Source organism: Lysinibacillus odysseyi 34hs-1 = NBRC 100172, from assembly GCF_001591965.1.
In the GTDB taxonomy this organism is placed as follows: Bacteria; Bacillota; Bacilli; order Bacillales_A; family Planococcaceae; genus Lysinibacillus_B; species Lysinibacillus_B odysseyi.
Genome location: NZ_BCVX01000009.1, coordinates 57,672 through 173,014, shown reverse-complemented (window position 1 = coordinate 173,014; position 115,343 = coordinate 57,672). Strand labels below are relative to the sequence as shown.

At 41.6% G+C, this 115,343-nt stretch carries 110 protein-coding genes, 1 pseudogene, 2 riboswitches and 1 other annotated feature (1 of these 114 only partly in view); of the genes and pseudogenes, 23 read left to right on the top strand and 88 right to left on the bottom strand.

Going from position 1 to position 115,343, the window contains the following annotated elements:
• Nucleotides 1-30: 30 nt before the first annotated feature.
• Both BOD01S_RS15615 and BOD01S_RS15610 read right to left on the bottom strand, forming a co-directional pair.
• The gene (locus BOD01S_RS15615; RefSeq protein ID WP_036156442.1) at nucleotides 31-792 is read right to left on the bottom strand and encodes a hypothetical protein; all 762 of its coding nucleotides are present in this window, start codon (nucleotides 790-792) and stop codon (nucleotides 31-33) included.
• Between the two features lie 346 nt (nucleotides 793-1,138).
• On the bottom strand, nucleotides 1,139-2,323 hold the full coding sequence (locus tag BOD01S_RS15610) for an MFS transporter (protein WP_036156440.1): 1,185 nt from the start codon (nucleotides 2,321-2,323) through the stop codon (nucleotides 1,139-1,141).
• A 109-nt stretch (nucleotides 2,324-2,432) separates the two neighbouring features.
• Between BOD01S_RS15610 and BOD01S_RS15605 the strand changes: the two genes are divergently transcribed.
• Nucleotides 2,433-2,816 (top strand): winged helix-turn-helix transcriptional regulator, encoded by a 384-nt coding sequence (locus BOD01S_RS15605; RefSeq protein ID WP_036156438.1) that lies wholly within the window; start codon nucleotides 2,433-2,435, stop codon nucleotides 2,814-2,816.
• A gap of 57 nt (nucleotides 2,817-2,873) precedes the next feature.
• Here the strand turns inward: BOD01S_RS15605 and BOD01S_RS15600 are convergent, their stop codons facing one another.
• Nucleotides 2,874-3,716, bottom strand: a complete 843-nt coding sequence (locus tag BOD01S_RS15600; protein WP_036156436.1) for an aldo/keto reductase — start codon at nucleotides 3,714-3,716, stop codon at nucleotides 2,874-2,876.
• Nucleotides 3,717-4,076: 360 nt separating this feature from the next.
• Between BOD01S_RS15600 and BOD01S_RS15595 the strand changes: the two genes are divergently transcribed.
• Together BOD01S_RS15595 and BOD01S_RS15590 are read left to right on the top strand one after the other, a co-directional pair.
• Nucleotides 4,077-4,763, top strand: coding sequence for a YjjG family noncanonical pyrimidine nucleotidase (locus tag BOD01S_RS15595; protein ID WP_036156434.1), 687 nt, complete (start codon nucleotides 4,077-4,079; stop codon nucleotides 4,761-4,763).
• Between the two features lie 411 nt (nucleotides 4,764-5,174).
• Nucleotides 5,175-5,396: a DUF3923 family protein gene (locus tag BOD01S_RS15590; RefSeq protein WP_036156432.1), complete on the top strand. Its 222-nt coding sequence runs from the start codon at nucleotides 5,175-5,177 to the stop codon at nucleotides 5,394-5,396.
• Nucleotides 5,397-5,630: 234 nt separating this feature from the next.
• Here the strand turns inward: BOD01S_RS15590 and BOD01S_RS15585 are convergent, their stop codons facing one another.
• The 3 genes from BOD01S_RS15585 to BOD01S_RS15575 form a co-directional block, all read right to left on the bottom strand.
• On the bottom strand, nucleotides 5,631-5,840 hold the full coding sequence (locus BOD01S_RS15585) for a hypothetical protein (RefSeq protein ID WP_036156430.1): 210 nt from the start codon (nucleotides 5,838-5,840) through the stop codon (nucleotides 5,631-5,633).
• A 37-nt stretch (nucleotides 5,841-5,877) separates the two neighbouring features.
• Entirely contained in the window at nucleotides 5,878-6,357 is a 480-nt protein-coding gene (locus tag BOD01S_RS15580; protein WP_244887322.1) for a hypothetical protein, read from the bottom strand.
• 400 nt (nucleotides 6,358-6,757) lie between these two features.
• Nucleotides 6,758-7,543 carry a nucleotidyltransferase domain-containing protein gene (locus BOD01S_RS15575; protein WP_036156426.1) on the bottom strand — a complete coding sequence of 262 codons (786 nt, stop codon included), beginning with the start codon at nucleotides 7,541-7,543 and terminating at the stop codon, nucleotides 6,758-6,760.
• A gap of 571 nt (nucleotides 7,544-8,114) precedes the next feature.
• Between BOD01S_RS15575 and BOD01S_RS15570 the strand changes: the two genes are divergently transcribed.
• The 3 genes from BOD01S_RS15570 to BOD01S_RS15560 all read left to right on the top strand — a co-directional run bounded on the left by BOD01S_RS15570 (nucleotide 8,115) and on the right by BOD01S_RS15560 (nucleotide 10,602).
• On the top strand, nucleotides 8,115-8,594 hold the full coding sequence (locus BOD01S_RS15570) for a DUF4279 domain-containing protein (RefSeq protein ID WP_036156425.1): 480 nt from the start codon (nucleotides 8,115-8,117) through the stop codon (nucleotides 8,592-8,594).
• A 218-nt stretch (nucleotides 8,595-8,812) separates the two neighbouring features.
• On the top strand, nucleotides 8,813-9,130 hold the full coding sequence (locus BOD01S_RS15565) for a hypothetical protein (RefSeq protein WP_036156422.1): 318 nt from the start codon (nucleotides 8,813-8,815) through the stop codon (nucleotides 9,128-9,130).
• 377 nt (nucleotides 9,131-9,507) lie between these two features.
• Entirely contained in the window at nucleotides 9,508-10,602 is a 1,095-nt protein-coding gene (locus BOD01S_RS15560) for an NADH-dependent flavin oxidoreductase (protein WP_036156420.1), read from the top strand.
• 356 nt (nucleotides 10,603-10,958) lie between these two features.
• Here the strand turns inward: BOD01S_RS15560 and BOD01S_RS15555 are convergent, their stop codons facing one another.
• Together BOD01S_RS15555 and BOD01S_RS15550 are read right to left on the bottom strand one after the other, a co-directional pair.
• On the bottom strand, nucleotides 10,959-11,576 hold the full coding sequence (locus BOD01S_RS15555; protein ID WP_036156418.1) for a hypothetical protein: 618 nt from the start codon (nucleotides 11,574-11,576) through the stop codon (nucleotides 10,959-10,961).
• 113 nt (nucleotides 11,577-11,689) lie between these two features.
• The gene (locus tag BOD01S_RS15550) at nucleotides 11,690-12,208 is read right to left on the bottom strand and encodes a VOC family protein (protein WP_052124918.1); all 519 of its coding nucleotides are present in this window, start codon (nucleotides 12,206-12,208) and stop codon (nucleotides 11,690-11,692) included.
• A 153-nt stretch (nucleotides 12,209-12,361) separates the two neighbouring features.
• Between BOD01S_RS15550 and BOD01S_RS15545 the strand changes: the two genes are divergently transcribed.
• Nucleotides 12,362-12,814, top strand: a complete 453-nt coding sequence (locus BOD01S_RS15545) for an Lrp/AsnC family transcriptional regulator (protein ID WP_036156416.1) — start codon at nucleotides 12,362-12,364, stop codon at nucleotides 12,812-12,814.
• Nucleotides 12,815-12,950: 136 nt separating this feature from the next.
• Here BOD01S_RS15545 and BOD01S_RS15540 read toward each other — a convergent pair whose 3' ends face one another.
• Complete coding sequence (locus BOD01S_RS15540; protein ID WP_036156414.1) at nucleotides 12,951-13,280, bottom strand: hypothetical protein; 330 nt, start codon at nucleotides 13,278-13,280, stop codon at nucleotides 12,951-12,953.
• Between the two features lie 482 nt (nucleotides 13,281-13,762).
• On the opposite strand from BOD01S_RS15540, the gene BOD01S_RS15535 reads away from it, so the two are divergent.
• On the top strand, nucleotides 13,763-14,269 hold the full coding sequence (locus BOD01S_RS15535) for a hypothetical protein (protein WP_036156412.1): 507 nt from the start codon (nucleotides 13,763-13,765) through the stop codon (nucleotides 14,267-14,269).
• 586 nt (nucleotides 14,270-14,855) lie between these two features.
• Here BOD01S_RS15535 and BOD01S_RS23935 read toward each other — a convergent pair.
• From BOD01S_RS23935 to BOD01S_RS15485, 11 genes and pseudogenes are all read right to left on the bottom strand, one after another.
• Nucleotides 14,856-15,048, bottom strand: a pseudogene (locus tag BOD01S_RS23935) (hypothetical protein).
• Nucleotides 15,049-15,904: 856 nt separating this feature from the next.
• A complete protein-coding gene (locus tag BOD01S_RS15530; protein ID WP_036156410.1) occupies nucleotides 15,905-16,405 on the bottom strand; it encodes a metallophosphoesterase in 501 nt (166 codons plus the stop codon).
• Nucleotides 16,406-16,422: 17 nt separating this feature from the next.
• On the bottom strand, nucleotides 16,423-17,016 hold the full coding sequence (locus BOD01S_RS15525; protein ID WP_036156408.1) for an XTP/dITP diphosphatase: 594 nt from the start codon (nucleotides 17,014-17,016) through the stop codon (nucleotides 16,423-16,425).
• A gap of 1 nt (nucleotide 17,017) precedes the next feature.
• Entirely contained in the window at nucleotides 17,018-17,773 is a 756-nt protein-coding gene (gene rph, locus BOD01S_RS15520) for a ribonuclease PH (protein ID WP_036156406.1), read from the bottom strand.
• A gap of 165 nt (nucleotides 17,774-17,938) precedes the next feature.
• On the bottom strand, nucleotides 17,939-18,733 hold the full coding sequence (racE, locus tag BOD01S_RS15515) for a glutamate racemase (RefSeq protein WP_036156404.1): 795 nt from the start codon (nucleotides 18,731-18,733) through the stop codon (nucleotides 17,939-17,941).
• Between the two features lie 16 nt (nucleotides 18,734-18,749).
• Nucleotides 18,750-19,193 (bottom strand): MarR family winged helix-turn-helix transcriptional regulator, encoded by a 444-nt coding sequence (locus BOD01S_RS15510; protein WP_036156402.1) that lies wholly within the window; start codon nucleotides 19,191-19,193, stop codon nucleotides 18,750-18,752.
• Between the two features lie 72 nt (nucleotides 19,194-19,265).
• Nucleotides 19,266-19,487, bottom strand: a complete 222-nt coding sequence (locus BOD01S_RS15505; RefSeq protein ID WP_036156400.1) for a helix-turn-helix domain-containing protein — start codon at nucleotides 19,485-19,487, stop codon at nucleotides 19,266-19,268.
• A 69-nt stretch (nucleotides 19,488-19,556) separates the two neighbouring features.
• A complete protein-coding gene (locus tag BOD01S_RS15500) occupies nucleotides 19,557-19,988 on the bottom strand; it encodes an acyl-CoA thioesterase (RefSeq protein ID WP_036156398.1) in 432 nt (143 codons plus the stop codon).
• Between the two features lie 229 nt (nucleotides 19,989-20,217).
• Nucleotides 20,218-20,997 carry a succinate dehydrogenase iron-sulfur subunit gene (gene sdhB / locus BOD01S_RS15495; protein WP_036156396.1) on the bottom strand — a complete coding sequence of 260 codons (780 nt, stop codon included), beginning with the start codon at nucleotides 20,995-20,997 and terminating at the stop codon, nucleotides 20,218-20,220.
• A 17-nt stretch (nucleotides 20,998-21,014) separates the two neighbouring features.
• A complete protein-coding gene (sdhA, locus tag BOD01S_RS15490) occupies nucleotides 21,015-22,760 on the bottom strand; it encodes a succinate dehydrogenase flavoprotein subunit (protein WP_036156394.1) in 1,746 nt (581 codons plus the stop codon).
• 80 nt (nucleotides 22,761-22,840) lie between these two features.
• Nucleotides 22,841-23,455 (bottom strand): succinate dehydrogenase cytochrome b558 subunit, encoded by a 615-nt coding sequence (locus tag BOD01S_RS15485; RefSeq protein ID WP_036156392.1) that lies wholly within the window; start codon nucleotides 23,453-23,455, stop codon nucleotides 22,841-22,843.
• 270 nt (nucleotides 23,456-23,725) lie between these two features.
• Between BOD01S_RS15485 and BOD01S_RS15480 the strand changes: the two genes are divergently transcribed.
• Complete coding sequence (locus BOD01S_RS15480) at nucleotides 23,726-24,142, top strand: YslB family protein (protein ID WP_036156390.1); 417 nt, start codon at nucleotides 23,726-23,728, stop codon at nucleotides 24,140-24,142.
• A gap of 148 nt (nucleotides 24,143-24,290) precedes the next feature.
• Here BOD01S_RS15480 and BOD01S_RS15475 read toward each other — a convergent pair whose 3' ends face one another.
• The 9 genes from BOD01S_RS15475 to BOD01S_RS15435 all read right to left on the bottom strand — a co-directional run bounded on the left by BOD01S_RS15475 (nucleotide 24,291) and on the right by BOD01S_RS15435 (nucleotide 34,971).
• The gene (locus BOD01S_RS15475; protein WP_052124917.1) at nucleotides 24,291-24,767 is read right to left on the bottom strand and encodes an ACT domain-containing protein; all 477 of its coding nucleotides are present in this window, start codon (nucleotides 24,765-24,767) and stop codon (nucleotides 24,291-24,293) included.
• 245 nt (nucleotides 24,768-25,012) lie between these two features.
• A riboswitch (Lysine riboswitch) is annotated at nucleotides 25,013-25,202 on the bottom strand.
• A gap of 34 nt (nucleotides 25,203-25,236) precedes the next feature.
• The gene (gene uvrC / locus BOD01S_RS15470) at nucleotides 25,237-27,027 is read right to left on the bottom strand and encodes an excinuclease ABC subunit UvrC (RefSeq protein WP_036156389.1); all 1,791 of its coding nucleotides are present in this window, start codon (nucleotides 27,025-27,027) and stop codon (nucleotides 25,237-25,239) included.
• 133 nt (nucleotides 27,028-27,160) lie between these two features.
• The gene (trxA, locus tag BOD01S_RS15465) at nucleotides 27,161-27,475 is read right to left on the bottom strand and encodes a thioredoxin (protein ID WP_036156387.1); all 315 of its coding nucleotides are present in this window, start codon (nucleotides 27,473-27,475) and stop codon (nucleotides 27,161-27,163) included.
• 352 nt (nucleotides 27,476-27,827) lie between these two features.
• A complete protein-coding gene (locus BOD01S_RS15460) occupies nucleotides 27,828-28,037 on the bottom strand; it encodes a hypothetical protein (RefSeq protein ID WP_036156385.1) in 210 nt (69 codons plus the stop codon).
• Nucleotides 28,038-28,052: 15 nt separating this feature from the next.
• Nucleotides 28,053-29,549: an NCS1 family transporter gene (locus BOD01S_RS15455; protein WP_036156383.1), complete on the bottom strand. Its 1,497-nt coding sequence runs from the start codon at nucleotides 29,547-29,549 to the stop codon at nucleotides 28,053-28,055.
• Between the two features lie 37 nt (nucleotides 29,550-29,586).
• Nucleotides 29,587-30,861 (bottom strand): NAD-dependent dihydropyrimidine dehydrogenase subunit PreA, encoded by a 1,275-nt coding sequence (gene preA, locus BOD01S_RS15450; protein WP_036156381.1) that lies wholly within the window; start codon nucleotides 30,859-30,861, stop codon nucleotides 29,587-29,589.
• A 29-nt stretch (nucleotides 30,862-30,890) separates the two neighbouring features.
• On the bottom strand, nucleotides 30,891-32,258 hold the full coding sequence (locus BOD01S_RS15445; RefSeq protein WP_052124916.1) for an NAD(P)-dependent oxidoreductase: 1,368 nt from the start codon (nucleotides 32,256-32,258) through the stop codon (nucleotides 30,891-30,893).
• 48 nt (nucleotides 32,259-32,306) lie between these two features.
• Complete coding sequence (gene hydA, locus BOD01S_RS15440) at nucleotides 32,307-33,710, bottom strand: dihydropyrimidinase (RefSeq protein WP_036156785.1); 1,404 nt, start codon at nucleotides 33,708-33,710, stop codon at nucleotides 32,307-32,309.
• Between the two features lie 16 nt (nucleotides 33,711-33,726).
• A complete protein-coding gene (locus BOD01S_RS15435) occupies nucleotides 33,727-34,971 on the bottom strand; it encodes a Zn-dependent hydrolase (RefSeq protein ID WP_036156379.1) in 1,245 nt (414 codons plus the stop codon).
• Between the two features lie 161 nt (nucleotides 34,972-35,132).
• Between BOD01S_RS15435 and BOD01S_RS15430 the strand changes: the two genes are divergently transcribed.
• Nucleotides 35,133-36,305, top strand: a complete 1,173-nt coding sequence (locus BOD01S_RS15430; protein WP_036156377.1) for a PucR family transcriptional regulator — start codon at nucleotides 35,133-35,135, stop codon at nucleotides 36,303-36,305.
• Between the two features lie 392 nt (nucleotides 36,306-36,697).
• Here BOD01S_RS15430 and BOD01S_RS15425 read toward each other — a convergent pair whose 3' ends face one another.
• The 14 genes from BOD01S_RS15425 to BOD01S_RS15360 form a co-directional block, all read right to left on the bottom strand.
• A complete protein-coding gene (locus BOD01S_RS15425; RefSeq protein ID WP_036156375.1) occupies nucleotides 36,698-37,675 on the bottom strand; it encodes an electron transfer flavoprotein subunit alpha/FixB family protein in 978 nt (325 codons plus the stop codon).
• 26 nt (nucleotides 37,676-37,701) lie between these two features.
• Nucleotides 37,702-38,475, bottom strand: a complete 774-nt coding sequence (locus tag BOD01S_RS15420; RefSeq protein ID WP_036156373.1) for an electron transfer flavoprotein subunit beta/FixA family protein — start codon at nucleotides 38,473-38,475, stop codon at nucleotides 37,702-37,704.
• A 24-nt stretch (nucleotides 38,476-38,499) separates the two neighbouring features.
• Nucleotides 38,500-39,273, bottom strand: a complete 774-nt coding sequence (locus tag BOD01S_RS15415) for an enoyl-CoA hydratase (RefSeq protein ID WP_036156371.1) — start codon at nucleotides 39,271-39,273, stop codon at nucleotides 38,500-38,502.
• A gap of 15 nt (nucleotides 39,274-39,288) precedes the next feature.
• Complete coding sequence (locus tag BOD01S_RS15410) at nucleotides 39,289-39,870, bottom strand: TetR/AcrR family transcriptional regulator (RefSeq protein WP_036156369.1); 582 nt, start codon at nucleotides 39,868-39,870, stop codon at nucleotides 39,289-39,291.
• A 95-nt stretch (nucleotides 39,871-39,965) separates the two neighbouring features.
• Complete coding sequence (locus BOD01S_RS15405) at nucleotides 39,966-41,660, bottom strand: AMP-binding protein (RefSeq protein WP_036156367.1); 1,695 nt, start codon at nucleotides 41,658-41,660, stop codon at nucleotides 39,966-39,968.
• Between the two features lie 349 nt (nucleotides 41,661-42,009).
• Complete coding sequence (locus BOD01S_RS15400) at nucleotides 42,010-42,423, bottom strand: DUF350 domain-containing protein (RefSeq protein WP_036156365.1); 414 nt, start codon at nucleotides 42,421-42,423, stop codon at nucleotides 42,010-42,012.
• Nucleotides 42,424-42,437: 14 nt separating this feature from the next.
• Nucleotides 42,438-44,807, bottom strand: coding sequence for an endonuclease MutS2 (locus tag BOD01S_RS15395; protein ID WP_036156363.1), 2,370 nt, complete (start codon nucleotides 44,805-44,807; stop codon nucleotides 42,438-42,440).
• 23 nt (nucleotides 44,808-44,830) lie between these two features.
• Nucleotides 44,831-46,540, bottom strand: a complete 1,710-nt coding sequence (polX, locus tag BOD01S_RS15390; protein ID WP_036156361.1) for a DNA polymerase/3'-5' exonuclease PolX — start codon at nucleotides 46,538-46,540, stop codon at nucleotides 44,831-44,833.
• Nucleotides 46,541-46,609: 69 nt separating this feature from the next.
• Complete coding sequence (locus BOD01S_RS15385) at nucleotides 46,610-47,149, bottom strand: CvpA family protein (protein WP_036156359.1); 540 nt, start codon at nucleotides 47,147-47,149, stop codon at nucleotides 46,610-46,612.
• Nucleotides 47,150-47,154: 5 nt separating this feature from the next.
• Nucleotides 47,155-47,415, bottom strand: a complete 261-nt coding sequence (gene zapA, locus BOD01S_RS15380) for a cell division protein ZapA (RefSeq protein ID WP_036156357.1) — start codon at nucleotides 47,413-47,415, stop codon at nucleotides 47,155-47,157.
• A gap of 300 nt (nucleotides 47,416-47,715) precedes the next feature.
• Nucleotides 47,716-49,224 (bottom strand): bifunctional ADP-dependent NAD(P)H-hydrate dehydratase/NAD(P)H-hydrate epimerase, encoded by a 1,509-nt coding sequence (locus BOD01S_RS15370; RefSeq protein WP_036156353.1) that lies wholly within the window; start codon nucleotides 49,222-49,224, stop codon nucleotides 47,716-47,718.
• A gap of 267 nt (nucleotides 49,225-49,491) precedes the next feature.
• Complete coding sequence (locus BOD01S_RS15365) at nucleotides 49,492-49,986, bottom strand: hypothetical protein (protein WP_036156352.1); 495 nt, start codon at nucleotides 49,984-49,986, stop codon at nucleotides 49,492-49,494.
• Nucleotides 49,979-50,128, bottom strand: a complete 150-nt coding sequence (locus tag BOD01S_RS23040; RefSeq protein ID WP_156117045.1) for a hypothetical protein — start codon at nucleotides 50,126-50,128, stop codon at nucleotides 49,979-49,981. The genes BOD01S_RS15365 and BOD01S_RS23040 overlap by 8 nt, the downstream gene beginning before the upstream one ends.
• Nucleotides 50,129-50,298: 170 nt before the next feature.
• On the bottom strand, nucleotides 50,299-51,573 hold the full coding sequence (locus BOD01S_RS15360) for a helix-turn-helix domain-containing protein (protein ID WP_036156350.1): 1,275 nt from the start codon (nucleotides 51,571-51,573) through the stop codon (nucleotides 50,299-50,301).
• Between the two features lie 306 nt (nucleotides 51,574-51,879).
• Between BOD01S_RS15360 and rnhC the strand changes: the two genes are divergently transcribed.
• The 3 genes from rnhC (at nucleotide 51,880) to BOD01S_RS15345 (ending at nucleotide 55,458) form a co-directional block, all read left to right on the top strand.
• Nucleotides 51,880-52,815 (top strand): ribonuclease HIII, encoded by a 936-nt coding sequence (gene rnhC / locus BOD01S_RS15355; RefSeq protein WP_036156348.1) that lies wholly within the window; start codon nucleotides 51,880-51,882, stop codon nucleotides 52,813-52,815.
• 361 nt (nucleotides 52,816-53,176) lie between these two features.
• Nucleotides 53,177-54,253 carry a methyl-accepting chemotaxis protein gene (locus BOD01S_RS15350; RefSeq protein ID WP_052124915.1) on the top strand — a complete coding sequence of 359 codons (1,077 nt, stop codon included), beginning with the start codon at nucleotides 53,177-53,179 and terminating at the stop codon, nucleotides 54,251-54,253.
• Between the two features lie 23 nt (nucleotides 54,254-54,276).
• Nucleotides 54,277-55,458: a phenylacetate--CoA ligase family protein gene (locus BOD01S_RS15345; RefSeq protein WP_036156346.1), complete on the top strand. Its 1,182-nt coding sequence runs from the start codon at nucleotides 54,277-54,279 to the stop codon at nucleotides 55,456-55,458.
• A gap of 105 nt (nucleotides 55,459-55,563) precedes the next feature.
• On the opposite strand, the gene BOD01S_RS15340 is transcribed toward BOD01S_RS15345, so the two are convergent.
• Complete coding sequence (locus tag BOD01S_RS15340) at nucleotides 55,564-57,006, bottom strand: DEAD/DEAH box helicase (RefSeq protein WP_036156344.1); 1,443 nt, start codon at nucleotides 57,004-57,006, stop codon at nucleotides 55,564-55,566.
• Nucleotides 57,007-57,140: 134 nt separating this feature from the next.
• On the opposite strand from BOD01S_RS15340, the gene psiE reads away from it, so the two are divergent.
• Nucleotides 57,141-57,590: a phosphate-starvation-inducible protein PsiE gene (psiE, locus tag BOD01S_RS15335; RefSeq protein ID WP_036156342.1), complete on the top strand. Its 450-nt coding sequence runs from the start codon at nucleotides 57,141-57,143 to the stop codon at nucleotides 57,588-57,590.
• A 224-nt stretch (nucleotides 57,591-57,814) separates the two neighbouring features.
• Nucleotides 57,815-59,416 carry a multicopper oxidase family protein gene (locus BOD01S_RS15330; protein WP_036156340.1) on the top strand — a complete coding sequence of 534 codons (1,602 nt, stop codon included), beginning with the start codon at nucleotides 57,815-57,817 and terminating at the stop codon, nucleotides 59,414-59,416.
• Between the two features lie 67 nt (nucleotides 59,417-59,483).
• On the opposite strand, the gene BOD01S_RS15325 is transcribed toward BOD01S_RS15330, so the two are convergent.
• Nucleotides 59,484-60,020: a hydrolase gene (locus tag BOD01S_RS15325; RefSeq protein ID WP_036156339.1), complete on the bottom strand. Its 537-nt coding sequence runs from the start codon at nucleotides 60,018-60,020 to the stop codon at nucleotides 59,484-59,486.
• A 168-nt stretch (nucleotides 60,021-60,188) separates the two neighbouring features.
• Nucleotides 60,189-61,202 (bottom strand): VanW family protein, encoded by a 1,014-nt coding sequence (locus BOD01S_RS15320; protein WP_036156337.1) that lies wholly within the window; start codon nucleotides 61,200-61,202, stop codon nucleotides 60,189-60,191.
• A gap of 226 nt (nucleotides 61,203-61,428) precedes the next feature.
• On the opposite strand from BOD01S_RS15320, the gene BOD01S_RS15315 reads away from it, so the two are divergent.
• Nucleotides 61,429-61,935 carry a hypothetical protein gene (locus BOD01S_RS15315; RefSeq protein WP_052124914.1) on the top strand — a complete coding sequence of 169 codons (507 nt, stop codon included), beginning with the start codon at nucleotides 61,429-61,431 and terminating at the stop codon, nucleotides 61,933-61,935.
• 13 nt (nucleotides 61,936-61,948) lie between these two features.
• Here the strand turns inward: BOD01S_RS15315 and BOD01S_RS15310 are convergent, their stop codons facing one another.
• The 11 genes from BOD01S_RS15310 to BOD01S_RS15260 all read right to left on the bottom strand — a co-directional run bounded on the left by BOD01S_RS15310 (nucleotide 61,949) and on the right by BOD01S_RS15260 (nucleotide 74,681).
• Nucleotides 61,949-63,415, bottom strand: coding sequence for an MFS transporter (locus BOD01S_RS15310; protein ID WP_036156335.1), 1,467 nt, complete (start codon nucleotides 63,413-63,415; stop codon nucleotides 61,949-61,951).
• 114 nt (nucleotides 63,416-63,529) lie between these two features.
• The gene (gene thiE / locus BOD01S_RS15305; protein ID WP_052124929.1) at nucleotides 63,530-64,120 is read right to left on the bottom strand and encodes a thiamine phosphate synthase; all 591 of its coding nucleotides are present in this window, start codon (nucleotides 64,118-64,120) and stop codon (nucleotides 63,530-63,532) included.
• 22 nt (nucleotides 64,121-64,142) lie between these two features.
• The gene (gene thiD / locus BOD01S_RS15300; protein WP_036156331.1) at nucleotides 64,143-64,964 is read right to left on the bottom strand and encodes a bifunctional hydroxymethylpyrimidine kinase/phosphomethylpyrimidine kinase; all 822 of its coding nucleotides are present in this window, start codon (nucleotides 64,962-64,964) and stop codon (nucleotides 64,143-64,145) included.
• Nucleotides 64,949-65,713: a hydroxyethylthiazole kinase gene (gene thiM, locus BOD01S_RS15295; RefSeq protein WP_036156329.1), complete on the bottom strand. Its 765-nt coding sequence runs from the start codon at nucleotides 65,711-65,713 to the stop codon at nucleotides 64,949-64,951. Before thiM ends, thiD begins: the two co-directional genes overlap by 16 nt.
• Entirely contained in the window at nucleotides 65,691-66,383 is a 693-nt protein-coding gene (gene tenA / locus BOD01S_RS15290) for a thiaminase II (RefSeq protein WP_036156328.1), read from the bottom strand. Before tenA ends, thiM begins: the two co-directional genes overlap by 23 nt.
• A gap of 13 nt (nucleotides 66,384-66,396) precedes the next feature.
• The gene (gene thiT, locus BOD01S_RS15285; RefSeq protein ID WP_169804326.1) at nucleotides 66,397-66,939 is read right to left on the bottom strand and encodes an energy-coupled thiamine transporter ThiT; all 543 of its coding nucleotides are present in this window, start codon (nucleotides 66,937-66,939) and stop codon (nucleotides 66,397-66,399) included.
• 109 nt (nucleotides 66,940-67,048) lie between these two features.
• Nucleotides 67,049-67,158, bottom strand: a riboswitch (TPP riboswitch).
• A 71-nt stretch (nucleotides 67,159-67,229) separates the two neighbouring features.
• Nucleotides 67,230-68,153, bottom strand: coding sequence for a hypothetical protein (locus BOD01S_RS15280; RefSeq protein WP_036156324.1), 924 nt, complete (start codon nucleotides 68,151-68,153; stop codon nucleotides 67,230-67,232).
• Between the two features lie 225 nt (nucleotides 68,154-68,378).
• Nucleotides 68,379-69,821, bottom strand: coding sequence for a magnesium transporter CorA family protein (locus BOD01S_RS15275; protein ID WP_052124913.1), 1,443 nt, complete (start codon nucleotides 69,819-69,821; stop codon nucleotides 68,379-68,381).
• Nucleotides 69,822-70,035: 214 nt separating this feature from the next.
• Nucleotides 70,036-72,444: a phenylalanine--tRNA ligase subunit beta gene (pheT, locus tag BOD01S_RS15270; RefSeq protein WP_036156322.1), complete on the bottom strand. Its 2,409-nt coding sequence runs from the start codon at nucleotides 72,442-72,444 to the stop codon at nucleotides 70,036-70,038.
• 12 nt (nucleotides 72,445-72,456) lie between these two features.
• A complete protein-coding gene (pheS, locus tag BOD01S_RS15265; protein ID WP_036156320.1) occupies nucleotides 72,457-73,494 on the bottom strand; it encodes a phenylalanine--tRNA ligase subunit alpha in 1,038 nt (345 codons plus the stop codon).
• Nucleotides 73,495-73,664: 170 nt separating this feature from the next.
• Nucleotides 73,665-73,872: a binding site (T-box leader), on the bottom strand.
• A 47-nt stretch (nucleotides 73,873-73,919) separates the two neighbouring features.
• On the bottom strand, nucleotides 73,920-74,681 hold the full coding sequence (locus BOD01S_RS15260; RefSeq protein ID WP_036156318.1) for a TrmH family RNA methyltransferase: 762 nt from the start codon (nucleotides 74,679-74,681) through the stop codon (nucleotides 73,920-73,922).
• A gap of 175 nt (nucleotides 74,682-74,856) precedes the next feature.
• Here BOD01S_RS15260 and sspI point away from each other — a divergent pair, with 175 nt between their 5' ends.
• Nucleotides 74,857-75,066 (top strand): small acid-soluble spore protein SspI, encoded by a 210-nt coding sequence (gene sspI, locus BOD01S_RS15255; RefSeq protein WP_036156316.1) that lies wholly within the window; start codon nucleotides 74,857-74,859, stop codon nucleotides 75,064-75,066.
• Between the two features lies 1 nt (nucleotide 75,067).
• Here the strand turns inward: sspI and BOD01S_RS15250 are convergent, their stop codons facing one another.
• Nucleotides 75,068-76,165 carry a cysteine desulfurase family protein gene (locus tag BOD01S_RS15250; RefSeq protein WP_036156313.1) on the bottom strand — a complete coding sequence of 366 codons (1,098 nt, stop codon included), beginning with the start codon at nucleotides 76,163-76,165 and terminating at the stop codon, nucleotides 75,068-75,070.
• 95 nt (nucleotides 76,166-76,260) lie between these two features.
• Here BOD01S_RS15250 and nadB point away from each other — a divergent pair, with 95 nt between their 5' ends.
• The 3 genes from nadB to nadA are packed head-to-tail and all read left to right on the top strand — an operon-like array spanning nucleotide 76,261 to nucleotide 79,739.
• On the top strand, nucleotides 76,261-77,835 hold the full coding sequence (gene nadB / locus BOD01S_RS15245; RefSeq protein WP_036156311.1) for an L-aspartate oxidase: 1,575 nt from the start codon (nucleotides 76,261-76,263) through the stop codon (nucleotides 77,833-77,835).
• Entirely contained in the window at nucleotides 77,792-78,652 is an 861-nt protein-coding gene (nadC, locus tag BOD01S_RS15240; RefSeq protein WP_036156309.1) for a carboxylating nicotinate-nucleotide diphosphorylase, read from the top strand. The genes nadB and nadC overlap by 44 nt, the downstream gene beginning before the upstream one ends.
• A 4-nt stretch (nucleotides 78,653-78,656) precedes the next feature.
• Nucleotides 78,657-79,739, top strand: a complete 1,083-nt coding sequence (gene nadA / locus BOD01S_RS15235; RefSeq protein WP_036156778.1) for a quinolinate synthase NadA — start codon at nucleotides 78,657-78,659, stop codon at nucleotides 79,737-79,739.
• 82 nt (nucleotides 79,740-79,821) lie between these two features.
• Here nadA and BOD01S_RS15230 read toward each other — a convergent pair whose 3' ends face one another.
• Both BOD01S_RS15230 and argF read right to left on the bottom strand, forming a co-directional pair.
• On the bottom strand, nucleotides 79,822-80,913 hold the full coding sequence (locus tag BOD01S_RS15230) for an NAD(P)-dependent alcohol dehydrogenase (RefSeq protein WP_036156307.1): 1,092 nt from the start codon (nucleotides 80,911-80,913) through the stop codon (nucleotides 79,822-79,824).
• Between the two features lie 378 nt (nucleotides 80,914-81,291).
• Nucleotides 81,292-82,257, bottom strand: coding sequence for an ornithine carbamoyltransferase (gene argF / locus BOD01S_RS15225; protein WP_036156306.1), 966 nt, complete (start codon nucleotides 82,255-82,257; stop codon nucleotides 81,292-81,294).
• Nucleotides 82,258-82,735: 478 nt separating this feature from the next.
• On the opposite strand from argF, the gene BOD01S_RS15220 reads away from it, so the two are divergent.
• The gene (locus BOD01S_RS15220) at nucleotides 82,736-83,182 is read left to right on the top strand and encodes a CoxG family protein (protein ID WP_036156304.1); all 447 of its coding nucleotides are present in this window, start codon (nucleotides 82,736-82,738) and stop codon (nucleotides 83,180-83,182) included.
• Nucleotides 83,183-83,353: 171 nt separating this feature from the next.
• Here BOD01S_RS15220 and BOD01S_RS15215 read toward each other — a convergent pair whose 3' ends face one another.
• The gene (locus tag BOD01S_RS15215; protein ID WP_036156302.1) at nucleotides 83,354-84,442 is read right to left on the bottom strand and encodes a M42 family metallopeptidase; all 1,089 of its coding nucleotides are present in this window, start codon (nucleotides 84,440-84,442) and stop codon (nucleotides 83,354-83,356) included.
• Nucleotides 84,443-84,506: 64 nt separating this feature from the next.
• A complete protein-coding gene (locus tag BOD01S_RS15210; RefSeq protein ID WP_036156300.1) occupies nucleotides 84,507-84,989 on the bottom strand; it encodes a dUTP diphosphatase in 483 nt (160 codons plus the stop codon).
• Nucleotides 84,990-85,077: 88 nt separating this feature from the next.
• Here BOD01S_RS15210 and BOD01S_RS15205 point away from each other — a divergent pair, with 88 nt between their 5' ends.
• A complete protein-coding gene (locus tag BOD01S_RS15205) occupies nucleotides 85,078-85,461 on the top strand; it encodes a hypothetical protein (protein ID WP_036156298.1) in 384 nt (127 codons plus the stop codon).
• Between the two features lie 66 nt (nucleotides 85,462-85,527).
• Here BOD01S_RS15205 and BOD01S_RS15200 read toward each other — a convergent pair whose 3' ends face one another.
• The 24 genes from BOD01S_RS15200 to citZ form a co-directional block, all read right to left on the bottom strand.
• Nucleotides 85,528-85,794, bottom strand: a complete 267-nt coding sequence (locus BOD01S_RS15200) for a DUF1294 domain-containing protein (RefSeq protein ID WP_036156297.1) — start codon at nucleotides 85,792-85,794, stop codon at nucleotides 85,528-85,530.
• A gap of 149 nt (nucleotides 85,795-85,943) precedes the next feature.
• The gene (gene rplT / locus BOD01S_RS15195; protein ID WP_036156295.1) at nucleotides 85,944-86,303 is read right to left on the bottom strand and encodes a 50S ribosomal protein L20; all 360 of its coding nucleotides are present in this window, start codon (nucleotides 86,301-86,303) and stop codon (nucleotides 85,944-85,946) included.
• Nucleotides 86,304-86,368: 65 nt separating this feature from the next.
• Nucleotides 86,369-86,569 carry a 50S ribosomal protein L35 gene (gene rpmI / locus BOD01S_RS15190; protein ID WP_036156293.1) on the bottom strand — a complete coding sequence of 67 codons (201 nt, stop codon included), beginning with the start codon at nucleotides 86,567-86,569 and terminating at the stop codon, nucleotides 86,369-86,371.
• Nucleotides 86,570-86,602: 33 nt separating this feature from the next.
• A complete protein-coding gene (gene infC, locus BOD01S_RS15185; RefSeq protein ID WP_036156291.1) occupies nucleotides 86,603-87,106 on the bottom strand; it encodes a translation initiation factor IF-3 in 504 nt (167 codons plus the stop codon).
• Nucleotides 87,107-87,504: 398 nt separating this feature from the next.
• The gene (locus tag BOD01S_RS15180) at nucleotides 87,505-88,326 is read right to left on the bottom strand and encodes a manganese catalase family protein (RefSeq protein WP_036156289.1); all 822 of its coding nucleotides are present in this window, start codon (nucleotides 88,324-88,326) and stop codon (nucleotides 87,505-87,507) included.
• A gap of 78 nt (nucleotides 88,327-88,404) precedes the next feature.
• Nucleotides 88,405-90,336, bottom strand: a complete 1,932-nt coding sequence (gene thrS, locus BOD01S_RS15175) for a threonine--tRNA ligase (protein ID WP_036156287.1) — start codon at nucleotides 90,334-90,336, stop codon at nucleotides 88,405-88,407.
• Between the two features lie 433 nt (nucleotides 90,337-90,769).
• Entirely contained in the window at nucleotides 90,770-91,699 is a 930-nt protein-coding gene (gene dnaI, locus BOD01S_RS15170) for a primosomal protein DnaI (RefSeq protein WP_269845637.1), read from the bottom strand.
• A gap of 10 nt (nucleotides 91,700-91,709) precedes the next feature.
• The gene (locus BOD01S_RS15165) at nucleotides 91,710-93,065 is read right to left on the bottom strand and encodes a replication initiation and membrane attachment family protein (RefSeq protein ID WP_036156776.1); all 1,356 of its coding nucleotides are present in this window, start codon (nucleotides 93,063-93,065) and stop codon (nucleotides 91,710-91,712) included.
• A 29-nt stretch (nucleotides 93,066-93,094) separates the two neighbouring features.
• The gene (nrdR, locus tag BOD01S_RS15160; RefSeq protein ID WP_036156284.1) at nucleotides 93,095-93,562 is read right to left on the bottom strand and encodes a transcriptional regulator NrdR; all 468 of its coding nucleotides are present in this window, start codon (nucleotides 93,560-93,562) and stop codon (nucleotides 93,095-93,097) included.
• A gap of 297 nt (nucleotides 93,563-93,859) precedes the next feature.
• On the bottom strand, nucleotides 93,860-94,879 hold the full coding sequence (locus BOD01S_RS15155; protein WP_036156282.1) for a glyceraldehyde-3-phosphate dehydrogenase: 1,020 nt from the start codon (nucleotides 94,877-94,879) through the stop codon (nucleotides 93,860-93,862).
• Nucleotides 94,880-95,147: 268 nt separating this feature from the next.
• Nucleotides 95,148-95,741 (bottom strand): dephospho-CoA kinase, encoded by a 594-nt coding sequence (gene coaE / locus BOD01S_RS15150; RefSeq protein WP_036156280.1) that lies wholly within the window; start codon nucleotides 95,739-95,741, stop codon nucleotides 95,148-95,150.
• Between the two features lie 13 nt (nucleotides 95,742-95,754).
• On the bottom strand, nucleotides 95,755-96,627 hold the full coding sequence (gene mutM / locus BOD01S_RS15145) for a bifunctional DNA-formamidopyrimidine glycosylase/DNA-(apurinic or apyrimidinic site) lyase (RefSeq protein ID WP_036156278.1): 873 nt from the start codon (nucleotides 96,625-96,627) through the stop codon (nucleotides 95,755-95,757).
• A 9-nt stretch (nucleotides 96,628-96,636) separates the two neighbouring features.
• A complete protein-coding gene (polA, locus tag BOD01S_RS15140) occupies nucleotides 96,637-99,267 on the bottom strand; it encodes a DNA polymerase I (protein ID WP_036156276.1) in 2,631 nt (876 codons plus the stop codon).
• A 93-nt stretch (nucleotides 99,268-99,360) separates the two neighbouring features.
• Nucleotides 99,361-99,798, bottom strand: a complete 438-nt coding sequence (locus tag BOD01S_RS15135; RefSeq protein WP_233153085.1) for a DNA polymerase I — start codon at nucleotides 99,796-99,798, stop codon at nucleotides 99,361-99,363.
• 293 nt (nucleotides 99,799-100,091) lie between these two features.
• Nucleotides 100,092-101,771 (bottom strand): methyl-accepting chemotaxis protein, encoded by a 1,680-nt coding sequence (locus BOD01S_RS15130; RefSeq protein WP_036156274.1) that lies wholly within the window; start codon nucleotides 101,769-101,771, stop codon nucleotides 100,092-100,094.
• Nucleotides 101,772-101,783: 12 nt separating this feature from the next.
• Nucleotides 101,784-102,899 (bottom strand): ATP-grasp domain-containing protein, encoded by a 1,116-nt coding sequence (locus tag BOD01S_RS15125; RefSeq protein ID WP_052124910.1) that lies wholly within the window; start codon nucleotides 102,897-102,899, stop codon nucleotides 101,784-101,786.
• Nucleotides 102,900-103,079: 180 nt separating this feature from the next.
• Nucleotides 103,080-104,111: a protease modulator HflC gene (gene hflC, locus BOD01S_RS15120; RefSeq protein ID WP_036156272.1), complete on the bottom strand. Its 1,032-nt coding sequence runs from the start codon at nucleotides 104,109-104,111 to the stop codon at nucleotides 103,080-103,082.
• Nucleotides 104,098-105,057, bottom strand: coding sequence for an FtsH protease activity modulator HflK (gene hflK, locus BOD01S_RS15115; RefSeq protein WP_036156270.1), 960 nt, complete (start codon nucleotides 105,055-105,057; stop codon nucleotides 104,098-104,100). The genes hflC and hflK overlap by 14 nt, the downstream gene beginning before the upstream one ends.
• Before the next feature lie 361 nt (nucleotides 105,058-105,418).
• The gene (gene pnpS, locus BOD01S_RS15110) at nucleotides 105,419-106,963 is read right to left on the bottom strand and encodes a two-component system histidine kinase PnpS (protein WP_036156267.1); all 1,545 of its coding nucleotides are present in this window, start codon (nucleotides 106,961-106,963) and stop codon (nucleotides 105,419-105,421) included.
• Entirely contained in the window at nucleotides 106,960-107,670 is a 711-nt protein-coding gene (locus BOD01S_RS15105; protein WP_036156265.1) for a response regulator transcription factor, read from the bottom strand. Before BOD01S_RS15105 ends, pnpS begins: the two co-directional genes overlap by 4 nt.
• A gap of 45 nt (nucleotides 107,671-107,715) precedes the next feature.
• Nucleotides 107,716-108,150 carry a MaoC/PaaZ C-terminal domain-containing protein gene (locus tag BOD01S_RS15100; RefSeq protein ID WP_036156263.1) on the bottom strand — a complete coding sequence of 145 codons (435 nt, stop codon included), beginning with the start codon at nucleotides 108,148-108,150 and terminating at the stop codon, nucleotides 107,716-107,718.
• 191 nt (nucleotides 108,151-108,341) lie between these two features.
• The gene (gene mdh, locus BOD01S_RS15095; protein ID WP_036156261.1) at nucleotides 108,342-109,280 is read right to left on the bottom strand and encodes a malate dehydrogenase; all 939 of its coding nucleotides are present in this window, start codon (nucleotides 109,278-109,280) and stop codon (nucleotides 108,342-108,344) included.
• 561 nt (nucleotides 109,281-109,841) lie between these two features.
• Entirely contained in the window at nucleotides 109,842-111,104 is a 1,263-nt protein-coding gene (gene icd / locus BOD01S_RS15085) for an NADP-dependent isocitrate dehydrogenase (RefSeq protein ID WP_036156257.1), read from the bottom strand.
• A gap of 79 nt (nucleotides 111,105-111,183) precedes the next feature.
• Nucleotides 111,184-112,299 (bottom strand): citrate synthase, encoded by a 1,116-nt coding sequence (citZ, locus tag BOD01S_RS15080; RefSeq protein ID WP_036156255.1) that lies wholly within the window; start codon nucleotides 112,297-112,299, stop codon nucleotides 111,184-111,186.
• Nucleotides 112,300-112,557: 258 nt separating this feature from the next.
• Here citZ and BOD01S_RS15075 point away from each other — a divergent pair, with 258 nt between their 5' ends.
• The gene (locus BOD01S_RS15075) at nucleotides 112,558-113,511 is read left to right on the top strand and encodes an AI-2E family transporter (RefSeq protein ID WP_036156253.1); all 954 of its coding nucleotides are present in this window, start codon (nucleotides 112,558-112,560) and stop codon (nucleotides 113,509-113,511) included.
• Here the strand turns inward: BOD01S_RS15075 and BOD01S_RS15070 are convergent.
• Nucleotides 113,495-113,884, bottom strand: a complete 390-nt coding sequence (locus tag BOD01S_RS15070) for an FxsA family protein (protein WP_036156251.1) — start codon at nucleotides 113,882-113,884, stop codon at nucleotides 113,495-113,497. The genes BOD01S_RS15075 and BOD01S_RS15070 overlap by 17 nt on opposite strands.
• A gap of 201 nt (nucleotides 113,885-114,085) precedes the next feature.
• A protein-coding gene (gene pyk, locus BOD01S_RS15065) for a pyruvate kinase (protein ID WP_036156248.1) crosses the window boundary here: on the bottom strand, nucleotides 114,086-115,343 show its 3' portion. Its footprint extends 503 nt past the window's final position; the window shows 1,258 of its 1,761 coding nt (coding positions 504-1,761); its start codon lies beyond the right edge, outside the window; its stop codon occupies nucleotides 114,086-114,088.

The following is a 115,343-nucleotide window of genomic DNA, read 5'->3' as shown; positions in this document are numbered from 1 at the left end:
CTTGTGCATGACGCTAAAATTTCTAATCTATCAATTATCTTCAATCGGCTTTAATAAATTTACCGGAACCCAAGTAAATGGAACATTGTTTATTTCTGAGCTTACATATAGATAACCATTAATTTCGGTACCTAACGATGACAAAACAGTTCCCTTTTTATGCATTGTTTCAGATTTAGCACCATCTAATGGAATGATTTTCCCACCTGTATCTTTTGTTAACTCATAAAGTACATCTTTTTCTCTCGATATTGTCTCAGCGATTTTAAGATCTGTACCCGAAAATGGAATACAAAATTCGTACGACCCATCGGTAGTGGCATCGCAAGCACTCAGCAGCTGGCCGTTGTTTGTATCCTTGAAAAAAATACTCCAAAATCCAGCTTTAAAGTACCACCCATAACCATATTGTCCCTTACCGTAAATACCGTCCCGATTAATATTTATATAAGTTGGATCTTGATAGAAGGATGAACGAATTTTTATTGGTACTTCTTTGAAAACTACCAAATCCGTTGCTTGTACCCGGTATTGCCCCATCTGATAAAATGTTTTGCCATCATATTTTTCAATATCATACGTTCTGAAGAAATTATTCCGTTTGACCACTAGCGAATCAAACGTACCGTTTGGATTTTTCTTGTAGACCTTAATATCTTTTTTAAAGGTCATTTTTCCGGTCTGTCCTTTTACAACTTCTGCTCCATCATACATCACTTTTGCTTCCGATTTTTCCGGACCTACTATCGCTAATACAAATACAGCGAGTAACAGCGCAAATATTTTTTTCATCATTTTTCCTCCTGTCCATTTTATTTTAAACACAGTTCTCCATAATTATATATTAACAGAGTTAATGGAACTTTAAATCCAACTTTGGGAATAGTAGTAATAGTTATCTCACTTAAAGAAAATTAACTTTCCGTTAAAATCTATAGAGGAAAATGCAAATACTCCATTTTGAAAAATGATTAATCAAAATGGAGTATTTATCTTATCTAAATATGTGACTCTTATAAACTAGTCTGGTTTTTTTCTAAAAGTGCTACTCTATAATCGTGTTCGTTTGTAGAATAAGAAAAAATTATTCATTATGGTACAGGTTCTACCTATTTTTTAAAGAGGTAAAGAACACTCGCTATTTTTTCTTTTGATCGAAAAGCAGCCATAGTAGCGTAACAACTGCTGCAAGTATAACCATTAAGAATCCGTAAAAAGGTGTATGTGCTAATGATTGATGGCGAATAATAAAACCGCCAATATAGGATCCTAAAAATATACCAATGTTGAAAGCAGAAATATTTAATGCAGAAGCCATAGAAATAGCTGATGGTACATATTTTTCAGATAGAATAACCGCATACAGCTGCAATCCCGGGACATTCATAAACATAAACAGCCCCATGATCAGTACCATGACTAACCCGATAATTGGCGATTCTAGAGTAAAGTTAATGCCAAGCAATGCCAGGGCAAGTCCGACAAAAATAATAAAGATCGAACGAAGCGGTTTTTGATTAGCAAAATGGCCGCCCAGTGTATTACCAATAGCAACACAAATACCATAGACAACTAGAATAATGACAACAGCATGAGGTGAATACCCCATATATTGCTCTAAAATGGGTGAGACATACGTGTACACAACGAAGGCACCACCATACCCGATCGCGGTAATGAATAGGATTAATAACATGCGGATATTGCTTAGTACTTTGCCGATATCACGTATAGAGATTGGATTGCCTTTCGATAATTGGCCGGGTACTAACATCGCATTACTGATTAATCCGATAACCCCAATGATAACAATAAAGATGAAAGACATACGCCAGTCCATTACTTGTCCAATAAATGTACCAAGCGGGACACCTGTGACAGTTGCCAATGTTAACCCTGTAAACATAAAGGCAATAGCACTTGCACGTTTATTCGGTTCCACTACATCGGCCGCAATGACAGAAGCGATGGACATAAACACACCGTGGGCCAATGCAGAAATAATACGGCCTATTAATAAAATGGGGAAGTTAGGTGCTATAGCTGCTGTTAAATTTCCAATTATAAAAATAGTCATGACGAGCAATAAAACGGTTTTCCGGCTGAGGCGGGATGTTAAAGCTGTTAATAATGGAGCCCCTACTGTGACGCCGAGGGCATATATAGAAACGGTTAAGCCAGCAGTGCTTACTGATATACCAAAGTCATCTGTAATTAATGGTAAAAGTCCGACACTGATAAACTCTGTAGACCCTATCCCAAATGCACTGATCGCAAGCGCCAGTAACGTCAATTTAGCACTTGGCTTTTTTGATTGTGACATACTATTAATATCTCCTTTGATTTTTATTATAATGTGTAGTAATATTTATACATACCTTTAAGATACGTAGAGTACTTTTAGTTACTATTGAATACTACGGGGGATTACAATGCAAAAAATTTATAATATTGGTGTAGAAGCTACACTTGAAGTCATTGGTGGTAAGTGGAAACCGGTCATTCTTTGTCATTTAAACCATCATGGTAAAATACGGACAAATGAGTTTCGACGATTAATTCCGGGAATTTCACAAAAGATGCTTACAAGTCAATTAAGAGAGTTAGAGCAAGCTGGATTAATCAATCGAAAGGTCTTCAATCAAGTACCGCCGAAAGTTGAATATTCCTTAACCCCGTACGGACAAGAAATGGAACCTATTTTGAACATGCTTTGCACGTGGGGCGAAAAGCACGTTGAAGTATTACAGGATAAAGGCGAAGATGTCATTTTAAAACAACGTGATGATGATATTGCTATGCAGCAAACATCGTAATGAGGAGAGAAAGAGACTGTCGAACAGAAGACAGTCTCTTTTCCTCTTTAATACCTATTAAACAAAATCGTATTCGTCCGGATTTGGTCCAACACGTTGTTCAAGATTCATCGCATTGATCATAGCCATTTCTTCGTCTGTTAAATTAAAGTCAAAGACATCAGCGTTTTGCATCATGCGTTCTCTACGCACAGATTTAGGAATAGTGATCACTCCATTTTGTACATCCCAGCGTAAAATAACTTGAGCATTTGACTTTCCGTACTTTGCTGCGATTTTTGAAATAGTTTCATCTTCTAAAAGTCCGCCTTGCATTAAAGGTGCCCATGCTTCAAGCTGAATTTGGTGCTTGTCACAGAATGAACGAAGCTCCACTTGCTGTAAACGAGGGTGGAATTCTACTTGGTTCACAACCGGTTTAATACGAGCAAATGATAATAAGTTTTCCAAGTGTGCTACAGTGAAGTTACATACTCCGATTGCTTTGATCTTGCCTTGTTCATATAGATCTTCAAGAGCTTTCCAAGACTCGGCATACTTATCTTTGCCTGGCCAGTGAATAAGGTAAAGATCCAAATACTCAAGACCTAATTTTTGAAGGCTTTCTTCATAGGCAGCGATTGTTTCATCATAGCTTAATCCGTCATTCCATACTTTAGATGTAATAAACAGATCTTCACGACGTAAACCAGTAGATGCTAACGCTTGTTTAATACCTTCCCCTACGCCGGCTTCATTGCCGTAAATAGCAGCAGTATCAATGCTGCGATAGCCTACCTCGATGGCGTTTTTAACCATCTCTGCAGTGGCATCGTTCTCAACCTGGAAAACACCTAAACCCATACCAGGCATTTTCAGACCGTTATTTAATGTGATTGTATCTTGTAAATGATTAATCATTTTTATTCCTCCAATTGTTTGTTTTCCTGATTCCTTCTTCATTATGATGTCCCGAAAGAATAAAAAAAAGTACGTACATTTTTGTTTCATAGTAACGTGAAGGTAACTTTTGTGAGCTGGCAATGAATGGGGAGAGAAAGTTTTTTTAATATATTCTTTGTTTTTTATAATGGTCGTCATTTCTTCAACCATCTTTTTCATGAACTTTAATGGCTTCTGTATTAAAACTTTTGTTTTTTATTATGGGGCTTCTACATATTTGCGCCCTATTCTTGAATAAACAATATATGTGTGGGAAGATTTATAGGAAACTGTTAATGTTTAAGCATAAGTAACAGAATAAAAAAGCAGGAGAAGATAATGAAGAATTACGATATTATCCTTTTTGATGTAGATGACACACTTTTTGATTTTGCTAAATCGGAGCAGCAAGCTTTTCATAAAATATTTGGCAAATATAATTTATCTAATAGCTTAAAGCTATATGAAAAGAGTTACCGAGAAATCAGTAACGTATTATGGAGAGATTTAGAGGGCGGAAAAATTGACCTTGCTGAACTGGGTTCTGAACGGTTTAGAAGATTATTTTTAGAGTACGGACTTGATATTGACGGAGCTGTATTCAATCAAGAGTACTTAAGTTTTCTTGGAGAACAAGTACACCTAGTTGAAGGAGTAGAACAAGTCATTTCACATCTCTCGCATAAAAGATTGGCAATTATTACGAACGGCTATACTGCTGTACAAACATCCAGAATTAATAACTCCCCGTTAAATGGCCTATTTGAACATATGATCATCTCCGAATCCACTGGTTTTCAAAAACCACAAACGGGAATTTTTGATGTTGCTTTTCGTAAACTGCAGCTTACGGATAAATCAAACGTACTAATGGTAGGTGACTCATTGACTTCTGATATTCAAGGTGGAATGAACTACGGTATTGATACATGCTGGTTCAACCCTAAATACCGGGAAAATAATACATCTATAAAACCTACTTATGAAATTAATACATTTGAAAGCCTTTTGGAAATTGTAAAATAAGTGCATTACCTCTTAAATGTGAGCCTTCAGAAACAACTCTCCCCTCATATGTCCAAAGATTTGTATCTAGGTGCTGTCGGAAAGAATTCTCTTCTTATTTTCCCCTCCCAGCAATTAAACATCTGAGCATTAAATATGAACCGAGCCATAATAAAAAGCAAACAGTGATTACTTCTACCCCCTCAATCATTTTGAGGATGGATAGAAGGCTGATTGGAAGTTGCTGAGAAAATGATGAAACAGTTGGAGTTATCCAAAGCTAAAAGCACACGGCAAATAAAAGCTGTCCACTTTTCTACTAATTAATCAGTCTTAAGACTGAGGAGTATCACCACCCCGAGCCGGGTTACCTATAAAAGGTAAAAATGATACAATAACTCCATAAATGCAAAATGGAAAGAGGTTATTTATTTGGGTATAAAATTATGGTGGGCTATTAATATTGCATGGGTATTTATTTTTGGTGCTCTAGCGGTATTTATCGGTGTAAGAACTATTGATGGGGCTGGCGCGGTTCAAACGCCGGAAATTAAAATGATAACACTTGGTATTTTAGGAATCGCATTTATATTTGTAGCACTAGTTCAATTGATTTTTCTTTACTTTGTCAAAAAAGCTCAAAAAACAATGTAGCGGAAAGATTATCTTCATTTACAATGGAATCTTTGTTATTTCTGTAAGTCACTTAAATAAGTGGCTTTTTTATATGTATTTTAAGGTTCAATACTTTACAAAACTCCCGGATTCTAAAAATCCTTTTTAGATAAAAAATTGTAGAAGCTTTTCATTCGTTTTCTAACGGACTTCCAAAAAAAGCATTCCCCCCTACTATTAAAGGATTGGCAGCACTTTTCAGTTGGTTCAAACTTATTCTATTTGTTCCTTGCTATGTATCAGGAGGGGTTCATCCTCAACATCCTCGGGATATAACGCCCTATAACGTTCTTTTTCCAGCACTTCTTTAGGCGGTCTATTATCAAAGTTTTTGTGAAATAAAACGTCTAATAGCTTTATACGTTCTTCATTTTCCATTTCATCCATAGCTTTTAATAGTTCATCAGCAGTCATAATTGTCATCAGCACCTGCACCTTACAAAATTTTTTAAAAGTAGAATTACTTTATATACTCAAGGAGTTCAATTGGTATTGTTTCAAACACTAATATTTCAGGATTCTTATACGGTTTTTGTTTCACATATTCTTTTGCTGTAATCATACTTTCCCAATATTGTTTCATTAACTCTTCTTTAGAAAGAAGTCCTTTAGTAAAATAGCCTTCTTCACCAATCTCGCCCTTCATATATTCCTCTTCTATATAAGCAAATAAATCATTTGTTATTTCTCGATTAAAAACCAAAATTTTTTCAGAAACAATCGGGAATTTTATATACTGTTCGGAGATAGGATTAAAGTCTGCACCAAATGCAACGCTAAAGTCAATCCATTGTTCTGCATTTAAAGGTCTGGTGAGGTCTGTTATCTCAGGAAACAAACGACCACCATTGGTGTAAAATCTTACTGCTGTACTTTTACTTAACCCTTTATTTAAAGTGATGTGTGGATTTACATATCTATCATCATCTTGTTCAAACACTATGTGGTATAAATACAAAGCGAATCCCCCCTATAATAAAACTTTGTGCAAATTACCGCTAAACTAGTTATAAGTCTATCAACAAGACAATCCACCAATATCTTTTTAAGATATTTCGTATATTTTTCACAAGATAGCCCCCCGATGATGGGGGTATACCTTGACTATCGATGCGGTTGACCTTATAACCTAACCAGTGATCTACTCCTATCATTCATCTGTTTCGGTGTTTTCGTTCTTGCTGATTACCATCTTTCAATGGATTTTCAACAATTCCATTTGGCTCATTTTGATTTAATTAAAATGAAATTAAAAGCTTATATAACAAACCAAGCAGATTGCTTTATGATAACTTTTTTGTTACTCAGTTACTAAATTGCATGAAAGAAAGTATAAAACATTAGTTCCAAACTTCCTTCAATGTATCTCTAAATAATTCATCTAATAATTTTGTCGGATCCTTCGTTTCAATTTTAAGAGATTTGATATAATCCTCGATTCGCTTTATTTCATTTTCTATATAATCGTTAATTACTTTAAGACGAGGCTCAATATCTAACTCATCACCTTGCAGCTTTCGTTTCAAAAGATGGTTAACTTCATTTTTTAATTCACTGTCGGGAATGATATCTTCTAATAACTCATGAAAGCTAATTGGTGGTGTCTCATTATATTTTTCAATCCAATTACAAGCTAATATCGGTCGAAGTACATAAAAATACTTTTTAATTCTTACTTGTTCCCCCTGCAAATATTCACGGTAATTGTTTTTTGCCATATTTAGATAATGATGCAACATAGAATTGGGATAGAACACTTGTGATTCCAAAGATTTTATATTATCAACAAATGAATATTTTTGATAATAAAGGATGTCAGATCTTAACCATTCTAAAAGAGGCGGGTTATTTTTTCTAAAAAGCCTTAGCGCTTTAGTAATTTCCCAACCACTTATATCTAATAAATCATTAATCGGTTCGTCAATTACATCTCTTTTCCCCCCTATCCCTTGTGGATCAATCGAAAGATACCATTCTGGTCGATGAATATAAATAAATCGAACATCATAATCGCTATCTTTTGAGGGGAAACCCCAAGCTCTACTTCCGGATTCAATCGCATATAAAATTTTCACTTGAAATTTCTCTTCTATTTCTACCAATTTCTTTTGAATGATTTCATTCATTTGCATATCCCCTTATAAGCTCCGAGGAGCAATTTCCATTTTTTATTAATTCCAACTTAACGTTTTCGTATAGGGTTCGTCAATTAAATTAAAATAATTGTATAGATATGTTTGTATATTAACAATTCATCTAAGTACCCTATAATCCTCATCAATACTGCGTGCTTATTATCAATCGTCTCTTTACTTAAGAACATTAACTTTATGAGCAGGCTCCCATTCTATATGTTCGATATGCTCCTTGACTTTGGCGCTATAGCGATCGGCTGTAAGTTTCACTTTTGAAAAGTAACCTAAGATTTAACGATGCAATTCTTTTCCAAAAAGAAATATTATTCTTGGGTGAATTGCTGCTACTCTAGCTATTTATCGTTGATGCAATATAAGTGTCTAGTTAGAAGTCAGACATAAAGTAACCTGTATTCACCCCTAAATTTTTATTAGTTTTCCCCACTAAATATACCGGCTCACTGCCTTGTTTAATTCCACCCTTTCTTATATTTAAAATTTACTGCAAGTTAGATAAGATGTAATTAAAATACAATTCTAAAGATTAAAAAAGGAGAATTCTATGAATAAAGATTCTGCAACATTTTTCTTCAATAAAGATCAGGCTTATATCAGATTTCTTATTGGAGTAGACGATGAAGTATGGCCAATTGATAAGTTTACAAAAGAAATAGGCGTTACACCTACCGAAGCCTATAAAACAGGGGATGTTTATAAACGCGGAGCTAGAAGTCTTACTAGATACGCAACTGTCTGGAGTATAGATACTGGTGATGTTTTTTTACGTTACGAAGAGGAAGAAAGTAAAAAAATAATTGAATCTTTGATTGCTCCTCTAAAATCAAAGGTTGATCTAATCAACGAATATAGAGAGAAATATAACCTGGTTTGTATATTCTTCATTCATTACAAATTTTTTGATGCACAAACACCTGGAATGCGATTACATCCCAGTGTTATTTCGTTTGCAAATAATGTTGAAGCAATAATAGATGTTTATATAGATAATGAAAAATCATTAGATACTCAAAGTAATTTTTAAAATAGCTATTTACATAGCTGCGAAAGCCCGCTACCAATTAAGGGAACTAGGTTTGTACTTATTGATTAGCTATAGGTTTATCATGAAGCATTGTCGTTATTTTTTGATGTTTGAAACCGTACTCCTATATAAAGAAAATAAAAAATCATTATTTATCCAATAACGCTTTTCCACTAAAATACAATTTGTATGTAACTTTGTAAAGGGAGTAATGTAATATGGAATCACTAATCATAAACGACAGAGCTTATAAAATTAATTTCATTCCTTTTGAAGATAAATGTGGATTAAATGAAGATGGAACGTACGATAATATTTACAGAGGTAACCATATTGAACTTTATGGCGATAACGAAATATTACGGGCTAGGATATATGAAGATACAAAAAATCAAATTTCTTTTTTCTTTTGTCCTTATACCATTTTCGCAAATGATCTAGAAAATATGAAGAAATATTTTCAAGAGAAGCATGGGATAAGAGAATTTGAATATTTTGATCCCAAAAATGAGGAAGCTTCGTATGTGAGATTTTAGATATACTTGAGTAAATTTCATAAATATCTTTTTTCGAAAAAAGCCCGCTATCATAAAGTAACGGGCTTCATTTTTTATTCCATGCTGTTTAATGAGAATGTACAGATAAGCAAACGGTCATATACCAATACCGTAAATAATTTTCCCCGCTTCTTTTGTACACAAATTTAGTTTATCATCTGCTAGAAAAGGACCAACATCAACAAGTTTTAGAGATGTAAGTTTCCCCCCTCCTGTCTGCATCATCTGGAAATATAAAAACCATCGGATTGCCTGCAGTAGGAATTAAAGCAGTTATCTCAGGCCTCTGCAGTAAAGCAGGATCTTTGACTTTTAAATCCGATAAATTTACTCTTATTTTAGAAGGAGTGAATAACATGACAACTTATTTAAAACCATTTACATTTAATAACGGCGTCTCAATTCGTAATCGTGTTGTGATGGCGCCAATGACAACTTATTCAGCAAATGCTGATGATACAGTATCGGATGCGGAGATTACATATTACCGTGAGCGCTCATATGGCGTGGGTGCGGTGATTACAGCATGTGCTTACGTGATTCCTAATGGGAAAGGCTTCCCTGGTCAAATCTCGGCGCATAGCGATGAATATATTTCAAGCTTAAAACGTATTGCTGATGCGATTCACGACGGTGGCGCAAAAGCAATTTTACAAATTTATCATGGTGGACGCCAAGCAGTACGTGACCTTGTGCCAAATGGCGATGTCGTAAGCGCAAGTGAAACCGTTGCAGCAGATGGCGGTGTGGCTCGTGCATTAACGGTTGAAGAAATTGAAGAAATCGTCGTAGCCTTTGGTGAAACAACACGTCGTGCAATTGAAGCAGGATTCGACGGTGTGGAAATTCACGGTGCCAATACGTATTTATTACAACAATTCTTCTCAGGCTTTACAAATAAACGTACAGACCGTTACGGCGGCTCTGTTGAAAAACGTATGACATTCTTATTAGAAATTATCGATCATGTAAACCGTGCAAAAGCGCAATATGCTGATGACCAATTTATCGTTGGTTATCGTTTTAGCCCGGAAGAGCCTGAAGAAGATGGTATCACTCTAGATGAAACGGTTCAACTTGTAGATCGTTTAGCAGATGAAAAGCTTGATTATTTACACATGTCGTTAGGTGATTTCCGTTCAGAAGCGCGTCGTTATAGCGGTGAAAAAGAAAACCGAATTACAATTTTAAAACGTGTGATTGACGGTCGTGTACCGTTTATCGGTGTTGGTTCAATTTATTCACCAGAAGATGCGAAAGAAGCAATGGAAGCAGGTGCCGATTTAATTGCACTTGGCCGTGAACTATTAATTGAACCGCATTGGGTAGAAAAAGTAGCGGCTGGTGAACCGGTTATTACTGAAATGGATATGGATCGTGATAATAACATTCCAGAGTCGCTAATGAACATGATGAAACGCAATGTTGGTTGGGTGCCAGGCGTAAAATAATTGTAAAAAAGCACCGCTATGACGAACCGACCGAAAGGAATGTAAGAAAAGCTTCATCAATGAAACAGGTGGAACAGGTATCATTTATTGATCCCGTTCTATCTGTTTTTTGTAGCTTTAGAATAAAGTTTGATTAAAAACAACCCACAGACCCATATTTAAAGTTAAATTAAAAGAACCTGTTTTGAAAAAAGTTTTTTCAAAACGGGTTAATTCTTTGTGAAACACTGTGTAATTTTTATAAAATAGTTTGATCATTCCCTACTGTTGGTTTTCAACAATCGCGTCCGATTTTGGAAGATCATTTTTAAAGTAAAGCACCCGCTCGTTAAATAAGGGCAAATAATAAACCAAATTCAATTCTTTTGCGGAATATATTCTCCTGTTGTTACATTAAAGCCAACTGCTTTCATTTCTGTCTGAACCCTATTCCAACCTATTATTAACATTACGGGGGTATTTGTCCTCGTGTCTTTTCTCAGCATAAAATTATAACCTTTTGCCCAATCTTTACCTGGATAAATACTGCCCATTTCTAATCCTTTTTTTAGTAATTCAGGTGAATCGTATTTAATATCATCCAATACTACAAACTCCTTTTTTGGATAGGGAGAAGCACCTTCTGTTGTCAAATCATTTAAACCATCAATTTCCCCATCATGGATGGTTACTAAAAAATGCTTATTAGTGTTTGGCACTCCAAATGAAATATTCCAATTTTTCCTTTTACCGTTTGCGCCAATTCCCTTCTTAGGCTTATCTAAATCTATATTGATTGCATCTAATAATTGAGCATTTTTATTCCATTTCAATGCCGATGGATATGCTAATTCGATAGCTTGTTTTATTGATAATTCATGATGTTCACTGACTTCTAATGTTTTTTCAGTTGATTGTAATGAACGAGCGGTTACTTTCTCGATAGTACCTATTGAAATTAATAATATTAAGACAATAAAAACTACTTTTTTCATTTTCTTAACCCTCTTTTTAGAGGTATTCTTTCCAAACCTTGTTCAATTATCCTGTTTCTTTAGTTTAAGTACAACCCATCACTATCTCGATTGCATTATGGATAAATATTCGATTACTTTACTCCACAATACGGCTCTGTAGCTGAAAAAGGTACAAACCTACTTAAGAATTGCGTTGAACTATGGGACTCTATATCAAAATCCACATCCTGAATAAATTCGATAACCTCCCCATTTGTACTGTGGACAAGAGCATTTCTGATAAGAAGAGGAGGTTCTCCGAGAGTGAGATTGTCTGCTTCCACGTAAGGTTTTGCCCCATGGGTAAGTGCTGTTTGAAACGCTTTGTCGACCTCTTCTACATAAAATGCTAGGTGAAGCAAAGCTCCGTAAGTAACTTCCACTTCCGACTGCGCTTTCTTCCCTTGTGCTGGGATGACAGCATCGTCATCAAAAACCTCGAGACATGTTCGGCCGTCGGGAGAGATCAGCATCGAAGCTTCCTTGATTTGAAACGCAGGAAGGCTCCAATGATGTCCTCGTTTAAACCCTAACGCTTCAATGTAAAACCGGATTGTGGCCGGATAATCTTTTGCCTGAATTGCAATATGAGCAAGACCTTTTATATTCATATATTATTTCCCCTTTCTAATGAATTTAGTATAGAATAGTATTGCGAGGAAATACATATAACAAATAAGGAAGTTACCACGTTAAACTTTCAAAAAATAATGAGATTTTATTAATTTCATTTATTTTTGAAAACACATCAGGAGGAATTATATATGGAACATTGGATGGATGAAACTGATTACCACATTATGCGTCTTCTTCAGCAGAATGCACGTATCTCCATTTCACAAATAAGTAAAGAAGTATCCATGTCTCAGCCCTCGGTAAGGGAACGAATAAAAAAGCTTGAGGAGAAAGACATCATCTCGGGTTATACGACAAATTATCGTCATCAAGCGCTTGGCCGAGGGACCACGGCATTCTTTTTTATTAAAACAGAGCAATGTCAAGCACTGGTGGATTTTTGCGAACAAACTCCCGTTGTAACCGATATGTTTCGAATTAGTGGCGAATACAATTACATGATTAAGATTCAGACTGCTTCCATAGAGGATATTGGCCAATTTCAAGATTCTATCATACAATTCGGACCATCCAAGTCCCTGATCAGCTTGAAAAACCTGATTGAGAATCGAATCCTACTGCAAGCACCATTTTTAAAATAAGGCGAATATTACATAATTACATTGAGCCATATGGGTGCGATGAGTTAGTACAATAATATCCCTTAGCAAATCTGCCTTATTAGTTGAAAAAAGCATCCAAAGCGGTGTTTGGGTGCTTTTTTGAAACACTTCTCCACTAGTTTGAAGTTTGATTCCTTATTAACTCATCAAAATACTTATCTGGATCAGAAACATTGTTATCAACAAAAAGCTTAGCCTGATGCTTGAACATATCAATATAATCATCTTTGCTCATCGCTAATCCGCCTAATTCATCAACGTTACCTTGAATGCTTACAGTATCATTTTTCACATCAACAATTACCGTCATATATGTGTTCTCTTGATAAACAACAACACACGTTACTTGTTTTTTAACTAAATCGATAAGAGGATATTTATGACGTACTCCCGTTGTTTTAAAAATCGTATGCCCAACATTAGACTTAGTTATATCATTACTCATTTTCACACCTCATTCAAAATTTCTTAAAAATATATTTAGCTTTTTTGCTTTAATAACCTGCTGCGTTAATTAAAGTATAACTTTCCTAAAACTTCATTTAGTAATATTTCATAAAAGTTTGATATTCAACAATCTGGCCCGTTTGCGGAACAAGAAAATATCTTATCTATCTACACTGGAATTTGATCAAACTTTTTTATAGACAATCAGACTTTATTATAAATTATCGAACTTTATTTCAAAGCCATTTTTTTATTTTTCATTACATTCTTATAGATAGGATAAATATTATAAGTCCCGCTGCTTTCTATCTTATTTCAGAAAACTATACTCCCTCGAAAATAGTTGATTAGCCCAAATTCGGGTAAGAAATATAAAAGAGTTATGGCACAGGGGGAGCAATGGCCGAAATCATTTTTACCATACTCGCAAGGAACTTTCCCCTTTGTTGTCAAATCCAATCGGTAGAAGGAGTGTTTTAGTTGAGTAAAAAGAGAGAAATCAAAAAATTAAAAGATTATGCATGTGCAGATCTTTGTTTAATTGAAAAGGAATTTCAACAAATTGTTAAAAATACTTCGAATAAATCAGGTACCTTCAAATGGATGGCGCTATTAAGCGATTATGAATTGGAAGAATTCTATGGACGGCACAAAGATAGGAAATATGCAGCACTCACGGTTGAGTTGTATGCATTAATTGAACAGCTGTTAAAAGACATCTATAAAGTGATTTGTAAGAGTAAATATAGAAATACATCCGATGTTAATGTAATTCTTGATTTAGAGAAAAAAATGGGTGATTATTTAACTTTTAAGAACAATACTAAAGTATTGGCGGATCTCAGAAGTTTTATTGTTCATGAAGAATTTTCTTTAAAGGCTGCTAGAAAAAGCGAAAGAATAAATATTAAAAAGAAAAATAGAATATTATTCAAACAATTGATGAAAGATGTTGAGCTGTATATAGAAAATATAGCGCTGAAATAATGTCGAGCACACTCTGATTTGAAGCTGTTTTTTGCCTCGGATTCTAATTAATATACCCGGCTGCTATCATGAGTTGCTGGGTACTTTTTATTTAATACCTCTTTTTAAACTTATAAGTATTTGAGTGCAACCGAGTTCAGCATCGGTAATAGGCAACTTATTCGATAGTATTATGTAATCATTTCAACAATGCCCTACTGTATCCCAACCGAAAATTTGATGAACCTCTACTTAAGCACATCTCTTAAAAGAACTACATGAGCGTGATTCTACGAAAACTGCTTCAATTTTTCAGGATCTACTAAACTTATAACGGGTAAATCCTTGTGTAAAGTTTGTGTATAAAAGCACCTTTTTCTTTCTTTTTCTCCGTAAATAAAAAAACACTCCAATTCCTTAATAATAAAGGATTTGAAGTGCTTTTCAGTTGGTTCAAACTTATTCTATCTGAACCTTGATACGTCCCAGGAGGGATTCGAACCCCCGACCGACGGCTTAGCTTACCACTATAGTTTTCACTACCTGCATTTGCAGTTTGCTGGTCTGGACTATAACTTCACCATTTCAGGTGCGACACGTTTAGTCTCTACGGAACCTCACGATAATCACTAGCATATTTAATATTAGCTATTTGATTATTCTTTGGTGTCTCTACCCTCAAGCTTAATGATTTATTAGACATTTTAGGGTCGAAATAATATCATATAACCCTTTGTGTATAAATCGACTTGAGCCTTCAAGACTCCTAAATCTCCCTTAGTTTTTGTGTGATGATCCATAAGATTCACTACTTTCGGAAAATCGTAAGTTTCCTCGGTATTACCATCAGCATAATCTGTTAAGGCTTCACCGATACGGTGTCGTCCACTTTATAGGTTCTCTTTCCCTATAAAGGCTCCTATTAACTTAAAGGCCGTTGCTCTATCCAGCTGAGCTACTGAGACAGGATGTTTTTCCATCAATATGATAGGAAAGACAATTATTATTATATGCGGAAAGTAAGCGAAAGTCAACATGCTTTTAAATAAAAATGCAGACAACTTAATAATTCATCTACTTTTTACTTTTTTACACTGCTATAACTCCATCTTACTCATCCTGCTTAGCACGCCAAAAATGCCTCCTCCCGCCGTACAGTACACCATTTTATTCAGTCGCATTTAGGACAAAAATCAATTGATCGCAGAAAAAAAAACTTTTGCGGGTAAGTATTTATTGCGCGAAAAAAACACAATCACTTTAAAAATATCCAAATCTCTATTCACCGATTTCAACATACAACTTAAATAAAAATAAGCGACATTACGAATAAAAGATTTCTATTTGTCACTTATCCCAGGTTAAGTCGTATATGAATTTCTCCATTTGGTGTTACAAGGGGGCAAAATCGAAAGGAAGGCAAAAGGACCCCTGCCTGTTTTCTACGGAGACAGCTGCAAAAACTAACGGCAATACATCGTTGTTTTTAGCCTAGCGGGCGATGTGAAACGTAGATATTTTCTTTTTAGAAATATGTTATTTCCCTAAAAAATAATTAAAGCTACCGAACACGATATAACGTAAGTTTTAGCGCGTTATATATTATGCATAAAGCAATCAGCCTTATTCCATATCCGCAGGAATAAGGCTGATTTATTAGCGTTCAAAACGCATTGTTTTCAGTAGCTCATGATCATCGGTATAGCAGTTTACCACATAGCTGGCTTCTTCGATTTCGACAACAACAAATGTCTTTTCTTCGCGGCCGCGGGGTTTCAGCAGGCTTCCGGGATTGATAAAGAGCGTGTTATTGATCTTTTCGGCTCCAAGTATATGAGAGTGGCCGAAGCAGCAAATATCGGCTCCAAGCTCTTTTGCCCGGTATGTGAGGGATAGGATCGACGATTTTACGTTAAATAGGTGGCCATGTGTGACAAATATCGTTGTTCTGTCTATCTGGAATACTTTTTCCTCCGGGAAGTCTGTTCCGTGGTCACAGTTGCCCCGTACGCGCTCGATTCCTTCCAGCGCCTCATGGTCATACGGCAACTCGCTATCCCCGCAATGGATGACTGCCTCTGCTTCAGGATAATAGCTGCATACCCTGCTAATCACTTCTGCATCTCCGTGCGTATCACTCATGATCAATAGTTTCATTACCGTATGCCCCCTTATTAATGTAGTAGCGTTGGCAGCAGGTCTGCCAGCTTGCGGATTGCATTACCGCGGTGGGAAATAGCCCCTTTTTCCTCCGGTGACAGCTCTGCCATCGCACGGTTCAACTCTGGTACAAAGAAAATTGGATCATAGCCAAAGCCGTTTGTACCGCGCTTTTCTTCTAAAATAACACCTTCACATGAACCGAATACAGTTGTCGTTTCGAGCTCTGGTCCAGCAATGGCAAGAGCACACATAAAGCGCGCTGTACGCTCTTCCTCCGGCACGCCTTTTAAGTTTTCAAGCACCTTGACGATGTTAGCTTCATCATCATGGTCGCCTGCATATCGCGCAGAATAAACCCCTGGCGCACCGTCTAACGCGTCTACCGCCAACCCTGAATCATCTGCAATAACAATCGTGCCAAGCGCCTTAGAAAGCGTCTCAGCCTTCAATACAGCGTTTTCTTCGAAGGTTGTACCTGTTTCCTCGATTTCCATATCAGGTGCCACATCAAACATCGTCACGACCTCATAGCCCAGTGGCGTGAACAGTGCTTCGAAGTCCTTTGCTTTTCCTCTGTTCTTCGTTGCGATCACTACTTGTTTCATGTTATGCTTCCTCCCTTGATCCGACTAGGGCTGCTAGCTCACCTAATGCTTCTTTCTGAATATCGATCAATTGAGCGATGCCGGCTTCTCCAAGTCCCAAAAGCTCATTTAGTTCCTCGCGGGAAAATGTTGCTTCTTCGCCCGTTCCCTGCAGCTCGACAAAGCGACCTTCGCCTGTCATAACAATATTCATATCGACCGCTGCATCGACATCCTCTACATAGTTTAGATCCAGCACAGGTCCCGTTCCTTCTACAATCCCTACACTTGTCGCAGCCAGGTAATCAACAACTGGGAATTTAGCAAATGGCTTTTCAGTGCCAAGCTTAGCAATAGCTTGTGTCATGGCAACAAATGCTCCTGTAATAGAAGCAGTACGTGTACCGCCGTCCGCTTGAATAACGTCACAGTCAATCCATACTGTTTTTTCACCTAATGCTTCTAGGTCAACAACTGCGCGTAAAGCCCGGCCGATCAGACGCTGGATTTCCATCGTGCGCCCGTTTACTTTGCCGCGTGAAGATTCACGTTGTGTACGCTGTGCAGTCGCTCTCGGGAGCATTGCATATTCTGCCGTAATCCAACCTTTGCCTTGTCCACGCAGGAAGCTCGGTACTCTCTCTTCGACAGTTGCTGTACAGATAACTTTTGTGTTTCCTACAGTGATCAGTACAGAACCTTCCGGATGCATTAAATAATTATTTTCAATATGAACTGGGCGTAACTCGCCTGCAGCTCGGTTATCATGTCTTGTCATGGTAGACCTCCTCGTAATTCTGCCCCTTATCTTAACATAATTTTCAGGGTCGAAAAAGGTGAAACAACCAGATTATCATCGAAATAACATAACTTCCGTAAAAACATCTCGCCCTTTGCAGTACGATTATAAAAAGCCCGACTGCGTCTGCAGCCGGGCTTATCATTAAAATTTTATACGATGGATATCCAGATGCTCCTGTTCCAGCCAGCGCTCGGCAATAGAACGGAAAATCGGTACCGACCCCGAAGCAAAAAACTTATGCTCGGGTGGTGACGTATCTTTCCGCAGCTGATTGTTAAACGCCAGGATGGCTTCCGCATCGCGGGCTGTTTCCTCTGCTGATGACAGAACATGTACCCCTTTCCCTACAGCGGCTTCAATCTGCTTCTGCAGGATCGGGTAATGCGTACAGCCCAAAATAACCGTATCGAAACGCTCCTCCTCTAATGGCTTAAGTCCATTGGCCACTAAGTCATAAGAGAATTGCCCTTCATACTCACCGCTTTCTACAAGCGGCACGAATGTAGGGCATGCAAGCGGTATTACTTTTGCTTTTGTGCTCAATGAATAGATTGCCTGTTCATAGGCGGCACTTTTGACCGTGCCTTCTGTTGCAAGAACAACAATTTCATTGCGCTTTGTTTTTTTAATTGCCGCCCGTGCTCCTGCATTAATCACACCGAGCACCGGGAACGGCATATGTTTCTGCAGGCTCTCCAGTGCTACAGCTGTCGCTGTGTTGCACGCAATAACCAGCATTTTGACATTCATTTTCTCCAGCGCCTTTGCCATCTGCCACGTAAAAGTACGTACTTCCTGCTTTGTGCGGGGACCGTATGGGCAACGCGCTGTATCACCAATATAATAAATTGTTTCATTCGGCAAAAGCTCCATAATCGCTTTTGCTACTGTTAAGCCACCAACACCTGAATCGATAACACCAATCGGGGCATTCACATTTACCGCCTCAATCCTATTTCATTAATAAATGTAATTTTTGTAGTAGTTGTAGTAGGTTATGCGCTTCATCTGTGTCAAAACTTCCGAGTAGATCCCGAAGGTAATCTTGACGTTTTTCAATTACTTCTTGAATGATACGCTCACCTTCTTTTAGTAAGTGAATGCGAACGACACGACGATCCTGCTCATCACGAACACGCTGCACCAGCTCATTCTTTTCCATACGATCAACGAGATCCGTTGTCGTACTGAATGCGAGGTACATCTTGTTCGATAAATCCCCGATTGTCATATCTCCAGACTCATGTAACCACTGCAAAGCCACAAATTGCGGAGGTGTAATCGTATAATTACTTAAAATTTCACGACCTTTTTGTTTAATTAAGTGTGAAATGTAACGTAGCTCTTTTTCTAATGATGCTACAGATTCAACGCTGTGTTTACTGTTGTCCTTCATCTAACCCATTCACTCCCCAAAATATTCATATGTCTATTTTGAAGTGTTTTTGGGCAAATAGCAAGCCTACATTCAGTTTAGAGACAATTCTTGCAGTCGTAATAATTCTACAAGTGCTTGCGTTCGACTCGAGACACCCAGCTTTTGGATTGTATTGGAAATATGATTCCGCACTGTCTTCTCGCTAATTTGTAGCTTTTCAGAAATTTCCTTTGTTGAATAATCTTCAATCAGCAGTTGGAATATTTCGCGCTCTCGCTTAGTTAGAAGAAAGCCTGACTGCTGGCTACTCATTTAGCAACAACCTCCCATCCTCTTCCTTGTACAGTATGTCAAAGTTGGCGTGAGGTGAGGGCATTTTCACTATTTCCCATGCAATAATTCTTTCTCTTCATCCGTAAAAGGGACGGGTCTGCCATTTTTCCCATTTATTTGAACAATTGTTCCCCTCGCGGTAAAAACAATTTCATCTTTTTCGTTTTTTCCCATGTAATGAATATCTACAGAACTACTGCCTACTTGAGCGATTTTCACATACACTTTTATTTTTTCATCGAAAAACATTTGACGTACATAGTCACATTGCAGATCGGCTACTACTGGAATGTTTCCTTCCTTGCTCATTAGCCCGATTGATTTCAAATATTCAATACGTGCATGCTCTAAATATGTAAACACAACCGTGTTATTGACGTGTCCAAACATATCCGTCTCCGAAAATCGGACCTGCACCTCAACGGAAAATGAAAATTCGCTTGCCCATATTTGCGGCTCTTCAATGTATTTTGCCTTCATTATAAATCCTCCCTTGTTAACTACATTTCATTCCATCCCTAAGAATGAATACTCATTCATTATAGCATGGAATTATTATAGAAGGATACTTTATATTCCAGCAAGAAGTACACTACCCTGCAAGATGCTACTATTATATACGAAGCAGACAATTCCGGCGGGGCTCTCCCCCATTAGGAAATCAAAAAAGCCTAGAGGAAATACATCCTCTAGGCTTTTCATTTTTTTATTAGTCAACCATATGGTCAGAACCGAAGAAGTTCTTGAACATTTGAACTGTTGTAGCACGGTTTAACGCTGCGATTGATGTTGTCAAAGGAATACCTTTTGGACAAGCAGCAACACAGTTTTGTGAGTTACCACAGTTTGCAACACCGCCGTCGCCCATAATTGCAGCTAGACGCTCGTCTTTGTTCATTGCACCAGTTGGGTGTGTATTGAACAGACGTACTTGTGATAATGGAGCTGGTCCAATGAATGAAGCACCTTCAGAAACGTTTGGACATGCTTCCATACATACACCACAAGTCATACATTTAGACAATTCATAAGCCCATTGACGTTTGCGCTCAGGCATACGTGGACCTTCACCTAAATCGTACGTACCATCGATTGGTACCCAAGCTTTTACTTTCTTAAGTGCGTTAAACATACGGCTGCGGTCAACCTGTAAGTCACGTACTACCGGGAAAGTAGCCATAGGTTCTAAACGGATTGGCTGAGTTAATTTATCTACTAATGCAGAACAAGATTGTTGCGGGCGTCCGTTGATTACCATCGAACATGCACCACAAACCTCTTCAAGACAGTTCATGTCCCAAGTTACAGGGTTTGTCTTTTTACCGTCTGCAGTAACGGGATTTCTTTGGATCTCCATTAAAATTGAGATTACGTTCATACCGTGACGGTAAGGCACTCGGAATTTCTCCCAACGGCTTTGACCGTTTTCAGTATCTTGACGAAGGATCTCAACATCTACCATTCTACCAGTGTTAGCTGTTGCTTCCATGTTTAAGTCTCCTCCTCTTATGCTGAGTAGTCACGTTTACGTGGTGGAATCAACGAAACGTCTACCTCTTGATAAGAAATAATTGGCTCACCTGTAGCAGGATCAAATTTCGCCATAGTTGTTTTTAAGAAGTTCTCGTCATCACGATCTGGGAACTCAGGTTTGTAGTGTGCACCACGAGATTCGTTACGCAGCAAAGCACCTTTTGTCATAACTTTTGCAAGGTATAACATATTCTTTAACTGACGTGTAAAGTGAGCACCTTGGTTAGACCAACGCTGTGTATCATTAATATTGATTTTTTCCCAGCGTTGTTGTAATTCTGTAAGCTTTTCGTAAGTTTTTTCAAGACGGTCGTTATGACGTACTACTGTCATGTTGTCAGTCATCCACTCACCAAGCTCTTTGTGTAATAAGTATGCGTTTTCAGTGCCGTCCATTTTCAGGATTGCTTCCCACTTCTCAGTTTCTTCTTTTACGCGAGCTTCAAAGATTGTTTCTGGAAGATCTTCCGCATGCTTTTTAAGTCCTTTGATATATTTAACAGCGTTTGGTCCTGCAACCATACCACCGTAAATTGCTGAAAGTAGAGAGTTAGCGCCAAGGCGGTTTGCACCGTGTTGTGAGAAATCACATTCACCAGCAGCAAATAAGCCTGGGATTTCTGTCATTTGATCATAGTCAACCCATAATCCACCCATTGAATAGTGAACTGCCGGGAAGATTTTCATTGGTAATTTACGTGGGTCATCCCCTACGAATTTTTCGTAGATTTCAATGATACCACCAAGTTTGATATCTAGTTCATGTGGATCTTTGTGAGAAAGATCTAGATAAACCATGTTCTCACCATTGATACCTAATTTTTGGTTAACACATACGTCGAAGATTTCACGAGTTGCGATATCACGAGGTACTAGGTTACCGTAAGCAGGGTATTTTTCTTCTAGGAAGTACCAAGGCTTACCGTCTTTATATGTCCAGATACGACCACCTTCACCACGAGCAGATTCTGACATTAGACGGTTTTTATCGTCCCCAGGAATCGCTGTTGGGTGAATTTGGATCATTTCACCGTTCGCATATGATGCACCTTGTTGATATACAATTGATGCTGCTGAACCAGTGTTGATTACTGAGTTCGTTGTTTTACCGAAGATGATACCAGGTCCACCTGTTGCCATAATAACCGCATCAGCACGGAATGCACGGATTTCTTCAGTTTTTAAATCTTGTGCTACGATACCGCGGCAAACGCCTTCGTCATCAAGCACAGCACCAAGGAATTCCCAGTGTTCAAATTTTGTTACTAGACCAGCTACTTCGTGTGAACGAACTTGCTCATCTAGTGCGTATAAAAGCTGTTGACCAGTCGTTGCACCAGAGAATGCTGTACGGTGCATTAATGTACCACCGAAACGACGGAAGTCAAGTAAACCTTCTGGTGTACGGTTGAACATTACACCCATACGGTCCATTAAGTGAATGATACCAGGTGCTGCGTCACACATACCTTTTACTGGTGGTTGGTTCGCTAAGAAGTCCCCACCATATACTGTATCGTCAAAGTGAATCCACGGAGAATCCCCTTCACCTTTTGTATTTACTGCACCATTAATTCCGCCCTGCGCACATACAGAGTGTGAGCGCTTTACGGGAACCAATGAGAATAATTCAACTTCAGTGCCAACTTCGGCTGCTTTAATCGTTGCCATTAAGCCTGCAAGGCCGCCACCGACAACAATCACTTTGCTCTTTGCCATGATTGATTCTCACTCCTCTTACATTGCTTTAAAAGTCATGTGCTGTGTAGCATATCTATATTGTAAGCTACTAGATTAAATTATACGAATGAAACGATTGCTACTACCCCAATGATAGATAGGATAATGAAGAATGCCATTGTGATAAATGTCGCCACACGTTGTGATGATGGAGACTGAGTGATCCCCCAGCTCACTAGGAACGACCATAAACCGTTCGCCAAGTGGAATGTAGCAGATAAAATACCAACAATGTAGAAAACTAGCATCCATGGATTATCTACGATTTCAGCTATCATGTTGAAGTCAACATCAGTTCCAAATGCTTTTTGGACACGAGTTTGGAAAATATGCCAAGCAACGAAGATTACTAGGAAGATACCAGTAAAGCGTTGTAGAGCAAACATCCAGTTACGGAATGTGCTGAAGCGTTTAACATTATGTCTTGCTGTGAATGCGATATAAATTCCGTAAAACGCATGGAACATTAATGGAATATAAATGATAACCCATTCCATTAGTAACAATAGTGCATGAGGAATTAAATCCATGTTTCCTGTAGCATTATTGTAAGTTTCTTCACCACCTACAGCAGTGAAGTTCAGTGATAAGTGGAACACCAAGAACAGACCTACCGGAATCACACCAAGTAGAGAATGTAAGCGGCGCCATAAAAACTCACGATCTTTCGACAAGATTGTTACCCCCCTTAGTACTTGAAATATACTAGTCAATTGTCATTACTTTGTAATTTTCACGCATTGACTGGATACTTCATCATGGTACAATATTATAACATGTCCATTGTACTCTCAGTTAGTACAAGCGTCAAGGCACTCAGGAGTATTTCGTCCACACTAAAAAAGATGAATTTTGCTGTTTAAAACCCGTTTTATCTCTGATAGTTTGGTTTACTTAATAATGAGTCTAAAAAATACAAAAAAAATGAGGGGAGTTTTTTATAGATGACTGATCAAAATGTGAAAACGATTCCAATATTCGGTTACGAATTAGTGCGTGACCATATACTGCGTTCTGTCCTCGGCAAGCATGAAGAAGAGGTACTTTACTGGGCAGGAAAAGAACTAGCAAGAAAATTCCCCTTATTCACGCTTGATGAAGCACCATTATTTTTTGAGCAAGCCGGATGGGGTGCTTTATCCATCGAAAAGGAAGAAAAAGATGAAATCGTATACATACTAAGCGGTGAGGCTGATACGTTGAAGGTCGAGGAGCGCTGCTTCCGGCTCGAAGCTGGTTTTCTTGCAGAACAGATCCAGAAGATTAATGGCTTCCTAACAGAGTGCTACGAAGAAAAAAGCAGTAAGCAAGGTATCGTAAAATTTAATGTGAAATGGGACTTAAAGGAGCCGATCCGTTAATTATATAAAAAGATATAGAGCGTCTTGAAACAGCTATTCTACTAAAGAACGCTCTATTTTCTATATTATTGTAGATACTACAAAAATAACGGTTTTTATAGTATTCCCGCTCCACCGCACATTTCCTCTGCCAACTACCGATTTACGATTACGTAGTTTGAAATTCACTATGCAGTGCATTAGCTGCCCGCATCATCTCATCTTGTGCGACAACTACCGACATTTTAAGCTCTGAGGTGCTTACCATTTTAATCTGAATCCCTTCCTTTGATAACCGGGTAAACAGCCGGGCCGTTACTTCCGGCGTAATATCCATATCCGCTCCTTCGATCGAAACTTTTGCCAGCCCCACTTCAAAATCAGCAAAACTAAAGCCAAGCGACATTTTTCCTGTCTCCAGTACATGAAGGGCCTTCGCAAACTCTTCCTTTGCGATTGAAAAGGAGATTGTCGGTTTTAAATCATTCAATAAAACATGTACAACCATATCGAGATTAATTCCGTTTTCGGCCAATACGGTAATCATCTCAGCTACTGCTGATTCTTCATATGCTTCGTAGCCAATCGTCAGGCGAATAATATCCGCCTCATAGGCTACGCTTCGTACAATCATGCTTTTTTCCAATTTTACTTCCTCCTTAAAATGCCACCCTCTGTGCTTTTATTTCAGCGAACAATGGCTGGTACTTTTTAGTTTGCTGTATATTCTATTTCCAGAAGCAGAATATGGGCCCTTACTGTTACTTGGCTATCGTCCTTTACATACACGGAAGTCTGCCATCTACGGGCTTACGATACTTATCACATGCTTACATATAAAAAGCGGCCCTCCACATAAGTAGAGAGCCGCCTCAATAAACGTCAGTTGTTCGTTGAGATAGCTCTCCAGAAATAGGCCATACTAAGGCGTTTCTGACAGTCCAGCATTTCTTAAATGCAAAACCAGCAAATAATTGGAACAACAATTATCCACTTCGGCAGTTTTCCCTTTCACACCTGTTCCTTGGAGTTGCTCCTCCTCACAAGTGGTACTATTGAAGCCTGCACCTCTATCTTTGTTCGCTATGAAATTATGATGTAAGCGTAGCATACGCTTATTCGTTTTTCAATTCATTTTTTCGGAAATGTTGATGGATGTTATATGCCTGTTTTTGCGGGATTCCTGCTTCCAGGAGCTGATCGATACTTGCCTCCCGCACCTTTTTTACAGATCCGAAATGCTTTAACAGCTGCTGCTTCCGTTTTGGTCCTACACCTTCAATTTGGTCAAGCACTGACTGGATCGCATTCGTTTGGTGCTGCTGGCGTAGAAATGTAATCGCAAACCGGTGCACCTCATCCTGAATTCGCTGCAGCAGGTAAAACCCATCACTCGTCCGTTTCATTTCCACCGGGATCGGCGGTTCACCGAACAGCAGCTGAGAAGTATTGTGCTTTTCATCCTTTGCCAATCCGGCAATCGGGATGACGAGCCCCAGCTCATTTTGCAGTACACTTCTTGCTACTTCCATCTGTCCTTTCCCGCCATCAATAATGATTAAGTCAGGAAGCGGAAGATTATCCTTTAATACCCTTGTATAACGTCTGCGGATGACTTCCTCCATTGCCCCGTAATCATCATGCTTGGCTGCTTCACGTGTTTTATATTTCCGGTATTCTTTTTTTGCCGGCTTTCCATCAATGAACACGACCATTGCCGAAACTGGGTCAGCTCCGTGCATATGGCTGTTATCAAACGCTTCAATTCTAAATGGCGTGGAAATATTCAACGCATCACCGAGCGCCTCGCATGCCCCGATTGTCCGCTCTTCCTGCCGCTCAATAAGCTGGAATTTTTCGTGGATCGCAATCTGGGCATTTTTTGTTGCCATTTCTACCAGTTCCCGTTTTTGGCCCCGCTTTGGAATAATCACTTTTACGTCAAGCAGCTTTTCAAGCAATGCTTCATCAATATTATTCGGGATAAAAATTTCCTTCGGCTTCAAATGCTGCGGAGATGAGTAAAAGCGGCCAACATACGTTAGGAACTCCTCCTCAGGGTCCCGGTAAATCGGAAAGATGGAAACGTCACGTTCAATTAGCTTCCCTTGGCGCACAAAAAATACTTGGACACACATCCAGCCTTTCTCCACCGCATAGCCAAATACATCACGGTTTGATAAATCTCCAGTGACGATTTTTTGCTTTTGCATGACCGTTTCGATATGCGCTATCTGGTCACGAAGCTCTTTCGCACGCTCAAATTCCAGCTTTTCAGCAGCTTCCAGCATTTTTGCCTCAAGCTCCTTCTTCATGTCTTCATAGCCGCCGCTTAGAAACTTGGCAATTTCTTCAATCATATCGTCATAGACCTGCTTATCGATATCCTTTACACATGGTGCCAGGCACTGACCCATATGGTAATACAGGCACACCTGATTTGGCAGATGCGTACATTTCCGAAGCGGATAAATGCGATCCAGCATCTTTCTCGTTTCATTTGCTGCAAATGCATTTGGATAAGGGCCGAAATAACGCGCCTTGTCCTTTTTGATTTTTCTTGTCGTAATAATGCGGGGATACTTTTCATTTGTTATTTTAATGTACGGGTATGTTTTATCGTCCGTCAGCAGGACGTTGTATTTCGGGTCATGGAGCTTAATGAGGTTCAGCTCCAGAATAAGCGCTTCTAAATCACTGGATGTAATAATATATTCAAAATCCTCGATTTCACTGACAAGCCTTGCTGTTTTTCCGTTATGACTTCCCGTAAAATAGGAGCGCACACGGTTTTTCAGGATTTTTGCCTTACCAACATAAATGATGGTGCCTTGGCGGTCCTTCATCAAATAACAGCCCGGCTCATCCGGCAGGATTGCTAATTTATTTTTGATCGTCTCATTCATCTTATCACCTGAACTTTTTGTTATAGGTGTATTATAAAACAATTAAAATAACCGAGCACGTGTTTGCACTCGGCTTTGCGGCTATTATAAAAAAGGTGTAAACAAATACTGCTGTTTACACCTTACAAAACAATTATTTATTGTCGTTAATGAAGTCGATTAAAGCTTCTTTTGGCATGAAGCCGGCAGTTTTCGCTTTTAACTCGCCATCTACGAATAAAAGTAATGATGGAATCGACATAATGCCGTATTGACCAGCAGTACCTTGGTTGTTATCAACGTCTACTTTCACGATTTTTAATTCGTTGCCGATTTCTGAATCCAGCTCTTCAAGTACTGGAGCGATCATTTTACATGGTCCGCACCAAGCAGCCCAGAAGTCTACTAATACTACGCCGTTTGCGATTTCTTGTTGGAAATTTGAATCTGTACCTTGTACAATTGCCATTATAAATAGCCTCCTTTATATAACATCTTTTTGTAGTATAGCATGTTCATTTTACAAATAGGAACCATTCTGCCTGTGTTTGCGCTTTTTTGCAAAACACCAGCTCCCGCAGGAGAACCACATCCATCTCCCTATGTAATTTTAGACTTCCCTCTATCGCCTTTTTAAAACGTCCATTACTTCCCGGATGTCCTTTTCTAAAGCAGGCAAGACGCTTGAAGCGCCCTCCAGCAGGCTTGATGAACGAACATCGCTTTCCCTCCGTATATTCAACAGCAAAAAGAAGCCGTTCGATTAATTATCGAACCGCCCCTTTTAGTAACTATAGCTTCCAGCCTAGCCAAGACGCTGTCTAGTTATCAGCCGCCTGCTCACGCAGTTTTATAGATAGATATTTTCGTGCATCAGCCGTCAGCAGCTGCACATTTTCCCTTTCCTCATCCTTTTTCAATTCAACGAACATGCCGCTCAGATTTTCATATACATGTGCAATGTCATAACCTTGGCTGAGCAGCGAATCAATATTCTTCATTTCCAAGACAGCTTCTTCATACGCCGACATACGATTGCCTCCCTTCTATGATTTTTGAGTGACTGGCTGCTCCAATGTTTCCGGGACTAGATTCGGCTCTGTCTCCGTGTATGGGCTGTCTCCGATGTGCCAGTCCCTCCCTGCCGTGATCCCAAGATACAATTCATCCCTCGGATTCATGATTTCCGCTTGAGGATACTTGACGAACCACCAATATTTTGCCAGGACATAATAGACTCCCGCCCCTACAAAGAATCCAATCAATGATGAATAGGTTGGAAATATATTGGCGATTCCCCCGCCGATAATCCAGGCGATCAGCCCGGCCAGGTTGAAGCCTTTTACGTATTTGAACTGCCCGTCGAGTTCATATAGCGCTGATACGTTGACTCTGCGCTTTCGCAGCAAGTAATAATCCGCAAACAATATACCGACAATTGCGGCTAATATGCCGCCAATGATCAACAAGAGACTGTTCAGCACATCAAATAGGCTCCACGGCTGTACGATTGACCCTAAAATACCTGTAATAACAACCCCTACCCAAAAAGGTACTTTCGGACCGCCTACATTAGAAAAGATGGTTGCTGCTGGAATAACGTTCGCAGAGGTATTCGTGGACCATTGCGCGAGTACGATCATCAGCAAAAGAACACCTAGAATAATCCCGTTCGCACTTGCTTGCAGTGCTTGTATCGGATCTGCTGTAGCTACCGCCATATAACAGACAGCACCGATGACGACCATGAAGGTATTTGTAATCGGCATGACGACAAGCGAGCCCATCAGCTGAGTTTTGTTCCGCTTAAACCAGCTGCGCTCATTTTTTGGTGCTTTAAAAAAGCGGGAGAGAGAGGGCATATCTGCTGCAAGTGTAGCCCAGAATCCCATATTGGCCATGACGACCACCATAAAGGCTGTGAATCCAGCCACTCCTGTAGCTGGCGATTCAACCCAGCTCCATACATCTTTTCCTTGGGATACGGCATTGTCAGCTAATGTACTATACATCCAGCAAGAAATGAGAATGATGACCGGAGCTGCCAAATCAGCGAATCGCTCAATTGACTTGATACCTAAAGATGTATTGATCAGCTGCAGTGTAACGAAAACAATGAAACACAAAATCCAGTTATCAAAACCGAATAGTAGATTTAATATGCCATTGATGGCTGTGGAACCGAAATAGGAATTAATACCGAACCAGCATGCTGCTGTGAATCCCCGCATGATGGAAGGGATGTGCGTACCAAGCGTTCCAAACGGAGCACGCATATAGACCGGAAAGGATATCCCATGCTCTACTCCAATGTCCCCGATCAATGTCATGAAAATTCCGATGGCAACAGATCCTACGAGCGTTGCGAGGATAACATAGGGCAATGGTAGGCTGATGATAGCCGAGCCGCCAATGGCAAATGCCGCCAGCACAATGGCCATCCCCACCCAAATCACAGAAAAACCAAAAGCACTGACTTTACGCTGTGCATGCGTCACGGGCAGTAAATCAGGGGACTTCAAATAAGATTTCTTATTTTCCATACAAAGGTTTCCCCTTCCATTTTATTCATCTAGGTTCCTATTTCAAGATAGTCGTCGATGCATACTGGCCCATCAATGCCTGTCGTTCATTCCAGGTCATTGGTGACAGGCCTTTCTTTTCTACCATTGTGATTGCACCGTCTACCGGGCAGACGATCGAGCAAAGGTTACAGCCAACGCAGTCATCTTCCCGAACTTTCAGCATAGGACGGCCGCTTTCCGTATAAAGGTCGATACATTGATGAGACGTATCTTCACAGGCGATATGACATTTATTGCAGTTTATACAAACATCATTGTTGATCTGAGCTACGACTTTATAGTTCAGATCCAGGTCTCCCCAGCTCGAATAGCGCTGTACGGATCGGCCGACTAAATCCATCACTGAAGCCAGCCCCTTTTCATCTAAATAATTGCTGAGGCCGTCAATCATATCCTCTACAATGCCAAAGCCGTGGTGCATAGCCGCCGTACAGATCTGCACACAGCTTGAGCCCATCAACATGAACTCAGCGGCATCTCGCCAATTGGAGATACCTCCAATACCTGAAATCGGCACATTGATATGAGGGCTCCGCGCACATTCAGCCACCATGTTCAATGCAATCGGCTTTACTGCCGGACCGCAATAACCTCCATGTGCGCCCTTGCCCGCAACATTTGGCACTGTATTCCAGGAATCTAAATCGACCCCGGCAAGGCTGTTGATTGTGTTGATCATACTGATTGCATCCGCCCCACCAGCCACAGCCGCTTCTGCCGTCACGGTAATATCCGTAATATTCGGTGTAAGCTTGACGATAACAGGTGTTTTGGCGACTTCCTTCACCCAAAAGGTCTGTTTCTCTACAAGCTCCGGCACTTGTCCCGATGCAGATCCCATCCCCCTTTCAGCCATTCCATGGGGACACCCAAAGTTAAGCTCAAGCCCGTCTACCCCTACATCCTCTACACGCTTGACAATCTCATGCCACTTTTCCTGTCTCGGCTCGACCATCAAGGAAGCGATAATTGTATGATTCGGAAAGCGCTTCTTTGTTTCATAGATTTCCTGCAGGTTTACTTCAAGCGGCCGATCCGTAATAAGCTCAATGTTGTTGAATCCAGCAACCCGCTGACCATTAAAATTGACTGCCGCAAATCGGGATGAAACGTTCAATATCGGATCGCCCAATGTTTTCCATACAGCACCTCCCCAGCCTGCCTCAAAGGCACGCTGCACCTGGTAGCCTGTATTCGTTGGCGGCGCTGACGCCAGCCAAAAAGGATTCGGTGATTCAATTCCCGCTAAATTAATACGTAAGTCTGCCATATGTTGTCCCCCCTTCACCTAATTACATGCTAAGCAATTTGTGATGCAGCTTGGAGCTTTTCATGAATGCTATAAGCGGCATCTTTTCCTTGCTGTACAGCTGTTACAACCATTGCTTCACCCTGCCCATTACCGAAGATGACGTCTCCACATGCAAACACTTTTGGATTCGATGTCTGCATCGTCTCTTCATTTACAGTTACGACACCCCACTGATGATCCAGCCCAAATGACTCGATAAGCTCCGTATAGCGGGATTGGCCAATAGCCTTGATAATGGCATCGACCTCGATGACATGCTCTGACCCAGCGATTGGTATTGGTTTTTGGCGTCCATCTATATCTGGTTCGCCCAGCTCCATTTTCATACACTCGATACCGGTCACTTTCCCAGCCTCGTCTCCGAGAATTTTTACCGGAGCTGTCAGCCATTCAAATTGCACTCCTTCCTGCTTGGCAAATTCATATTCAAATTGGTAGGCGGTCATTTCTGCCTCAGTACGCCTGTATAGGATTTTCACATTAGAAGCCCCGAGCCGGACTGCAGTTGTAGCGCCATCAATCGCTGTATTCCCGGCCCCAATTACTACTGCTCTTTTCCCTACAAGAGAAGAATCGATATGACCGAGCTTCGTTCGCTTTACAAACTCAATGGCATCATGGACTCCTTCAAGATCTTCACCTTCCACCCTAAGATTAGGCACCTCTCCCATTCCAACTGCCAACACTACGGCATCGTAATTATTCAGCAAGTCTCCTGCCGCAATATCCTTGCCTACACTTGTACCTGTATGGATTTTGACACCCAGCTTTTCAATTTGTTCTACCTCCCACTCCGCTACCTCATTTGGCAGACGGAAGGCAACGATGCCGTAGCGTCCAAGTCCTCCTGCCTTTTCCTGCGCCTCGTAAATCGTTACTTCATAGCCGAAGCAGGCCAGCTCACGCGCAGCTGCCAAACCAGCAGGACCCGAGCCGACGATGGCAACCTTTTTTTGCTGAGACAATCCTTTTTTAAATAAAGGTACACTTGATGCCATCGCCCAATCCGTCGCATAGCGCTGCAGACGGCCAATATCGATCGGCTTCGATTGGTGGTTCAGTACACACGCACCTTCACATAGCTCCTCTGTAGGGCAGACACGCGCACAGCTTGCTCCCAGCGGATTCGCCTCGAGAATCGTACGAGCGGAGCCTTTCATATTCCCTGAGGCAATCTTCTTGATGAACTTCGGAATGTCTATACTTGTAGGGCAGGCTTTTATACAGGCCGCATCGTAGCAGTACAGGCAGCGATTTGCCTCTTCCATCGCTTCATAATTCGTAAGTGCGGGCTCCATCTCCATAAAGTTGGCCTTCAATTTTTCTGCAATCATTCCGCCATGAATAATTCCCATTCTTTTTCCTCCCTTTCTCCAGTTTTTATTTTCTCCCTTTATTGCTTTCTAGTTAAGTGCTGGTTCTATTAAAGGCTGAGAAGAAGGCTTACGCTTCAGATACTGGCCGCTGCCAAGTGTCCCAACAAATGTCTTGTCCTTGACTACATATTCTCCCCGCACAAGCACTGTCTGTACCTCCCCTGCCACTTCCCATCCCTCATATGGGTTGTAGTCTACATTCATATGATGTGTTTCTGCTGAAATGACCCGTTTCACTTCCGGATCAAATAGTACAATGTCAGCATCCGAACCGATAGCAATCGTTCCTTTTTTCGGGAACAGGCCAAATGTCTTTGCAGCGCTTGTAGAGATCATATCGACAAATTCATTAATCGTAATTCGACCTTTCGCCACTCCTTCTGAATACAAAATGCCAAAACGGTCTTCGATGAATGGTCCGCCGTTTGGAATTTTCGAGAAATCATTTAGCCCAAGCTGTTTTTTACCCTTGAAACTAAAGGAGCATTGATCTGAGCCGATTGTTTGCAGCTGTTTCGCCTTCAATGCATTCCATAGCACTTCTTGATGCTCGACAGGCCGAAGCGGCGGGGACCAGACGTATTTCGCCCCTTCAAAACCAGGCTGCGCCAGCATCGATTCATCCAATGTCAAGTACGGTGGACATGTCTCGCCAAGGACATCGTATCCCTTCTCCCGCGCCTTGATGATTTCGTCGACAGCCTCCTTGCATGTCACATGTACGACATAAAGCTTTGCTCCTGCTAAGTTTGCTAGCTCTATCGCTCTCTTTGTCGCCTCCCCTTCTAGGACAGCCGGGCGAGTTCGTGCATGATAGATCGGCGCAGTGTTGCCGTTTGCTAATGCTTCCTCCACCAACTCATCGATGACAGAGCCGTTTTCACAATGCACCATGACGACGGTATCTGTTGCATTTCCGATTTTGAAGGCCTTAAAGAGGGTACGATCGGATGATTGGAATTCCCGGGCATAGGCCATGAACACCTTCATAGATGTAATGCCTTCCTTCTCCAAAATGACAGGCAGCTCCGCTTCTGTTTCCGGAGTAAAGTCTGTAATCATCAAATGGAAGCCATAGTCAATGACCGCCTTATCTTTTGCCTTTGCATGCCACTTTTCCACCGCATCGGAGAGCTTGCTTTCACCGGCGGACAAACAGAAGTCAAGGATCGTCGTCGTACCGCCAAATGCGGCTGCAATTGTCCCTGATTCCCAGTCATCGTCCGTCACCGTATTATTAAAGGGCATGTCTAGATGGGTATGCGGGTCGATTCCGCCCGGCATTACATATTTGCCTGTTGCATCGATGATTTCGGCATCCTCCTCCAGATTTTTTCCGATTTTTGTAATGATCCCATCCTCGATCAATACGTCAGCCTCATAAACATCTGTTGCCGTCGCAATTTTGCCGCCTTTGATGACCTTTTTCATGAACATTCTCACCCTTCTATTTAGTAGTTATCGGTTGTTGCAAACTTTGCTTTGCCTGCAATATGAGAATGGATTCCAATAGTACATCCGCTCCCCTTGCACATTGTTCATAGCTTGTTTCTTCTTCCTCGCAATGGCTCTTGCCGCCTATACTAGGCACGAAAATCATTACAGACGGGACGATGGATGCAATGAACTGTGCATCATGCCCAGCGCCACTGTATATTCGCCGGGAAGAGTATCCAAACCGCTGGCAGGCTGCCTCTACTTCATCACAAATATCTGGAGAAAAATGAACAGTATCACGCCCCCATAACTTAATTGTCTGTACTGCGCATCCACCTTCTTCTTTAGGAAGGCCAAGCAGGATATTCTCAACCCGCTCCATTACACGCGGATCCTTATGGCGTGAATCGATAGTAAAGATTACTTCGTTCGGAATGACAGTAGGGATATTCGGTGCGGCATTCATCCGGCCGAATGTATAGACGAGCGTTTCATCCACACCCCTGAGCTCCTTGTCCAAATAGCTAATCAGTTTGGCAGCGAGAAGCATCGGATCCCTCCGCATCGTCATAGGTGTCGTGCCAGCATGGTTGGATTCCCCTTTGATACGAACTTCATAGCAGACCATCCCCATCACGCCCTCTACTACGCCCAATTCAATTCCTTCCGCTTCAAGAACTGGTCCCTGTTCAATATGCAGTTCGAGATAAGCATATGCCTCATTCAGACGATTTTCCGCATCGCCTTCATAGCCGCTTTTTGAAAGTGCCTCGGCAAATGTGACCCCCTCCCTGTCCGTAGACTGCATCATTGTTTCCTTTTCAAACTTCCCCGTAATGACACCTGAACTCATCATGGCAGGTTCAAACCGTGCACCTTCTTCATTTGTAAAATTCACGATCATTAACGGGGCATCCAGTTCAATTTCGTTATCAACAATCGTTCTTACCGCTTCCAGCGCAGTGAGAATTCCTAGGACGCCATCAAATCGGCCGCCTTTCACAACGGAATCTAAGTGGGAGCCCATGACAATGGGGGGAATATCATGCTTGCCAGGAAGTACGGCATACATATTCGCCATGTCATCCACTTTCACGTCCATTCCCAGCGCTTGGCAGCACTCTTTGAAGTATTGTCTTGCTGCCAGATCTTCCTCAGATAGGGAAAGCCTTGTCACGCCGCCATTTTCCGTGGCCCCAAAGCGGCTAAAATAGTCGATTGTTTGCTGCAGGCGAACCTGATTGCATTTATACATTCATAGAACACTCCTTCTCAGGAACTGTCTTATAGTAAATTGCTTAAAACGATTATAAATATTGAAAATTTTTATGTAAATGTTAGAATAATCTAATTTCTTTGTGCATTCGTACAGGCATAATGGTATATTTTATTACATATAAGAAGGGAGATGAGTCTATGTCTACGATTTCACATATGATGCAGTCCTCACTTTTTCCCCAACTAAGGGTGATAGCGGGCGAAAATGGCTTCTATCGCAAGATTAGCGGCATCAATATTCTCGAGAAAGAAGAGCTTACTATCTTTTGCCGGCCGAATGAACTCGTTGTTACAACGGGTGTCTACATTGCAAATGACATGGACTGCCTCGAGCAGCTTGTAAAGGTAGCCTATGAAAAACGCACAGCCGGCTTCATCATCAATACAGGGCCCTATATCCCGGATATACCTAGCAGCCTCATCCACTTTGCAGATGAACATGAGTACCCCTTGTTTCAAATGGACTGGAAACATCGCGTCACAGATCTCTTAAAAACAACTTTCCAGTTCATCACTACCAACCAGCAGGAACGTTCTAGCGAAGAGCAGGTCATGCATCAACTCCTTTTCAACTATCAGCAGCATGAATCCCATCTGACAGAAACGTTAGAACAGCTCGGCTTCCCAAAGCATACAGAGTATGGCATTATTGTCTGTACTGCTAAGGACGAATCTATCAATATTCAACGCTACAATACCATAATTCTACTAGCTTTCCAGCAACGCTATGAACAGTTCATCCATTTTCAATACCGCAACCAACTAATTTACCTGATCGACCGTACTAGAGTTAAAACTGCTACCATACCCTTCTCTACTATTGTTGAAGAAATTTATCAAAAGGTTGAAGAAAAATATAAGGAATTTGGGCTTTCTATCGGAATGGGAGGGTTTTATGCCGCTCTTGGGGAAATCCACAAGAGCTATGAGGAGGCTCTCACGGTAATCCGTCTGGCTCAGCTTCACAATAATCGCTATTTGTACAAGTATAAGGATATGGGCGCTTATCAAATTATTATGAATGTCGATAATCAGAGAGTAATCGAGCAATTTCGCCAAAATATGCTGGGCAGGCTCTACCGATACGATGAATTACACGGTACCGATTTCGTATCATTTTTGAGGATATTTCTGGAGGAGAACGGCAGCACCATTAAAATTAGCCAGCGTGCCTTCGTCCATAGAAATACCGTTCTATATAAGGTCAATAAAATTGAGATGCTGCTTGATATGGATCTCACTAATACATTTACAAAAACTAATCTCTACCTTGCTTTTTTAATAGAAGACATGCAAAAGCACGGCGTATGATGTATAGCTGTATTATCACTTTTCAGTGTAGATTACTTATCTTGAAGCTTGCTGACTCTGACGATATTTATCAGAAAGCTTTACAAATCATTAAAAATTGATCGCATTTGATATCTTCCGTTACCGAGATGAAGGTTACTGAAAGAAAATCCACCGACAAATGCCGTTGAAACAATCGCATTTCCATGAAAGTTCCAGGTGGCCGCTCATACTTATGCCTGTAATAGGACATGCTATCAGCTCCTCAATAACAAAAAAATGCCCTTCCATTGCCTAAATAAAAATGAAGGGGATTTTATTTAGTTTATGACAAAAAAAGCATGGAACCGACATCACGCCGAATCCATGCTCTGCCCTCTCTAAAAAACTAGTTTTATAGAGAGGGTGATTCATTATGCATTTACTTTTAATGCTTTAAACTCTTCAATCAGCATTGGCACAACTTCGAATAAGTCTCCAACGATACCGTAGTCCGCTACTTTAAAGATGTTTGCTTCCGGATCTTTATTGATCGCTACGATGACTTTAGAGTTTGACATACCAGCCAAGTGCTGAATCGCTCCTGAAATCCCTGCAGCAATGTATAAATCAGGTGTCACAACTTTACCTGTTTGACCGATTTGCAGCGAGTAGTCGCAGTATTCAGCGTCACATGCACCACGGGAAGCACCAACAGCTCCTCCTAGTAGATTAGCAAGCTCCTTTAACGGCTCAAAGCCTTCTTCAGATTTTACACCGCGTCCGCCAGCCACTACTACTTTTGCTTCGGATAAATCTACGCCTTCTGTAGATTTACGTACTACCTCTTTAATGATTGTACGAAGATTTGTAATATCTACAGAAACTGCTGCCACATCACCTGAGCGTCCGCCATCTTTTTCAAGCGGCGCAATATTGTTTGGACGGATTGTCACAAAGACGATGCCATCTTTAATTTTCACTTTTTCAAATGCCTTACCAGAATAGATTGGACGGATGAATACAGCGTCATCACCAGCCCCTTCGATTTCTGTCACGTCAGAAATAAGACCTGATTGCAGCTTTGAAGCAATTTTTGGAGACAAATCTTTGCCAAGAGATGTATGGCCAAATACGATTGCTTCAGGACTCTCTTGATCTACTACTGCCATGAATGCCTGTGAGAAACCGTCAGAAGTATATGTTTTTAAATGTGGATGCTCTACTGTTACGACACGGTCCGCTCCATAAGCGATCAGCTCATTTGCTATACCTGCAACGCCCTCACCGATTAATACCCCAACTACTTCACCGCCATCAGCGATTTTTTTACCAGCAGCAATCGCCTCGAACGATACGTTACGTAGGCTGCCTTCACGAGTTTCAGCTAAAACTAATACTTTTTTTGTCATAAGTTACCCCTCCGTTACCGTCTTTATTAGACTACCTTTGCTTCTGTGTGAAGTAGATTTACAAGCTCTTTTACTTGATCCTGTAAATCCCCTTCCAAAATACGACCAGCTGCCTTTTGAGGTGGCAGGTAGATTTCAACTGTTTCTACCTTCACTTCTACATCGTCCTCGTCGATATCCAGATCATCCAGCTCAAGCTCTTCTAATGGCTTTTTCTTCGCTTTCATGATGCCTGGTAAAGAAGGATAGCGCGGCTCGTTTAAGCCTTGCTGTGCTGTTACCAATAACGGTAAAGAAGTTTCAAGCACTTCTGAGTCCCCTTCGATGTCACGTACGATTTTTGCCGTTTGACCATCGATTTCCAGGCTCGTAATTGTTGTTACATAATTGATGCCTAACAGTTCAGCTACACGTGGTGCAACTTGGCCTGAGCCTCCGTCAATTGCCACGTTTCCAGCTAAAATCAAGTCAGCCTCTTTATCTTTTAAATACTCAGCTAGAATATAAGCTGTCGTATATTGATCCTGCTCATCTAAATCGTCTTCTGTATTGATTAATACAGCTTTGTCTGCACCCATTGCCAACGCTGTACGCAATTGCTTTTCTGCGTCCTCGCCGCCGATTGTTACAACCGTTACTTCACCGCCGAAAGCGTCGCGTTTTTGAATTGCTTCTTCAATTGCATACTCATCGTATGGATTGATGATAAATTCAGCACCGTCTTCTTGGATTTTGCCATTTGATACAACAATTTTTTCCTCTGTGTCAAACGTACGTTTCACTAATACATAAATATTCATTTTACTAACCTCCAGAAAGCTGATTTATTTGCCTTTAAATACCGGCTCGCGTTTTTCAATAAATGCTTGAATACCTTCCTTGGCGTCCTCTGACACGAATACCGTACCAAAGCTTTCCGCCTCTGCCGCCACTCCTTCATAGAAGGATGCTGGCTTAGAATATTGCAGCGTATGTATCGCTGCCTTTAATGCGATTGGACTTTTCTTAGCAATCTTTTTCGCCAATTCTAATGTTTTCGGTAGTAGGTCCTCATCTGAATATGAACGGTTCGCTAATCCCCACTGAACCGCTTCCACCCCTGAAATTGGATCACTTGTAAACATCATCTCTGCCGCTTTTGCTACCCCTACATAGCGAGGTAAACGCTGCGTTCCTGCAAAGCCGGGAATAATCCCGAGCTGGAGTTCTGGTAAGCCAAGCTTTGCTGTTTCAGTGACAAATCGCATATGACAGCTCATAGCAAGCTCCAGTCCGCCTCCAAGAGCGGCACCGTGAATGGCAGCTATTACTGGTTTTGAGAACGTTTCTAAACGTTCAAATACCGCCTGCCCATTTTGTGCCAATTTGGAGAATTCTTCACCTGTCTGGATGCCTGTAAATTCCTTAATGTCAGCACCAGCAGAGAAGAAGCGGCCTTCGCCGTGCAGGACAATGACACGAACAGCTTCATCATGTTCTACTGCGTTTAGTAACTCATCTACTTCTTTGATTAAAACTTGTGATAATGCATTTGCCGGTGGTCGATTAATCGATACAACTGCTACATTATCTTCTACTTTCCAACTTAGAAACTCCATTCTCCCACACCCCTCTTAAGCTTTTAACCCATTTAGCACTAGCTGTGTCACTTTCGGCGCTAACGCTACAAGATCATAACGATAGTCGCTCATTACCCACGTTGTCGTTATTTCATCGACAGTACCGAATACCATCTGGCGTGCCAGACGAACATCCATCGTGGTATTGAACTCACCCGAAAGCATCCCTTCAATCAAAATTTGATCTAAGAGCGCAAGGTACTCTTTTAGAATAGCATTAATCTTCAGACGAATCTCCTTATTCGACTGCCTTAGCTCTAATTGGGTGACAGTCGCTAAATGATGGTCCTTAGCTAAAACTTGGAAATGATTTTCGATCATCTGTGTTAACTTTTCAGATGAACTACTCTCATTTTTTATTATATCTTGTAAATTGTCCACGAAAACCCCCATTTTTTCTTGAAAAACAGAAATTAGGATGTCTTCTTTGTTTTTAAAATATAAATAGATCGTGCCGTCCGCGACCCCAGCTTGCTTGGCGATTTTCGATACTTGTGCCTGGTGATAGCCATTTTCTGCAATGGCAATGACCGCTGCATCGATAATCTGTTTATATTTGGGTTTATTTCGTTTCAAGTTGTTCACCACCAAAAAAATATGGAAACATGAATGACCATTCATTCATATTCCCATATTATAAGTTGTTCGTCTTTTTGTCAATAGTTGCTTACCTATTTTGCTTTTTGCTCTGCTGCCATTTTCTCCTTTTCTTCCTCTACAAGAGTGCGACGTAAAATCTTCCCTACAGCTGTCTTTGGCAGCTCATCCCGGAATTCATAAAATCGTGGGACTTTATAGGCAGCCAGATTTTGACGGCAGTATGCATTTAACTCACTATCCGTTACCGAATGGCCTTCCTTTAAGACGATATAAGCTTTTACTGTCTCTCCGCGGTACGGATCTGGAATTCCAGCTACTACACATTCCTGAATCGCATCATGTTCATACAGTACTTCCTCTACTTCGCGAGGATAAATATTGTACCCTCCTGCGATAATCATATCCTTCTTGCGGTCCACTACATAGAAATAGCCGTTTTCATCCATATACCCGAGATCACCTGTCAAGAACCAGCCATCTGCAAATGTCATCGCCGTATCTTCCGGGCGGTTCCAATACCCTTTCATTACCTGAGGGCCTTTAATGGCGATCTCCCCCATTTCTCCCACCGGCATCATTTCGTTGTCGCCTGAGCGTAAAATAGCAGCATCTGTATTTGGCCATGGTACCCCAATGGAGCCATTGACGCGCTCATCCCAAATGAAATTAGCATGCGTGACCGGAGAAGTTTCCGTTAGACCATATCCTTCTACAAGCTTTCCACCTGTTATTCCCTCGAATTTCTCCTGTACTTCGATTGGCAGCGGTGCAGAACCGCTTATACAGGCTTTGATAGAAGACAGGTCATATTTCCCTAAATCTGGATGATTCAATAAACCAATATACATAGTCGGTGCTCCAGGGAATAATGTCGGCTTTTGCTTATCGATCGTCTTTAACGTATCCTCGACATCAAATTTCGGCAGAAGGACCATTTTGTTTTGTTTCATTACGGATAAAATTAACACCGTTGTCATACCGTATACATGGAAGAAAGGAAGGAGTCCCAGGATGATTTCCTCACCATCCACACATTTATACAGCCAATGGCTACATGCTGTTGCATTGGCAATTAAGTTTTTATGTGTCAGCATAACTCCTTTCGGGAACCCCGTTGTGCCTCCCGTATATTGAAGCAAAGCCAGATCATCTTCAAAATTAAATGGTACATCGAGATCTTTTACAGGGGCAGAACGCATAATTTCTGTAAATAAATGATTCATGCCGCTATGCTCCACTTTGACACTGAAACCATATTGCTTCTTTTGGATAAATGGATAGACGAGATTTTTCGGGAATGGGAGATAATCTTTAATTGCTGCAACAATCACATGCTCAATTTGTGTTTCCTTCAATATCTTCGTGATGCGGGGATATAAGATATCCATGCTCAGGATGACTTTCGCACCGGAATCAGCCATCTGATACTGCAGTTCCCGTTCTGTGTAAAGCGGATTCGTTTGAACAACAATCCCGCCAGCATATAAAATACCGTAATACGCAATGACCGCCTGCGGACAGTTCGGCAGCATGATGGCTACACGATCTCCCTTTTCTACTCCTAATTTTTGAAGATAGTTGGCAAACTTCGACGCAGACTCATATAATTCCTTATACGTAATATCTTTGCCTAAGAAGTGAATGGCTATTTTACTTGGACTTGCTTTGTAAGCATCCGTCAAAAATTGATAAACCGGTATTTCCGGTATTTCAATTTCATGAGGAATCTGCTCCGGGTATTTCTTTAACCATACCTTTTCCGTCATAGAACCTCGCCCCTTTACCTCACACTTTTTAATTTTCTGATTATTTATCATTATAATTAAAAAAGAAAACGGATTCAATCGGTTTTCACTATATTTTTCCTTTATCGCTCGAATATGCACTTTTTTTCTCATTATTGTTATAAAACAAATAGTGTTATTTCCAATTTCTTTCACTTAAACGTTTATGTTATTTTATAAATATATTTTTCCAATATAAAAAAGTAGCAGATGTATATTTTACATCTGCTACTTCCCATTTTATACAGTGGACAAATAGTATATGCCAACAGCTAAAAAAATAATGCATACGACAATAAGTATCTTCGATAATTTCTCCATCTTTTTGCTCCTATAAAATACTTGCCCCTACAATGAATGAAAGTCCTACTGAAATGGTAAAGGAAATAAATCCGACAGAGCGGTTGTCATTTTCTATTTCTTCATCCACTTTAAATTTGGGTGTTAAAAATTCAAATAAAATATAAGCGAAAATTAATAACATAAACCCATATAAACCCCAGCCAATCAATTCGCTCAATGTGGAATGGCGTTCAATAGAATAGCGGAAAATATTACACACCCCTAAAATTTTCCCGCCTGTCGCAAGCGCAACGGCCACATTTCCATTTTTAATCTCTTCCCAATTTTTGTATTTCGTAACGATTTCGAAAATGACCATCGAGACTACTAAACAAAGGACAACAACACTGAAGTAACCTGCCGTTTCTACTAAAGGGTTTCGCCAAAATGATGAACCCAGCATTCTCTTCTCCCCTTTTATTTTAATTCGACTACGGTTACCCCGAAGCCGCCTTCCCCTGCTTCACCATAGCGGAAAGATTTCACACGTTTATGCGTCTTCAAGTATTGCTGAATGCCTTGGCGCAGGGCCCCTGTTCCCTTGCCGTGGATAATGGACACACGTGGATAATTCGCTAATAGCGCATCATCTAAATATTTTTCTGTTCGCAACAGGGCATCTTCATAGCGTTCGCCTCTTAGATCAAGTTCAAGTTTGACATGGCTGTTGCGATTTTTCACATTCGCCATTGCACGTGTAGGCTTTTCCTTTTCAGGCTTAATATACTGCAGGTCAGACTCATCCAGCTTCATTTTCAGAATACCGATCTGCACTACCCATTCGTGCTCGCCCACTTTTTCTAAAATTGTACCTTTTTGTCCATAGCTGATTACTTTTACTTCATCGCCGACTTTGAGGTTTTGTGAACGCTCACGTTCTGCCACAGCTTTTTTCAGGACTTTGTTTTCTTCCTTCGGCGCTGCCTCTTCCAATCGTTTTTTCGCATCGATCAATTCGTGTTCTTTCACAATCCGGCTTGCATTTTTTTGCATTTCACGCAGCTCAGTGATAATTTTCTCGGCCTCTGCCTTTGCCTCTTCTACAATGCGGCGTGCCTTGTCTTTTGCTTTTTTCTCAAGATTGTCCTTCTTTTCATCGTATACACGGACTCTTTCTTCCAGCTGAGCTTTAAGTTCAGCCGCTTCTTCAAGCAATTCATGCGCTTCGTCAGCTTCCCGTTCAGATTGCAGGCGGCTCTGTTCCAGCGATGCAATCATTGATTCGACTTCATGGCGGTCCGTACCCGTAAAGGATTTCGCCTGGTTGATAATATGATCGCCAAGACCTAATCGTTTGGAAATCTCAAATGCATTTGATCTTCCAGGGACACCAATTAACAGTCGATATGTCGGACTTAATGTTTCTACATCAAATTCTACTGAAGCATTCACGACGCTAGGGCGGTTGTAGCCGTATGCCTTCAATTCCGGGTAGTGTGTTGTGGCCATGACGCGTGCCCCGTATCCTACTACCTCATCCAAAATAGATATAGCCAGAGCTGCCCCTTCCTGCGGGTCTGTACCAGCCCCAAGCTCATCAAATAAGACAAGTGAGCGGTCATCGAACTTCGATAAAATATCTACGATGTTGACCATATGAGATGAAAAAGTCGATAAGCTTTGTTCAATCGACTGCTCATCCCCGATATCGGCAAAAATCTGCTCAAACACAGCAAGCTCCGAGCCGTCCAATGCCGGTACCGGAAGTCCGGACTGTGCCATCATCGTGCATAATCCAACCGTCTTTAACGTGACCGTTTTACCGCCCGTGTTCGGACCGGTAATAACAATCGCCGTAATGTCTCGCCCGAATTCAATAGTGTTTGGAACAGCCTCGTCGATCGGCAGCAGTGGATGGCGTGCCCGCACTAATTTTGTATAGCCTTCCTTATTCATTTTCGGCATCGTGCATTTATTTGCCTGCCCATATTTGCCTTTTGCTAAAATCACATCGATTTCCCCAAGCAGACCGACAAGCACAAACAGATCATGTGCCACTTCCTCTACCTTTGCTGAAAGGGCAAGTAAAATACGTTCAATTTCCGCCTGCTCTTTCACTTTTAGGCGTTGCACCTCATTATTCGCCTGTACGACAGCATCCGGCTCAATGAAAAGCGTCTGACCAGAGGATGACTGATCATGCACAATTCCTCCGTAATGGCCTCGGTATTCCTGCTTGACGGGAATAACAAAACGGTCGTTACGAATCGTAATAATGGCATCTGACAACATTTTTGCTGCGTTCGATCCTCGAATAAGACTTTCCAATTTTTGACGGACCTTTGCTTCCTCTGCACGCAAAGACTGGCGTATCGTACGGAGTGCTGGGCTGGCAGAGTCAAGTACCCCCCCGTTTTCATCAATGCAGTCATTAATTTCGTGCTGCAGCGCTGTCAGGATCGGCATTTGCTCTTTACGCTCTAAAAAGTGAGGGATTTGAATCGTTTCCTCTGCCTCAATATCCTCAAGGAAATTACGCAATATGCGGCTTGCACGGATTGTACTGGCAATTTCCATTAATTCCATCGGGCTGAGCATCCCGCCGATTTGGGCACGCTTTGCATGAGGTCTTACATCAAAGATACCGCCCATCGGTACATTTCCCTTTACGCGAAGGATGGATAACCCCTCATCCATCTCTTCCAGCAGGGCTACTACTGTATCAAAATCCGTTTCAGGTACAAGTTCATCGATGGCACTTTTTCCAATAGAAGAAGTACAGAAACCTGCAACCTGCTGACGTACTTTATCAAATTCTAGTGTTTTCAATGCGCGTTCTGCAATCATGAAAGACACCTCCAACAATCAAATTATTTATGTCTACGGATGAACTCCTCAAATTGATTCATATTCCATGTATTGACTATCAACTCTTTTTTCATCCATGCCTTCTGTGCATATTTTACACCAATATCCATAAATCGTAATTGATCGATTGCATGGGCATCGGTATTAATAGCAATCGGAACATTTTTCTCCATGGCCATTTGCAAATATTCTGTTGCTAAATCGAGCCGGTAAGGGTTTGCATTCAATTCTAAAATTTTGCCATACTCCGCTGCCCATTCAATCAGCTGCGGCACGTCCGGATCATATCCAGCACGCTGACCGATAATACGGCCGGTCGGATGGGCAATCATGTGTACAAATGGATGCTTCACAGCTGCAAACAGCCGTTCCATAATTTTTTCTTGGGCTTGTGAAAAGCTCGAATGAATGGAGGCAATGACAAAATCAAGCTCCTGCATGACATCGTCTTCAAAATCAAGACTTGCGTCCGGTAAAATATCCATCTCTGTTCCACGGAATAAACGGAACTCGGGATGCGCTTCATTAAACGCAAATATTTCCAGCTTCTGCTTGTCCAGCCGTTCCGGTGTCAATCCATTTGCTACCTTTAAGTATTGTGAGTGATCCGTAATGACCCCGTATTGGTAACCCCGTGCTATTAATGCCTCTCCCATTTCCGCTACCGAATGTGCCCCATCGGACCATGTCGTATGCATATGAAGGTCACTAACGATATCCTCTAGCTGCGGAAGGGCAGCAAGCTCATCAAGGCGCTCCAGCTCACGGCCATTTTCCCGGACAGTCGGCGGAATGAACGGTAAATCAAAATGAGCGAAAAATGCTTCTTCCGACTCAAATGTGACGACTGACCCATCCGGTTGTTCAACCCCGTATTCACTGATTTTTTTTCCCTGTGACTTTGCCAGTTGGCGCATACGTACATTATGATCTTTTGAGCCTGTAAAATGATGCAGGGCTGATGCAAATTCATGTTGCTTTACGAGTCTGAAATCTACACTCACTGGGTTTTCCAAATCTAATGTAACAGATACCTTTGTATCGCCGGCCGCAATTGTCTCTTCAATCGGCAGGCGGGATAAAATAGCCTCACGGACGGCTGCAGGCTCGTCTGTTGCAATAATGAAGTCGATATCCTTACTTGTTTCTGTTACACGCCGGAAGCTGCCCGCAATAGAAAACCGCTGTACTTCAGGTACATTTGCAAGAAGCTCATTAATGTCAAACACAATGACCTCCAGCTCCCAAACAGGCAGCCGTTCGGCACGGGCTCCGAAGTTTTCAAGCTCCTTCAAGATCTTTTCCTCTGTCTTTGCCCCAAAACCGGCCAGTGCTCTTACCTGTCCTGCCTCACATGCTGCCTTTAGCGACTCTGCATCTACAATGTTCAGCTCCTGATAGAGCTTCGCCAGTTTTTTCCCTCCAAGGCCAGGCAATTTCATAAGCGGTACCAGACCTTTTGGCACAGCCACCTCCAGCTCTTCAAGAACACTTGATTTACCTGTCTCCATTAGTTCATGGATAACAGCAGCAGTACCCTTCCCTATTCCTTTAATGGCTGTAATATCATCTATTTGGCTGAGGCTGCGCTCATCCGTTTCAAGTGCAGCAGCTGCCTTGCGGAATGCCGAAACTTTAAATGGGTTTTCTGCCTGCAATTCCATATATAAAGCAATTTTCTCCAATGTGCGGATAATGATTTTTTTATTCAATGTCATTGCCTCCTCTGATAATCGCAAAAATACTTCTCCCTAACCGAGAGAAGTATTTACGTTTTGTCATTATTTTGAGTAAATATACCACCATTTTTGGAACATCGACGAAATAAACGGCGAATGCTCCAGCATCAACCCGGTGATTATCGACCCGTCAAGCCGTGCCTGTATACTTTCCAGCGGCAGAAGTGCCACTACATACAAGATGATAAATAATAAGAAATATACCTCTACAAAGCCAAGCACTGCTCCCAGCAGACGGTTGATGCTGCCTAGGACAGGCAAATATTTTAAGAAATCCAGCATAGATCCGAGAATCTGTAAGAGAATCTTCACTACAAAGAAAATAAGGGCAAACGCAATGACCCGGTAAAAGGTACGGTCTGCATCAATTCCGGTAAGTGCCAATGTAGAAGTCGCACTTTCTGCAAAACCCGGATATGGAATCCACAGCAAAAACTTTTGCGCAAGCGGCTTATAATAAATGAGCGCCACTATAACGGCCAGCAGGAACCCAAACATATGAATTGCCTGCACGACTAGACCCCGTCTTGCTCCTGCAACAATGCCCACCATAAAAATAAGCAATATTAATAAATCCAGCATTCACTTCAATCCTTTAACTTTTTCAGTTGCTCCTCAAGCGCCTCTACTTGCTCTTTCAGTTTTAGGTACTCATGAACGGTATTCACAGCTGTTAGCACAGCAAGCTTTGCATTATCCAATGTTGGATTATGGACGCTGATTTCACGCATTTTATCATCTACGATTGAAGCGACTAATCTCATATGGCCTGTAGATTCAGGCCCGACAATCTTATATGTCTGCCCATATATTTCTACTGAAATTCGGTTTTTTTCTTGTTCAGCCAAAGTGAACCCCCCCACCAGCATAAGCAATAACAACCTAAGCACCTAAGCCTGTTAACCTTGTTTCGGCTTCTTGCTTAAAGGGCAGATATCTGCCTCGATTATGTATAAAATCATAATATATATCATACCATTTACCATTTAAACATAGCAACTTATTCCCCGTTTCACACGCTATGTTTTGCAACAGCGAAATACCCAATTTCCTTTCGCCGGCTTCCAAAAAAGCTTGGCATGCTGTATTGGTACAGTCCTCCATAGACAGAACCCTTTTCCCCAATGCCTGCCATCTACATATAATTTTTACAGTGTTTTTCGGACATAGTCGATAATATCTAGCGGAAGGACTCCATACGTGGACCATTTCGTCCCTAGCTGTTCGGCTGCATGTGCATGATGGTAGCAGGCCGCCAGCAGAGCATCTTTTACTTCTGCCCCCTGCGAGACAAATGAAGCGATTAATCCTGTCAAAACATCCCCGCTTCCTCCCTTACCCAAGGCATCATTGCCAAACGGATTGATCCATTGTTCTCCTGAAGGTGTCGTAATAATGGAACGATGTCCTTTTAATAGTAAATAAATACCGTGTGCCCCCGCAAACTGTTTAGCCACTTCCAATCGATTCTCTTCCACTTCTTTGACCGACAAGCCCGCAAGACGAGCCATTTCCCCTGGATGCGGTGTGAAGATTACATTTCCTTTATACGTCTTTAACTCTGCCAATAAATGTCCCGCAAAATACAGGCCATCTGCATCAATGACAAATGTCTGATCCGTCAGCTCATCCAGCACATGACGAATGAGGGAAGTGCCATCCGTCTGTCTCCCAAGTCCTGGGCCAAGCACGACTGTTTGAAAGGCTGAAAAATCCACTACCTGGGAAATATCTGCTGCTGATAGGGCGCCGTCTTTATCTTGTAATGGGATGAAGAGACACTCTGAGGACTGGGGCGCAACAATGGGATAAATCGACTCAGGTACCGCCAGCGTAACAAGTCCCGCTCCTGTATGGAAAGCAGCTTTTGCTGTGTAGACAGGGGCGCCGACATATTGCCTGCAGCCTCCAATTACAAGAACATGCCCAAACATTCCTTTGTGGCCGTGTGCAGGACGTTTAGGTAATGCGGCATCCGCCATTTTGACATCCAGTAATCTAGGCAGTTCTAATTGAAGCTCTTCCACAATGTGCGGAGGAACAGAAATATCAGTACAAATTACTTCCCCTACATATTGGGGGCCTTGCTGGAGGTAAAACCCTTTTTTCGGCAAAACAAAGGTAACTGTTTTGTCAGCCTTTACAGCCGTATTCAGCACCTCTCCATTATTTGAGTTAACACCGCTGGGAATATCAACAGCATATACATACTTATTGGCGCTGTTTATCTTCTTGATGAGGGAATAAAATGGCTCACGAACTTCACCTGTCAGCCCCGTTCCAAGAAGGGCATCTATAATAACCTCCGCATTTTCCAGTTGGACATCCTTCACTTCTTCTGTTGGGAGTCTGCGATTTTTGTATACATTATAATGCACCCTTGCATCACCCCTAATTGCCTCCTCTTCTACACAGCATATAAGCATGACATCGTACCCGAAGTCATAAAGCCTGCGAGCTATAACAAAACCGTCACCTCCATTATTGCCGCTGCCTGCTAATACTGCTATCTTCGTTTTTTTATCCGGAAAATCCTTCATTACCTCCTTGATAACCGCTGCTCCAGCGTTTTCCATAAGTACAACACCCGGCAGCCCAATTTCCCTCATCGTATGTTGGTCCAATAACTGCATTTCTGCCCGTCCTGCAATATACATAGTAAAGCCTCCTTTATATTTTACCTGCTTGCATCATCCATCCTAGAAAACACTTTTAATCATTAGCAATATACTGGCAGTGTAAGGTAATTGGCACTCATTTTAAATCCTACAGCCATTTAAAAAATTCCTCTTTTGAAAAATAAAAAACACTCCCCTGGAAGGAAGTGCCTTGAGTGAATTATTGTTTAAGTGAATTATTGTTTAAGTGAATTATTGATTAAGTGTCGTTGTATTCCATTCAACGTTAAGTAGAGGTCGCAACCGCTACTTTCTAGAGATAAGGTGTGTTAAGTGGACTTGCTGCGGCTCATCATAAAGCTGCATTGTCAATTCTTGATTGATGATGTCGATTTGAATATCTTCAAGCAAAGAAGCGAAGTGGGAAAATCGATCATCAAATTTCGGTTGGCGCTGCGTTGCCATATAGCCAACCACAATCGTATAGGGTTTCTCGAACTCATACTCTACATGGAGAGCGCCGTAAACCATCTGGTGCTGTATAAAATCATATACATAGCATCCTTTTGCATCAAGTCCGTCAATCAAGAAAGCTTTCGGACATAAAATAATCGGGACCATATCGACGGCCGGTCCATCCTTATTTATATCATGAAGGCTTTGCTGCAGCATTTGTGCAAGTACGTTTTTATGTAGGATTGGCTGCTGATACGGTATGATGGAAGCTGCCGATCGAATCGAGCACGGAATCGTTAAATAAGTCGGACCCCCATATACTTTTGTTAGGGTTTCTTTAATCAACGAATATCTTTCCCACAGATTTTGTCAGCATCGGGCCGGGTTGCAAAGCATCATGTGCTTTTTCAGTTGTAGTTGTTGCAGCTAAAGTGCCTCCCCATATGAATAAAATAGCTGCCATTACGAATAATAACTTTTTCTTCAATGGAATAACCTCCTTTTTTGGTTATCTTCAGTATATAGGACATATTTAGTTAATAGATAGTTGTAAAATCACGTAAAATTTCACCTAAATTAATGCTGTTTTATCTACTAAAAATTAACCAAATTAATCATGCAACCATAGGCCGAATTTTCAATATTTTCTCTATTTTACTATTTAGGAGCTTGCAATGCCTCTTTATAGTATTCACTCGCCTTTTTATAAAAGCGCTGTTCCATATAGTAGTCTCCTAATGTTTGAGCAATTTCCTTTACCAACTTCCCAAGCGATGCTTCTCTTGCTAGAGTTAATGCCTTTTTCATTTCTTTCATATAGCCCGTTTCGTCTTGTCTAATAAGTAATAATTTTGCTCGGACTTCTATTAATTGAATATATATATAATTAAGTTGATATTTTTCTGCTAATAACATCGCTTTATTGCAATAAGTTTGAACTTTTACCCATTGTTTTTGGTTAAAATATATATCTACCATGCTTTGATATACGTATACTAGAGAAGCAGATGTATGTTCTTCTTTTGCCTCTGTTAATTCTATATATTTTTGAAGAGCTGCCTCTTCATTACCCATAACTTCATGTAATCTACCATTATAATATTCCAACATAAATATTGTAGAAGTATTTCTTTCTTCTGGTTTTTGTTCAAGTTTATCATATGCCGCCTGTAATGCATGGCTAGCTGCTTCAAAGTTTTGATTATAAATATACTGAACGATCATGGAAATTAAAACATTAATTATTTCACTATGTGCTTCTTCTTGGTCAAATAGATCATACGCTTGTTTCGCATAAATAAGGCTTATATGCATATCATCAAAAATACGCTGCTTCGTCAAACTTAAGTTATAATAAGTTTTCGCAAGCTCTAACTTACTTTTAACACCAGAGTCCTTTGCCTTTGTATAATAGTAGTCGGCAGAATGGAACTGCTGCTGCATATAGAAATAATTTCCCAGTAAATTATAAAACGAAAAGATATCATGTGCATCCTCTACTATCAGTTCCGTTTCCATCGGAAGCATCTTCTCGCATAGCTCGTACAATTTTTGCGCTTCAGAATGATACTTGTTTTTTATGTAATATCTCATCAACAAATTAAACACCTTAACATGCAGGTCCATTGATAATGTTTCATATAAAGCTAAATATAAGGTGGAAACATCCTTTTCATTTAATTCCTCCTGCTGTTTTACTTTTCCCTCCAGCTGGTGGATGAGCTTTGTATAATAGATAGATTTATCAGTACTGAATACTGAAGGCTCCACTTCGAGCTTTTTTGTGATTTTTTCAATAAAATTAGATGATGGAGAGGTTTTGCAGTTCTCCACCTTACTTAAGTATGCTGTCGAACAAATGCCTTCTGCCAGTTCGGCCTGGGACAATCCTTTATAAATTCTTAATTGTCGTAGCTTATCGCCAACTTGCATCTAAACATTCACTCCTTACTATGTGATGTCCTCACGAATTTTCAAATAATTGATTGTTGTATAGAGGTAGAATGATTGACAGAATAATGGTATTTCCTGCCTTTCTTCCAATTCTCATTGTAACTGATTTTCGGTAAATAAGAGTAATTTTTTCTCAAGTATTCCAACATTCCAGCCGATGTGCCGTTTGTTTATGAAAACTTTTTGACTCTTCTAGTTTAAATGGCTCATTATCTCTTTCATTAGACAGTACCCCTGCCCCACCTGTACACTAAAATAAATTGAACGAGTAAGGATTGAAAACAAATGACTAATATTGTATTGCAGCTTTCCACCGAAGAGCTGGCAAAAGTACAGAGCTATTATGCTTCTGACCGTATTGAAAGAAATGCACCTGGGGTTATCTTTGCCGCTAAATTGGCAGATACCGCTATTACCGTATACAAATCAGGGAAAGTCATGTTCCAAGGAGCAGGAGCTGCCCGTGAATCTGCAAGGTTTGGTACTGGAAAAGCCACAGCAAAAACTGTAAGCGCAGCAAAAGGTGATACGCTTCCTGAAAACTTTGCCAAGCTTTCGGTAATAGGGTCAGATGAAACCGGGACCGGGGACTATTTTGGGCCTGTCACAGTGGCCGCTGTCTATGTGCCAACGGATAAAATTGAATTAATAAAGGAGCTCGGCGTCAAAGATTCGAAACAGTTGACCGACGAGTATATGAGGAAAATTGCACCAGATTTGATGAAGGTCTGTATGCATAGCATTTTAACGCTTCGTAATGATAAATACAATACCTTGCAGGCGAAAGGCTATTCACAGGGGAAGATCAAAGCAATGATGCACAACCAGGCGCTAAAACATGTACTGGATAAAATCTCGCCTGAGCATCCCGACTATATTTTAATCGACCAATTTGCAGAACGCGGCGTTTACTTTAATTACTTAAAAAATGAAAAGACAGTCGTGCAAGAAAGCGTCTTATTTTCTACAAAAGCCGAAAATCTACATGTAGCAGTGGCTACGGCCTCTATCCTCGCCAGATATGCTTTTTTAAAGGAAATGGATCGATTAGCAGAGACCATCGGATTCCCGTTACAAAAAGGAGCTGGCAGAAAAGTGGACGAAATGGCTGCACGCATCTTAGCAAAGCATGGGGAAGCAGTATTGAAATCTATGACCAAGTGGCATTTTGCCAATACGGAAAAAGCAAAGGTTCTTCTCCGCAAAAGAAATACAAACTAATACATGACTAACGTTTTATTTAGTTGTCTTCATCATAATATTAAACACCATTTTACTGCCGTTTTTATCGACAATGTTTTTTAGGAAAAATGATCTATAAAATAACAACTTCTTTTTATTCCGTAAAAATAACTAACAGTGTAGAGGTATCACATGAAAACAATCCTTTTGCACTAGTTAAATTTATAATAGCTGTATTGTTCTTCTACTGCCGGCCATTCGGCAGTTTTTTTATTGTTCCGATATTTACTTAGGTGTTTTTTACCATTTCATCCAATTCATACTCCAAACTCATCCGCTTTGTTGTATTATGAAATAAGTTTCAATTTTCACTCTACTACAGAAAGGAAAAATATCTATTATGGAAAGTTTAAAAAGTACAAAAGCCTCTTTATTCATCAGCTTCATCATTATTATCTTCTCATGCGCTTTTATTACGTTAGAACTAAACAAATGGCTGTCCTTCTTCTTTAATCTTCTTCTATTATTTACACTGGCCTATTCTTACTTCTCTTTGCGCCAATTGAATAAATCTGTGGATGAGGAAGAAACAGCAGAAATGATAGAAATGCCATCTATTGCTGAAACTGCGGTGACAGTGCCTGATGAAAAAGCCGTTGCTGTTAACTTTGACGGGTATATTCAAACACTAGAAAAGATTAACGGCCTTGCAAAGGAAGTGGAGGGGGGCGCTTTACTACAATCGGATAATGTGACGAAAAGCATGACAGCAATGGAAAATGTCTCTGGTGCCGTTATACATATTGCAACGAATGCACAAACTGTAGCCTTTACTTCGCAGGAAGCAAATGATACAGCGATTGAAGGTGCAAAATCTGTAGCCATCATTGAAAAGCAAATGGGTGCAATCAATGGCTCCGTCGACGAGCTAAATGTTGTATTAAATGAACTAGCCGTCTATTCAACAGATATCGGGAAAATCGTTCAATCTATTACTGATATTTCAAACCAGACGAATTTGCTTGCCTTGAATGCTGCTATTGAAGCTGCGCGTGCTGGAGAACACGGAAAAGGCTTTGCTATTGTCGCCGATGAAGTACGCAAGCTATCTGAAGAAGTAAAGACATCTTCTAATCAAATTGCCGGAATCGTTTCTTCCATTCAGCAAAATGTCGATAAATCCGTCAGCTTCATGGAGGAAGGAAAGTCACAGGTTGTTACCGGCATGAGTGTTGCAGGACAGGTGAATGAAACGTTCTATCAGATTCAGCAAAAAATCAGCTCGGTATCCCAGCAAATTACAGAAGTATCGGCTGCCGTTCAGGAGCTATCGGCCGGCTCTGAGGAAATCAAGCACAATGTTGATTTCACAAAGCAGGTACAGGTTGCCGGCGTAGAAATGATCCAGGATTTAAATGTGCAGCTGGACAATTATTTAGCAGATTTGAAATCAGCGGTAGAGCAATTGAACAACTAATTTATCGAAAGAAGGTATTTGGAATGGATAAAAACAAATATATAGAAGCAGCAAAGCGGTCTCCTTTTTATCAATCCCTTTTTTCAAACGGGCAGCAGCCTGTCTGGAACGATATTCCCTTTACTACAAAACAACAGCTTCGCGAGGCTGATCCGTATGAATTACTCGGCACTTCCTTTCAGAATGTGGTGACATACCATGAAACGAGCGGAACAACAGGCAAGCCGTCATCCAGCTGGTTCAGCTACAATGATATCGATGTGGAAGCAGATGTGTTGAATAGATCGGCTCTGGCCTTCACAGAAAACGATCTTATCCTAAATCGATTTCCATTTGCTATTGCACTGCCGGCTTTCCTCGTTTATTGGGCTGCTCAAAAAGCGCGTGCAGGCTTTATTAGTGCAGACCAGTGGAATGAGGTGGCCCCACTCCCTCGTGTTTTAGATATTATGGAAAAGACGAAGCCAACTGTGCTGACGCTTGGTCCGACAGAGCTAATGAATTTATATTATGTAGCGAAAAAACTGAACAAGCCGTTGCCGACAGAGCGATTAAGAGCGATCGTTGTAGCGGGCGAGCTTGTCACGCCGGCAAGAAAACGATATATGGAACAGTGCTGGGGCGTACCTATCTATTTATTTTACGGCAGCACAGAAACGGGCGGTATTTTTGTTTCCTGTGAAAATGGTCATTTCCACTTAACTCACCCTTCCATTAACGTAGAGGTGGTAGATGATAAGGGGCAGCCGGCAGGAGAAAATGTAGTTGGCAGCTGTGTGATCTCTACAGCACGGGAAGGTATGCCGCTGCTGCGTTATTTTAATGAGGATTATATAGAAATCAAACAAGCACAGGCCTGTTCATGCGGCTGTTCATCCCCTATTCTCGTACACTACGGCCGAAAAGATGATTTACTGAACATTAATGGACAGGAAAAAAGCTTATATGATATTCATGAAATTGTCTATTCATTATCTTCTGTACCATACATATGGAAGCTGCAGCAAAGAGGTGAGGATCTGTACTTCCTTGCTCAGTATGAGGAAGAGGTAAATATCGCAGCGGTACAGCAGGAATTAAGCGTAGCCCTCGGTAAGGAAGTTAGAGTGGAACAGACAATAATTGTCCCGACAGACTCCCTGATTCCAAATAAGCCAGCCGGGAAATTTTATTACATCGAGAAGCTGGAAGATGCTCATATATAAGTAAGAGGGCTGCCCTATTAGGCAGCCCTTTTATAACAATATAACCTGAAATCGTTTCACAGGGAGTGGTCACAACCTCAACTTTATTTTTGAAGCCTCTTTAATTTATTTTTTCGCTTCATGTACTTTTAAATTTTTCCCTTTCACCGGGGTATCCTTCATCGCCTTTAGAACAAGTGTCCCCTTGCCATTGAGGATTTCTACAAAGGTAGAATTATCGAGTATCGTAATGATGCCAATATCCTCTGCATTTATGCCCGGAATTTTCGCGATCGTACCGACAAAATCGACAGCGCGCAGTTTCTTCTTCTTCCCGCCATTAAAATAGAGCTTCATGATTCCTTCATTTACAAGCTCCTTCTTCACCCGCTTCTTTTTAGGCGTGCTGCTCATCTTCTGTTCAAACAGCATTTCCATTTTGAGCACCTGCTCGACATCCGGACGATTATGTTCTGGAATGGAAAATCCAATAAATTCCTCAATCCCTCTTAAAAATTCCTCTTCATATGGCGTAACGAATGTGATGGCTTTACCGCTCAGCCCTGCCCGTCCTGTACGGCCTGTCCGGTGCACATATGCTTCCTTTTCAAGCGGCAGATCGTAGTTGATCACATGGGTAATATGATCAATATCAATTCCGCGTGCCGCAACATCTGTAGCGACTAAGTAGCGGAATGCGCCTTTCTTAAAATCATCCATTACAAGAAGGCGTGTTGCCTGATCCATCCCTCCGTGCAGCTGATCTACACTATAATCTAGGTCATACAGCTCGTCATGCACGTTATCGACCCGTTCTTTTGTACGACAGAAAATGATGCAGCTATCCGGGTTTTCCACAATAGTGACGTCCTGAAGCAGCTGAAGCTTTTCTTCCTCTGCAATTTTTATTACTTGATGGTCAATCGTGTTTGTTACTGCTTCCTTTTGTACCTCAATATCTACCGGTGCGATCAGATGCCGCCCCGCCAGTTCCTTTACTGCTTCAGGCAATGTGGCTGAAAATAGCATCGTTACCCGGTTTTTGGGCATATAGCTAAGAATCGCTTCTACCTGCTCGATAAATCCCATATTCAACATTTCATCTGCTTCATCAATTACAATATATCGTATTTTTTCAAGCTTTAACGTTCCTTTTTCGATATGATCCAATACACGGCCAGGCGTCCCTACAGCGATATGTGTTTTCTGCTTAAGCTCTGTCTGCTGATAATGGAAAGGCTGCTTCCCGTAAAGCGGTACAGCTTTAATACGTTTGTAGCGGCCGATACTTGTAAATTCCTCTGCTACCTGGACAGCCAGCTCACGGGTCGGTGTTAAAACGAGCGCCTGCGGTTTATTTTCCAGCCATTCGACCTGTTCACAAATCGGAATAGCAAAAGCTGCTGTCTTTCCGCTGCCTGTTTGAGATTTCACAAGCAAATCAAGATTGGCTAGTGCAGCTGGCAATACTTTTTGCTGCACCTCTGTCGGGACTGTATACCCTAATTTGGAAAGAGCCCTTTCAATCGGCTCGCTTAATTGAAACTGTGTAAATTTCTGCATCGTCATCCTCCTATATCAAAGCTATTATACAAGAAAGCCGGCCCGCAAACGATTTCATTATGAAGTTTTTGTTAAATCTCCAATTTTCATGATAGTTTATGCGATAATAAACATACCTTTATGGAAATGGAGGGATTTGTATGGAACATAAATTTACTAAAGTGAATAACTTGAAAGCGGGTATCCCGCAACTATTGCAAAGCATCCTGAATATCAGCTTAACCGTCCTAGGTATAGTTTTAAGCATTATGATGATGATTGAGCTAGTAGAGTTTATACAAATGGCCTTCTCCTCCGAAAAACGAGACTACAAATATTTCCTGGCAAATATTCTCGTGTTTTTTCTGTATTTTGAATTCATTACGATGATCGTAAAATATTTTAAAGAGGACTATCACTTCCCCCTTCGTTACTTTTTATATATCGGCATTACCGCTATGGTCCGGTTGATCATTGTGGAGCATGAGAATGCAATTGATACACTTATTTTTTCTCTCGTCATATTAGTGCTGATCGTCAGCTACTATATCGTGAACATTACACCGCGCGAGAGACCTCTAACTAAAAAGGAAAAGGTTCCTGAAACTTGAAAGTTATGAAATCTGGAGCAGCCCTTACCGAATAGGGCCTCCTTCTTATTTTCTCCACCTTTTATTTTAATTATAGTTTCATCATCACTTTATACCATTTTTCCTGAAATCCTAAATTTGATGGAAACCACCTCACTATTTCGTCAAGCAGACGAGTAAGCATGCTTACTATCCCCATTCCTTCGCCTCTTGAATATCATATATACAGAATACAAAGAGTAAGGATGGAGATATTGCTCAATAAAGTAAATCCAGCAAGTCCGGATTCGATTCCTAAGTTTGTGACACCCCTTCCTAAACCTGTGACAGCTACACCGCGCACTCATAAAGACCTGCCAAAACAATCGTATTATGAGCTCTCTATTGTAGAAGGAAAACATCGTTTCCATAAGGATTTTCCCCCTTCAACAATTTGGGGATATAATGGGATGCTCCCCGGTCCGACAATCGAGGCCCGGAAGGATAAATCTGTATTCGTCAAGTATGTAAACAGACTGCCGGCCAGGCATTTCCTTCCTATCGATAAAACATTGCATGGTGCCTCCGATTCTCCGGAGGTGAGAACGGTCGTTCATTTGCACGGGGCTCATGTGGACTGGAAGAGTGATGGCCATCCGGAAGCCTGGTATACAAAGGGCTATGAAATAACAGGGCCAAAATTCACGAGAGAAATCCACGAATATACAAACCATCAACCCGGCACGACGTTATGGTATCACGATCACACAATGGGCATTACACGACTAAATGTATATGCAGGATTGGCAGGCTTTTATTTGCTTCGCGATGCACTGGAGGATAGGCTGAAATTGCCAAAAGGAAAATATGAAATACCATTAATGATTCAGGATAAAACCTTCAATGAGGATGGTTCTCTATTTTATCCAGACCAAACTGACCCTCCAGCTCCTGTTCATCCTTCCATCACACTCGGCATGGTCGGGAATACGATAGTCGTCAACGGTAAAGTCTGGCCCTATTTACAGGTGGAGCCGCGAAAATACCGCTTCCGTATGCTGAACGCCTCCAATAGAAGAGGCTATGTAATCAACCTATCGAATGGGCAGCCGCTGATTCAAATCGGTACAGATGGAGGCTTCCTGAGAGCGCCTATTGAAATTCCGTCCATTGAATTGCTGCCTGCAGAAAGAGCCGATTTCATTATCGACTTTTCCAATTATAAAGGAGAAAAGATTATTTTAATGAACAGCGATGAGGAATTTGCAGATGATCATACGAACGTCATCATGCAATTTACTGTAGATCTACCATTAAGAAGTGAGGACACTAGTGAAATTCCAACAGCGTTAGCTCCGTCCATGGATGTACACACAGAACATGCCCATACAATCCGGAATCTCCCATTAACAGCAACAACTGATGAATATGGCAGGCTCATGCTGCTGCTGAATAATCATATGTACCACGACCCCGCTACTGAGAAGCCGGCACTGGATAGCATCGAGATCTGGAATTTAATTAATACAGCACCTGTTCCCCATCCAATTCATATTCACTTAGTCCAATTCAAAATTCTTGAACGTCAGCCCTTCGATGTTGAGTTGTTCGACAGCGAAGGAATTGTGCAGTATACGGGTGATCCCGAACCGCCTAAAGACTACGAACAGGGATGGAAAGATACAGTTAAGGTAGAAGCAGGTTCCGTAACAAAGCTTATAATGCACTGGAAAGGGTATACCGGAAATTACATTTGGCATTGTCATTACTTGGAGCATGAAGATCATGATATGATGCGCCCAATAACCGTCATTCCTGATACGCACCCTGTCCAGCCTCCTCATCCCGGAGAAAACCATAACAGCTGACATTCTTTTAAGAAGGATATATGAAAAAAAGAGGCTGCCTTGATTGAAGGCAGCCTCTTTCCCATCGCTATTTAACAATTTTACTAATTTCCTTGAATGCATCGCCTTTTGCTACAACTTGCATTTCAAATAACGCCATTTCAACACTTGTTATGTGCGCTCCAAGCTGCATCATCTTCTTCATTCCTACTTCATGATTTGCATTTGTACGGGAAGACACACAATCCGCCAGTACTTCTACTTCATAGCCGTTCGCCAATAGATGGGCAGCTGTTTGGTACACGCAAATATGTGTTTCAATCCCTGCCAGCAATACCTTCTTACGGCCCGTTGCTTCTAGTTTTCGAACAAACGCTTCTGTATCATAAGCGCTGAATGTAATCTTTTCTATCGGTTCTCCCCCAACTTCATCAGCAATCTCCTGTACAGTCGGTCCAAGGCCTTTTGGATACTGCTCCATCCATAAAATCGGCAGCTCCAGCACCTTGGCCCCTTTTACTGCACGAACAATATTGTTGATAACCGATTCACTTTTATCTACGATCTGTGCCAGCTTCCCTTGAATATCAATTAATACTAAAACTGTATCATCTTTTGTTAACATCATGATTCCCCCTTTGTCCTTTCCTTATTATAAAATAGAAACCTATTCTCTTTCACCTATTTCCTCCTAGAAACATAGATGCTGCCTACAGGTATGTGAATCTTTTTTAGCATATATATCTTTTCTATCCATACAAAAAGACTGCCTCTATCGGGCAATCTCTTTGGATTACTGAAGTGCTTCCAGCAAAATTTCATATTCTCTTGATGTCCAGGCTTCCATCGTCAATACTCCATCATAATAAACCGTTTTAATTAGAAAAGGAACGCCACTCGTATTTCGAAACCTGAAATCCAGTGAGCCGTACGAAACAGTCGCATCTCTTCCCTTCGGTACATACCCTACATCCAAGGAATGATGATGTCTTTCTACAATTGTTACAGGTAATTTATCGATTGCGTTAAATAAAGTCGAGGATGTCTGACAGATTCCTCCCCCTATTCCCATGACAAGCTTCCCTTTAATGATTTCTTTTGCCGGCTGGTATCCTCTTTCCTCTGATCGCCGCCCGACCATCGTATTAAAAGAGAAGTAGTCTCCATTTCCTACTATGACATTATTTAACGATCTTGCCGACAGCTCAATATTTTTATTCCTTCCTTTTTCATTTGCATTGAAATACGTCGTAAAGGAAGCAATTTTTACCTCATTCAATGTGGAAACTTCCTGCTCATCATAGCCGCTTTCCGTTTTGTAAATAGGTAAAAGAATTTCACCGCCGGTATCCGACGCTGCAATCATTTTTTCTACGAGTTCATCTTCCTTTAGAACAATCATCGGGCTGCCCTTAATCAACTGCCCATTTTCACCGATACGATCAAGCACCATTTTCTGATCATAGCCAGGAGTAGATTCAGTGCCTCTTGCCAGTTCCTTCGCCAGCTCTTCAATTTCTTGTATATAGGCGTTAATATCCATTTCATAACCAAGCTCAAAAGGTGAAAATGTTCGCACTACCTTAGATGTAGCCGGATCGATCAGCTTGAGGACGGGCTCTTCATTTTGCTCTTCCTCTTCGCTACCTGCTGGAGATTCTTCATACGATACTTGCTGTTGCAGGTCTGACAACTGCTGCTCAAGTACCGTTATTTGTTCCTCGAGCTGCCTTTCCTTATCCGATTTCCCTTGACAACCTACAAGTCCTACAATTGAAAACATTAATATAACCATCAGTTTTTTCATGTTGTTTTACCTCTATCTTTAAGGATTTTCTAAAATGGACAATTAATACATCGTATTCAAAAAATCATAGAAGTGTTTCTTTTCTGAGGAAGGATTACAGTCTAAATTGATGTTGGCCTTTACGGTTCTTTTACTTTACGCTGTCAGAAGCAAACAGCTGGCTTTTATTATTCATTGAACCGCGTGCCAAACAATTGTATAGTGGACAAGTAAGGAGGATTCAAATATGTTACGTCTTAGCTGGATGATTAGTGTAGGGATATCGCTTATGGGCGTATTGTTAATTGAGCATTTTTTTACTATGAAGGCGAATGAAGCTGGCACGGCAAACGGTAATTTAGGCGCAGTAGGGCTGGCACTTGTCTTACCTTTTATTGTATTGAGTTTGTTTATTACATTCCGCTATTTTACAGAGCTTTCCTGGCAAACAAAGGACAAGATTTTACGTAATTGCTTATTACTCGGCGGCTTTGCCCTTGCAGCGGCTCTTTTCTACTATGCACTGGAATATCGAAAAGATGTCTATTCTGCTCTAGGAGGCACAACGGCCGAAAAAGGCTCGATTATTTACGGCTATCCTATGTTAAATGAGTACACAAACAAGATATTTATCAATTTTTACACATTTGCTTTTATACATACAATAAGCGCAGTAGCCGGTGGGATTTTCGGTGTAACCAAACCCCAAAAGCAAACAGCTGCTGCTGAAGAAAATGAAATGGACGGGCTATAAGCCCGTCCATTCTCTATGCAGATTTTAATGTCTTCGAACTAAACTTTGTGCGCAGAGCACTTATAAAGACGATGGCGGACAGAACGATGAGCAATACACCTGTAAAGGTAAAGCTGCCAATTAGAGAAAAAGGCAGAATACCCAAACCTGATGAACCGACTACTACACCTAAAGAGAAAAAGGCATAAAAGTACCCATAGGCTTTGCCGCGTATGCCCGCCGTCGTCGAGCGGACTAACAATGTATTAATGGCTGGGAAAAGGAAAGCAAAACCAACACCATATAAAGCAAGAACCCCGTAAAGTGCGGCTGCTCCCCTCATCTGTCCGATCAGCAGCTGGCTCGCTCCCATACAGGCAAGTCCCGCCACAAGATTGTAAATAGGCGGAATCTTATCAAATAAGCGGTTTGTTGGCAGAACAAAAATCAGGACAGCCACGATGCCGAACATGCTCATAAGCGTACCGCTCAGACGGGAGCTATGGCCTAGATTTTCTACATGAAGAGGCAGCAGATAAGCAAGTGCTCCCTGTGAAAACATTAAGAAAAAGGCACCCGCATATGCCTGTACAATCCCTTTATTGAAATGAAAGGCTTCTCTTTCTTGCACTTCCTTTTGCATATGGGCGGCAGACATTTTTAAAAACAGCACTGTTACAATTGCCAGGACTATCCCAGCAGCTGCGACCGTTGTAAAAACAAAAGGAGCTGAAGTTCGGCTTGCCATGATACCGCTGTATGCAGGACCGACAATTGCCGCAACACCGACAAAGGATCCCGTAACTGCACTTTGGCTCCCCTGCTTTTCCTCCTTCGTCGTATTGGCAAGAAGTGTAAAGGCTGCCGGTACAATAAGCCCGCCTAAAAAGCCATGGATAAAGCGTACGGCAATCAGTGTCGTTGGATTGTCCACGACATTATAAAGCAGCAGCGATATGCTTGTAGTAATCAAGCCAAGCACAAGCAGGCGAAACGCTCCATAACGATCCGTAAAAATACCAGAAAGCACATTACCGAACGTATTCGTCAACGAGTAGATCCCGACAACAAATCCGGCAATCATGGCACTGGCGCCAACCGATGTGGCAAACGTACTCATAATAGGAAGCTGTGTAAATAAATCAATGAATGTAAAGAAGACAATCATATAAACAATCCATGATTTGCAGAATGGTTTTATAGTATACGATGCTTTCCGCTTTTTCAGGAAGTAATCAAATACAAAGTTGCCTGCTGGAATGAAGGCGACAAGTATCGCTACAATTGACAACCCTGCATTCCACTGTACCCGGAGCTGAACATATAAAATGGAGAGCAGATAGGCAATAAAGATTCCCCCATGCACGGCACCGACAATTGTTACCGCCATAGGGTAATCTGCTATATATTTAAGAGGCATCGCAATGCAAAGCAGCACAAGCAGCGATATGCCATCTAGAATGCCCGTTGCACGCAAAATGGAAATTGGATGGAACTTCATAGTCCCTCCTCCTTTATAATTCGTTTCACTGTCTCCTATTCTATAGTAAGTAAATTGTGAAAGTCCACCGAGCCAAAAAGAAAAAGCGACAAATTTGTCGCTTTTATTACAATATTATCTTTTTAGTTGTTTTACCGTCGCTTGAATGTACGGACTTTCACAAATAGCTGAAATAACAGCAACTCCACCTATACCTGTCTGCAATACTGCAGAAGCCCGTTCTTCTGTGATGCCGCCAATCGCCACAGCCGGTAAATCTGGAAAATTAGCAACAACCTGCTCCAACAACTCGGTGCCTACCGGCGACTTAGCATCAGCCTTTGACTTGGTAGGAAAGACAGGGCCTATTCCTACATAATCTGCTCCATGTCTAACGGCTTCTTTTACTTCCTCAAGGGAATGGGCTGAAATGCCGAGAATTCCTTTTCCGATTTTTTCTCTCACCTTACGCGCTTTTTCATCATCCTGACCAATATGCACACCATCTGCCTGCAAAGCGACGGCCAGATCGACATCATCATTCACGATAAAGGGCACTTGGTATGTTTTACACAACGCTTGGCACTCACGGGCAAATTGTTCATAATCCGGACCCTTTAATGCACCGTCACCTTTTTCCCGAAATTGAAATATCGTAACACCCGCCTGCAATGCCTCCTCCAGTACCTCAAGCGCCTGTCTGTTCTTGACGTTTTGCGTACCCATGATAAAATATACGGCTAACTGTTCATGCTTCAACTACCATCACCTCCACTTGATTTTTATAATGTTTATAAGCAAAATGGTTTGTCGGTCCATGCCCGTTCCCTATATTTAACGGGTGACTGATAGCCAGCTGTACGTATTTTTTCGCTTCAATGATAGCCTCTTTCAGCTCAAATCCTTTTCCTAAAAAGGCCGTGATGGCTGCTGAAAATGTACAGCCCGTTCCATGAGTTTGTTTTGTCCGGATCCGCTGGCTTTCCATCATAAAGGAAGTTCCGTCAGCGAAGTAAACCGCATCAACCGCCTGATCTCCCTCTAAATGGCCGCCCTTCATCACAACACAATTCACACCGGTCTGCAGCAATATATGTGCCGCCTTTTTGGCATCTTCCGCTGAAGTAATCTCTATCCCGCTTAATTCGGCAGCCTCCGGAATATTTGGTGTAATAACGGTTGCGATAGGCAGAAGGTGCTTTTTCAAAGCTTCTATGGCGCTTCTTTGCAGCAGTGGCGCCCCTCCTTTGGCAATCATGACAGGATCAATGACGAGTAGCATATCTTTATCAGCAAGAACTTGTGCCACTCCTTCAATAATTTCTGCAGAAAATAACATACCTGTCTTAAGAGCGCGCACTGGGAAATCCGCCAATACAGTAAGCATTTGCTGTTTGACAAAATCCTGCTCTACCGAGACAATCCCTTCAACTCCCCATGTATTTTGTGCTGTTAATGCCGTAATGGCTGTCGTGCCGAAAACACCTAGCTCCTGAAAGGTTTTTAGATCTGCCTGAATCCCTGCTCCTCCGCCTGAATCCGAGCCTGCTACCGTCATAACAATGTCCATTCTTTTTCCCCCTGTGATAGACGTTCGAGCGCATTTAACAGGCTTATCTGGAAGCTGCCGATATATGGCTGCTCACCCGCTAGTTCAGCTGCTCTTTTATAGCTTGATGAAACAGCCTGCAAGGTCGCCACATTTCTATCATCCGCTGCCAGCCCTGCAGCACAAATAGCGCTCAGCAGACAGCCTGTAGCCGTTACCTGCGTAATCCTCTCATTTCCTCCTTGTATTTGGAAAGTCTCCTTTCCATTTGTTACGATGTCCGTACTTCCCGTTACAAATACAAGGGTATTGTATGTGTTGGCCACAAGCTTTGCCGTTTCTATAATGTCGATCTGCCCTTCTCCGCTGTCAACGCCTCTTGATTCCCATGGCACCCCTGCAATGACAGCCAGTTCCCCTACGTTACAGCGAATGCAGTCAATCTGAATCTGAGCGAGTATTTCTTTTACAATTTGCTGACGGTAAAGGGAGGCACCGACAGCGACAGGATCCAGTACAACAGGAATGCCTTTCTTATTAGCAGCTTTTCCAGCAATCAGCATCGTTTTAGCCGTTGTTTCGTGTAAAGTACCTATGTTAAGCAGCAGGGCATCCGCAATACGCACCATTTCTTCTGCCTCTATTGCCTCGTCCGCCATTATAGGTGAGGCACCGATTGCCAGTAGGCCGTTTGCCGTGAAATTGGCTGCTACTGTATTCGTAATACAATGTACAAGCGGCTTTTTTTTATAAATGTTCGACAAGCTCATATTTTTTTACCTCCCTTTCCCAATCCTGCATTGTCCAAGGCATCTCCCAAAATTGCCATTCATAATAACAGCTTCGAATGAAATGCTGCTTTAAAATTTCGCTTTTATGAGGGTTTTCACATGCATAGCGGTCCATCATCTCGATCTGCTCCTCGATCGACTGCTTAAACGAACTATCACTATACATGTCGATCCAATCCTGATACACTTTCACACCCGGTTTCGCATCCTGATAACGCTCACCTATCTCCTGGTACAGCCAAGGGCACGGCAGCATGGCAGCAAAACTCTCTGCAGCATCACCGTTATAGACCGCCTGATACATATGGCTGACATAATTATAGGCAGCAGGAGCAGGAGTAAAATGTGCGACCTCTTCTTCTGTAATCCCAAGTTCCTGGAAGACGGTTGAATGCAGCATCAACTCCGATTGCTGAACAAACTGTGCCTTCTCCAAAAATAATTTCATATCCGCTTCTTTTTCTACCTTAACAGCAGTTAACGCTAAAACCTTTGCGTAATGCTTCAAATAGTACGCATCCTGCAGCATATAATAGGCAAACTTTTCAACGGGCAATGTACCATTGACCAACCCTTTTACAAATGGATGCCGGAAACTTTCTTCGAAATAGCGGTTTGTTTCTTTTCGGATATTTTGACAAAATGACATAATTACCTCTCCTTTATGCTAATTTTGGTAGAACAAGCTTCGGGGACGAAGTGAGCAACAATGTCGTGCAGACAATCGTTACACCAATCGTCGGAACCATTGGTGTGGCATTATAAATAATCGAATAGAGCCACACATTCTGGCCATCTGCAAACATATAGAAAAATATCACTCCCGAAATGACATGAACAAAAAATTTAAAAAATCCTGCCATACTAATGGCTGCTGTCAAAGATAGTGTGAGCTTCCTTTTATGTGAATTGTTCAATGCATGATGGATAGGCTTGTTCAAAAGAGCGACAAAACCAACTACCGCATTAGCCAAGCAATGGTCTAATAACACTTGAGCCCAGTGGTATACAGGTACTCCTGTCGCAATATCAATAAAGCCCATTAACAGCCCGGTCGAAAAGCCTGCGATCACTCCCCACCTGATGGCGATAAGAAGGATCGGGATCATCTGTAAAGAAATCCCTCCACCTTGGGGCATAAAGTTGATGGACATCATATTGAAAATAACACCGATGCCGGCAAACAATGCTATTTCAATCCACATCCTCAATTTTCTTTTTTCCATATTTCCTCTCCTTTCTCTCATTTCTAAGCGAAAGAAGGAATAGAACGAAAAAAAACGACATCAGGACAGAGCCTGACATCGTTTTGAAGTCGGTTTCTATCCACATCCCTACGCAAGTGCTAACTTACAGGTTCAAAGAGTCAGTGCAGCATCAGTGCACAATCTCAGCCGACTCGCTCGGCCCCTCCTGTGGGTACTATTAAACTGTAATGGCTTTATCATAGCCGAAACAAAAAAGCCGTGCAACACTATTCCTAAAATTAGTCATTTTATCCTGTCCGGACAAGCCATGTGGCAATCCTCGCTAATAGCTCAGCTCGCAGCTCAATCATCTCATCAAACTGATAAAAGAATAAAATTTTCCTCTCGGCTACTGTAGTTCCTTCCGGCTTCGGATATAGGACGAAATACATAAATGATTCAGCAAAATCTTCCTGCTCATGTGTTGCGGCATACTCACTCAAAAAGTATTCTCCCGTTTCTTCATAATCGAGAAGCCAGAAGCGCCCGTAAAATAGGTATAAATAAGAATCTTCATAAAAGCAGCCGCCCTCCTCTGTATAATTCGTCCAGCAGTATTTTTCATCTAAGCTGTAATCTACTTCCTGGGGTGTCAGGGAGAGAAGGTGAGCCAATTCATGCAGGTTATTTTGAATGGTTTCTGATGGGATAAAAGGAGAGCTATTCAAACCCAGTGTTGCGCTCGTACCTCCTGCTACCTTAACATAAGCATTCGTTTCGCTTCCTTCAAAAATTTCTATCATATCAATCATCGTCGTCATATTATCGGGCGTCATCCAATCAAAGCTGTGCCACTGCCATAAGTAGTCTTCCTCTACATCCTCCGGCACTCTATTATCCTCAATTTCATACGTATAAATGATTTCTTCAGGGGTCAACTCACCATCTGCAGCTGTATAATCGTCCAGAGGACCGTATATACCTTCCAGCTCCATAATGATCCGGTCTCCCCATGCTGCACATTCTTCCGGAGACTCGCACGTTACCTCAAGCATACAGATTTGCTCTTCTTCATTGTACATTTCCCCTTCAAGACAAACATCGTCGGCTTCCACAACTGATTCATCTGCAAGCAGGGAATCATCACCTAGTAAGAAGAGTGCCACGATAAGCAGCGTGAAAGCCGCTGTCAATAAGAAGATTAAACTACCACCTATCAGCCATAAGGCCATCTTTACATCTACACCTCTTTATCTTGTTTCTTCTCATTATATACAATACTTACCAAAAGGAACAAAAGCATCCTTACCTATGTTTTATAACCAAGACTTTTGGCACGGTGTTTACTAGTAGAAATTAAACCAGCTGTTCTGAATTTATGGAAAGAAAAAAGCTGCCCGGAAAGGTTCGACCTTCCGGACAGCTTTACTCTACTAGCATATTTCCATGTGTATTCTTTACATCTGCCTTTGTCGTATCCATTTCTTGATTCTCCGGCTGATTGTGCGATATGTTAATTGGCAGACAAGCAAGAAGGATAGTCCAATCCCGGATAATGCGACCACAAAGGCAATCCAATCAAATAGCGAATAATGGGCTGCCTTTGCCCAGTCGATTTTGCCACCCCAATCTTCGATGACAAGGTTCATTCCGTAAATACCTGAAATAACAGTAAATATTGTAAGTATGAATAAAAGGTCATTGAGACGCTCATCCGCCTGATCCTCTAAAGTACGATATAAATCATTGAGCGTTTTCTTAATTTCTTCATACTGGGAAGTAATCCGGAATTGTTTTCGGAGCATGGTCGAAATTTCCCTACCCTCCGAGCGTACAGCCACCTCATCAAAATAATATTGCGAGGAAAACTTCATAATTTCCTTTATTAACTCATCCACGATCACCTTATCATTTTCCCATTCAATTTCGCTATGCTCAAAGGATAGCTTTAATAAGATGATTTTATAAAAATAATAAATAATGACGGTATAATAATGGGTGCTGTAAAAAGTTCCGAGGGAGTTTAATAGCTTCGCTTGCTTCTCATTTGTAATATGCATATGCGCTTGATTGGAAGTAATGGTGTAAGCATTCGGTGCCCAACGATCCAGCACATGATCTTGTATATATCGCCGGACATATTCGATATTAGTAGTGGACATGAACGGCCTCCCGTCCCGCCCATAGCCATCCATCTGTCCAAGCCGGTACAGGAGTGTTTCATCCACCTCCCCCCCATTTGTTAGAAGGCAGCCCGTTGTGTACATACGTTCATCTTCTATAAACGGAACACTTCCGCCATATTGCACTACATCTTTATATATGACTAAATACTTTTCAAAAAATGGAAGAAGATCTAGTTTAATGAGCGAATAAAACGTATCGTACAGCTCTCCGTTTATGGTAAGGTAGGCCCCCATCTCTTCTTCTAATTGGGGTTCGAGCACACGGAAGAAATGAGCAAAGTTTATCGCCTCACTGATTTCGCGATCTCCCTTCACTACTACGCGTGTCGCAATCATACCGATATTTGCAGGACATAGCCACACATCCATACTATGAATATCAAAAGCAGTCGTTACTGTAGGTGTATGTAATTCGCCCGTTAGTTTTATTTCTTTAGAATATCGGAAAAATCCGAGTTTACCTTCATGTTTCGGAAAGAGCTTATCTTCTATAAATGGATAAAAAAACTGCCCTAGCTCCTTATGAGAAATCTTGATATCCTCTGGATAATACTTATCCTGCAGCTGTTCATTTTCTATATCAAATAACGTAAAATCATTCTTTTCAAGCTCTTCTATCAATTCGTCACGCTTCAGCTGTCGAAAGTTGAAAGGAAAAATAAATGTAAAATAAGCATGGTTGATTTCTAATTCAGGCAGTACGATGGCACTCACCTCCTATAAATATTATTGCACTTTTTCTGCAAAATCTAAACAAAGTGGTGCCCGAAAAACTTTTTTAGGGACACCACCTTTCAAGAATCATAATATTTTAATGCGACTGCAGGAGCAATAGTTGAGAGCGAAGAGCTATTATGGAAAAAGGCTGTGTTAAGAGCCAATATGACTCTTAACACAACCCCATATTCTTCCATTTCAGGTATCTGCTTTAGCGGATTTCTGCGCCTGCTGCTTCTAATGCTTTTAATACTTTGTTATGGGCTGCCACTACTTCTTCATCAGTCAACGTTCTTTCCGGATCGAAGTATGTTAATGAGAAGGCAACAGATTTTTTGCCAGGAGCCATTTTTTCTCCTTCATAGACGTCAAATACCTTTACATCTTTCAGAAGCTTCGTACCTGCCCCTTTAATGATTTCAGCAATTTCACCGGCAGTTGTTGTACGGTCAAGCTCAAGTGCGATATCACGAGTCATCGCAGGGAAACGTGGCACTGGTGTGTACACAAGTTCCTCAGTGGAAGCATTTAAAATAGATAGCAGATCCAGCTCCGCCACATATGTTTCTTTTACGCCTGCTTGCTTTTGCTCAGCCGGGTGCAGCTGGCCGATTAGACCGACTACCCCGCCGTCTAGCAATACATGCGCTGTACGGCCGGGATGCAAGCCGTCCACAGAAGCTTTTACATACGACACTCGCTCTGTTAAGCCAAGCTTTGCAAAAACAGCTTCTACAATACCCTTAGCAACGAAGAAATCAACTTGTTTCTTTTCTCCCTGCCATGCATTATCAGTCCATTTACCTGTCAGTACCAATGACAGATGCTCTTCCTCAAATGGCAGCCCCTCTGCTGTTTGGCCAAGGAATACAGAGCCGATTTCATATAAAGCTACAGAATCGATTTGACGCGCTACATTATATGCAGCTGCTTCTACTAAATGCGGAATCAGGCTTTGGCGCAATATAGAGCGCTCTTCCGACATTGGCATAAGAAGCTTCGTTGTTTCTTCAGCTTTTAGTGCATATTTTTGAGAGGCTGCAGCTGATGTTAATGAATAGGTAACTGCCTGGAACAGCCCCGCACCTTCCATTACATTACGTACAATACGGCGTTTTTCTTGATAAGCTGTCAACCCGCCTACCTGCTCCCCAGATTCAGGAAGTGTTGTCGGAATTTCATCATAGCCGAACAGACGGGCAATCTCTTCTACGATATCCTCTTCGATTTTGATGTCCTGACGGCGTGTCGGCACATCGATGATCAATAGACCGTTTGCTGCCTCTACCTCAAATTGCAGGCGCTCTAAAATAGACAGCATATCTTCTAGGGAAATCTTCATGCCAAGACGTGTGTTGATGAAGTCCGGTGACACAACGACACGAGCAGGAGTTTTATCCAGTTCATCAACAAGCACTGTTCCTTCCAGCACCTCGCCGCCAGCCAGCTCTGAAAGCAGTTGTGCTGCCCGCTCTGCTGCCGGAATGACACGGTTTGGATCCACCCCTTTTTCAAAACGGGCAGAGGAATCTGAACGCAGACCTAAATCCTTAGAAGTACGGCGAACGGACTGCCCAGCGAAATAAGCAGACTCAATGACAACTGTTGTTGTTTCATCGGATACCTCTGAGTTTGCGCCACCCATTACACCAGCTACAGCTACGGGCTCCTTACCGTTTGTGATAACAAAGTTATGTGCCTGCAATGTACGTTCCTGGTCATCCAACGTTGTAATTTTTTCACCTTCTGCTGCATGACGAGTCACGATTTCGCCTGTACCTAGGCTGTCGTAATCAAATGCATGCAACGGCTGGCCGTACTCCATTAAAATGTAATTTGTAATGTCGACAACATTGTTATGAGGGCGTACACCGGCTGCCATTAAATAATGCTGCAGCCATAACGGCGACTCTGCTACCTTTACATTCTTCACAACTTTTGCAGCATACAGCGGGTTCACTGCTGTATCTTCAACACGTAGACTTAATTTATCCTGCGCCTTTTCAGCTGAGGCTGTGTAGTTGATTTCAGGAAGCTTCACCTCTGTTGAAAGGATAGCTGCTACTTCATAAGCAACACCAAGCATTGATAATGCATCTGAGCGGTTTGGTGTTAATCCTAGTTCTAATACTGTATCGCGTAACCCTAATAGTTCCAGCGCATCCGTCCCAGGCACACTATCCTCCGGCAATACATAAATTCCTTCTGCATATGCTTTCGGTACTAATCGTCCTTCAATGCCAAGCTCCTGAAGGGAACAGATCATACCATTTGATTCCTGTCCGCGCAGCTTTGCTTTTTTAATCTTGATACCACCCGGTAATTTTGCTCCCGGACGCGCTACGATTACTTTCTGTCCTGCATCGACATTCGGTGCTCCGCATACGATTTGCTGTAAGCTCTCTTCACCTACGTCTACCTGACAAACGTTTAACTTATCCGCTTCAGGGTGTTTTTCCTTTGATACAACATGCCCAACGACAATGTTTGTCATCCCTTGTGCACGGTCGATTACTGCATCTACCTCAATACCTGAGCGTGTAATTTTTTCTGCTAGTTCCTCAGGCGCAAGACCTTCAATATCTACATATTGCGATAACCATTTTAATGATACTAACATTGTATTTCCTCCTTACCCTTCACTGCGGTGGAATTGTGATAAGAAGCGTACGTCATTCGTATAGAAGTGACGGATATCATCCACCCCGTATTTTAACATCGCGATACGTTCTGCCCCGATCCCGAACGCAAAGCCAGATACCTTTTTCGAATCATAACCGGCCATTTCAAGAACGTTCGGATGTACCATACCAGCTCCTAAAATTTCGATCCAGCCTGTTTTCTTACATACGTTACAACCGGCACCGCCGCATTTATGGCAGGATACATCCACCTCTACAGATGGCTCCGTGAACGGGAAGAAGGAAGGACGGAGACGGATTTCGCGTTCTGCACCGAACATTTTCTTCGCCAATGCATCAAGCGTGCCTTTTAGGTCGCTCATCCGGATATTGTCGCCAATGACAAGTCCTTCAATTTGCATAAATTGATGGGAGTGCGTCGCGTCATCCGTATCACGACGGAATACTTTCCCCGGACAAATAATGCGGATCGGCTCTCCTTTTTTAGCCTCCATTGTACGTGCCTGTACCGGAGATGTATGCGTGCGCAGTAAAATTTCTTCAGAAATATAGAATGAATCCTGCATATCACGTGCTGGATGGCCTTTTGGCAGGTTTAACGCTTCGAAGTTATAGTAATCCTTTTCTACTTCCGGACCTTCGGCGATTTCATATCCCATGGATACGAATAGGTCTTCAATTTCCTCGATAACACGAGTGAGCGGATGGCGGTTACCGATCTGTACCTTTGCGCCCGGCAATGTTACATCGATCGATTCTTTTTCCAATTGCTCCTGAATTGCCGCTTCCTCTAAAGCCGCCGATTTTGCCGTTAATACATCTGTCAGGTTTTCCCGAACTGTATTAACTAGAGCGCCCATTTTTGGACGTTCTTCAGCAGAGAGTTTGCCCATTCCTTTTAGCAGGTCTGTAATCGGCCCTTTTTTACCTAGATAAGCAACACGCACATCATTCAACTCTTTTAATGATACGGCAGCTTCAATTCTCGCCAGAGCTTCCTGCTCCAGCTGCTTTAATTGCTGTTCCATTGATAAATCCTCCTATTTCAATGTTGTAGTCGAGTCGTTTTTCAGACATATGGAAAGATACCGGTGCTTTTATCAGCGGTTTTGCATGACATATCAGCGTTTTTGCGATATATCAGCGCTTCCACCTATTTATCAGCTTTTTACTTCCAAATAAAAAACCCCGCCCCTAAAAAAGGGACGAGGATATCGCGGTACCACCCTAGTTATTGCCGAAGCAATCACTCAATTCAAATAACGGCTTGTCACCGGCACAGATTTTCTTCTGTGCTGCTCGCGAGGTGAACTTCATTGTGTCATCATGCAGGCAGCTTTCAGTCTGTGGCCGCCGTTCCCTGATCCATGTGTGTCACAACTACTCTTCTCGGTCGTTGCATTTTTTATTTTATACGTATTCAATAGTACAGGATTGTGTAAACTTCTTCAAGTCATTTCACAAAAGCGTATAGTAATATACCTGTTGCTACTGCTACGTTCAATGACTCCGCTTTCCCTAAAATCGGGATGATGACATTTTGGTCCGTTTTTGCCAGAAGCTGCGGGCTGATACCGGCTCCTTCATTTCCAACGATTAATGCAAAACTGTCCGTTACATGAATATCCCGGTAGGAAACGGCTTCCTCAAGCGATGTACCGAACACTTTTACACCGTCATCCTGAAGGCGGTCGATCCATTCATCCAAATCGCCGCGAACAACCGGAATATGAAAGTGTGAACCCTGTGCTGAACGCATCACTTTCGGATTATAAGCATCTGCACAGCCTTTGCCAAGTACTACTGCATCAATCCCGGCTGCATCTGCTGTACGAATCATCGTCCCGATATTGCCCGGGTCCTGCACCGCATCAATAAGCAGTACTTTTCTCCAACCTGCTGTTTCAATTTCCGTCGGCTCATTCACTTTACAATGGGCAAACACGCCTTGGGACTTCTCTGTTTCCGCAATTTCCTTTGCTACCGTTTCTGTAACCTGTACCATTTGCACATCATCTGTCTGCCAAAGCAGCGGCAGGTCTACCCCATCACGTACAATGATTTGAAGAATTTGTTCTTTATTTTTTAATGCTTCCTCTACAAGATGGAAGCCTTCTATGATGAATTCACCTGATTTTTCCCGTTCTTTACGGAGCGTCACAAGCTTTTTCCAATGCTTTACGAGCGCATTTTGATTTGATTCAATTCGCTTCATCGTATCCGTCCTTTTAAGTAGTTTCAATCTCGCATTATAACATAGAAACCTCCTCTAGGATATAAAATTTACCATGCACATCACTCCTGGTAACCTTTACAACCAAACAATTCCTTTCTTTTTACGTATACTTTTTTTCTGCCTTGAAATACTAAGAAAGAAAGGGGTGTCAACTATGGATTTTCAAATTCGAGAAGCAATTACTACCAATGTAACAGGCGACTCAGCAGCAGCATTTGAAGACACAATCAGCGATGCAATCGCTCGTGGCGAAGAGCACCTTCTCCCAGGTTTAGGTGTATTTTTAGAAGCATGGTGGAAGGATGCATCTGAGACTGAGAAGAATGCCTTTACTACAAAGCTTGAAAAGCATTTCGTCTCGTAAATTACAGCTTTGATAGAACACGGGCACATTGGTCAATCTCTTGAATGGTCGTCTGTGGTCCGAATGAAATACGAAAGAACTGCCGCGCTTCCTGGAATGATTTGCCCATTGCTAAAATGGCCTTCGTACCGGAAGCGCTATTACTATCGCAGGCACTGCCTGTTGATATGTATATACCCTGTTCGTTCAGCTTCAGCATTACAAGCTGTCCCTCTATACCTTTCATGCAAACACCGCAAATGTTTGGCAGCTGTTCTGTCCAAATCCCTTCGACTACTTGAAACTTCTTACTATGCAAAGAGCCAACAAGCCTCTCTCGCAGCCTCCATTGTTCCGTTAAATTATAATGATAATCTTCTACTGCCACACCCATCGCCACAATAGCCGGTGTATTTAGTGTTCCCCCTCGATGGCCGCGTTCATGCGTGACTCCCGGAAAAACAGGTACCACCCTTACATAAGGATTAAGATAAATCGCTCCGCAGCCTTTTGGCCCCCCAATTTTATGACCGGAAACTGTAAGAGCATCCACATGATTAGAAAACACGGTGATATCCAGTTTGCCAAAGGATTGTACACAGTCCACATGATAGGAAATGCCATGCTCCTTAGCTATCTTGGCTATTTTATTTACCGGCTGGATTGTACCAATTTCAGCGTTCACATGCTGAATAGAAATAAGAGTCGTATCGGGCCTGATTGTCTCCTCCAGTTCCCGGACATCAATTACGCCTTTTTCTGTTAACGGAAGGCGTGTAATTTCAAACCCTTCCTGTTCCAGCGTATTCATCGCCGCATGGACAGACGTATGCTCGGCCATCGATGTGATGATATGACACCCTCTTTTCTTCGCACGCGCAAGAGAAAGGATCGCTAAAATATTTCCTTCCGTACCTCCTCCTGTAAAAATGATACCGTCCGGATGCACACCTAGTTTTTGGGCAACTATTTTTCTGGACCAAGTAACTCCATTTGCTGCCTGTCCGCCTGCATCATGCGGACTGGAAGCATTGGCATACATCTTCTCGGCAACTTCTCCGTATGCAATGACAGCTCTTTTCAGCATTGGTGAAGATGCTGCATAGTCTAAATAAGTCATCAACTCTCCTCATTTCCTGTTCATAATAAGTACTTGTCTATTTCATTATTTTATGTAAAGATATGTGTCAAGACAACTGTAAAGAAGGTATAAAGGTGAAGATTCAAACGGATATCATCATTCTTGGCGGCGGGATCGCTGCACTGCAGACAGCCCGGCAATTAAGCAGACGCTTTGACGTCCATATCATTACAAAAACAGATCTGACAGCAAGCAGTTCCTACCAGGCACAAGGAGGCATCGCAGCAGTTATTGCCCCCACAGACGATACTTCTATACATATACAGGATACCCTGAAAGCCGGGGAGTATCATCATAATGTGGAAAATGTGAAAACCTTAGCTGAATACGGGGCTACCGCTGTAAAATCACTTCTAAAAAGAGGCTTTCCTGCTGACCGAACACAGCAAGGGGAGATTTCCCTCGGCCTTGAAGGAGCTCATAGCCAGCGCCGGATCATTCATGCTGGCGGCGATGCAACCGGTAAGTATTTAGTAGATTACTATGCTGCTGACATGCCGAAAAATGTTTTCATTCATACGTACGAATTTGCCTATGAACTTCTATTGAATCCTGCAGGTGAATGCTGTGGTGTCCAAGTAAAAACAGCAACAGGGGAAAAAACATATTTTGCCTCTTACATCATTTTAGCTACCGGTGGCGCAGGAGCGTTGTATGAATACACATCAAACTGCAGCGACAGCTATGGTGACGGCATTGCACTTGCCTATTTGGCCGGGGCTGCTGTTACAGATATGGAGTTTGTCCAGTTTCATCCGAGTCTCCTTTATGTTGACGGGACTCACGGACTTATCTCCGAAGCAGTACGAGGGGCGGGCGGAAAATTCATTGATGAATCCGGCCATGCGATCATGTACGGCAAGCATCCCCTTGGCGATTTAGCTCCACGGCATATAACAGCATACGAAATGTATAAGATGCGGGCTCAAGAAAAATCGGTCTATCTCGACATTTCTCCAATCCAACATTTTGCAGAACAATTTCCGACGATCACCAAGCTTTGCGAACGTTACCGTGTCAATATCGCGAATGGAAGGATTCCCATTGCTCCCGGCAGCCATTTTCTGATGGGAGGGATTATTGCCAGTCCATACGGAGAAACATCCATTCCCCGTCTGCTAGCAGTTGGGGAAGTGGCCTGTACAGGCGTCCATGGCGCAAATCGTTTAGCAAGCAACTCACTTCTTGAAGGGATTGCTTTTGGTGAATTATTAGCAGCCCGCTTGCTGAAAAATGGGACGATTCAAACTGACTTCGACGTTATCACTCCAAAAAAAGAAATGCTTCAGCCAAGCTTGGCCAAAAATGAGCTGCAGCATGAAATGTTTGCGAATGCAGGAATTATCCGCTCTGAAAAAGGGCTCAGAAAACTATTAACAAAGCTGCCGCTTCTTACTGTACAGCCGGATTTTTCCTCCAAAAGCAGGGAAGAAATTGAACTTATATTTATGCATATTACAGCAGCTTTGATTACGAACGCTGCCCTTGCCCGCCCTGAATCAAGGGGGGCCCATATCCGCCAGGATATGAGTGAAAAGAAAAAGGAATGGGAAAAACGGTGGATTGTTTTCCAGCAGGGAATAATGAAGGTGAGGAATAATTTATATGAACATCATCAAATTAAAGAGCATGCTACTGCAATATTTTAATGAAGACATCGGGGATGGCGACCTGTCCAGTGAAACCATTTTCAGTTCTGACCAGCAAGGTACTTTTATGTTCTACGCGAAGGAAGACGGCATCTTTTGCGGCAGACAGGTTATTGAAACCGGCTTCCCGTTACTCGATGACCGCCTGCATGTCCAAGTAATAAAAAATGATGGCGATTGGGTTCAAGAGGGTGAGCAAATCGCTGTTATCGAAGGGAATCTCCGCAGCCTGCTATCAGGAGAGCGCGTCATTCTAAACTTGATCCAACGAATGAGCGGGATTGCGACTAATGCTTATGAAGCCGTTCAGCTTGTAAAGGGGACAAACACTAATATATGTGACACGCGCAAAACAATGCCTGGCCTACGCATGCTTGATAAATATGCCGTCCGAACAGGCGGTGCCTATAATCACCGGAGCGGGCTCTATGATGCCATTATGCTGAAGGATAACCATATTGCTTTTGCAGGCAGCATTACAGAGGCTGTGAAAGCAGCGCGTGCTAAAATCGGTCATACTGTAAAAATTGAAGTAGAAATTGAAACAAAAAAACAGCTCGTTGAAGCAATTGATGCCGGGACGGATATCATTATGTTTGATAACCGTACACCAGAAGAGATCCGATCATGGCTTCCTCTTGTACCAGCCCATATTGTAACAGAGGCTTCCGGCGGCATTACACTACATAATCTTCGCAGCTATGCAGAATCCGGCGTGCAGTGGATCTCGCTCGGTACATTGACACATTCTGTAAAAGCATTTGATATTAGTGCACTCGTACAACCGAAAGGAGCAATGACAAGTGGTACTCGCTAAATTCATGGAAAATTCCATGCTTCCTGACAAATATAAATCTATGACTTCTGACGAGATGGAAGGACGTATTCAAGAAATTAAAAGGAAATTAGGAGATGAATTATTCATTCCAGGCCATCATTACCAGCGGGATGAGGTAATTCAATTCGCTGACGTGACCGGGGATTCCCTGCAGCTTGCCCAAGTAGCTGCTGCCAATAAAAAAGCAAAGCATATCGTCTTCTGCGGGGTGCATTTTATGGCAGAGACGGCCGATATGCTGACAGATGATGATCAAACTGTTTACCTGCCTGATATGCGGGCAGGCTGCTCAATGGCAGATATGGCGAACATTTACCAAACTGAAGAGGCATGGGGTACGTTGCAGCAGATATTTGGCGACACTATGATTCCCCTCACTTACGTCAATTCGACAGCATCGATTAAGGCGTTTACCGGGCGTAATGGTGGTGCCTGTGTCACAAGCTCCAATGCCAAACTAATGGTGGAATGGGCCCTCGCTCAAAAACCACGACTCTTCTTTCTGCCAGATCAGCATCTCGGGCGCAATACAGCATATGATTTAGGTATTCCGCTTGAACAAATGGCCATTTGGAATCCAATAAAAGGACAGCTTGAATTTGAAGGTAATGTGGAAGATGTGAAAGTGATTTTATGGAAGGGACATTGTTCTGTCCATGAGGGCTTTACCGTTTATAATGTTCACGAAGTGCGTAAAAACTATCCTCATATGAAAATCATCGTGCACCCCGAATGTTCACGTGAAGTGGTGGCCCTCTCAGATGACAGCGGCTCCACGAAATATATTTGTGATATGATTGAGAATGCGCCTGCCGGTTCCAGCTGGGCAATCGGTACAGAGATGAACCTTGTCAAACGGCTGATTGCGAAATATCCTGATAAACATATCATTTCGTTAAATGAAAATATGTGTCCGTGCCTTACGATGAATCGTATTGATTTACCACACTTGCTATGGGCGCTGGAAATGATAGAAAATGAGGAAAAAGGCAACGTAATTCAAATTGATGCCGACACGACAAAAGAAGCTCTGCTATCATTAGAGCGTATGCTTGCTCATGCTTGACAGCCTAAAGATAGCGGTCTTTAAATAGACTCTCATTATAAAAATACCGGTAGATGGACTCGCGAGCATCCACCGGTATTTTTTATGCTTCCATTTTCAATATAGGCTTAATTGTTTCACCTGATTTTGAATCTTCAAATGCTTCATTGATCTGATCAAAATTATAAAATTTAACTAATTTATCAAACGGGAATTGCCCGTTCTTATAATAGCTGATTAACTGAGGAATGAATACGCGTGGTACCGCATCCCCTTCAATCACACCTACCATAGTCTTTCCTTCTGCCATTATGTCATTATGAACATCAATTGACATTTCTGGCGTCACTCCTACAATGGCACAAATACCTAATGGACGTAATGCATTCAGACCCTGTTTGACAACAGGTGGAACACCCGTAGTTTCTACAGCATAGTGCGAGCCCCCATTTGTAATCTTCTTCACTTCCGCCACTACATCAGCTTGACGTCCATTCAATACATGTGTAGCACCCAGTTCTTTTGCTAAAGAAAGTCGGTTATCATGTACATCGACAGCGATAATATGCTGGCATCCCGCAATCTTGGCAGCCATTACCGCAGATAAACCAACAGCTCCGCAGCCATAAATGACAATGGAAGAGCCAAAATCCGGTTTAAGTTTATTGAGTACAGTTCCAGCGCCTGTTTGTATACCACAGCCTAAAGGACCTAACAGCGCAAGGTCTACATCCCGATCGACCTTAACGACATTCCGCTCGTGGGCTATGGCATAAGTGCCAAAGGATGATTGGCCGAAAAATGTGGATAATGCTTCATTCCCTTTGCTTAAACGAGTTGTGTAATCGTCCTGGACACCGCCAAAGTTTAAATCATTAAATGTTTCACATACTGCTGGATGGCCCGTCAAACAGTTAGAGCACACACCGCAATGGGCAAATGACAAAACAACATGATCCCCCGGTTCAATACCCTTGACTCCTTCCCCTACCTGTTCTACTATCCCGGCACCTTCATGCCCTAATACTGCCGGCAGCGGTGCAATTGCCATATCGCGGGCGACCGCATCCGTATGACATACCCCAGTAGCAACAATTTTGACGAGGATTTCATTCGCCTTTGGTGCTGCAAGCTCCACTTCTTCAATACTAAATGGCTGTCCTTGTCCTTTTGTTACAGCTGCTTTAATTTTCATCGTTGTTCCTCCCTAGCTACATAAAGAATATTGGTAGTGTAGACAGGAATGTTATGAATTACACAAAAAAACAACCCAGCGTCCCCCGGGTTGTTTTCCTATGTAGTGATGTGTTTTCCTTCTAGAAAACGTACATCACATCGAATGCAGCTTATTATACGGACAGCAGCGTCTCCTACATATCCGTGTAACTCCCTGCCCTTTTACTACGCCCTTCCTGCCTCATAAAAGGTTTCGATTGTATTCAATAAAGGATTTCGTCTGCCACCCGCAAACGGCTAATCCCGTTGATACCAGATTTCAGTAATGTAATAACGCTACAAGCCGTATGTGCATGTAGTCTGTTTTTCTCTTGCTCGTCGCACGTATCCCGAATGGTTAGCCCATCAAGGATACAAGGACTGCCTTTTGGGCATGTAGTCTATTTTCAGCTTGCTCATATATATAAGAATTCGGGCCATCTATGACGGATGCGGCGACTTCTTCCTCTCTGTGTGCTGGCAAACAGTGGAGGAACATATAATCAGACTTTGCATGTGCGACAAGTTCATCATTAATTTGGTAGCCTTCAAAGTCGATTAAACGCTGCTGCGTCTCCTCTTCTTGCCCCATAGATGTCCATACATCCGCATACACGACATCCGCATTTTCCACTGCTTCTACAGCATCTATCGTAGTCAGTACTGTGCTGCCGTTTCCTGCTGCAATAGCTTTTGCTTTTTCAATAACAGCGGCGTCACATTCATAACCAGCCGGAGTAGCTACTGCTATATCCATTCCAACATGGGCACAGGCGATTACTAAGGAATGGGCAACGTTATTGCCATCTCCTACATAAGCAACCTTCAACCCTTCAAAGCTTCCTTTGTTTTCAATAATGGTTTCAAGATCAGCTAACGCCTGGCAAGGATGATAGATATCCGTTAAACCGTTAATTACCGGAATGGATGCATGGTCAGCCAGCTCTTTTACCATTTCATGGGAGTTTGCCCGGATCATGATGGCATCCAAATAGCCTGATAAAACATGGCCTGTGTCAGAGATGGGCTCACCACGTCCAATTTGCATATCGCGTGCATTCATATACATTCCGTACCCACCTAGTTGCTGCATACCAACCTCAAAAGAGACACGTGTTCGTGTAGAACTTTTTTCAAAAATCATTCCAAGCGTCTTACCTTCGAGCAGTCTTGGACACTTACCTTCTTTTGTTACTTTCTTCAGCTGTGTAGCAAGCGAAATCAGGTCTTGGACTTCCTGTGACGTGTAATCCAGCAATGTCAGCAAATCTTTCCCCTTAAGAGTTGTTACTGGCTGTAACTGCACTTCCTCTAACAATTTCATATCGAACGCTCCTTGCATACCTTAATGTTAAATTCATTATACACTTGCATATTTATAAAATCAAGTGAATTATTATAATATATTCAACTCTTTATAATTCTTATAATTATTCAATAATTACGCATACTATTGTACCGAATAGTTAATAGTAAAAAAGGATTCCGAATATATGTTGGTAATGCTAAATGGATTGACCTGTTCTCCTAAAAAGATGGAGGGAAATACAAGAGTTTTATGTACAGAAAGGGTTATTCCAATGGCTGACGGGTATGAGTGGTATTAGAAGTTTATTGTACTTTTTTATAAAGGCCTGCTGTTTCTTTATATTTTCCCATCTTATAAAGAGAGAGCAGATATTCTGTTAAAGATGCTATAGGCGGATATGCGCAGTACACAGCAACTGGCTCATTAACCTTTGCAGAACATATTATGGATATTTTGTTTATCATTTCATTTTAGAAAAAAGGACGTGATATTTATGCCACAAGGAACGCATACTGTGGATCTCCCAGTAAATATTGAAGCGGTTTGGGAATTTGTGCAGGACATGAACAACTGGGCTCCGCTTGTCCCTGGATATGTCGAACATAAAATTATAAATAAACGGCAATCGACATGGTCCTTTAATGGGGATTTAGGTTTTATGAAGAAATTAGTGAAGCTAAAAGTGGATATTAAAGAATGGAAAGAACCTACTCAAGTGACATTTCATCTAACAGGAATCTCTGATAATTTTACTGGGAGCGGCTACTTTCTGGCACAGGTAATTGACCAAAACCGGACAAGGATGAGCGGGCACCTTGACCTTACAGCAAAAGGGATGATCGCCTCCATTGTCAATCAGGTGTTAGTCAGTTTTGTTCCAAAAACGACAACAGAATTAACGAATGCTATCGCCGCAAAGATTATCGAGATCAATAAATAAGGAAATTGAATAACCACCCGCTCTCATTGTAAAGCGGGCCGGCTTAACGTACCTTTAGACACTTCCTGCTGCAGCCGTTTTGATTATTAAGCAGTCGTTTTTTCTTTTCTTTAATACAAAATCAAAAAAAGGCATTGAAAGTATTTTTTCAATGCCTTTTCTTCGTTTTACTTAATCACGGATAATACGGTCAACCGTCTCGCGATCCAGTTTTTTGATGATTTCCACGATTAATTTTACGGTGTTTTCGTAGTCATCACGACTCAAGATACCTGCATGGGAATGGATGTATCTTGTCGCAACTCCGATTGCAAGAGCTGGTACCCCATTTGCTGTCAAATGGATAGACCCCGCATCCGTCCCTCCGCCTGCAAGCGATTCAAACTGGTAAGGGATATTATTTTCCTCAGCTATTTCTAAAACAAAATTACGAAGCCCGGTATGAGCAACCATAGAAGCGTCATAAATGACAATTTGAGGACCTGCGCCCATTTTAGATGTAGATTCCTTCGGCGTAATGCCCGGTGTATCTCCTGCAACTCCAACGTCTACAGAAAAGCCGATATCCGGCTGAATTTTGAAAGTAGATGTTTTTGCACCGCGCAGGCCGACTTCCTCTTGAACATTTCCTACACCGTAAACGATATTCGGATGCTGTTCATCCTTTAATGCACGAAGCACATCGATAGCAATAGCACAGCCAATTCGATTATCCCACGCTTTTGCAAGAAGGTGCTTTTTATTTTTCATCACATTGAATTCAAAATACGGTGTTACCATGTCGCCCGGTAAGACGCCCCACTTCATTGCTTCCTCTTTTGATGATGCACCAATATCAATAAACATGTCTTTCACATCAACTGATTTTTTACGGGCATCTGCCGGAATAATGTGCGGTGGTTTAGAACCGATAACACCAATAATCTCTTCGCCTTTTCTCGTTGTCACTGTCACACGCTGCGCAAGCATTACCTGCTCCCACCACCCGCCGACTGTCTGGAATTTTAAAAAGCCTTTATCATCAATTTGTGTAACCATGAAGCCAATTTCGTCCAGATGGCCTGCTACCATAATTTTCGGTCCATTTTCTTCCCCGACTTTTTTGGCAATCAGACTGCCGAGGTTATCCGTTACAATCTCATCTGCAAACGGCTCAATATACTTTCTCATTACTTCCCTTGGTGCCCGTTCATTACCAGGTATTCCATTTGCATCTGTTAATTCTTTCAGCATTTGCAATGTCGGATCTAATTGCGTCATACTCTTGGCCTCCTATTTATATGTCTTCTCGATTATAACGTGAATATTTCGAATTTCAAAGCAATTAATAGCCTGAACGTTGGCGCTCATAGTTTTTCTCGTTTTTGGCTAAATATGCATCCAAAATATCTTCCTCTGTAAAGCCAAGATTATATGCAAGCTTTCCATAAAAGCACCAAAGCTTATTGTACGACTCCTGTGTCGGTATGCTGATAAAGGATGTCGTAGCAACTGTTGTTTCGATAAACAACGGTGTGAGCTCTGCTTTCTCTTCCACTTTTGGCCACTGCTCTACTGTTAAGCTGCGCATGTTGCCAAGAGATAAGAGGAAGTGAATCGAGTCGACAAACTCCTCCAAGATAACAGAGCGCTCGGAAGGACCCTTTGTACTCCAAAATTTAAAGCAGCGTGTTTCGTTCGCCAGTTCTGCTAGCTCAACTAATAATGCCAATCCTTTTTCCTGAAAAACATCATATGTAATATTTTGTGTTTCTTCAATAAATGCATCGAGTTCACGCTGCATTTTGAATAATTGCTTAAAATCCATTTTTTTCTCTCCATTTTCTTAAAAAATTGAAACCTTTCCCCCTTTCAATCGTATAGAAGGGAAACTCGTGTGGCAAGGGGGAATTTTCATGGCTCTACTTCTTCGACTTGTAATTATCGTATTAATTATATACATATTTTATAAAGGCGTCCGCTACTTGCTGGACCCGAAGCGGAAGCTGGATGAGGCGTATGAAAAAGGGGACTACTATTTTTACGATGATATAAAAAATGTCCGGAAGAATTTTTTCATTTCTTTTAAAGGTGCTCTTTTTGAAGGAGAAAAATACTTAGGGACAACGGAAACGGCATTTGAAGTAGTATCTATTTTTGTTTTCGTTCATGATCCAATGAAGCTGCAGGGCTTTACAAAGGACGACTTTCTCTTTTTAGAAAAGGAAATTCTTCTGAACTACCCGAACGCAACAATCAGCTGGAAGAATCCAATTGAAAAGCTGATGAAGGGAAAATAAATTAAAAAAGAGGTTCGAGCAAAAATTTGCCGAACCTCTTTGCCTATTCTACTTCTCTTCATTTCTTTACATCGATACCAGCTTTACAATGATGAATACTTGAATGGCTGCCAGAAGTGGAAACCCGAAGGCAAAAGTATTATGTTTCGTTTTATGGCGAAACAGATACATGCCAAGGACACCCCCGATTGCTCCTCCAGTGATGGCCAGTGTAAATAATGTCTTTTCTGCAATACGCCATTCTTTCTTAATTGCCTTCTGCTTATCGTTATACATGAGGAAAAGTAAAACAAGTGATAGTATACCAACGTAAGAATAAATGGCAAGATCCATACTTTTCACTCCTCTATGGCCGCAGTGTCCTAACTGTTTAAGTAAGCTATTGATTTTTCAGCTCTCCATCTGCTAAAAAAAGACTGATAGGAATTCCTACCAGTCTCATTTACTTATGTTATTTGGCTAAAGCTTATAAGTATTACTTCTTATTTTGCTTGAGCGTTTTTAGCAGCTTCTGCTAATTGCGCGAATGCTGCTGCATCTGTTACAGCTAGGTCAGCTAACATTTTACGGTTAACTTCGATACCAGCTAATTTTAAACCGTGCATTAAACGGCTGTAAGAAAGGCCGTTCATACGAGCAGCTGCATTGATACGTGTGATCCATAATTTACGGAAATCACGTTTCTTTTGACGACGGTCACGGTATGCATATTGACCTGATTTCATTACTGCTTGGTTAGCTACTTTGTATAGAGTGTGTTTTGAACCAAAGTAACCTTTAGCTAATTTTAAAACTTTTTTGCGACGAGCGCGTGTTACTGTTCCGCCTTTTACGCGTGGCATAGTAATTACCTCCTGCTAATTCTTTCGAATAGTTATTTTAGTGTTGAACCTGTATGTTCAATTAATTATTTCATGTAAGTTAATAATGTACGGATGCGTTTGAAATCGCCTGAGCTTGCAACTTTCGCTTTACGTAGGTGACGTTTCGCTTTAGTTGATTTGTTAGCGAATAAGTGGCTACCATAAGCACGGTCGAATTTTAATTTACCAGTACCTGTTTTTTTGAAACGCTTAGCAGCGCCACGGTGAGTTTTCATTTTTGGCATGTCGTTTTTCCTCCTAAACTGTTCAATTCCTTATTACTTTTCGTTCTTAGGGTTAAGTACTAAGAACATGCTGCGGCCTTCCATCTTCGGTTTTTGTTCAACCGTTGCTACTTCAGCGCAGGCTTCAGCAAAGCGATCTAATACACGTTGACCGATTTCTTTGTGTGTGATAGCACGACCTTTGAAACGGATGCTACATTTTACTTTATCGCCTTTTTCAAGGAACTTGATTGCATTACGTAGCTTCGTTTGGAAATCATGTTCATCAATTGTCGGGCTCAGACGAACCTCTTTCATATTGATGACCTTTTGATTTTTACGAATTTCACGGTCTTTCTTTTGCTGTTCAAACTTAAATTTACCATAGTCCATGATACGTGCGACCGGCGGTTTGGCTTGAGGGGCCACAAGGACAAGATCCAAGTTAACACGACCGGCAATCTCAAGTGCTTCATTTCGTGTTTTGACTCCTAGCTGTTCACCATTATGGTCGATTACACGAAGTTCACGTGCGCGAATGCCTTCGTTTACATACATGTCTTTGCTAATAATAATCCACCTCCATAATATGCGCGAATACATGGTTTGGGCTTGAGATGCCCCTGAACGGTACACTTCCGATATGTCCATGAAAAAAGGGCGGACATTTTAGAAGATGTCCGCCCACTATATGTGCATACGTATACTCACGTAAAAACAATTCAACATATCATACCTGTAAACAGCCTACGAAGCGTTCATTCAGGTGAGAAGCGGGCAGCCTCTACTTCAAACTTTGTATTCATAACCTAAATAATCTTATCACGCTTATCGTAAGGCGTCAAGCAGTTTTGCCAGATTTTTTTGATTGGCACTTACTCCCTTAGAAGAATCCATTTTCGGCCGGGGAACCTTTTTTGTATCATCCAGCCAGACAGTGTATGAAAAGCTTTCTTTTAATTTAAAGGCGGTGTATCAAAAGCAGTCGGAGGAGCCGGCGGCAAAACTGGAGCCGGAGCAAATGGTACCGGCTGCTCTACATAATTGAATACGCCTTCTCCGTCAAGGCTTGGCCCGTGTGCCCAGCGTCCCTGTGCACTTTCATTACCGCGGGAGAAATTAAATAATGTATGGGAAACTTCCCGTTTTTCCAGCTCTCTCGGGAATGTGCTTGGTACAACGATATTCTCTTGGGCTTCAAGTTCTTTTATCGCGGCAATCCATTGATTTTGATGCATTGTATCCCGTGCAAGCAGCCACGCAAACATATCGCGTACACCTGGATCTTCCGTTTCATAATACAGCCTTGCAACCTGAAGGCGCCCTTGTGATTCTGCATTTAAATTTGCCCTGAAATCCGCTAGCAAGTTACCGCTTGCAATAATATAATCAGCTGTCCAGCGGTTGCCGTTAATATCCGAAGGCATGGCCCCTAATCCTGAAACGATGAGATGCTGCGGATTACTCCCACCTAAAATAGCAGCTATAAAAGGATCCTTCGCCGCTTCATCGAGCGTAGTCGGGCATACTCCATCAAGCAGCCTTGCAATCATAGTACAGATCATCTCGATATGGGCCAGTTCCTCTGTCCCTGTATCCATTAATAAATCACGGTATTTTTCATTGCCACGTGTATTCCAGCCCTGGAATAAGTATTGGAGAGCCACCGACATTTCGCCAAACTGGCCTCCTAAAATTTCCTGCATTTTCCGTGCCATCACTGGATCTGGTCTACAAGGCTTTGCTTCGTATTGCAGCTCTTTTATATGATAAAACAATTCTCCACCCCTTCCTACTTACGGTATGCATGCCTAAGAAAAAGGTGCCGCATAAACGGCACCTTTCATCAGTTAATCTTATTTTGTTACTTCTGCTTTAATATTTTTCAGAAACTCATCGAAGCTGATTGTTTCAGAATCTTTTGAGCCATAACGACGAATGTTCACGCCGCCTGCCTCTACTTCCTTATCGCCGATAACAAGCATGTAAGGAATTTTTTTCATTTGTGATTCACGAATTTTATAGCCAAGCTTCTCTTCGCGATCATCCATTTCCACACGAATACCTGCTGCTTGAAGTTTCTCTTGAATTTCACGCGCATAATCGTAGTGAACTGCATTTGATACAGGAATGATTGTTGCTTGCACTGGTGCCAGCCATGTTGGGAATGCACCTTTATATTCTTCGATCAAGAATGCGACAAAGCGTTCCATTGTGGATACGACACCACGGTGAATAACAACCGGGCGCTGCGGCTGGCCGTCTTCTCCGATGTATGAAAGATCGAAGCGTTGTGGTAATAGGAAATCAAGTTGAGCTGTTGATAAAGTTTCCTCTTTACCGATTGCTGTTTTTACTTGAACATCAAGCTTCGGACCGTAGAATGCCGCTTCGCCTTCTGCTTCATAGTAATCCAGGCCAAGCTCATCCATTGCTTCTTTTAACATGGATTGTGCTTTTTCCCACATTTCATCATCATCAAAGTACTTTTCTTTATCTTCCGGATCACGGTATGACAGACGGAATGAGTAGTCTGTTAAGTCGAAGTCTTTATATACTTCCAGAATAAGCTCAACTACCTTTTTGAATTCCGCTTTAATTTGATCTGGACGTACGAAAATATGTGCATCATTTAAAGTCATCCCGCGTACACGCTGTAAGCCCGAAACTGCTCCTGACATTTCGTAGCGGTGCATTGTACCAAGCTCTGCAATACGGATCGGCAGGTGACGGTATGAATGCAGACCATTTTTGAACACCATCATATGGTGCGGGCAATTCATCGGACGAAGCACTAATGTTTCATTATCCATTTCCATCGGAGGAAACATGCCATCCTGATAGTGGTCCCAGTGGCCTGAAGTTTCATAAAGTGTTTTTGAACCAAGTACAGGTGTGTACACGTGCTTGTAGCCAAGGGAAATTTCTTTGTCTACGATATAACGCTCGATTGTACGGCGGATTGTCGCGCCGTTTGGCAGCCATAACGGTAAGCCTTGGCCGACAGTTTGGCTCGTCATGAATAGGTCAAGCTCTTTCCCGATTTTACGGTGGTCACGCTCTTTTGCCTCTTCAAGCATTTGCAAGTGGTGCTTCAGCTCATCCTTTGTAAAGAATGCTGTACCGTAGATGCGTTGCAGCATCTTATTATCGGAGTTACCGCGCCAGTATGCACCAGCTAGAGACAATAATTTAAATTCTTTCAATTTTCCTGTTGATGGTACATGGACACCACGGCAAAGGTCGAAGAAATCACCTTGATAATAGATGGAAACTTGTTCACCTTCAGGAATTGCTTCAAGAAGCTCCAGCTTATACTCGTCGCCAACTTCTGTATAGATCGCTTTTGCCTCTTCACGAGAGACATTTTTACGTTCGATTTCAATATTTTCTGCAATGATTTTTTTCATTTCTTTTTCAATTGCAGGCAGGTCTTCCATTGTAATCGGTGTTGGTGCATCGATGTCATAGTAGAAACCTGATTCAATCACAGGACCGATCCCTAATTTCACATCCGGGAAGAGACGCTTTACTGCCTGCGCTGTTAAATGGGCAGTAGAGTGACGAAGAATTTCCAGGGCTTCTGGTGATTTGTTTGTAATAATCTCGATTGCTGCGTCTTCTTCAATCGGTGTTTTGGCATCAATTAATGTGCCGTTGATTTTACCGGCTAATGCACTCTTTTTTAATCCAGGGCTGATGGAGCCTGCAACATCTAAAGTCGAGATGCCTTTTTCAAACTCCTTGACATTGCCATCTGGGAAAGTTAATTTAATCATTTCTGACATATGGATGTCCTCCTCTTTTTATATAGTGAGCCTCTGTTTACCGGCGATTTCAGGTCAAATACCCGCGATTTTTTGGAAGATACCCGCGATTTCAGGCCGATTACCCGCGAATTTCAAGGAAATACCCGCGAAACCAAATAAAAAAGCGCCGTCCCTGGAAAGGGACGACGCGTATGCTCGTGGTTCCACCCTTCTTCCTTCCGAGTAAACTCGAACGAAGCTCTAGGTCAGTTAACGTACTGATGAACGTTGACGGATTCGCCCCGCCACTGCTCCAAGGTAGTAGAATGTGTGTCGTGCTAGGAAGCTTCCAGCCAAGGCTTCCTTCTCTAAAAGTCGGTTCACAAATCCCGTGTCCTTTTCAAAGCTTTTTTATGTGTAATTACTTAGGAAAGTATACGCCTGCCGGCAGAAAAAAGCAACTGCTAAAATGTTACGAATTTCGGCGGTTCATTCCTGCCATTTGAATCGGCATCGTTACTGCCTTAATACGTTCCATAATCCTCGCAGCCTTAACAACCTCTACATCTCCTCGCTGTGACTGGGCTAAATGATGTTCAAGACCAGCATAATCAAAGTTTGACGTGATAAATGTCGGTAACTGCTCACTCATTCGGTAATGAAGAATCGTACCGAGAATCTCGTCGCGCGTCCATGCTGTCATTGTCTCTGCACCAATATCATCAAGCATCAGTACAGGTGCCTTTTTAACATAATCAATTTTTTCATTTAACGTCTGATCCTGAATCGAATTTTTCATCTCGCGTAAAAACTCCGGTACAAAGACAACAACAGACTTTACCTTCAATGCAGCGAGTTCATTAGCAATTGCCCCAAGAACAAAGGATTTGCCTACTCCAAACTGTCCGTATAGATAAAAACCTTTTGCCGGAAGCTCGCCGGTCTGCTTATATTGTGCGATAAAATCAGCAGCTTTGTGAGCAATCATTACCCGTGAATTATCATCAATCATCAGGTCCTTCAATGTAGCTTTCAGTACATCCTTCGGCATATGCATACTGGAAATCATTTTGGCTGTTTCCCGGTGTTCATCCTCCAACCGCTTCTGCTCACAAGGCTCATATTTAATTTCGATGTTATCACGTAAAATGTACAATTTCGGTATGAATCCTGATAAATAGTTTTTGCAGCATGCAGTCGATTCCGCCTTACAGCAGGTAGTCGATTGTGAGATGAATTCATCTAGCTTTGGCAGACTCCGCTCCACCATCTCTTTTGTTACTAGTTCAGCATTTTCTGCTAGGAACTTTTGTATTTGTTCATTCTCTAAAATTTGGCGTTTTGTCGCTTCGTAGCGCTCCTGAAACGACGGGATTTTTATTCTGTTTAAAGATCGATTAATCGGTTCGATGTTAATTCACCTGCCCATCTTGTCCTAGTTTTTGCAATATTTTCTGCCGCTCTGCCTCAAAGTCCACCATTGTCACAGGTGATGGTGCCGTAGAAGATTCTGCATCCCGTTTATAAAACCAATCGGGTACCTTCTCCTCCCGTCCGCCAGACTTTTTATAACTCTGTTTCTGCGGTGAATTAGCTTTTGTTTCGTTTTCTGCCTTCCATTTGGCATACTTATCCCGCTCCTGGCGGGCTAGCTCCATTGCTTCTTTCGCTGTTTTTAAGTTTTTGCGGATCCAATGGTCAGCAATTCTTTCCACATAATTTTTAGGAAGGCGCATATCTGTCGTCAACATGACATATTCCAGCAGCACGTTTACAACACCAACAGGCATCTCATGCTTAACAATAAGATCCTCAGCTAGCTGAACAGAAGCAGACAACGGCTCTTTGCCTTTATTAATATCCCGCAGTACCTGAATGGGTGGCGTTGTCTCCAAGTAATCCAGCAGTTCCTGCTCCTTTGTCCTCTTTGATGCCGACGACGAAGCCGCAGACTTTTCAAAGGTTTTTGCCAGCTTTGGCGCCTCTTTCGATATAGTTATCTTATAATAGTCGGCAGCCGCCTTTTTTAATCGTTCAGTCGGCAGCTTCATGGTATCATCTAACGCCATGATAACAACCTTCTGCATCTCAAGCGGAGAAAGTTTATATAAAAAAGCCAGCTTGGCGATCATCAAACGCGCCTCGGCCGTCAAAGCAGAAGAAGGCACAAGCTGTTCAGAAAGACCTGCTCTCAGTAAATCAAAATCAAATTGCCCATAATAGAATGGATAGCCTCTTTCTATTTCCCGATCTTCAAGCATATCCTGCGGCACCTGCATATGGACAGGCTTATACACATCAGTAAATGTACGGGTTACCTCCTGGTATTCCTGTTTATCAATAGGCTTGCAGAAGCGGTTACGAAGCTTACGGTATGCCTGCTCCCCTATTTTGCTAAACAAAAACATGGATAGCAGCGGATCTGCAAAAAATTCCCGTGCTTCAAGCGGTCTCATTACTTCATAAATAAAGGTACGGCTGTCTTCCTCATCCTTCCGCCATGTCCGAAGCAATCCTATTGCTTCAAGAGCGATCCGGGCTTCGAAAACCTCACGTACCGACATGCCTAGCACATTCATTAAATAGTAGTGCGTCATCTTCCCAGCTGTATAATCTTCTCCTTCAGCCCACAGTGTTAAATAAAGACTAGCCGGATCCGATCCTGTCAACGGCTGGTAAAATAAAGTTAATAATTGCCGTTCATTACTAGATAAAGCTTGAGGGAGCGCTATTTCAAAATGATCCGTTGCGAGCAATTCCTTATACATTTGAACCACTTCAATCACTCCTCATCCTATTATTTGTCATTTGTCTGCTTTTGCAACAGATCCTTCAATTCATCAATAAAAACATTGATATCCTTAAATTGCCGGTATACAGATGCAAAGCGGACATAAGCAACTTCATCGATCTTTGCCAGCCGGTCCATTACCATTTCCCCGACATCTTCTGAATGGACTTCTGAATTTCCGATACGCCGCAGGTCCTTTTCGATTCCCATGACAAGTTCTTCTAATACATTCAGCGCTACCGGGCGTTTCTCGCATGCACGGATAAGCCCTCGAAGCACTTTCTCCCGGCTGAATTCCTCACGTGATCCTTCCTTCTTTACGACGACTAGGGGCGTTTCCTCTATTTTTTCAAATGTTGTAAAACGGAAACCGCATGATTCACATTCACGGCGCCGTCTAATTTCCTTATTATCATCTACCGGTCTTGAATCGACAACGCGTGTCCCGTTGTACTGGCAAGATGGACATCTCATACACATTTCCCCTGATTCTTTTCAATTTGTAAACCTATTATAGCAAATATCTCGCAGATGACGAATAACAATTCTTTTTTATAAAAACAAAAATGCTAAAGCACCTGCCAAGCTCCAACAGGTATAGGAGAGTTTCATTAAGCTCTTTTGGACTTGCAAAAGAAAGCAGCTTTTCGTGGCATTCCTCCAGCACAACAGTCAAAATAACTTTATTTTTATTCTCATAGAAATGATAGTCTCTCAAAAAGTAAAAAGACTAACCACCTCCATGATGGTCAGTCTCTTTCTATAACAATACTATGCTTGAACTGTAGATAATTCATTTACTACTTTTTTCGCTAAATCAACAACACGTGCTGAGTAGCCCCACTCATTGTCATACCAAGCTAGGACTTTGACTTTGCGGTCTCCCATTACCATCGTCGTTAAGCCATCCACAGTTGAGGAATATGTTGTTGTGTTGTAATCAGAAGATACAAGCGGTTCCATTGAAATGTTTAGGATACCTTTCATTGAACCTTCAGCAGCAGCCTTGAAAGCAGCATTTACTTCTTCCACAGTCACATCTTTTTTCACGTCTACCACTAAATCAACTAATGATACGTTTGGTGTTGGAACACGAAGTGCCATACCGTGTAATTTTCCCTTTAACTCTGGTAGTACTAACGCTAATGCTTTTGCAGCACCTGTAGACGTAGGAATGATAGATGAACCGCAGTTACGTGCGCGGCGCAGATCTTTATGTGGATTATCCAAATTGTTTTGGTCATTTGTATAAGCATGAACAGTAGTCATCAAACCATTTTCAATGCCAAATGCATCATTCAGTACTTTCGCTACAGGAGCTAGGCAGTTTGTTGTACAAGAGGCGTTTGAAATAATATCGTGTTTTGTGATGTCCAACAGCTCATCATTTACGCCAAGCACGACTGTAATGTCTTCATTTTTTCCTGGAGCAGTTAAAATAACTTTTTTCGCACCAGCTTCTAAATGCATTGCCGCTTTTTCCCGGTCATTGAATTTACCTGTTGCTTCAATTACTAACTCTACGCCCATTTCCTTCCAAGGCAGCATCTTTGGGTCGCGTTCAGAAACAATTGCCACTCGCTTACCATTTACGATTAAAGCATTTTCCTCTGTTTCCACAGTTCCATTGAATAGGCCGTGATTTGTGTCATACTTTATTAAATGAGCTAACGTTTCAGCTGGGTAGCTGGCGTTGATTGCTACTAAATTTAAGTCGTCTTGAACGATAGCTTGGCGGAATACCATACGACCAATTCGGCCAAATCCGTTAATTGCGATAGAAACTGTCATAATAAAAAAGCCTCCTGTAATTAGGTTATCATTTTAAATGTTATTTATGTTGATTAGTATAACACATTCCGTAAAAAGTTGAACATTATTCGCTCAATATTTTAAAGTTCTTATTTTCTGAAAACGAATGTACTTTTTTAATAGCCGAAATTTCGGAAGGCTAAACAACATTATGTATACTCTACAAAATAGCAGTTTTTTTAAGCAAAAAAGATACGACCAACGTTATGCCGGCCATATCTTTCTCTTTTCTTGATTCTATCTTATTTTAAATAATTGCCCAATTTTTTAAAATTGCTTCTAATTGCTGTGCTGTTGTCTCTATATCGCCATTATTATATATCACTGCATCAGCGCCCTTCTCTTTTACTGAAATAGGAAGCTGGGAGGCAATACGGGCCTTTGCCTCCTCTTCGGATAATAGATTGCGCTTCATTAACCGCTCCAGCTGCACTTTTTCTTTAACGGATACAACAAGTATTTTCTCTACAAAATGCTGCAGCTTGCTTTCAAATAGTAACGGAATGTCCATGATTACATGCGGGGCACCTTGCTTAAGATATTCCTCCTTCTGACGAATCATTTCTACACGAATGGCCGGGTGAATAATATCATTCAGCATTTTCCGTTTTGCCGGCTCATGGAAAATAATGGACCCTACCTTTTCCCTATCCATTGTGCCGTCCTTCTTGATCACACCCTCACCGAATGCCTCCGCAATTTTTGCCAGCGTCTCAGTTCCCGGCTCTACGACTTGGCGCGCTACCAAATCCGCATCTACGATTGGAAGATCATAGCCTTCCAGCATCTTTGCTACTGTACTTTTTCCACTTGCAATACTTCCAGTTAATCCAATAATCATCGTGTGACACCTCTTATTTTTGACAGCTCGGGCAGTACGTTGATGTCCGCCCTGCAATAACGACTGATTTGGTAGCTTTCTGACATATCGGGCAGGTTTTTTTACTATACATTTTTAAACGGTTTTGCATACTGCCTGCGCCCCCATTCACACTCCGGTAATCAGAAATAGTCGATCCGCCGTTTTCAATACTCTCCCTTAACACAGCACAAATTGCCTGAAAGAGCTCAACTTTACGCCTTTTGCTGATTTGATTCGTTTTCCGGGTAGGACGAATTTGCATCGCAAACAAGCTTTCTGTTGCATAAATATTGCCGCATCCCGAAATGACATGTCCATCCATAATTACTTCCTTAATCGGCTTGTTCGCATATTTCGGCAGCTCGCTCTTTTGAAGAAAATGCTCGCACGCCCCCTCATCAAACGGCTCTGGTGCCATTTGCAGCAGCGGCGGATGATCTGCCTCTTCTTTTAGGAAGCGCAGCTCACCGAAGCGGCGAATATCCGAATAAACAAGCAGTTCACCTGTATGAAGTGTGAAAATCGCATGCACATGCTTACGAAATTTTATCTCTGTAATGTCCTGTACATCTTTTACGACAAACCATGCTCCGGACATACCGAGATGGCTCACCATTAAAAATGTCTCTCCGTCTTTTTCTAGGTGAAAGAAAATATACTTCGAGCGGCGTGCAACCCGGCAAATTTTCATTCCTGCCATCACGAGCTCGAAGTCAGCCGGGTCCCCATTTTTAACGATACATTGCTTCCCCTGCGCCGCGCCGCTGTAAATGACTTCTGACAGCATAACGCCGTTAATTGTCTTCCCTTCGACAAGCGGCTTCAAATCCCTGACGACACCTTCAACTTCTGGTAATTCTGGCATAATGACTCCTTACTTTGCATCGTACCAAGTCGGACCGTATGAAAAATCTACTTTAAGCGGTACTATTAATTCGATCGCATTTTCCATTACTTCTGGTACGATGCGCTCTAATATTTCGACTTCTTCCGTTGGTGCTTCGAAAATCAATTCATCATGAACCTGCAGCAATAGCTTTGTCTGTAGGCCTTCTTCTTTTAATCGCGCATCAATATCTATCATAGCTTTTTTAATGATATCTGCCGCACTTCCCTGAATCGGTGTATTCATCGCTGTACGCTCAGCAAAACTCCGCAGATTGAAATTCGAACTATTGATGTCAGGCAGATAGCGTCTGCGGTTCAAAATAGTGGTTACAAAGCCTTGCTTCTTAGCATCTTTTATAATGTTATCCATATATCCTTTTACGCCTGGGAAGCTCGCCAAGTAATTCTCGATAAATTCAGCGGCCTCTTTTCGCGTAATATCAAGACTTTGTGACAATCCGTAATCACTGATCCCATACACGATACCAAAGTTAACTGCTTTTGCTGTACGGCGCATATTTGATGTTACTTCTTCAGGTGAAGTGATTCCAAATACATTCATTGCCGTTCGTGTATGAATATCCATGCCTTCCCGGAATGCTTCCACCAATACCTCATCCTGGCACATATGTGCTAATACACGAAGCTCAATCTGTGAATAATCGGCGGCAAACAGTACCCATTCCGGCTTTGAGGGAACAAATGCTTTTCGAATTTTACGTCCTTCTTCCAAACGGATCGGGATGTTTTGCAGATTCGGATCTGTCGAGCTCAGGCGGCCTGTAGCGGTAAGTGCCTGCTGGAACCGTGTATGCACTTTTGAATCATCTTTATGCACTACTTTGATCAGCCCCTCGATATACGTTGATCTTAGCTTGGCTAACATACGGTAATCTAAAATATGTTTGACGATGATATGTTTGGACTGTAACTTTTCCAATACGTCCGCCGCTGTTGAGTAGCCTGTCTTTGTCTTTTTGATGGCCGGTAAGCCTAACTTTTCAAACAGGATAACACCTAATTGTTTCGGCGAATTAATGTTAAACTTCTCTCCAGCCAACTCATAAATTGTGCTTTCGATCAGCTCCAGCTTCTGCGCCAGCTCGTCGCCCATTTCCTCCAGCGACTCAATACGAACCGTTATGCCTTCCGACTCCATTTTCCCTAATATACGGGCAAGCGGCAGCTCCAGATTTTTATACAGCTCAAATTGCTCATTTTCTCTCAGCTTTTCTTCCAGTACAGGCTCTAGCATGAAGACAGCTATGGCTTTTCGGGCGACATGATCCGCAAGCTCTGTTTCATCAGGCCGTGTCCATTTAGCCCCTTTTCCATAAATCGCCTCGTTTGACTGTACATCCGTATAACCGAATTCTTTTGCTAATGCTTGTACATCATCCCCAGATATAGAAGGATCTGCAATATAACCGGCAAGGCTAAGATCGAACGTAACACCTTTCAGCTCAATACCTTGACGCTGCAGCATGGCCTGTGTTGCCTTACTGTCTGCCATCAGCTTTTCTTTTGTTTCATCTTCCAGCCAAGATTTTAGTATGTCATTTGAAAAAGCATGCTCGATCGGAACATATATCGTCCGGCTGCCGTCTGTTAATGCCATACCTAAAGCATCACAATCATGATAATGATCATTTTCCAGTTCTACATGGACCGCCATTTTATCAGCAAGCATGTGCGGTGTGACCTCTTCTACAATCTCCACTTCAATTGCTTGCTGCTCTGTTGCCGTCTCGGTAAAGTCGCTTTTATCGATCAAAGACTTAAAGCCCAGCTCACGCCAAAGTGCGAGCAGTTCTTCTTCGTTCGGACCGCTATACGAAATATCGCCAAGCGTAATGTCTATCGGTGCCTCAGTATAAATTGTGGCCAGCTTTTTAGACATATGTGCCTGCTCTTCATTTGCTACAAGCTTTTCCTTCATTTTCGAGGCTTTCATACTATCAATTGCCTCGTATAAGGCCTCTACGGATCCATACTCCTTCAACAGCTTAATGGCCGTCTTTTCTCCGACCCCCGGCACACCCGGAATATTATCGGAAGAATCGCCCATCAGCCCTTTCATATCAATAATTTGATACGGTGTAAGTCCGTATTTCTCCTCGATATGCTCTGGTGTATATTTCTCAATATCTGTAATTCCCTTACGTGTCACATAGACCGTAATATGCTCATCTGCAAGCTGCGTTAAGTCTTTATCTCCGGATACGATTATAACGTCCATCTCATCTTGCACCGCCTGTTTAGCAAGCGTTCCAATAATATCGTCCGCTTCATACATCGGCAATTCATACCGCTTAATGTTATATGCATCAATGAGCTTGCGGATGTATGGAAATTGCTCCGACAATTCAGGAGGGGTTTTTTGTCTCCCTCCTTTATACTCACTATAAGAATCATGCCGGAATGTTGTCTTCCCTGCATCAAACGCTACGAGCATTTTTGTCGGCTTTTCCTCCTCGACAATTTTTTGAAGCATCATTGTAAAGCCAAATGTGGCATTGGTGTGGACGCCCTGGTCGCTCGTTAAAGGCGGCAAAGCAAAAAAAGCACGGTACGCCAAACTGTTGCCGTCTAAAAGAAGTACTTTCTCCTTCGTCATCGTATCTCCTCCGTTAATTCATCTCTTCTCTATTGTAAAACATATGTACGGTTTTACAAAATAAAAAAAGATGCCTGCTTAAAAGCAAACATCCTACTTTAATTTTTTAAATTTATATTGTTCTGCTACTTCCTGATCTTCTACAAAGAAAATTTCTTCATAGATAACTGTCAGGAGGAAAGCATTCATAAACGAGAATACAATATATAAAGGCATGCCGCCTAAATCCAACGACATTAATCCACGGGCAAATGTTTCTACAAAACCGACTTGGGCGAAGAAGAAAATCATCCCGATCCCTACTTGCCAGATTGGTCGTTTATCTTTTCTTTTTTCAAACCATAATACTTTTTTGAAGGAATTACGCACATCCTCCGCAATCACGAGACTTAATGCAAATACAACAATAAAGAACACCGGAACTGTTAAAATTTCGATATTCATTATGCTAAAGCCGGCTTGACTGTACCAAGCACTGACTGAAGCGGCCATGGCGAACGACAACAATACATTTTGAAAAAACTTGCTCAATGTATATTCCCCCATCTTCATCTCTGCAATCTAGTATAACAAGATTTTTTTACTATTATAAGAGATTTTTTGTCTATTTATTGAAGGAAATTACTAGGATACTCGGAAATATTGCTAGACTCCTTTTTTCTATACATCGAAATACCCTCTAACAAAAGTATTTGCACCTGCTGTACGTTACGCCTGGACCTCTCCGGGTCAAAATCACATTTGGCAGTGTCTTGCAAAAAAGTATATGCTCTATCTATGGGACACCCTAATAAATAACTTACAGAGAAATTGGATCTACCCTTTTATAATTTAAATTTTGCCATTTGTTCGTTAAGCGTATTAGCCATGTCATTTAACTGTGTAGCAATACTGAACATTTCCTCTGTAGAGGCTGTTTGCTCCTCGACAGATGCAACAATTCCCTGTGCATGTTCTGATGAATCCTGCAGACGGTTAACAGTCATACTTGTTGTATGCATTACTTCGCTGGAGCCAGCTGCAATTTCTTCCACTGTTGCGGTAATTGACTGGATTTCATCGTTCATATTTTCGATCAATCCGACAATTTGTGTAAACGTTTCTCCAGCTGAATAAATTGTATCGCTTTCCCCTTCAATTTTTTCTACTACATTCGAAATAGCACCTAACGATTCATCCGAATCCACACGCATTTCCGTAATCAACTTCGAAATATTGCTTGCCGAATGGGAGGATTGCTCAGCAAGGGATCGGATTTCATCTGCCACCACTGCGAAACCTTTCCCGTATTCTCCAGCACGTGCTGCCTCGATTGCTGCATTTAAGGCAAGTAAGTTAATTTGGTCTGCAATGTTTGAAATAATTTTTGTTATTTCACTTACTTCCATTGATTTATTATTCATCTTCTCCGTAATAGCTAGGGAAGCACGGGCTGATTCATCAATTGTACGGATTCCCTGCACTGACTGCTGGATTGCTTCATTCCCAACAGACGCTGCCTGTGTTGCCTCATACGCTTTTTCCGACACATGATTCGTTGCTGTAGAAATTTCATTAATTTGGTTAGAAATATTGACAACAGCACTGTAGTTTTGATTAGCACCTGAAGAGATAAACTCCGTAGAAGCCGCGATTTCTGTTATTTTATCTGTTACTTGACTGGATGTGACCGTTAACAGTTCAAGACTTTCTGATAAGTTCGTAGCCCCTTGCTGGACATGCTCAGAAGTCGTAGAAACATGTGTTAATGTTTCCTTTAATTGAACCTGCATATTTCGGAAGCTCATACTTAGTTTTCCGATTTCATCCTCGCTGTTCACTGTGAATTCTTCCGTTAAGTCACCCTGTGCGATTTTTTCTGTATGTTTCAACAGTCTATTAAGCGGTGTATTGATATTTCTTGAAACGACAACCGCAATAACTATACCGATCAGAAGTGCCCCTGCTAGCACAGCAATCACTAAGAGCATTAATTTCCCTTTAAGATCAAGAATAAAGTCTGCGTCCGCATCTAGACCAAGCACAGAATCCGTACCTGGTATTTGCAGGAAGGTAGATAAATGATTACCGTAATCATCTTCATAAATTTCGGTAGTAATCATATCTTCTGTCGTTAAAGCTTTTGCCTGCTCTGCTGTAAAAGCTAGAGGCGTTAAATAATCATCCGCTCCACCGAGTACAAGAATTACTTCCTCTCCATCCACTTTACTCATAATATAGGCATTTTCAAGATCATATTCCTGTTGGAATTCATCAGTAATTTGCTTTAGCTTTTCATACTCCTCTTTATCCTCTTTCGCCTCTTCCACTAGATCCTCGTCAACTAAGGAACTATATTTTTCGAGCATTAATCCTAGGCTTTTCTCGTACTGCGGCACAACGTGATCTTGGATAAGAGTTGTCGTAATATAGGTTAAGATTGATCCAAATACAACACTTGCCAAGATAATCGGAATAATGACACCCGCTAAGATTTTCACACGGATAGATTTAATTTTCTTCATAATCTTTACTCCCTACTGTAATTGGTATTGTTTATAAGTGATAAATTTCATGAAATCTAAATTTAATATATGGTTATGTTCCGTTTCACCCTCACTCTTGAAAAAGATCACAGCAAAAGTAGCGCGCCCATCCAAAGGAAGAATACGATAATCTAGTATTTCTTTAAATTCTTTCTTTAAGGAGTGATGATCAATTGCCTCTATCTGTGCGGGTGTTATCCCTTTATCCATTTCAGCGCAGGTGAAGCTATAAATCGAATCATCCATTTCTGCTATAATGTTGTCCCATGCTGGCTTACGTCCGCTGAAATAATATTCATACGGATTAACACCGCAGGCAAAATAGCCCAGCTCTGTTGTTCCTTCTCCAGCAAATCGGAGAGGGTTTACTTCAATCGGGATGATTTTCTGGGCAGAATTGACCCGAAGCTCAATATGTAATGGCATCATTTTTAAATGAAGACTTTCGCCAAACTCTTTTAAATAACAATAAAATGGTGTCATATATGTAGAGAGCACAGCTTTGCTTATGTAGTAAATACGATCCCCTACATCATTGCTATCCTTAAATTTCCTTGCAAAAATATTTAAAATTACCGGCTCACCCTCTTCATCAAAATAAAAATCTACGGCGAACTCGTTCCCATCGATATATTCTTCTATAATAAATTGCATATCTTCTGCAGCGTCCGCTGTTTGACATGTATGTATAAATTGCTCTAATGATTTATTGTCATCAAACTTATAAACGCCTTCACTGCCGTAGCCGGCGATTGGCTTTAATACGATAGGAAAGGGCAGGCCTTCTCCTGCGTTTTTCTGCAATTCAGCCAGACTGCATGACCGATAAAAGAAATCCGGGTATTTAGAAGCAATTAATTTTCGGAAAGCCATTTTATTTTTAAAAATATTTGCCATCCCCGTAATGTGATGGTTTGGCAGAAACTCATTCAGTGCTTCCATTCCAATTTCCGCATTCATAATTACCCCTGAGCGCACATCAAATTCCTGAAAAGTGGGGGGTGCTGACAGAAAACGGCCATGCGTTACATCAAAAATTGTGTCCTTAACTGTTGAGAGTGTTTTCTTCAGCAGCGGCGATACGTACCGAGTATCTAAAAATATCATATAAGATTTCCTCCTATGTAGTAAAATATAACTAATCTTTTCTCGTAAAATATATCTATTAGTCCAACGAATATTATACATAAAAATAGGAAATTCGGGATATTTTTAATTTTTCAGATTATTTAATAAAAAAAGGAAGATAAAGCCTCAAATTGGCTCTACCTTCCTATATAAACCTTTTTATTCCAAGTATCCTGAAAGAAGACGGGCATAAGGTGAGTCTGACGGAAGAATAATGACCGTGTCCTCCCCAATTGTCTTTTTATAAGATTCTAAAGTCCTGTATAAAGAATAAAATTCCGGATCTTTTGCAAATGCTTGATTGTATATTTTTGCTGCCTCAGATTCTCCTTCTGCTGTAATAAGCGCCGCATTCTTTTTAGCTGTTGCCAGCATTGATTGTACCTCTTGGTCAGTCTGAGCCATAATGCGATTTTTTTCGGCATCGCCTTCAGATAAATAACGCTGGGCAATTGACTCACGCTCAGAAACCATTCGTGTATAGACCGACTGTTCATTCTCAGCAGGCAGGTCGGTACGCCGAATTCGTACATCTACAACCTCTATCCCGTAATTGTCATTTTTCAGCAGCTCATTTACTTGCTCTGTAACCTCTCCATTAATAGAACCCCGGGAAGGATTCTCATCGTTTATGATAGCTTCATAATCCAACTGCCCCAGCTTAGTTCGCAAAGTGGAGTAAATAAATTCCTCCATACGACGCTCTGCATTCGGTAATGTACGGGCGTTTGAGATCAATGCCTTGGGGTCTACTACACGCCAAACAGCATAGTTATCAATAATGATACGCTTTTTATCTTTTGTATTGATTTCTTCCTCTGTCATATCATAGGTCATTAAGTTTTTCGGCAATGTTTCAATGCGCTGAATAAAAGGGATCTTCATATGAATGCCTGGTGTCTTCTGATATTTGACAACCTCCCCAAACTGGCGGACAACTTTGTATTCATTCTCTTTTACGACATACACGTTCGTAATAGCGATAAGAAGGATTGCAATCGCAACTGCCCCTACCACTATAGAAGTAGTCATCTGTTTTATATTTTTCGGCTTCTGGGATTTAGGAACAACTTGTGGATCAGTTGGCTGCGTGTTTTGCTGCTGCACATTCTCTCTTCTGTTAAGCGGTTTTTGACTTTTATTTCCGAACAGATTCCGTACAAAATCATCGAGGTTTTTATTGCTCATCATTTCCGCTCCCCTCTGTTTTTGGCTGTGTCTGGGCCGGCTGAATCGGCAAATATTTTAGTGTCTCCCCATTATCATTCATAATATAGATTTGGGCATTTGGCAGTACAGCCTCAAGCGTTTCAATGACAAGACGGTCACGGGTAATCGCCTGATTTCCTCTGTATTGCTCATAAAGCTTATCAAAGACAGCTACTTCTCCTCTCGCTTGTTCAATGCGGGCTGTTTTTTCCCCTTCTGCACGAGACATAATAGCTTCCTTTTCTCCTTTTGCTTCGCTTTCCTTTTGATTTTGATATTTTTCGGCTTCATTCATCTTTGTACTCTTTGTCTCACGGGCATCTGTTACTGCTGTAAAGGCCGCCCGTACTTCCTTATTCGGCAGCTCTACGTCCTGCAATTTCACACCAAGTACACTAATGCCGATATCGTATTTTTCCAGGAGTTCTACAAGTAAATCCCGTGTATGCGACTCGATATCTGCTTTTCCGTCTGTTAAGGCATCATCGATTGTTGAGCTGCCGATGACAGAGCGGATAGCGCTCGATGTAGCACTATGTAAAATTTCCTGCGGGTCCTGAGAATTAAATAGATATTTTTTCGGATCCACAATGCGCCACTGTACGACTAGATCTGTCAGGACAATATTTTCATCTCCGGTAATCATCTTTGCATCAGATCCGACGGTGTTAAGCGACCCGTCCTCTTTTTCTTCATAGCCAAACTTTAAACTGTATGTTTCCTTAGATAAAACCTCTGCTTTTTGAATCGGCCAAGGCAGCTTGAAATGCAGCCCTGGTTCATTGACGATATCTTTCGCCTGGCCGAAAGTAATGACGACGGCCTGTTCCGATTCATCGACTGTATACCAGGAAGTTGTGACAGCAAGAATAGCCAGTGCGGCAAAAAGAGTCAGGCCGATCCACATAAGTGTCCGTTTTGCACTCATTTTGAAACCCCCTTTTTTATGTATAGTACATATACGGGCTTTCTATGGAAAAAGATTCAAAAATATCAAAAATAAAACGAACGAAGGTCAGTAAAAGGCTTTCTTTTGCACTGAATTATAAGATTGACTCAACATAATAATGAATCCCCTACCGAAGAGTTACACGCAAAAAAGAGCCATTCAGAAAAGCTTTCTGAATAGCTCTATCGAAAAAAGCATGGAAAATAGGATGCTTTTTGGGGGGGAAAGGGAAAAGCCCCACTCACTTTTGGGACTTATTTTTATTCGAAACATGGGGGTTTCTAATCATTACTATAAACCCTCTTTTTTAATCTAGCGTTTCGATATTGTAAATTTCTTGTTAAGGTGTGTGGAGCGGGAGCATTACGCGCATCGTAGTTCCTTTTCCTACCTCACTCTCCACTTGTATTTTTCCGTGGTGTGCCTCTACTAAGTGCTTCACAATCGCAAGCCCAAGCCCAGTACCGCCCGAGTCCCGACTGCGTGCACGGTCTACCCGGTAAAAACGTTCAAACACACGTGGGATTTCACTTTTTTTGATACCAATTCCTTCATCGATAATTTCCACTACTCCCCATTTATCCTTTTCAAACACTCTAATCGTCACTGTCGTCTCTTCAAAAGAATACATGATGGCATTAAAGATGAGGTTAGTGAAAATCTGAATAAGACGATTCGCATCCCCTTCCACTACTACCTCTTTAGCAAATTCCACTTGGAACTGCATATTTTTCTCTTCTAGGCGCTGAGCTGTTAAATCTGCTGCCCTGACAAGCACTTCCTGCAATGGAGTTGGAATAATATCGACAGAAAAGCCATGTTGTTCAATTTTAGAAAGCTCCAATAAATCCTGAATAAGTATCTGCAGCCGATTGCTCTCCTGATGAATGATTTCCAAAAAGGACAATGCCATTCCTTCATCCTTATAAGCCCCATCCAGCAAGGTTTCTGAAAATCCCTTAATGGAAGTAATCGGTGTCCGCAGTTCATGTGATACGTTCGCTACAAAGTCTTTTCGAATCTGCTCCAGACGCACTAACTCCGATACATCATGCATGACGATGACAACCCCTAACCAGCGGCCGTGATCGCCTACTACCGGTGCCCCATACGCAAGCTTATACGTAATCTCCTGCAGCACTTCCATCTCAAGCTGCTTATGGTACGGCATTTCCGTTAGGAATACATGGTCAATAAATGACTCCAGCTCAGGCGGTAAATTAAGAGACAGGAAGCTTTTTTTCTGTACTTCTTCATAGCGGTAGCCGAACCGCTCTAAAAACACTTTATTAACGATCGATACGTGTCCCCCCCGGTCAATCATGAGAAGGGCACTTCCCATATTTTCAATCAATGTTTTTAAGCGTTCTTCCTCTATCTCGCGTATTTTCGTAATATCCTGTAAGTTTCGTGCCAATATATTAATGGAGTTTCTCAGCTCCACAACCGTTTTCGGTCCATTTGCAAAGGCTCTTGCCCGATAATTGCCCGCCGCAAGTTCATGCGCTGTCCTTGTGACATTTTCAATAGGCTCAACAAAATTGCGAATCATTTTTTTGGTCACAATACTAATTAATATAAACGAGATGGCAAGTATAAATAATAATACAACTGCCAGTCTTGCTTTCATTTCCGTAATAAAATCGTCTTCCAACTGCAAGCCATGCGTTTTTAATAGTGCCTGCTCCTGCGAATAAGTAATATCAATTCCTCGCTCTTCAATGACATCCATCATTCTCTGTTGGGCTTGTTCAGTATTTTCATTAATATAGGATTCAGCATAAAAAGGAAAAAGCTGACCTATTACAAAGCCTAGGACAGCTAAAATGATACCTACTAAACAAACAAATGAAAAAAACAAGCCATTGCTCATCGATTTTTTCATTTTTTCGGCTCCTCAAATTTATAGCCCAGCCCCCGTATTGTTTTAATGAAGACCGGCTTTCTGCTATTTTCCTCAATTTTCTCCCGTAAATGGCTGATATGCACATCGACAATACGTGTATCTCCGGCAAAATCATAATTCCATACGGCACTAAGTAGCTGGTCCCGCGTCAAGACACGGTTCTTATTTTCCAATAAGTAAACAAGCAGCTCAAATTCCTTCGGTGTAAATTCAAGCGATTCCTCACCAAGAAAAGCCTCAAATCGATCTGGATATACCCTTAGCTGCCCATACTCATAGGAGACTTCCGACTTTTCAGTCTCTTCTTCCAATGGTGATGGTGTAAATCGACGCAGAACGGCCTTCACGCGCGCTATGACTTCACGAGGACTAAAAGGCTTCGTCATATAGTCATCTGCACCAAGCTCCAGGCCAAGTACTTTATCAAATTCGTCATCCCGTGCCGTCAGCATAATAATTGGTATATTTTTCCGCTCACTGCGCAGTTCCTTACACACTTCCATTCCGTCTAATGTAGGAAGCATTAAATCAAGAATCATCAAATCAGGAGATTCCTTCATTGCCATCTGCAGCCCGACTTTTCCATCATGTGCAAGAAGCACTTGAAAACCCGCCTGCTCCAAATTATATTTTAACAATGTTGCAATCGATACTTCATCTTCTACTACTAAAATCGTTTTCGCCATCTACTACGCCTCCAAAAATGATCTGAAACCCCCATTTCAAACCCTTTAATATGGAGGAGTGACCTTCACAACACCCTCAATAATCGGTTCTTTATTCGCATTAAATGCTTGAATCCCCACGTCCACTACACGATTTAACATATCCACCCCATTGACCTGCAGAGTAAAATCAATGGTTTCATAATGGTATGCCGGCCTTAAAAAAGCGAGCTGCTGTTCTAAGATATGTGAGCCAGGTCCTGGCATATGCTTTGAAATGGCAGAGGTAATAATACCATTTAACATAATCGGCGGTACAATCGGTGCCTTAAATGGTGTGTCCGCTGCATATTCATGCTGGATATAGAGCGGGTTACTGTCATTAGTCAGCCCTAGATACAAAAGAAGATCCTTATCCTCTATTGTTTCCGTTAGATGCAATTTCTCCCCAACCAGTATTTCATCAATCTTTTTCCCTAACCTGCTTTTTTTTTGCAGCAAACATTACGCAACCCCTTCGTCTACTGAGATTACTTTCATAGTAACAAGTTTTAGGCAAAAGTACAATTAGCCAAACGAATCATCCAATGATTTTTAAGGCCAAACCAGCAATCACCTTACGCACAAAAAAGAGCTGCTAACAAAGCCCGTTAAAAACGGCTTATTAAACAGCTCTTTTTTGCAAAAGAAAATTAAGATAACACCTTCATGACGTTTCGCACTGCTTCTGCAGAAACATCCAATGCCGATTTTTCCTTTTCTGTCAGCTCAAGTTCAAAGATTTTTTCAATTCCATCAGCACCTAATAAAGTCGGTACGCCTAAATATAAATCACTATATCCATATTCACCTTCTAAATAAGCTACGGATGGCAAAATACGTTTTTGATCCTTCAAAATTGCTTCAGCCATTTCTATTAATGCTGCAGCAGGAGCGTAATATGCAGAGCCGTTACCCAATAGGTTGACGATTTCTGCACCACCATTACGTGTACGATCGACAATTTCTTCTAACCGGTCTGCTGGAAGTAATGTCTCTAATGGTATGCCGCCCGCAAATGAATAGCGAGTTAACGGAACCATCGTATCCCCATGCCCGCCTAATACAAAGCCTGTGATGTCTTTTACGGAAATATTGAGTTCTTCAGCAATAAAGGCACGGAAACGTGCTGTATCAAGGACACCGGATTGACCGATCACACGATTTTTAGGAAACCCTGTCGTCTTATAAACTGTATATGTCATTGCATCAACCGGATTTGTCAGCACTATGATGACAGCATTCGGAGAATATTTGGCAATTTGCTCAGATACTGAAATCATTACTTTCTGGTTGATCTGTACTAAATCATCACGGCTCATCCCTGGCTTGCGTGCAACCCCAGCGGTAATAATGACTACATCTGAATCAGCCGTATCTGCATAATCAGACGTCCCTTTTACATATGCATCATACCCTTGGACAGGCGCAGCTTCCCACATATCCAAAGCTTTGCCCTTCGTTGGATTTTCAGCTGCCGGTATATCTACTAGCACTACATCACCAAGTTCTTTTTGTGCCGCCAAAAATGCTGCTGTTGCACCTGTGAATCCCCCACCAATTACAGAGATTTTTTTACGTTTCAATGCCATGTGAATACGCTCCTTTATTTAAGATATAGATTTTACACTCTTCCCGCTTCTTACCCGAATCAATCATGTAAACAAAAGATTTAAGCCGGTATTATGTACTGCTTTTTGCTATACTATCCCACTGGATTATCGATTAGCACAATTGCCAGTTTCCACATCGTCTTCTAGGGCCATTTCATTGGCTTTACCATCATTTCTATTCTACACATTTCCTACTTTATCGAACCATGTGAAAATACTATAACAAGGAAGCTTTTCCAGCTTAAAAGCTTTTTTATCAATGGTTTTTTCTTTTATATATAAAGAAACAGCTTCCATTTTTAGTGTAGTGTATTCAGTTAAGAGTTTCAATATATGGACCTTAATCTTCCAATATTGTCCACATTTCCATATAAAAAGAGGGAAGAGACTAGTCTCTTCCCTCTTTTTGTACAAGGCGGAGTAAATTCTACACCTTACGTACAAAGCATCGCTGCTTATATAGAACATTTCCCTAATAATTATCCAAAATCAAGTAATTTGTGAGAAAATTCACATGTACTTACATGGAAAATCGGAGAATTATAGGTTTTCGATTAATTTGTTAGCGAACTCTGAGCATTTCACTTCTGTAGCGCCGTCCATTAAACGAGCGAAGTCATAAGTTACATACTTAGAAGAGATTGTTTTCTCTACAGATTTTGTGATCATGTCAGCAGCTTCTTGCCAGCCAAGGTGTTCAAGCATTAATACGCCTGAAAGTAAAACTGATGATGGGTTTACTTTATCTTGACCTGCATATTTTGGTGCTGTACCGTGAGTAGCTTCGAAGATCGCATGGCCAGTTACGTAGTTAATGTTAGCACCTGGAGCGATACCGATACCACCAACTTGTGCAGCTAATGCATCAGAAATGTAGTCACCGTTTAAGTTCATAGTAGCTACTACATCGAACTCAGTTGGACGAGTTAAGATTTGTTGTAAGAAGATATCAGCGATAGAATCTTTTACGATGATTTTGCCTTCTGCAACAGCTTTTGATTGTGCTTCGTTAGCAGCAGCTTCGCCTTGCTCAGCTTTGATTGCATCGTATTGGTTCCAAGTGAATACTTTGTCGCCGAATTCTTTTTCAGCTAAATCGTAACCCCAAGTTTTGAAGCCACCTTCTGTGAACTTCATGATGTTACCTTTGTGTACTAAAGTAACAGTTGGTTTGTTGTGTTTAATAGCGTACTCAATTGCAGCACGAACTAAACGCTCAGTACCTTCTTGAGATACAGGTTTGATACCTAAACCAGAAGTTTCTGGGAAACGGATTTTGTTAACGCCAAGCTCAGTTTGTAAGAAGTTTAATAATTTCTTTTGCTCGTCTGAACCAGCTTTGTATTCGATACCTGCGTAGATGTCTTCAGTATTTTCACGGAAAATAACCATTTCTACATCTTCAGGACGTTTAACTGGAGAAGGTACACCATCAAAGTGACGTACTGGACGTAGGCATACATATAGGTCAAGCTCTTGACGTAATGCTACGTTTAGGGAACGGATACCGCCACCGATTGGAGTTGTTAAAGGACCTTTGATTGCGATTAAGTATTCGTTGATTTTATCTAAAGTTTCTTGTGGTAACCATTCGCCAGTTTGGTTGAATGCTTTTTCACCAGCTAAAACTTCTAACCATTCGATTTTCTTTTCACCATTGTAAGCTTTTTCTACAGCTGCATCGATAACACGAGAAGCTGCTGCCCAGATATCTGGACCAATACCGTCACCCTCGATGAAAGGGATCACAGGATTATTTGGGACGTTTAACACGCCATTTTCTACTACGATTTTGTTCGTCATGAATATTTGCCTCCTATATTCGAAAATCCAGGACCGTGTAAAGCACACAGTCCTAGATTAGTTTAGCATATTTTCTAAATTAGCGCTCGTTGATTGGAACGTATTTTTGCATTCCTGGTCCAACATACTCTGCACGTGGACGGATCAAGCGGTTATTAGCATATTGCTCAAGGATATGTGCTACCCAACCTGAAGTACGAGATACTGCGAAGATTGGTGTGAATAAGTCATGTTCAATACCTAAAGAATCATAAACTGATGCTGAGAAGAAGTCTACGTTCGCTGGAAGACCTTTTTGCTCTACGATCATGTCGTGGATTTTCACTGACATTTCGTATAATTCCGGTTTACCAGTTAAAGCAGTCAATTTTTGAGACATTTCACGTAAGTGTGGTGCACGTGGGTCGCCTTTGCGGTATACGCGGTGACCGAATCCCATGATTTTCTCTTTGTTATCAAGTTTACCTTGGATGTAAGATTCTACGTTATCGATTGAACCGATTTCTGATAACATCTTCATAACTTGCTCGTTAGCACCGCCGTGTAAAGGACCTTTTAATGCGCCGATTGCAGCAGTTACACCAGAGTATACGTCAGATAATGTAGCTACACAAACACGAGCTGTGAATGTAGAAGCATTTAATTCGTGGTCAGCGTGTAAGATTAACGCTTTGTCGAATGCTTCGATTGCGATTGCTTCTGGCTCTTCACCAGATAGCATGTATAAGAAGTTAGCTGCATAGCCAAGTTCTGGTTTAGGAGCAATTGGCTCTAATCCTTTACGGATACGAGAGAAAGCAGTTACTACAGTTGCAATTTTCGCTTGTAAACGAATTGCTTTACGGTAGTTTGCTTCAGTTTCCATTACATCAGCTTCTTCATCAAATGTACCAAGTAATGATACAGCTGTACGTAATGCAGCCATTGGATGTACTGTGTTAAGCGGCATAGATTTGAATAGGTCGTAAATGGCAGCCGGCACGTCCATATTATCTGCTAATTGTTGTTTTAGCTCAGCAAGCTCGTCCGCTTTTGGTAAACGAGTATGCCATAGTAAGTAAATAATTTCTTCAAAAGATGCGTTGTTTGTTAAATCGTCGATGTTATAACCTACATATGTAAGTGTATCATCGATGATCGAACTAATTTTTGATTCCGCTGCTACGATGCCCTCTAAACCTTTAGTTGTTGACATAGTAAATCGCTCCTTCATGATTATAGTTGTTTGTAAGTGCTTTCTTTTTTCATAAGATAAAAGCACCTATAGTTCTGCTCAATGAACCTATAAGTAAATCGCTTACATGTACCATTATAATCAATTTTGACGGCTTTGTGAATGAAAAGGAACTAACTTAAGAAAAACGCGCATGACATATAAAAATAGTGCTTTAGAGAGAAATTCAAGATTCGAACGAGATATACCCAACATAAAATAGAGGTGAGCTGTTTTTAAATGAATAATTTATTTAACTTTTCCTACGAAAGCACTAAGAAAATTGCACTTCTTTTGTCATATTTACTACTTATGATTGTCGTTTCCCCTATTACGCTCGGCATATTTTTCGCTACTTTATTTCATCCATTTTTGCTCTTCTTTTATAAGAAGCTGCGTATTCCATACGTGTTGGTAGTATTTTTCACCACCATCTCTTTCTTTTACGGAATGTATTTTTTAGTCCGCTTTATAATCGATAGCTTTATAATCGTTTTTCCACAAATTCAGGAGCTTGTAAATAGCGATATTTTTTCGCATCCAATATTGCAGGCAATGATGGAAGCTGCTTTATCAGCTGTAGACCAAATAGCTTCTGTCGGTATTAACCTCACGAAAGAGCTTTTCAGCTATTTCTTTGAGGTAATCATCTTTATTATGGCCTTCTACTTTTCATTGTTTGAAAGTAAAAGGGACAGGTACTGGTTTTTCATCTATACCCCAAAATCGGTACGACAAACGTGGAAAAGCTATTTTGAACGCGCTATGCATCTATTTACTACTTTCTTATATGTAGAAATCCGGCTGCTGATAGTAACGTTTTTACTATTAGTACTCGGCTTTTGGCTGCTTGGATTCAGTTTCCCTTGGCAAAAGGCCTTCTTTATCGCTTTGGCAGATTGCCTGCCGTTCTTCGGGATTGGCCTTATCCTTGTGCCTTTAGCCATTTATTTCTATATAGTGGATAAAGTTATTCTATGTATTGCAATCATCGTCTTGTATATCTTTATCCAAACAACAAGGCAGCTAACCGAATCCTATCTATGGGCGTCCACTTTCCATGTTCGGACAATCCATACATTTTTCATCAGCGCCGCCTCTGTTTTATTATTCGGCTTTTACGGTATTTTACTAAGCCCATTCTTTTTGCTGCTTGCCGTAAAGCTTAAGGAAAAATCTATCTTTGCACGATAATTGTATGATGGTTTTTCATTTTTTTGCGCAGCCACATAAAAATAAGCGGCTTGAAAAGATTACGCGTTGTAGAGGTTAGCATCAGCAATCCGACAATATCCGATAAAAAACCAGGCAGTACAAGCAGTACAGCTCCTATAAACATCATAAACGCTTCCATAAGCGCAATACCAGGGGCTTGTCCATTTGCAATCGAACGCTGAATTTCCTTTAAAGACTCGCTACCTCGTTTTTTTAACAGGTACACTCCAAGAACACTTGTAGCGATCAGCAGTAATAGAGTCGGAAATACACCGAGCCAATTGCCCACCACGATAATCGCTGCTATTTCCGCCAAGACAAAAGCAATGAATACTATAAAGAGATTCCTCATTTTCTTCACCCCCTACTATATACGAGTCAGCCGTTAAAAAGTTTCATGTACAACTTTTTATTATAGGTATGATTGAATAAAACCCCGTCATGCAAGGAGAATAAACAAATAAAGCCTCTGGAAAGACGAAGCTTTCAAGAGGCTCTATTTTTTGTTCTGTATTTTTTATGAGCGTTGCTTTTGCAGATGCTCTTTTATTTCTTAAAGAACGCTTGCATGACCTTTATAAATGACGCCTGTTTCTGCATCCATCGTAATTTCCTGCCCATGTCTGATAAGAGTTGTTGCTTCCTTCACTCCGACGATGACCGGGATGCCTAGACTTAAGCCGACAACAGCAGCATGACTTGTCAATCCGCCTTCTTCGGCGATAATTCCTGCACAATTTTCAATTGCCGGCATCATTTCACGATCAGAGCCCACTGTTACTAAAATGCATCCTTCTGTCTCATAGGCTAATGCTTCACCGGCATTTTTTGCTATTACTGCTTTTCCTACAACCGACGCTTTCCCAACACCTTGTCCACGCGCTAAAAGGTCGCCAATGATATGCACTTTCATCAAGTTGGTCGTTCCTGCTTCACCAACCGGAACACCTGCCGTAATAACTACTGCATCGCCGTGGTTTACATATCCGTGTTTTAATGATTCGTCAACAGCAAGCTCCAGAATTTCATCCGTTGTCTGCACACGCTCGCATACAATCGGCTGCACGCCCCACACAAGTGTCAGCATCTGCGCTGTATTGACCGAACCGGTAACAGCTACAATCGGCACGCCCGGACGATATTTTGCAATCATTTTTGCGGTATTCCCACTTTCTGTAGGAGCAAGCACTGCCTTAACATTCAGATTAATAGAAGTGTACGCTACAGCCTGGGAGATAGCCTCCGTCATATTTGCTTCTTTTTCACGGCTGCGCTCAGATACAATTTGACGGTAGTTCAATGCCTGTTCTGTACGGTCGGCAATTTTATACATCGTCTGTACGGACTCAAGTGGATAAAGACCTGCCGCTGTCTCTCCTGAAAGCATAATCGCATCTGTCCCATCCATAATGGCATTCGCTACATCGGATGCTTCTGCACGTGTCGGGCGGGGATTACGCTGCATAGAATCGAGCATTTGTGTAGCTGTGATTACCGGCTTGCCCACCTGGTTGCACTTTTTGATCAAGGATTTTTGCACAAGCGGCACTTCTTCTGCCGGAATCTCTACCCCTAGGTCACCCCTTGCCACCATTAGACCGTCAGACACCTCGATAATCGCATCAATATTGTCTACGCCTTCCTGGTTTTCAATTTTAGGGATAATTTGAATATGCGAGCCGTTATTTTGCTCTAATAATTCCCGGATTTCAAGTACATCCTTCGCTGTACGGACAAAAGATGCAGCAATAAAATCGACGCCTTGTTCAATACCGAAAAGAATATCCTGTGCATCCTTTTCTGTAATACCA

What these genes read in the sequence shown, in the direction of transcription:
- BOD01S_RS15615 (WP_036156442.1), bottom strand. Translation starts at nt 792, where the DNA reads ATGAAAAAAATATTTGCGCTGTTACTCGCTGTATTTGTATTAGCGATA.
- BOD01S_RS15610 (WP_036156440.1), bottom strand. Translation starts at nt 2,323, where the DNA reads ATGTCACAATCAAAAAAGCCAAGTGCTAAATTGACGTTACTGGCGCTT.
- BOD01S_RS15605 (WP_036156438.1), top strand. Translation starts at nt 2,433, where the DNA reads ATGCAAAAAATTTATAATATTGGTGTAGAAGCTACACTTGAAGTCATT.
- BOD01S_RS15600 (WP_036156436.1), bottom strand. Translation starts at nt 3,716, where the DNA reads ATGATTAATCATTTACAAGATACAATCACATTAAATAACGGTCTGAAA.
- BOD01S_RS15595 (WP_036156434.1), top strand. Translation starts at nt 4,077, where the DNA reads ATGAAGAATTACGATATTATCCTTTTTGATGTAGATGACACACTTTTT.
- BOD01S_RS15585 (WP_036156430.1), bottom strand. Translation starts at nt 5,840, where the DNA reads ATGACAATTATGACTGCTGATGAACTATTAAAAGCTATGGATGAAATG.
- BOD01S_RS15575 (WP_036156426.1), bottom strand. Translation starts at nt 7,543, where the DNA reads ATGAATGAAATCATTCAAAAGAAATTGGTAGAAATAGAAGAGAAATTT.
- BOD01S_RS15570 (WP_036156425.1), top strand. Translation starts at nt 8,115, where the DNA reads ATGAATAAAGATTCTGCAACATTTTTCTTCAATAAAGATCAGGCTTAT.
- BOD01S_RS15565 (WP_036156422.1), top strand. Translation starts at nt 8,813, where the DNA reads ATGGAATCACTAATCATAAACGACAGAGCTTATAAAATTAATTTCATT.
- BOD01S_RS15560 (WP_036156420.1), top strand. Translation starts at nt 9,508, where the DNA reads ATGACAACTTATTTAAAACCATTTACATTTAATAACGGCGTCTCAATT.
- BOD01S_RS15555 (WP_036156418.1), bottom strand. Translation starts at nt 11,576, where the DNA reads ATGAAAAAAGTAGTTTTTATTGTCTTAATATTATTAATTTCAATAGGT.
- BOD01S_RS15550 (WP_052124918.1), bottom strand. Translation starts at nt 12,208, where the DNA reads ATGAATATAAAAGGTCTTGCTCATATTGCAATTCAGGCAAAAGATTAT.
- BOD01S_RS15545 (WP_036156416.1), top strand. Translation starts at nt 12,362, where the DNA reads ATGGAACATTGGATGGATGAAACTGATTACCACATTATGCGTCTTCTT.
- BOD01S_RS15540 (WP_036156414.1), bottom strand. Translation starts at nt 13,280, where the DNA reads ATGAGTAATGATATAACTAAGTCTAATGTTGGGCATACGATTTTTAAA.
- BOD01S_RS15530 (WP_036156410.1), bottom strand. Translation starts at nt 16,405, where the DNA reads ATGAAACTATTGATCATGAGTGATACGCACGGAGATGCAGAAGTGATT.
- BOD01S_RS15525 (WP_036156408.1), bottom strand. Translation starts at nt 17,016, where the DNA reads ATGAAACAAGTAGTGATCGCAACGAAGAACAGAGGAAAAGCAAAGGAC.
- rph (WP_036156406.1), bottom strand. Translation starts at nt 17,773, where the DNA reads ATGACAAGACATGATAACCGAGCTGCAGGCGAGTTACGCCCAGTTCAT.
- BOD01S_RS15510 (WP_036156402.1), bottom strand. Translation starts at nt 19,193, where the DNA reads ATGAAGGACAACAGTAAACACAGCGTTGAATCTGTAGCATCATTAGAA.
- BOD01S_RS15505 (WP_036156400.1), bottom strand. Translation starts at nt 19,487, where the DNA reads ATGAGTAGCCAGCAGTCAGGCTTTCTTCTAACTAAGCGAGAGCGCGAA.
- BOD01S_RS15500 (WP_036156398.1), bottom strand. Translation starts at nt 19,988, where the DNA reads ATGAAGGCAAAATACATTGAAGAGCCGCAAATATGGGCAAGCGAATTT.
- sdhB (WP_036156396.1), bottom strand. Translation starts at nt 20,997, where the DNA reads ATGGAAGCAACAGCTAACACTGGTAGAATGGTAGATGTTGAGATCCTT.
- sdhA (WP_036156394.1), bottom strand. Translation starts at nt 22,760, where the DNA reads ATGGCAAAGAGCAAAGTGATTGTTGTCGGTGGCGGCCTTGCAGGCTTA.
- BOD01S_RS15480 (WP_036156390.1), top strand. Translation starts at nt 23,726, where the DNA reads ATGACTGATCAAAATGTGAAAACGATTCCAATATTCGGTTACGAATTA.
- uvrC (WP_036156389.1), bottom strand. Translation starts at nt 27,027, where the DNA reads ATGAATGAGACGATCAAAAATAAATTAGCAATCCTGCCGGATGAGCCG.
- trxA (WP_036156387.1), bottom strand. Translation starts at nt 27,475, where the DNA reads ATGGCAATTGTACAAGGTACAGATTCAAATTTCCAACAAGAAATCGCA.
- BOD01S_RS15460 (WP_036156385.1), bottom strand. Translation starts at nt 28,037, where the DNA reads ATGTCGGCGTATGAAGAAGCTGTCTTGGAAATGAAGAATATTGATTCG.
- BOD01S_RS15455 (WP_036156383.1), bottom strand. Translation starts at nt 29,549, where the DNA reads ATGGAAAATAAGAAATCTTATTTGAAGTCCCCTGATTTACTGCCCGTG.
- preA (WP_036156381.1), bottom strand. Translation starts at nt 30,861, where the DNA reads ATGGCAGACTTACGTATTAATTTAGCGGGAATTGAATCACCGAATCCT.
- BOD01S_RS15445 (WP_052124916.1), bottom strand. Translation starts at nt 32,258, where the DNA reads ATGGGAATTATTCATGGCGGAATGATTGCAGAAAAATTGAAGGCCAAC.
- hydA (WP_036156785.1), bottom strand. Translation starts at nt 33,710, where the DNA reads ATGAAAAAGGTCATCAAAGGCGGCAAAATTGCGACGGCAACAGATGTT.
- BOD01S_RS15435 (WP_036156379.1), bottom strand. Translation starts at nt 34,971, where the DNA reads ATGTATAAATGCAATCAGGTTCGCCTGCAGCAAACAATCGACTATTTT.
- BOD01S_RS15430 (WP_036156377.1), top strand. Translation starts at nt 35,133, where the DNA reads ATGTCTACGATTTCACATATGATGCAGTCCTCACTTTTTCCCCAACTA.
- BOD01S_RS15425 (WP_036156375.1), bottom strand. Translation starts at nt 37,675, where the DNA reads ATGACAAAAAAAGTATTAGTTTTAGCTGAAACTCGTGAAGGCAGCCTA.
- BOD01S_RS15420 (WP_036156373.1), bottom strand. Translation starts at nt 38,475, where the DNA reads ATGAATATTTATGTATTAGTGAAACGTACGTTTGACACAGAGGAAAAA.
- BOD01S_RS15415 (WP_036156371.1), bottom strand. Translation starts at nt 39,273, where the DNA reads ATGGAGTTTCTAAGTTGGAAAGTAGAAGATAATGTAGCAGTTGTATCG.
- BOD01S_RS15405 (WP_036156367.1), bottom strand. Translation starts at nt 41,660, where the DNA reads ATGACGGAAAAGGTATGGTTAAAGAAATACCCGGAGCAGATTCCTCAT.
- BOD01S_RS15400 (WP_036156365.1), bottom strand. Translation starts at nt 42,423, where the DNA reads ATGCTGGGTTCATCATTTTGGCGAAACCCTTTAGTAGAAACGGCAGGT.
- BOD01S_RS15395 (WP_036156363.1), bottom strand. Translation starts at nt 44,807, where the DNA reads ATGATTGCAGAACGCGCATTGAAAACACTAGAATTTGATAAAGTACGT.
- BOD01S_RS15385 (WP_036156359.1), bottom strand. Translation starts at nt 47,149, where the DNA reads ATGCTGGATTTATTAATATTGCTTATTTTTATGGTGGGCATTGTTGCA.
- BOD01S_RS15370 (WP_036156353.1), bottom strand. Translation starts at nt 49,224, where the DNA reads ATGTATATTGCAGGACGGGCAGAAATGCAGTTATTGGACCAACATACG.
- BOD01S_RS15360 (WP_036156350.1), bottom strand. Translation starts at nt 51,573, where the DNA reads ATGCAAGTTGGCGATAAGCTACGACAATTAAGAATTTATAAAGGATTG.
- rnhC (WP_036156348.1), top strand. Translation starts at nt 51,880, where the DNA reads ATGACTAATATTGTATTGCAGCTTTCCACCGAAGAGCTGGCAAAAGTA.
- BOD01S_RS15350 (WP_052124915.1), top strand. Translation starts at nt 53,177, where the DNA reads ATGGAAAGTTTAAAAAGTACAAAAGCCTCTTTATTCATCAGCTTCATC.
- BOD01S_RS15345 (WP_036156346.1), top strand. Translation starts at nt 54,277, where the DNA reads ATGGATAAAAACAAATATATAGAAGCAGCAAAGCGGTCTCCTTTTTAT.
- BOD01S_RS15340 (WP_036156344.1), bottom strand. Translation starts at nt 57,006, where the DNA reads ATGACGATGCAGAAATTTACACAGTTTCAATTAAGCGAGCCGATTGAA.
- psiE (WP_036156342.1), top strand. Translation starts at nt 57,141, where the DNA reads ATGGAACATAAATTTACTAAAGTGAATAACTTGAAAGCGGGTATCCCG.
- BOD01S_RS15330 (WP_036156340.1), top strand. Translation starts at nt 57,815, where the DNA reads ATGGAGATATTGCTCAATAAAGTAAATCCAGCAAGTCCGGATTCGATT.
- BOD01S_RS15325 (WP_036156339.1), bottom strand. Translation starts at nt 60,020, where the DNA reads ATGTTAACAAAAGATGATACAGTTTTAGTATTAATTGATATTCAAGGG.
- BOD01S_RS15320 (WP_036156337.1), bottom strand. Translation starts at nt 61,202, where the DNA reads ATGAAAAAACTGATGGTTATATTAATGTTTTCAATTGTAGGACTTGTA.
- BOD01S_RS15315 (WP_052124914.1), top strand. Translation starts at nt 61,429, where the DNA reads ATGTTACGTCTTAGCTGGATGATTAGTGTAGGGATATCGCTTATGGGC.
- BOD01S_RS15310 (WP_036156335.1), bottom strand. Translation starts at nt 63,415, where the DNA reads ATGAAGTTCCATCCAATTTCCATTTTGCGTGCAACGGGCATTCTAGAT.
- thiE (WP_052124929.1), bottom strand. Translation starts at nt 64,120, where the DNA reads ATGGGTACGCAAAACGTCAAGAACAGACAGGCGCTTGAGGTACTGGAG.
- thiD (WP_036156331.1), bottom strand. Translation starts at nt 64,964, where the DNA reads ATGGACATTGTTATGACGGTAGCAGGCTCGGATTCAGGCGGAGGAGCA.
- thiM (WP_036156329.1), bottom strand. Translation starts at nt 65,713, where the DNA reads ATGAGCTTGTCGAACATTTATAAAAAAAAGCCGCTTGTACATTGTATT.
- tenA (WP_036156328.1), bottom strand. Translation starts at nt 66,383, where the DNA reads ATGTCATTTTGTCAAAATATCCGAAAAGAAACAAACCGCTATTTCGAA.
- thiT (WP_169804326.1), bottom strand. Translation starts at nt 66,939, where the DNA reads ATGTGGATTGAAATAGCATTGTTTGCCGGCATCGGTGTTATTTTCAAT.
- BOD01S_RS15280 (WP_036156324.1), bottom strand. Translation starts at nt 68,153, where the DNA reads ATGGCCTTATGGCTGATAGGTGGTAGTTTAATCTTCTTATTGACAGCG.
- pheT (WP_036156322.1), bottom strand. Translation starts at nt 72,444, where the DNA reads ATGTTAGTATCATTAAAATGGTTATCGCAATATGTAGATATTGAAGGT.
- pheS (WP_036156320.1), bottom strand. Translation starts at nt 73,494, where the DNA reads ATGGAACAGCAATTAAAGCAGCTGGAGCAGGAAGCTCTGGCGAGAATT.
- BOD01S_RS15260 (WP_036156318.1), bottom strand. Translation starts at nt 74,681, where the DNA reads ATGAAGCGAATTGAATCAAATCAAAATGCGCTCGTAAAGCATTGGAAA.
- sspI (WP_036156316.1), top strand. Translation starts at nt 74,857, where the DNA reads ATGGATTTTCAAATTCGAGAAGCAATTACTACCAATGTAACAGGCGAC.
- BOD01S_RS15250 (WP_036156313.1), bottom strand. Translation starts at nt 76,165, where the DNA reads ATGACTTATTTAGACTATGCAGCATCTTCACCAATGCTGAAAAGAGCT.
- nadC (WP_036156309.1), top strand. Translation starts at nt 77,792, where the DNA reads ATGAACATCATCAAATTAAAGAGCATGCTACTGCAATATTTTAATGAA.
- nadA (WP_036156778.1), top strand. Translation starts at nt 78,657, where the DNA reads ATGGAAAATTCCATGCTTCCTGACAAATATAAATCTATGACTTCTGAC.
- BOD01S_RS15230 (WP_036156307.1), bottom strand. Translation starts at nt 80,913, where the DNA reads ATGAAAATTAAAGCAGCTGTAACAAAAGGACAAGGACAGCCATTTAGT.
- argF (WP_036156306.1), bottom strand. Translation starts at nt 82,257, where the DNA reads ATGAAATTGTTAGAGGAAGTGCAGTTACAGCCAGTAACAACTCTTAAG.
- BOD01S_RS15220 (WP_036156304.1), top strand. Translation starts at nt 82,736, where the DNA reads ATGCCACAAGGAACGCATACTGTGGATCTCCCAGTAAATATTGAAGCG.
- BOD01S_RS15215 (WP_036156302.1), bottom strand. Translation starts at nt 84,442, where the DNA reads ATGACGCAATTAGATCCGACATTGCAAATGCTGAAAGAATTAACAGAT.
- BOD01S_RS15210 (WP_036156300.1), bottom strand. Translation starts at nt 84,989, where the DNA reads ATGGATTTTAAGCAATTATTCAAAATGCAGCGTGAACTCGATGCATTT.
- BOD01S_RS15205 (WP_036156298.1), top strand. Translation starts at nt 85,078, where the DNA reads ATGGCTCTACTTCTTCGACTTGTAATTATCGTATTAATTATATACATA.
- BOD01S_RS15200 (WP_036156297.1), bottom strand. Translation starts at nt 85,794, where the DNA reads ATGGATCTTGCCATTTATTCTTACGTTGGTATACTATCACTTGTTTTA.
- rplT (WP_036156295.1), bottom strand. Translation starts at nt 86,303, where the DNA reads ATGCCACGCGTAAAAGGCGGAACAGTAACACGCGCTCGTCGCAAAAAA.
- rpmI (WP_036156293.1), bottom strand. Translation starts at nt 86,569, where the DNA reads ATGCCAAAAATGAAAACTCACCGTGGCGCTGCTAAGCGTTTCAAAAAA.
- infC (WP_036156291.1), bottom strand. Translation starts at nt 87,106, where the DNA reads ATGTATGTAAACGAAGGCATTCGCGCACGTGAACTTCGTGTAATCGAC.
- thrS (WP_036156287.1), bottom strand. Translation starts at nt 90,336, where the DNA reads ATGTCAGAAATGATTAAATTAACTTTCCCAGATGGCAATGTCAAGGAG.
- BOD01S_RS15165 (WP_036156776.1), bottom strand. Translation starts at nt 93,065, where the DNA reads ATGTATAAGGAATTGCTCGCAACGGATCATTTTGAAATAGCGCTCCCT.
- nrdR (WP_036156284.1), bottom strand. Translation starts at nt 93,562, where the DNA reads ATGAGATGTCCATCTTGCCAGTACAACGGGACACGCGTTGTCGATTCA.
- BOD01S_RS15155 (WP_036156282.1), bottom strand. Translation starts at nt 94,879, where the DNA reads ATGACAGTTTCTATCGCAATTAACGGATTTGGCCGAATTGGTCGTATG.
- coaE (WP_036156280.1), bottom strand. Translation starts at nt 95,741, where the DNA reads ATGATTATTGGATTAACTGGAAGTATTGCAAGTGGAAAAAGTACAGTA.
- mutM (WP_036156278.1), bottom strand. Translation starts at nt 96,627, where the DNA reads ATGCCAGAATTACCAGAAGTTGAAGGTGTCGTCAGGGATTTGAAGCCG.
- polA (WP_036156276.1), bottom strand. Translation starts at nt 99,267, where the DNA reads ATGACGAAGGAGAAAGTACTTCTTTTAGACGGCAACAGTTTGGCGTAC.
- BOD01S_RS15130 (WP_036156274.1), bottom strand. Translation starts at nt 101,771, where the DNA reads ATGAAGAAAATTAAATCTATCCGTGTGAAAATCTTAGCGGGTGTCATT.
- BOD01S_RS15125 (WP_052124910.1), bottom strand. Translation starts at nt 102,899, where the DNA reads ATGATATTTTTAGATACTCGGTACGTATCGCCGCTGCTGAAGAAAACA.
- hflC (WP_036156272.1), bottom strand. Translation starts at nt 104,111, where the DNA reads ATGATGAGCAATAAAAACCTCGATGATTTTGTACGGAATCTGTTCGGA.
- hflK (WP_036156270.1), bottom strand. Translation starts at nt 105,057, where the DNA reads ATGAGTGCAAAACGGACACTTATGTGGATCGGCCTGACTCTTTTTGCC.
- pnpS (WP_036156267.1), bottom strand. Translation starts at nt 106,963, where the DNA reads ATGAAAAAATCGATGAGCAATGGCTTGTTTTTTTCATTTGTTTGTTTA.
- BOD01S_RS15105 (WP_036156265.1), bottom strand. Translation starts at nt 107,670, where the DNA reads ATGGCGAAAACGATTTTAGTAGTAGAAGATGAAGTATCGATTGCAACA.
- mdh (WP_036156261.1), bottom strand. Translation starts at nt 109,280, where the DNA reads ATGGCATTGAAACGTAAAAAAATCTCTGTAATTGGTGGGGGATTCACA.
- icd (WP_036156257.1), bottom strand. Translation starts at nt 111,104, where the DNA reads ATGACGAACAAAATCGTAGTAGAAAATGGCGTGTTAAACGTCCCAAAT.
- citZ (WP_036156255.1), bottom strand. Translation starts at nt 112,299, where the DNA reads ATGTCAACAACTAAAGGTTTAGAGGGCATCGTAGCAGCGGAATCAAAA.
- BOD01S_RS15075 (WP_036156253.1), top strand. Translation starts at nt 112,558, where the DNA reads ATGAATAATTTATTTAACTTTTCCTACGAAAGCACTAAGAAAATTGCA.
- BOD01S_RS15070 (WP_036156251.1), bottom strand. Translation starts at nt 113,884, where the DNA reads ATGAGGAATCTCTTTATAGTATTCATTGCTTTTGTCTTGGCGGAAATA.